Here is a 115,343-nt window from a genome sequence, read left to right as displayed (position 1 = left end):
TGGCGGTGATCGTCGCCCCTTCTTTGCTCGCCAGATAGGTGCGCAGTTGCTGGACGATGGGCGCGTAGAAAGCCGCTGCGTTTTCCGGGTACGACTCACCTTTCATCGACAGCAGGTTCTGGTCGAAACGGAAGTCGATCTCCGGCGAGGTGGCCGTTGCTTCAATGTAGAAGTTGTCCATGGCTAAGCATCGCTCAATTCAGATAGTGGCTTTAAGGCAAAACAGCGTGGTGTCGGGGTCATCGGCGCGCGGATGGAAATCGAATTCCAGCGGCGCACTGGCATCGCGGGCCATGGTCAGGAAACCGAGGCCTGCGCCCTTGCTGTCTTCAAGTGTTTCGGCGCGCAGGGTGACTTTGTACGCCTGTTTGATTTCTTCAATGGTCATGTTGCGCAGCGGTTCGAGCTTTTCTCGCAGGCGTTCGATGTCGGCGGTGGCAATCGGGTTGGCGCACAGCATCAAATGACGTTCGCCGTCGGTGCTGATGCACACCGCGCCCTGGCGCAGCCCGGACTCTTCAGCCTGGGTGCCACTCAAGGCATCGGAGGAATAATGGATGATGTTCTGCGACAGCTCGACGAACGAGGAGAACAGCTTGCGTCGGGTCGGACCGCTGACCCCGGAGATTTCCAGTTGCAGCTTCACCACCTCGGCCATCGCCGAGACGATGTGATGGGAGAAATAGCCCATGTGATAGAAAATCACGTTGCGCTGTTGGGCCAGATCGAAAAACGTGCAGTCCTGCTGAGCGGTGGCTGAATTAAACATGGTCATTCCTGAAGCCGGGCACAAAAGAGGGTCAAATCATCACGACGGCTCTGCTCGGCCTGCCACACGGCCAACGCCTGACGCATGGCTTCGCAGATCGCGGTCGACGGCTGATGGCGGTGTTCAAGCAACGCGTCGAACGCCTTGCGCTTGCCGAAGGCGATGCGTTTCGGTCCGCCGATCTGATCGATCAGGCCGTCGGTGGCCACGAACATCAGACTGCCCGGCTGCATCTGCACGGTGCTGACCGACCACTGGTAATCGAAATCGCTGCCGACGTACCCCACGCCCATGCGCTGGCCGGGCAGGGTTTCGAGCTGCTGGGCGTCGGGATGCAGAACGTGCAGGGCCATATGAGCCCCGGCGTAGCTGAGGGTACGGGTGGCGTTGTCGAACCAGAAAAAGGCAGCGTCCAGTCCGTCATCGGACTCCGGCGTGCCGTCCCCACCGTCGACCTGCCCCAGTTGCTCCTTGACGCTACGGTTGACTGCCGATAGCAACCGAGCCGGGTCTTGTGGGCCGATCAGGCTCAGGGCCTGGGTCAATGAAGACGAAGCGATCAGCGTCATGAACGCCCCCGGCACACCGTGGCCGGTGCAGTCGGCGATAGCACCGAACCAGCCTTCGGGGTACGCGCTGAAATGGTAAAAGTCACCGCCCACCACGTCCCGTGGTTCCCACAACAGCGAGGCATCACTCAGCGTCGAGGTCAGCGCCTCGCGGGACGCCCGCAACATGGCGCGCTGAATCACGCTGGCGTACTCGATGCTCTGCATCATCTGGCGGTTCTTCTCGGCCTGCATCGCCGCCACCACCGCCATCAGTTCCAGGCCGTTGCCCAGCCCGGCAAAGCGCCCGTTGCGGGTGACGATGAAGCCGTCGGCCAACGCCTTCTCACCGAACTCCACGGTCTTGAAGGTCAGCTCTTCGATGCTCATCTGCGCATCGACGATCAACGGCTCCTTGTCCATGAAGGCGATGCAGCTTTTCTTGTCGTACAGCTCGCGATGAAAAGGTTTGCTCATCTGCGACAGGAAGATGTTGCGGTTGATCAGGCCGATCGGCCGGTCGCCTTCCAGTACCGCCAGACACGCACGCTCGCGATGGGCGCTGAAGATTTCCATGACGCGATGGTTGGAGCTGTCCGACTCGATGCCGGGTACTTCGTTGCATAGATCACCGGCACAGCGATGATCCCGGGGCAGCTTTGGCCGCGAAAAAGTGAAATGTTCTGCCTGCATGCCGCGCTACCACGCCAGACCAAAGCGAGCACCGTAGCAGCGTGATGTTAAAATGATGTTACAGACAGCACAAAAAACCGCCTCTGCCTCCGGCGCGTGACTTGGTGTTAAATACCGTTCGCGGATTACACGTACAGCCTGCTGCTTCCATTTGACGAAGCGCACGCCATGAAACGGAAAGCACCATGAACAGCCTATTCAAGACTCCCCTCGCAGCGGTGGCAGCATGATCGAAGTCACCGAAGTTTCCATTGCCGACCTGCGCGCGGCGCTGACGTCCGGCCAGACCACCTCGGTCGAGCTGGTTCAGGCCTATCTGGCCCGTATCGACGCGTACGACGGCCCGGACACCGACACCCGACTCAACGCCGTGGTCGTACGTAACCCCGAGGCATTGCAAGAGGCGCAAGCCGCTGATGCTCGTCGCGCAGCCGGTCAAACCCTTGGCCCACTGGATGGCATCCCCTACACCGCCAAAGACAGTTATCTGGTCAAGGGCCTGACCGCCGCGTCTGGCAGCCCGGCCTTCGCCGATCTGATCGCCTATCGCGACGCTTTCACCATCGAGCGCCTGCGCGCTGCCGGGGCGATCTGTCTGGGCAAGACCAACATGCCGCCGATGGCCAATGGCGGGATGCAGCGCGGCGTTTATGGCCGTGCGGAAAGCCCGTACAACGCCGATTACCTCACTGCACCGTTCGCCTCTGGCTCGTCCAATGGCGCGGGCACTGCGACAGCGGCCAGCTTCGCGGCGTTCGGTCTGGCCGAGGAAACCTGGTCCAGCGGACGTGGCCCGGCGTCGAACAACGGCCTGTGCGCCTACACCCCGTCGCGCGGGGTCATTTCGGTGCGCGGCAACTGGCCGCTGACGCCGACCATGGACGTGGTCGTGCCGTTTGCCCGGACCATGGCCGATCTGCTGGAAGTGCTCGATGTGGTCGTTGCCGAAGACACCGACACCCGTGGCGACCTGTGGCGCTTGCAGCCTTGGGTGCCGATTCCACCCGTTGCGTCCGTCCGCCCTGCTTCTTATAGCGAGTTGTTGGTGAAGTCGGATGCACTGGCGGGTAAACGTCTGGGCATCCCACGCATGTACATCAACGCTGACGCAGAAGCAGGCACCAGCGAAGCACCGGGCATCGGTGGCCCGACCGGGCAACGCATCAATACCCGTCCTTCGGTGATCGGTCTGTGGCAAGAGGCACGTAAAGCGCTTGAGGCGGCAGGCGCAGAAGTGATCGAGGTGGATTTCCCGCTGGTTTCCAACTGCGAAGGCGATCGTCCCGGCGCCCCGACCGTGTTCAATCGCGGCATCGTCTCCAAGGAATTCCTGCACCACGAATTGTGGGACCTGAGTGCCTGGGCCTTCGATGATTTCCTGCGTGCCAACGGTGATCCGAAGCTGAACCGGTTGGTGGACGTCGACGGGCCGAAAATCTTCCCCCACGACCCCGGCACCTTGCCCAACCGCGAGGGCGATCTGGCCGCTGGCATGGACGAATACGTGCGCATGGCCGAGCGTGGCATCACACCGTGGAACGAGATTTCCACCCTGCCCGACGGCCTGCGCGGTCTGGAAAAGACCCGCAAGCAGGACCTGGAAGACTGGATGGACGGGCTGGGCCTGGACGCCGTGCTGTTCCCGACCGTGGCGGACGTGGCACCAGCCGATTCGGACGTCAACCCTCAATCAGCAGACATCGCCTGGAGCAATGGCGTGTGGGTCGCCAACGGCAACCTCGCCATCCGCCACCTCGGTGTACCGACCGTGACCGTGCCGATGGGCGTGATGCCGGACATCGGCATGCCGGTGGGGCTGACGTTTGCGGGGCGGGCTTATGATGATTCGGCGTTGTTGAAATTGGCGGCGGCGTTTGAGTCGACGGGGAGCAAGCGCATGATCCCGCCACGGACACCTGCGCTGAGCTAATCCTGTGGGAGCCGCCTTGGTGGCGAAGGCGTTGGGTCAGTGCCGATTGACGCCCACTGATGCACCGCATTCGCCAGCAAGCCGGCTCCCACAATGTTCGTGCAACTCCGAGATAGATGCGCTCTGCGAGGCCTTGTCACCCCACCGCATCCAGCTCCGCCAACAAATCGGCCGGGATCTTCAACCCCGCCGCGCCGAGATTCTCCCGCAAATGCGCCACTGATGACGTGCCCGGGATCAGCAAGATGTTCGGCGCCCTTTGCAGCAGCCACGCCAGCGCGACGTTCAGTTGCGAGGCGCCCATGCGCTGCGCGACGCTGGCCAGCACGTCCGATTGCAGCGGTGAAAAACCACCCAGCGGAAAAAACGGCGTATAGGCGATGCCTTGTTTGCCGAGTTCGGCGATCAATTGCTCGTCAGCGCGATGGGACAAGTTGTAGTGGTTCTGCACGCAGACCACCGGCGCAATACCCTGCGCCTCCTTGACCTGCCTGGCCGTGACATTGCTCAAACCCAGATGACGAATCAAGCCCTGCTGTTGCAGTTCGGCCAACGCCGTAAAGCCTTCTGCAATGGATTCCTCACCTGGCGAATGCAGGTTGCCCCACACCCGAAAATTCACCACGTCCAGCACGTCCAGCCCCAGATTGCTCAGGTTGTCGTACACCGCCTGTTTCAGCTCGGCAGGGCTTTGCGCAGGGTTCCACGAAGCATCGTCACCCCGAACCGCGCCAACTTTGGTGACCAGCGTCAGGTCATCGGCGTACGGATGCAGTGCCTCGCGGATCAACCGGTTGGTAACGTGAGGGCCATAAAAGTCCGAAGTGTCGATGTGGTTCACCCCCAGCGCCACCGCTTCGCGCAATACGGCAACAGCCGCTTTGGGGTCCTTGGGCGGGCCGAACACGCCGGGGCCAGCCAGTTGCATCGCGCCATAACCCATGCGATTCACGGTCCGGTCACCGATCTGGAAAGTGCCTGCTTTGCGGGCGTCGCTCATGTCGTTTGCCTCTCTCAACGGGTGTGCGGCCACTATAGGCGTTGACCCGTCGCGCGATAATCGGGTGCAATCGGGACAGGTTGTACGGCTGACCGAACAATGCGGAGCGCAGAATCATGGCAGCGGATATTCAGGACCTGATGGCCTTCGTGGCCGTGGTCAAAGCAGGCGGTTTCCGTGAGGGTGCGCGTCTGACTGGCAAATCGGCCTCCAGCCTGAGCGATGCCGTGCGACGCATCGAAGCGGGCCTTGGCGTGCGACTGCTCAATCGCACCACCCGCAGCGTGGTGCCGACCGAAGCCGGAGTGCGCTTGATGGAACGCATCGTGCCCGCCCTCGGTGAAGTCGAATCGGCGCTGGACGTGGTCAACGATTTCCGCGACCGCCCTTCCGGCACCTTGAAACTCAACGTCCCCGCCAGCGCTGCGCGCCTGGTGCTGCCCCCGATCATCACCCCCTTTTTGCAGGCCCACCCGGACATCCGAATGGAAGTCATCGTCGAGGAAAGCTTCGTCGATATGCTCGCCGCCGGGTGTGATGCGGGCATCCGCTACGACGACCGCATCGAACAGGACATGATTGCCGTACCCATCGGCCCGCGTTTTCAACGCTTCGCCACCGCCGCGTCCCCGGCGTACCTCAACGCCCGAGGCCGCCCGAACCATCCTCGGGACCTGCTCGACCACGCTTGCTTGCGAGGCAAATTTCCCAGTGGCTGGGTGCCCTTGTGGGAATACGAAAGGGGCGAAGACGTCATCAGCATCGACCCCACAGGCCCGCTGCTGGTGAACATCGCGGGCGGCGTCGACCTTGCCATACAGGCCGCCATCGACGGACTTGGCCTGGTTTACCTGTTCGAAGACTGGTTGCGCCCACACCTGGACAGCGGCGCGCTGGAGCCGGTGCTTGAGCCGTGGTGGCAGACGTTCAGCGGGCCGTTCCTTTACTACTCAGGACGACGGTACTTGCCGTCGCCGTTGCGGGCGTTTGTGGATTTCATCAAGCAGCAGGAAAGCGGCTAGTACCGTCGCCGCGCCCTTCTGTAGCAGTCCGGCTTGCTGGCGGCGGCGATCTCACGGACGCTACCGCCATCAAGCCGGACGGCAGGGCTATTCCAGGTAAGTGGCCGAAAGAAAAATAAGTCTGGCGTTAGCCAGAACTGCATTAGCAAAGATCAGCGCGAAACTCCGGTATCTACTCAACTCAGTTCTCCGCCAGTCGCACATTTCGAGGTGGTGCTGGCCAGTGGCTTTCTGCTGCTGGGAGCGCTGGACTGGGTCATTACCCGGTCCCTCTACCGCAATCGCCTCTCTCGGGAAGACACCGTCACCCCCGCCCCCGCGCCTCAATCATCTCGTAAAGCTGCTGAGCCGCCGCTGACAACACCCGCCCCCGACGACGAATCAGCCCCACGCTGCGGCTGACCACCGGGTCGACCAACGGGACACTGACGAGAATCGGGTGGTCATCATCCGGCATGGCCAGACGTGGAACGGCAGCGATGCCGACGCCAGCTTCCACCAGGCTGACGACGCTCATGACGTGGCGCACTTCACAGAACGAACGGGGCAGTTCAGGGCTTTCTGCCAGGGCAAGGTCCAACAGCAAGCGGTTGCCACTGGCTTTCGCGACGCTCATGTAGTCGTACTGTTGCAACTCGCTCCAACTGACCTGCTGGCGTGAAGCCAAGGGGTGATCCCGACGGCAAGCAACCACGAATGCCTCTTTCAATACAGGCTGAAAGTCGACATTGGCCTCCTGCACGCCAATGTAATTCAGGCCGAAATCCGCCTCGCTGCGCACCACGCTCGACAGCACGTCACTGGCGCCTTCATCGAGGATGCGAATGACGATACGCGGGTATTGCCCGTGAAAAGTGCGCAGGACCTGCGGCAGAAAGTAGCGCACCACGGAGGGTACACAGGCGACCGTGACTTCACCGCTCATACGTCCAGCGACATCGCCAAGGCCGATCAGGGACTCATCGAGGTTGTTGAGGATGTCCCGCGCCTTGCGGGCGAACTCGCGTCCGAAGGCGGTGAGGTCGACCCGCCGCGTGGTGCGTTCGATCAGGCGCATGCCCATTTTCGCTTCCAGCTTGGCAATACGTCGTGACAACGCCGGTTGCGACAGATGCAGGTCCAGCGCTGCGGCGCTGAAGGTGCCCCGCTCAGCCACGGCCACGAAGGCGCGCAGGTCGCTCATTTCCAGATTCATGTTTGGCATGCATAGATCCATCAGATTATTGCAATTCAAATGCTACCACCGCTGCTTCATGATCGAGGAGTGCCCCTCGGCACGTGCAACCGACAATCATAAATAGAAGGAACGCACCCTCATGACCACGATCAACCGCCGCGGACTGCTCAAGGCAGGCGCCATCGCCTCGGTCGCCGCTGCTGCGCCCGGCCTGTCCTTTCCTGCCTTGGCGCAAGGCGAGCCCGTCAACAACGCACCTCAGGGAGACGCCATGAAGCCCGCAGCCGCGGCCCCCGAACCGGTGACCCGGAAGCTGGCGCACTACCTGGTCAATGCCCGTTATGAAGACCTGCCCGCCAACGTGCGCAAGGAAGGCACGCGCACGCTGCTCAACTGGGTCGGCGTGGCGGTCGGCGGTTCTCATCATGAAACCGTGGAGCGCGCCCTGTCGGCGCTGAAGCCGTTTTCCGGCCCGCCACAAGCCGGTCTGCTGGGCCGTTCTGAGCGTCTGGACATCATGAACGCGGCGTTTCTCAACGGCGTGGCCAGTCATATTTTCGACTTCGACGACACCCACCTGAAAACCATCATTCACCCGGCAGGCCCGGTGGTGTCGGCGATTCTCGCCCTCTCGGAATACCACCCGGTGTCGGGCAAGGATTTTCTCAATGCCGTCGTATTGGGCGTGGAAACCGAGTGCCGGATCGGCAACGCCGTGTACCCCAATCACTACGATGTTGGCTGGCACATCACCGGGACTGCCGGGGTGTTCGGCGCGGCGGCGGCAACCGGGAAGATTCTCGGCCTGAACGAGCAGCAGATGGTCTGGGCGTTGGGACTGGCGGCGTCTCAGCCGGTGGGTTTGCGCGAATCGTTCGGTTCGATGAACAAGAGCTTCAATCCGGGGCGTGCCGCCAGCAATGGCCTGTTCGCAGCGCTACTGGCGGCGAAGAACTACACCAGTTCCAACGGCATGATCGAGGCCAAGCGTGGCTGGGCCAACACCATCAGCACCAAACAGGACTACCGCGAAATCACCGAAGGTCTCGGTCAACGCTATGAGTCGGCGCTGAACACTTACAAGCCCTTCGCCTGCGGCATCGTGATTCATCCGGCGCTGGACGCCGCGATCCAGTTGCGCAATCAAAACAAGCTCACCGCCGATCAAATCGCCCGCGTCGACCTCAAAGTGCACCCGCTGGTGATCGAGCTGACCGGCAAGAAAACGCCAAAGATCGGACTGGAAGGCAAGTTCAGCATCTACCACTCGGTGGCCGTGGCGATCATCGAAGGCGCGGCGGGCGAGCGGCAGTACAGCGACCGCGCGGTGAACGACCCGAACGTCATCGCCCTGCGCGACAAGGTCACAGCCACGATCGATCCGGCGATCAAGCCGGAGCAGGTGGACATGACCATCACCCTGAAGGATGGCCGCACGCTGCATAAATTCATCGAGCACGCCATTGGCAGCCTGGAAGTGCCGATGAGCGATCAGCAACTGGAAGCCAAGTTCACCGATCTGGCCAAGGGCGTGTTGCCGGATGCAAAAGTGCGCAAACTGATCGAGACCTGCTGGTCGGTGGAAAAACTGGCGAGCGCGGCAGACATCGCCAAAGCGGCGGTGGTTTAGCAGCTCTTTTGTAGCAGTCCGGCTTGCCGGCGGTGGCGTCCTCAATAACGCCACCGCCGGCAAGCCGGACTGCTACAAGCACCGATCATCAGTCATGCACTCAACACCATGATGGTCTCTGCGACCCGGGCCGGGCAATAATGCACGACGTTTCAATGCCCCCGCCCAGAAGGAAGCCCCGTGTCGTCGAGCACTTCAACCCCTGCCCTGCTTGAAGTCAGGCACTTGAGCCGTCTGGACCCCAGCGGCAGCACTCTCCTATTGCAACCCGCCGACTTTACATTGATGCCCGGCGATCAGGTGGCGATCACCGGTTCATCCGGCTCCGGCAAGAGTGTCTTCCTGCGCAACCTCTCGCTGCTCGACGCCCCCAGCGGCGGCGACCTGCTTTGGAAACAGCAAACGCTGACCAACGATGCCATTCCCCACTACCGCACCTGCGTGAGTTACCTCGCGCAGCGTCCGGCCTTGATCGAGGGGTCGGTGCTGGACAACCTGCAATTCCCCTACAGCCTGAAGAGCCTCAAGGGCCGAACCTTCGATCGCCAGCACGCCAGCGATCTACTGGCCCAGGCGGGCAAGGAGCCGGTGTTCCTGAACAAGTCCGCGGCCGATCTTTCCGGCGGCGAATCGCAGATCGTCGCGCTGGTGCGCACGCTGCAACTGGCCCCTCAGGTGATGCTGTTCGACGAACCGACGTCCGCCCTCGATCCACAATCGGCAGCAGCCGTTGAAGCGCTGGTACTGCACTGGTTCAACGCGGGGGCAGGCTCGCGGGCCTATGTCTGGGTGTCCCACGACCCTGAACAGGCCAGACGCATAAGCACCCGCCACCTCACGATGAACAAGGGCGTGCTTCAGGGAGCCAGTGCATGAACTATCAGAACCTGACGTCCCTGGACCTTGCCATCGCCGCCACGCTGATCCTGATCAACGGCGCCCTCTCACTGCTGCTCAAACTCGGTCTTGGGCGCCAGTTACTCTTGGCGGCCATGCGTACCGTGGTGCAATTGCTGGCCATCGGGTATCTGCTCGGCTGGGTGTTCGCTAACGCTCAGTGGTACATCGTGCTGCCGCTGATGTGCCTGATGACGTTGATTGCCGGGGCTTCGGCAGCGGGTCGAGGCAAGCGCACCTACACCGGCCAACTGGTCGACAGCATCGCGGCGGTGTGGAGCAGTTCATGGCTGGTGGCGGCCATCGGGCTGTTCGTGATCATCCGCATTCGCCCGTGGTATGAGCCGCAATACGCGATTCCGATTCTCGGGATGATTCTGGGCAATACGCTGACGGCCGTGTCATTGGGCATCGAGCGCATGACCCAGGAACTGGTATCGGGGCGCAATACCATCGAGATGGTTCTGGCGTTAGGCGGCACTCGCTGGGAAGCCGCTCAAGGTGCCGCACGACAGGCCGTGCGCGCGGGCATGATGCCGACCCTGAACCAGATGACCGTGGTCGGCATCGTCAGCCTGCCAGGCATGATGACCGGTCAGGTGCTGGCCGGGGAAAACCCGGTGGACGCGGTGCGCTACCAGATCGTGATCATGTTCCTGATCGCTGCCGGTTCGGCGCTGGGCACGGTGTGCGCGGTATTGCTGACGTTTCGGCGGCTGTTCTCGGCGGATCATCGCTTCATGAGCCATCGGTTGGTGATGCGCCACTGAAAATCCGGCGACCGGCTGGTCACGCGTCTGTCACAAACCAGTATTATTCTGCCATCACTTCGCGGCAGGAGCTTCACGCAGTGATCCGCCGATCGTTCTCCTCCCTGAGTTTCCTTCAATGGCTGCTGATGACGCTGTGTGCGGCGACGCTGATGTTTCTCTGGGCGCTGTACGCCCAGCAGAAAGCCACGTCGAATCACGAAGCGCTGGCGGCCAAATCCGCTGAACACCTGAACCTGGCGACCATCGCGGCAGAAAACCTGCGCCAACTGGTCGACCGCGCACAGGCCATCGGTCGGGTCACCCGTGGCGACATGGACGACCTCGGCCAGCGCCATCGCGGGGTGGTGCGCATGCTCGCCGAAGACCCGGTGTTCAAGCGCATGAGCCTGTACGGCAGCGACGGCACCCTGCTCTCCGCCAGCCACTTCGACGAGCCCCGCCAATTGCCGCCCGAGTGGCTGGCGCAACTGCAACAACACGCCGAACAGTACGGTTTCAAACCGCTGCTGCCCAACGCGCTGGCCTCGCAGCTCAACGCCTCGCTGCCCAGTTGGCGCCTGCCGTTTCTATTGCCACTGGTCGATTCGTCCACCGGCAAGATGGACAGCATTCTGGTGGTGCAACTGGACGTGGGCTACCTCGCAGCGCTGTTCGAGCACATCGATCTGGGACAGAGCGGCCTGATGCGCCTGATCGACAGCAGCGGCCACGAACGCCTGCGCATCAGCAACAGCGGCGTCGTGGTGTCGGGCGTGCCAATGACACCGGAACTGACCGACAATGGCGAGCTGACCGGCACATTGATCCAGCGCGGCGGCCCCCATCAGTACCAAAGCATGTACCTGCGCGTGCCCCAGCGCGGATTCAGTGTGATGGTGAGTCAGAGCCATGATGAAATCCTCGCCTCGTCACGTCTGACCTACGAGCGCCAGCTCTGGCTGAACCTGTGCATGACGCTGCTGATCCTCGGCAGCCTGATCTGGACCCTTCGCGTGTTGCGCAAGCGTCAAGAAGCCTTCAACGCGCTGGAGCAGGCGCAGCAGGTCAATCAGGAACTGATCGATCGCCTTGAGGACGAACACCGTCGCAGCAGCCACGCCGCCGCCACCGATCACCTGAGCGGCCTGCACAACCGCCGCCAATTCCTCGAAGTCGCGGCCAGCACGCTGTCCACCCAGCGCGGCAAACGTCGATTGATGGCGATTCTGTTCATCGACATGGACCGCTTCAAATCGATCAACGATTCCCTCGGGCACAAGGTCGGCGACATGCTGTTACAAGCCGTGGCCGGGCGTATTCAGCGTTTGCTGGAGCCGGATGACGAGGCCGCACGCTTTGGCGGTGACGAGTTCGTCGTGCTGTTGGCGGGCGAACGCACCGAGGACCAGATTGACGCCTGGGTCCGTTCGCTGGTGCAGAAACTGTCGGCGATCTACTCGCTGGGCGAGCACGAAGTCAGCACCAGCCCGAGCGTGGGGGTGAGCATCTGCCCTCGTGACGGTCAGGACGTCGAAGACCTCATCCGCAGCGCTGACGCGGCGATGTACTCGGCCAAACGCGCCGGTCGGGGCCAATACCGCTTCTTCGACCCCTCGCTGAACGTGGCCGACGTCGAGGAATTCATTCTGGAGCAGGCATTCGGCAATGCCCTGAACGAACGCCAGTTCGTGCTCCACTACCAGCCACAAGTGCGGCTGGACTCAATGGTCGTCGACGGCTACGAAGCGCTGGTGCGCTGGGAACATCCCGAGTTCGGCCTGTTGTACCCGGACCGCTTCATTTCGCTGGCCGAGCGCAGCGGCTTCATCATCGAACTGGGCTGGGAAGTCCTGCGGCTGGCCTGCGAAACCCTCGCCTGCTGGCACGCCGAGGGGCGCGAATTGCGGCTGGCGGTCAACGTCTCGGCGATTCAGTTGCATCAGGCGGACTTCAGCGATCGGGTCCTGCGAAAACTCTTTCGACACAACCTCGAACCGCACTGGCTGGAGCTGGAGATCACCGAGACGACGCTGCTCGATGAAGAGGGTCGCGCCATCGAGCAATTGCAACGCCTGCGTGATGCCGGGCTGAACATCAGCCTCGATGACTTCGGCAAGGGCTACGCCGGCTTTGCCCATTTGCAATCGCTGCCGCTGACCAAACTGAAGATCGACCGAACCCTGATCGCGCCGCTGTCCAACAGCCCGGACGACAGCCCCATCGTGTCGTCCACCATCATCCTCGCCAAACGCCTGGGCCTCACGGTTGTGGCCGAAGGCGTCGAGACCCGCGAGCAGGTGGTGTGCCTGAAAATTGCCGGTTGCGACGTCGCACAGGGCTATCACTTCGCGCGCCCGCTGGCCCCGGAGCAACTGGCCGAATATCCCCCCTTCATGGAAGCCGCCCACATGGATGCCACGGAACACACATGCGTGCAGTAAGAACCTTCACCGCTGCACTCGCCTGTTTGCTGCTGACGGCGGTTTTCCTCGCTGACAGCGCCCGGGCGCAATGTGCCCAGCAAAGCCTGCGCATCGCGGTCATTCCCAAAAAGAGCATGGACGAGCTGCTTCAAGAGCAAAAACCCTTGCTCGACCGCTTGAGCGCTGCCACGGGCCTGCCAGTGGAAGTGGTGCCCTCCTCGTCCTATGAAAGCGTGGTAGACGCCATTGTCTCCGGCGGCGTGGACATTGCGTGGCTGGGGCCTGCGTCCTACATGCTGGCGTATCAGCGCGACCCGCGCATCGAGCCGTTCGCCAGCCTGACCATCGCCCACAGCTTCTTCACCCCCGCTGGGCATCATTATCAGGCGTTGCTATTGGCGCGCCCCGAGGTCGCCAGCAACCTCAAGGATTTGCGCGGCAAACGGGTGATCCTCACCGACCCGGCCAGCACGTCCGGCAGCGTGATTCCCAATGCTGAATTTTCCGAAGAAGTGGGCATGCCCCTCGCGCAGTTCTTCGCGGCGATTGCCTACTCGGGTTCTCACGACAAATCCCTCGACGCGCTGATCAACCGCAAGGCCGACGCTGCGTTCGTTTCCAGCGTGCGGGCTGACGAGTACCTGACCAACGGCCTGATCCAGCGCGACACCTTCAAGATCCTCTGGCGCTCGGAGCCGATTTATTACGATCCCTTCGTATTCAGCGGCACGTTATGTTCACGTCTGAAAGCCAAAGTGCGCGCGGCGATGCTCAATGACCAGCAAGGGCTGGCGACCTTTCTCGATTCGCAGAAAGCGTCCGGCATCGTGCCGGTCAGTCATGCCGAATACGCCTCGTTGCTGCGCATGATGCAGGGCCTGCCTGGCGTGCAGTGATGGGGTCAGGGCCCAGAGGTTCAGCGTCGAAAACGAGATCTGGATTCGGCGTGATATGTGTGGGAGCCGGCTTGCTGGCGAAGGCGGTTGACCAGACAACATGAAATCTCCCTCAAAGACCGCGTCCGGCCCAAACACTGCGCTGTCACTGCAGACGAATTCAAGAAGCAGCATCCCAATGAAGATTGCGTCAGAAACCGCCATCAACGCTGATCTATAACCCCGATTGGCCCATACTGCCCCCGCCCCCCTTTCCATGAAGGAGATTGCCGATCATGTCTGTCGTCCATAAAGCAGCGCAGGTGGGATTTTCGACGCAAGCTGGCACCTACACCCAAGGGCGGCCAGACTATCCCGATGAGTTAAGCCACTGGCTCAGGCACACGCTGAATATCGATGAGCAATCGTCGGTGGTTGACCTTGGCGCTGGCACGGGCAAGTTCACCCGCTTGCTGGTGCCACTAACCGATCACCTGAAGGCCGTGGAACCCGTCGAGCCAATGCGTCAGGAATTCGCCAAAGGCTTACCGCACACCCCGATTGTCGGCGGCACCGCCGAAGCATTGCCCCTGGCCGATCGCAGCACCGATGTGTTGCTTTGCGCCCAGGCCTTTCACTGGTTTGCCAACGAACAGGCACTGGCCGAAATCCATCGGGTGCTAAAGCCCGGTGGACGTCTGGGGCTGGTCTGGAACGTGCGTGACGAGTCGGTAGACTGGGTGGCCGAAATCACTCGCATCATCACACCTTACGAGGGCGACACGCCGCGCTTTCACACCGGCGAGTGGCGCCGCCCGTTCAACGGCCTTTACTTCGCGCAACCCGAACTGACCTGCTTCCGCTACAGCCACAGCGGATCGCCAGAAACGGTGATCATGAATCGCTTTCTGTCAGTGAGTTTCATCGCCGCACTGCCCGACGCCGAGAAAGCCGACGTCACCCGGCAACTGCGGGAACTGATCCAGACCCACCCGGCGCTGCGCGGTCACGAGACGGTTGATTTCCCCTACCAGACCCAAGCCTACCTGTGCCGTCGGCTGGATTGAACCCAGGTACACGCCGTGAAGATCATTCGCAGTAAGGTCTTAACCGGCGACCGACCGTGGGCGGCCCTCGACATCGTAAGCGTGTGACGTCTCAACCGTAGGTCCGAACCGCCGGACTTTGCGGGGCGAAACGTTGCGCGTACTCCCGAGGTGTGACGCCAAGGCGCCGAACGAAGGCTTTGCGCAACACGTCGATGCTGTTGTAACCGCAGCGGCGGGCGATTTCCTCCATGGAGCGCCCGCCCATTTCGAACGCACGACAGGCCGCCTCCAGCCGCACGTCTTCGACATATTTGGCCGGGGTGGTCTGCAACTCTTTCTGGAACAGGCGGATCAGCGTACGCACGCTGGTGGCCATGCGATCGGCCAGCATTTCAACGGTCAATTCGCGGTGCAGGTGCTCGCTGATCCACACGCACAGGTCTTCCAGCCCCGACCCGGCAGCGCGCTGGGATTGCAGAGTCACGCTGAACTGCGCCTGGCCGCCCGGACGCCGCAGAAACAACACCAGGTTCTTCGCGATCTCCATGGCAATGTCGTCGCCCAAGTCCTCGCTGACCAGCGCCAGGGCCAGATCGATCCCCGCCGAGATCCCCGCCGAGGTGTAGACGTTGCCATCCTTGATCCAGATCGGATTGGCGTCGACGTTCACCTTGGGGTACTGCTGCGCCAGTTCATGGGCTTTGGCCCAGTGCGTGGTCGCGCGCCGCCCGTCCAGCACGCCGGTTGCAGCCAGTGCGAATGCGGCGACGCAGATCGAACAGACACGCCGCACGCCCTCGACCCGCGTACCGACCCAGGCAATGGCCTCCCGGTCCAGCGCCAACACGGACCTGGCCCCCGAGGCCACGATCAGGGTGTCGATGGGCGGGCTGTCCAGACGCTCCTGAGCCAGCGTCTTGTGGGCCATCAGGCCGATGCCGGTTTCACTGCGCAGGTGCACGTCATCGGTCGACGAAATCAGCTCCAGTCGATACGGCGGCGTATCGCCCATGCACAGCCGGTTGGCGTAGGTGAACACCTCGGCCGGACCGATCACGTCCAGCGCACTCACCGGGGCCAGCCCCAGAATCACCACCCGTTTCTGTAGCCGTGAGACAAGGCGCGGTCGAGTGTCGTTGTGTTTTTTCACGTTGGGCTCCGGCGTTTGGCAACGCGGCATCTTGTCACGAATCAACTGAAAATGGTCAATTCCGACAGCGTTGAATCCTTAGATTAGGGGTAGATCCACTCTTCTCAGGTAAGCACACATGAACACTCCCGTTTCCATCGGCGGCATCATCGCCCCCGACTCGGCGCTGACCCGCAAGGCAACATCGCTGGTCGCGCGCGTCCATTCCAAAGCCATGCTCAACCACGTTCATCGTAGCTGGTGGTTCGCGGACTTTCTGGGCCAGAAGCGTGGCCTGAAATACGACCGGGAAGTCGTCTATCTGGCGGCCTTGATGCACGATCTGGGACTGACGCCCGAGTTCGCCGCCGATCAGCGTTTCGAGGTCGACGGCGCCGATGCCGCCAGCCGGTTCCTCCTGGACAACGGCTACGCGGACGCCAAGGCACAATTGGTCTGGGACGCCATCGCCCTGCACTCCAGCGCCGGGATCGCCGAGCGCAAACAGCCGGAAATCGCGCTGATTTTCATGGGCGCTCACGTTGACGTGATGGGTCTGTTCATCGAGGAAATTACCCCGTCGTTGATCGATGACACCTTGGCGCTGTACCCGCGTCTGGGCATGAAAGCGGCATTCACAGCCGCCGTCGCCGAAGTCGCACGCAAAAAGCCCCACACCGCCATCGGCACGGGGCTGGCTGACGTCGGGCGCCGCCACATTCACGGTTTCGACTGCCCGAACGTCTGCGACCTGATCGACAACGCGCCGTTCGACAGCTGAGTGGAGATCAAAAATTGCGGCAATACCCTTCGAACATCAGGGGGTCCTGAAGCAGTGGCGCGGTGTCCGGCGACACTGCGATCCAGCCGCCCATGATCAGCAAAAAAGCCGCAATCGGCATGGCCAGCCTGCGACCATTGGGCAGGACCTTTTCGGCAAACATGAACAGCGTCAACAGGGCCATCCACGTCAGGCTCATGACTCCCACGGCGAACATGACTGCCATCAGCGCCCAGCAACAACCGACGCACACCAGGCCATGGCGAAAACCCATGGTCACGGCTCCACCATTCCCTGCCCGCCAGTGCAGTTGAAAGAAGGAAAACGGTGATCGACAGCCCTTGAGGCATGCGTGTTTGAGCGTTGACAGTTGATACATCCCCGCCAGTATCAGCACCGCACCGGCCAGCCATGGACCTGCGCGATTCCAATGAATGACGTCAGGATTGACGAACCGCACCAGCCCATCCAGCGTGAACGCGATCAGCCCGTAAACCAGCCACGCCATGCCGTAACCGCCGATGAAGCCGAGCACGCGCCTTACGCGGATCGCAGGCGCCACACCGCGCCCGCGCAACATCCCCACGAGGGCACCGATGTAGTTGAGTTCCGAAGGCAGCATCATGGCCGTGAGCATCACCACCCAACCGACGAGAAACACCGGCAGCCGGTGCAGCGGCGTACCCGGCCCCTCATCCATGCCGCCCATGAACATCAGGGTGCCGAGCCACGCGGCAATGCTCAGCGCCACGATGATCATGCTCCAGCCCGAGACCGAAGGACGCGCGCCAAGCAGCGAGCGCGATGCAGAAACGAAGGTCCTGATCATGGCGCGTCCGGCCCCTGCCAGTCGAACGGAATGTGCTTGCTGGCCTGCCCGGCCGGAATGTTCTGATCGAAGCCGAAGGCCTTCCAGCGCCCGGCCACGCTTTTACCCCAGGTGACCGGCGCCGAGGTCGGCCCCACTTCACTGCCCGGCGGGTTGTAGCTTTGCAGGCGCTTGCTCGGGTCGGAGGTCGGCCCGCTCATGGCCTTGCCGCTGGCCTCGACTTTGTCTTCCACGGTCACGCGCCAGTGCTCGAGGGTACTTTCGATGTCCACCGAGATGTCGGCGAATTCCACGCCGCGAACGTCGCGCACGTGGGTCGGCACGAACTGGGTCATCCAGCCGCCGACCTGCCCGGTGAAAATCGCCACCATCGCTGCGCGCTGCGCTTCATCGCCTGTCGCGTCGAAGAAAAACCCGCAGTCGAGCCACGCGCCGTCCCACAAGTTGCCGGTGAAGTTGGCCAGGAGTACCACTTTCAGGCCCGCCATCGGCGTCTCGCCAAAATGCCCCTCGTTGATCCGGTAGGCCCACAGCACTTCACAGTGGTTGCCGGTGGGCGGTTGCGCGTAGGTGCAGGGGCATGGCGAGTTGCAGGAACACACGTCGAGCCATTCGCCTGCAATGCGCCAAGGGGGAATCGAAGCCTTTTGGGGTACGGAATCACTCATCGCTTGCTCCTTTGATGGTCCGATAAATTGTCTGGACATCATCGGGCACCGGGCAGAACATCATCAGTGGCGAAATCGACATTCTCAGGGTCAGTATCGACACATGACACACCTCGCTCCGATTGAAATAGGCCTCGTGCCATACCCCGGCGCTCAGCAGGCCGCCCTGCTCGGCCTGACCGATCTGTTCGAGATCGCCGACCACTTTGCCGCCCGCCACCACGCGCAAGCGGGTCCGTTTCTGCGGGTGACGCAACGCCTGCCCTCGGACGATGAAACGGGGTTGACCTCGCCTTCTGTGCTGATCTTCGCGCCGAAAATCGCCACACCGCCGACGGCTGAAGAAGCCGCGCCCTTTGTCGAGTGGATCATCAAGCACCATCGCCACGGCACGACTCTGGCATCGGTGTGTGGCGGCGCGTTCCTGCTGGCCGAAACCGGCCTGTTGGCGGGGCGCTCGGTCACCACCCACTGGGACCACGCCGAGCTGTTTCGCCAGCGCTTTCCCGAGGTAAATCTGGACATCGACAAGCTGATCATCGACGACGGCGACCTGATCAGCGCGGGCGGGATCATGGCGTGGATCGACCTGGGCCTGAAACTCGTCGATCGTTTTCTCGGCGCAACGGTCATGGCCGAGACTGCGCATTACCTGCTGGTGGACCCGCCCGGTCGCGAACAGCGCTATTACAGCGCGTTCTCGCCGAACCTGACCCACGGCGATGCGGCGATTCTCAAGGTTCAGCACTGGTTGCAAGCGGGCGGCGCCAAGGACACGGCTCTCGCCGCGCTGGCCGGGCATGCGGGCCTTGAAGAGCGCACTTTTCTGCGGCGCTTTCGCAAGGCCACCGGCCTGACTGCTGTCGATTACTGCCAGCGCCTGCGCGTAGGCAAGGCCTGCGAGATGTTGCAGTTCACCACGCAACCCGCCGAAGCCGTGGCCTGGCAAGTGGGCTACACCGACGCAGGGGCGTTTCGCAAAGTCTTTCTGCGCATCACCGGTCTGACGCCGGGCGAGTACCGCAGGCGCTTCAGCGTGAGGCGTGCCTAGGCGCCTGCGCTGACCGCGAACTGGCACGAATCCCTCGGAAACTGTCAATTTTCGCCGCTCAGGGCTGCATAGACTGCCGAGCAGAACGTTGACCGAGGTTATTTCCATGCCTGTCGCACTCATTCTTCCGCTGAGCGTCACTCTGGGCCTGTTGGCCTGGGGGCTGATCGCGCTCTGGTACATCTGGCCGCGCATTCGTGACCTGAACGCGCGGGAGGCGCTGATTCCGCTGATCCTGCCCCATTGCTTCCGTTATCTGGGGCTGTCGTTTCTGATCCACGGCGTCACAACCGACGCCCTTGATCCGCGCTTCTCATGGCCCACCGCCTACGGCGACTTGCTGACCGCGCTGCTGGCCTTCGCCGCCGTCATTGCACTGCGTAGCCATGCGCGATTCGCCAAGGCGCTGGTCTGGCTGTTCAGCGCGGTGGGTGTCGCGGATTTTCTCAACGCCTTCGCCCGTGGCCTGACCTTCGTCGAGCCGGGCAGCTTTGGCGCGACCTATTACATCCCGATGGCCGTGGTGCCGCCGCTGACGATCAGCCACCTGTTAATCATCGCTCACCTGCTGCGTCGACCCCACCGCACTGCATAACTGAATAAAGAGGCATGCATGATTTCTGACTGGCTTTCCCGCGCCCTCGCCCGGCGCGGCATTCACTACGGCTGGGCGATGATCGCCGTGACGTTTTTCACCGCGCTGATCACCGCCGCATCGGTGGGTGCGCCGGGGGTGTTCATCGTGCCGATGCAGATGGAATTCGGCTGGAACACCGTGGAAATCTCCTCGGCACTGTCGATCCGCTTCGTGCTGTTCGGCCTGATGGCACCCTTTGCCGCCGCGCTGATGAACCGCTACGGGCTGCGTAATGTGGCGCTGGCGGCGATTCTGGTGATCATGACCGCGCTGCTGTTGTCACTGAGCATGACCGAGCTCTGGCAACTGGTGGCGCTGTGGGGCGTGGCCGTGGGCATTGGCGCCGGGATGACGGCGCTGACCCTGGGCGCCACCGTGGCGTCACGCTGGTTCAGCGCCCGTCGTGGGCTGGTGGTGGGTGTATTGACCGCCAGCACCGCGACCGGACAACTGATCTTCATGCCGCTGCTGGCCAACGTCACCGAGCATTACGGCTGGCGCTGGGCGCTGGTGCTGATGTCGGCGATGCTCGCATTGGCCGCCATTGCGGTGCTGATGCTCATGCGCGACCGCCCCGCCGATCTGGGCTTGCGTCCCTTTGGCGACACCGGCACAGGCCCGATTGCAGCGCCCGCGCCCAGTGCCGCGTCGATCTTCAGCGCGTCGTTGAACACCCTGCGCGATGCGTCGAAAACCCGTGTGTTCTGGATTCTGTTCGGCACGTTTTTCATCTGCGGCGCCACCACCAACGGGCTGGTGCAAGTGCATCTGATCCCGATGTGCGGCGATTACGGTATCTCCCCTGTCAAGGCCAGCGGCTTGCTCGCGGCAATGGGCGTGTTCGACCTGATCGGCACCGTGGCGTCAGGCTGGCTGTCCGACCGGTTCGACAACCGCCGCTTGTTGTTCTGGTATTACGGGTTGCGCGGGCTGTCGCTGATCGCCTTGCCATTCACCGACTTCTCGATTGTCGGCCTGTCGCTGTTCGCGGTTTTTTACGGCCTGGACTGGATCGCCACAGTGCCCCCGACCGTGCGCCTGGCCGCTTCCCGTTTTGGTCCTGAACGCGCGGGCATGGTGTTTGGCTGGATTTTCGCAGGCCACCAGATCGGTGCCGCTGCCGCTGCGTTTGGCGCCGGTTGGTCACGCACCGAGTTGCTGAGCTACTTGCCCGCGTTTTTCACCGGGGGCGTGTTGTGTTTGCTCGCCGCGGTCACGATTCTGTCGGTTCGTCAGGAAAAGGCCGCACTCAAACCGGCGGCGGCCTGACTCGACCGATCGGACAGGTTTTGTCACACATCTGCCATTTACAGGTGCTAGTGTCCCGCGATTCCCCATTCACGCAGGTCGGTGATTGTCTATCACCGGCCGTGGACAAGGCCGACATCCGCTCGATGCATTTTCTCGACAACCACGCGCAGCACGGCATGTCGATTGATCGCGGGTCGTTGACCGAACGGCTGTCTGTCCTGTTGGAAAAGCCGGTACTGGAGAGGCTGCATTTCGAGCCGGTGGTGGACCTCAATGCTCATGGGTTTCAGGGCATTCGTGCGTTGATCGATCTGGCCACTGGCAGCGAATTCGATCTGCTGATCAACACGGGGTCATTGCGGCCTTCGCGGCTCAAGGAAATGCTCATCGACGCTGTGCTGGACGTCTGGCCGCACAACTTCACCGACGCGCTGCGACGCCCGGCTCCACCGATTGCGCCGCGTCATGTGCGGTTGGCGGTGGAGTACATTCAGGCGCACCCGCAGATGCTGGTCAGCGGCACGGATCTGGCGCGTTTGAGCCACGTCAGCCTGCGCGCCTTGCAGGACGGGTTTCGGCGCTTCATGGGGATGTCGATTGTCGCGTATCAGCGGCAGGTGCGACTGGAACGCGCTTTCAAGGTGCTGGAGCGAGGAGGGATGGCGTCGGTGACCGAGGTGGCGTTGCAGCATGGCTTCAGCAATGTCGGGCGGTTTTGCCAGTATTTTCAGAGCGCCTATGGCGTCAGCCCGGCACAAGTCAGAAAGCGCACGCAGTAGCCAATCCTGCAATTGAGTGTCGAGCAGCGTGTAGCTGCCAACTGGGTGGCGACTGCGTCGTGTCCGTCATTGCTTGGTTTACAGACAGACCGCTTTCGCCAGCAAGCCGGCTCCCACAGATTTAGCGTCGAACGCGAGATTTGGATTCGGCGCGATCCTTGTGGGAGCCGGCTTGCTGGCGAAAACTACAGGCCAGTCAACACCGTCAGTAGGGTAGGAATCAGAACGCGTAACTGGCCTTCAGACTGCCGCTGTAACCCTGACTGTCTCCCCCACCATTGGCACCCACTTGCGCCCCCACACTGAACGCGCCAAGACTGGCCATGACGTTGACCGCGCCGTTGAACTGGTCACGGCTGTCGAAAGCTGCTCGCTGCTCGATGTCCAGCCCCAACAGATGACCTTCGCTGTCGACCTGATGACCGCCAAGCGCGTGCTCATACCCCACTTGCACACCCGGTACCACCTGCCAGGCGCCCAGTGCGACAGGGGCCAGCGACGTATTCAGATTCACCACAGCGCTGCGGCGAGTTTGCTGAATGCCGTCAACGTCCAGTGCCATCTCACTGCCCTTTTCATTGAAACCCGACAGGTCGAGATGGCTGACACGTACGCCAAGACTTGGCTCCAGCGTCATGCCGCTCAATGGCATGCGATAGCCCAAGGCCAACGTAGCACCGGCCAGGGTGCCGTGGCTGTCGCCTTTCGCTGCGCCCAGACCGCCGCCCAGTTCGCGCTTGCTGTCATAGTCGAGCCAGCCGCCGCTGACGTTGGCGTCGACAAATACGCCTCGTTCCAGCCCGTCCGGAGCAAAGCGTGCGCCTGCGCTGAGGAACGTCAGGTCAGTCTTCGCCTCGCCCCCTGCCGCTCCCACGCTGCCATGGTTGTAACCGAATCCGGCATAGGCGCTGAGTTGCTCGGAGAAACGCTGCGTCAGGCCCACCATCATCCCCTGACTGTGTTCATTGCTATTGGCTGCACGGGACGAACCGTCCGTGCCCAGATAGCCCGCCAACGCCGAACTCCACAGGCGGTATTGCCCCACCTTGAGGTCGATGCCGCTGGCATAGGGTGCGGCGGCCTGCGCGGCAGCGATGGACAGGCTCAGAACGGACAAGGAAAACAGAACACGCTGGAACACGGTGCAGCCTCTTGAAATTGTGTCGGGCTGGCTACTATCAAGGGCGGGTCGATACCGAATATGACAATTCGCTACACAAAGGAAATGCTTGCGCGATTGGTCCGCGGGCTGCGTTTTATGTCCTTAGCAGAAGCGAAAACACCGAGTTATACGGGAGCCGGACGGCTACAGGGTTGTTTTATTCGGGAGGCCAAAACGAAACCGCCCGAGCAAGTCGGGCGGCGTTCATGAACAGGGTTGATCAGTCTGGCGTGAGTTCGAGAATCCGGTCTCGCCCGCCTTCGGCCAAGAGGTACGTACCGCGTCCCGTTGGGATGATGGCCTGCGGTGCCTTGAGAAACGACAGCACGGTGCGCTGCTTGCCTTGGGGGTCGATCAACAGCAAACGCGCACGGTGGGTCGAATCCTCGCTGATCCACAAGCCCCGCTGATCGCACATCAGGTAGGTCGGCTGGTTGAAACCGCTGAGCACCACCGGATCGCGACCGTCGTCAGTGAGTTGGTGGATGACGCCCTTCTCTTTTTCGGTGTAGAGCATGCGGCCATCGGTGCAGCGAGTGATGGATTCGGTTTCGGACAGACCGCTGCGCAGCACTGTCAGCGTGCCGTCCGGCCAGTGATAACGCAGCAAGCGGCCATCGTCCTTGCGGTCTTCGATGGCGTACAGGTCGTCACCTTCGTTCCACAGTCCCTGCACGTCTGAACCTTTGAACAGGCCCTTCACTTCACCGTCCTTGAAGAAATTGACCATCGCGCCATCGATTTCCTGGCTGAACACCCATCCGCCTTGCACGGCGACCATGCCGTCGGGTTTGGACAACCCTGACACCACGGTCTCCCGCTTGCCGTCCGGCAGAATGCGCACGATGCTGCCTTTGCCGTCGCGCAATTCCTGGCTGACGATCAGCGAGCCGTCGCCGTTGACCACCATCGACGCGGCCTTCGGCACGCTTGTGTGCACCAATTGATAACGCCAACCATCGCTGGCCTGCACCGGGAAAAAGCTCTGCCAGGCGAAGAAACCGAGGGCTGCCAGAATCACTGCGCCCGGTACCGCCAACATCAATTTCAGATAACGCCGAGGCGCGCATGTGGTGTTCGGGTTTTGAACGGCTGTATTCATTGATCAGGCTGCCGACAAGTGCTCGTAAAGGATGGTTGCACCGACCATTATCAACACAATGCCGCCAACAATCTCGGCGCGTTTGCCCACGACCGTACCCAACACGCGGCCCAACATCACGCCAATGGTGACCATTACCGTGGTGGCGATGCCGATGGCCAGCGCTGCGACGACGATGTTCACGTCCACGAACGCCAGGCCCACGCCCACCGCCAGCGCGTCGATACTGGTCGCAAAGGCAGTGACGGCGAGAATCAGAAACGAGTGCTGTTGGGGTTTATCGTCGTCTTCTTCGTCGTGTTTGAAACCGTTGTAGATCATGTGCAGCCCCAGCACCAACAGCAGGGTGAAGGCGATCCAGTGATCCCAACTCTCGACGAAACGGCTCGCGACCTGTCCGATGGCCCAACCGATGACAGGGGTGATGGCTTCGATGACACCGAAAATCAAACCCGTGCGCAGGGCTTCTGAGAGGCGAGGTTTGTGCAGGCTGGAACCTTTGCCGATGGCCGCCGCGAAGGCGTCCGTGGACATGGCCAATGCCAGGAAGATGAGAGAAATCGGGCTCACGGTAGGAATCCAGTCGGGCTATGAGACAACGACACAACCACACGCCCGACTTTAGGCATGGATGCGTCGTTGGTCTCGCCAATCCCCGGGCATTTCCGAAGATGTTCACGCCACGGCTGCCGCCGAGAATGTTGACGTGAACGCTCAAAACCTGCGGTCTTGAGCAGGCTACTCCCCAACAAGGACGGCCACTATAGTCAGGGTTATGTGAAAAAAATATAAACGGTGGCGTTTTTATCGCGCCATTGTGACCACTTCGCCCTGCCCATAGCCCGCCATCAACTCGACGATCCAGTCGATGAACACCCTCAATTTCAGGCTGATGTGCCGGTTCGGCGGGTAGGCCACGAACATCGGCATGGTCTCCAGTTGCCAGCCGTCGAACAGCCGCACCAACTCGCCCTTCTCCACAGCCTCACGGACCATGTAGGTCGGCAGCCAGAGCACGCCCATACCGGCCAAGCCCGCCGAGATGTAAGCGTTGCCATCGTCCACCGAAAGCACGTAGCGACTTTGTACCTGAATGGACTCGCCCGCACGCTGCATGACCATGGGAAAGAGTTTGCCGGTGCGCGCCCAGCGATAGCCTACGATGCGGTGTTGCGGCGCTTCCAGCTCACGCGGGTGATTCGGTGTGCCGATCCGTTGCAGGTATGGGGGTGCGGCGTAAACACCCAATTGCAAGTCGCCGATGCGCCTGGCCATGAGGGATTGGTCCGTCAGCTCACCGCCGCGCACCACGCAATCGACGTGCTCACCGATCAGATCGACCATGCGATCGCTGACGCCCAGATCGATCTGGATGTCCGGGTATCTGGCGTGAAAGGCGGGCAGCGCCGGAATCAGGATGAATCGGGCGAACGGGCTGGGCACATCGACCCGCAAACGCCCTCTGGGCAACACCGCCGCGGCGGACAGACTGGTTTCAGCGTCGTCGACATCGGCCAGCACCCGCACCGCGCGCTCGTAATAGGCGGCGCCGTCGGCGGTGACGTTCACCTTGCGCGTGGTGCGGTTCAACAGCTTCACCCGCAGGCGCGCTTCGAGCTGCTGAATCAGTTGGGTCACGCTGGTCTTGCTCATGTGCAGGGTCTCGGCGGCCTTGGTGAAGCTGCCGGTTTCGACCACACGAACGAACGCCTGCATTGCATCGAAACGGTCCATGGCGGCTCCGAATATCGGTAGGGATTGTTTGGGATTTACAAACAGTGCTGACCACGGTTGCGCGTTTATCGCCCTGATGCAAGCCCCGTACAGTCACTGCATCGCTAATCTCATACGCCTGATGGAGGCTATACATGACTGTTCGCGACGTTGTTTTCCCACCGGGTCGCCAGGCGCTGTACGAGCGCAATCGTTATTCACCCGCGGTTAAATCCAACGGCCTGTTGTTTGTGTCAGGCCAGGTCGGCAGCCGTGAAGACGGCTCGCCTGAACCTGAACTGAAGGCGCAAGTGCGACGGGCATTCACCAACCTGAACGCTGTTTTGAAAGAGGCAGGTTGCACGTTCGATGACGTGATCGACGTGCAGGTGTTCATCGTGGATCCGCAGACACGCTTTGAAGAGATCTGGAGCGTGGTCCCGGAGTTCTGGGGCGAAGCGCCCTTCCCGACCGTCACGGCAGTAGGCGTGACGTGGTTGTATGGATTCGATTTCGAGATCAAGGTGATTGCGAAGTTGCCGTAGACGTTCTGCTTCAATTGATCGTTCCCACGCTCCGCGTCGTAACGCATGGCCTGACGCTCCGCGCCAGTGGGACGCGGAGCGTCCAAGGCGGCATTCCCACGCAGAGCGTGGGAACGATCATTGATCATCAACGCTTTGCACCAACCCCTCTAGCGGCACGATTTGCCGGCGGCAGCGATCTCTACCTGTGGGAGTGAGCTTGCTCACGAAAGCGGCGTGTCAACCACCTATGAAGTGACGGCCTGATCGCATCGTGAGCAAGCTCACTCCCACAAATTGAGTCGGCACCAACAGGTCACACCGCCAACAACCGCTCACGCAGCTTGGCGATCTCGTCGCGCATCTGCGCGGCGGCTTCGAACTCCAGGTCGCGGGCCAGCTGGTACATCTTCTCTTCCAGTTGGCGAATGCGCTTGTTGATCTCGTTCGGTGAGCGCAATTCAGCTTCGTACTTGGCGTTCTCTTCGGCGGCCTTGGCCATGCCTTTGCGCTTTTTGCTGCGCGAGCCAGGCACGGTGGCGCCTTCCATGATGTCGGTGATGTCCTTGACCACCCCCTTGGGCACGATGCCGTTGGCTTCGTTGAACGCCACCTGCTTCTCACGACGCCGCTCGGTCTCGCCGATGGCCCGTTCCATGGAGCCGGTCATGTGGTCGGCGTAGAGAATCGCGTGGCCGTTGAGGTTTCGGGCGGCACGGCCAATGGTCTGAATCAGCGAGCGCTCTGAGCGCAGGAAACCTTCCTTGTCAGCGTCGAGAATCGCCACCAGCGACACCTCGGGCATGTCCAGACCCTCGCGCAGCAGGTTGATCCCCACCAACACATCGAAGGTGCCCAGACGCAGGTCGCGGATGATCTCGACCCGCTCCACGGTATCAATGTCCGAGTGCAGGTAGCGCACGCGCACGCCGTGATCGGCGAGGTAATCGGTAAGGTCTTCGGACATGCGCTTGGTCAGCGTGGTGACCAGCACCCGCTCATCATTGGCCACGCGTTTTTTGATCTCGGAAAGTAGGTCGTCAACCTGCGTCAGCGCCGGGCGGATTTCGACTTTCGGGTCCACCAGACCGGTTGGCCGCACCACCTGCTCGATCACCCGCCCGGCGTGCTCGCCTTCATACGGGCCGGGGGTCGCCGAAACGAAAATGGTCTGCGGGCTGACGCTTTCCCATTCGTCGAAACGCATGGGCCGGTTGTCCAGCGCCGACGGCAGGCGAAAGCCGTACTCGACCAGGGTTTCCTTGCGCGAGCGGTCGCCTTTGTACATCGCGCCGACCTGCGGCACGCTGACGTGGGACTCGTCGATCACCAACAGCGCATCCGGCGGCAGGTAATCGTAGAGGGTCGGCGGCGGCGCTCCGGCCGGACGCCCCGACAGGTAGCGCGAGTAGTTTTCGATGCCGTTGCAGTACCCCAGCTCCAGGATCATCTCCAGGTCGAACCGGGTGCGTTGCTCCAGCCGCTGCGCTTCCACCAGTTTGTTGGCGCCGCGCAGGTATTCCAGACGTTCCTGCAATTCCACCTTGATGCCCTCGACCGCATCCAGCAGGGTCTCGCGCGGGGTCACGTAGTGGCTCTTGGGATAGAAGGTGAAACGCGGCAGTTTGCGGATGACCTCACCGGTGAGCGGGTCGAACGCCGACAGGCTTTCCACTTCGTCATCGAACAGCTCGACGCGAATGGCTTCCAGGTCCGATTCCGCCGGAAAGATGTCGATCACATCGCCGCGCACACGGAAGGTGGCGCGGGCGAAATCCATGTCGTTGCGGGTGTATTGCAGGTCGGCCAACCGCCGCAGCAACTGGCGCTGATCCATTTTGTCGCCACGGTCCACGTGCAGGACCATCCGCAGGTAGGTCTCTGGACTGCCCAGACCGTAAATGCACGACACCGTGGTGACAATGATTGCGTCTTTGCGCTCCAGCAATGCCTTGGTCGCGGACAGGCGCATCTGCTCGATGTGGTCATTGATCGAGGCGTCCTTCTCGATGAAGGTGTCCGACGACGGCACGTAGGCTTCGGGCTGGTAGTAGTCGTAGTAGGAGACGAAATATTCGACGGCGTTATTCGGGAAAAACGCCTTGAACTCGCCATACAACTGCGCGGCCAGGGTCTTGTTCGGGGCCAGCACCATGGTCGGACGCTGCACCTTCTGGATCACGTTGGCGATGCTGAAGGTCTTGCCCGAACCGGTCACGCCGAGCAAGGTCTGGTGCGACAGCCCCGCTTCGATGCCCTCGACCATCTGGCGAATCGCTTCGGGCTGGTCACCGGCAGGCGCAAAACGGGTAACGAGTTGAAACTCGGACATAGCGGACCTCTGTGTGCGCCGATGCCAGGTCAACAACCCGGCGGGCGCTAATTGGGCGCGGACGACTGATCCCGCCGACGGGAGAGACGCACGTATAAAAAGAAGTATGGGACTACACATGGAGCCCACAACACCAGCTTTCAAGCCATCATCGGTACATTAGTCCCCGCGACATGACTAATGGTCGAAATAAATTGAAAAAACCCGGAAAAACCGGCCCTGCCCTGTCGCCCCCGCCCGCGATGCTCTCTATACTGACTCCCCGTTTGTGCACCGCTCTAGTGCATTCGGCCGGAGCGATGCGATCCATTCACTCCCCATTCAGAGCCGCCGCAAAAATGAGCCTGTTCTCCGCTGTCGAAATGGCACCACGCGATCCAATCCTGGGCCTCAACGAAGCATTCAACGCCGACACCCGCACCACCAAGGTCAACCTGGGCGTCGGCGTTTACAGCAACGAAGAAGGGAAAATCCCGCTGCTGCGTGCCGTTGCCGAAGCGGAAGAAATTCGCGTCGCTCAGCACATCCCGCGTGGCTACCTGCCGATCGACGGCATCGCTGCCTACGACAAAGCCGTGCAAACCCTGCTGTTCGGTGCCGAATCGCCACTGCTGGCCTCCGGCCGCGTGATGACCGTACAGGCCGTGGGCGGCACTGGCGCACTGAAAATCGGTGCCGACTTCCTCAAGCAACTGTCGCCAAATGCCGTCGTGGCCATCAGCGACCCGAGCTGGGAAAACCACCGCGCACTGTTCGAAACCGCCGGTTTCCCGGTGCAGAACTACCGCTACTACGACGCCGCGACCCACGACGTGAACCGCGCAGGCATGCTGGAAGACCTGCAGAACCTGCCGTCCGGCTCCATCGTCGTGCTGCACGCCTGCTGCCACAACCCGACCGGCGTTGACCTGACCCTGGAAGACTGGAAAAAAGTCCTCGACGTGCTCAAAGCCAAAGGCCACGTACCGTTCCTGGACATGGCCTATCAGGGCTTCGGCGACGGCATCGACGAAGACGCCGCTGCGGTGCGTCTGTTCGCCGAATCCGACCTGACCTTCTTCGCTTCCAGCTCGTTCTCCAAGTCGTTCTCGCTATACGGCGAGCGCGTTGGCGCCTTGTCCATCGTCACCGAGTCGAAAGAAGAAACCGCCCGCGTCCTGTCCCAGGTCAAGCGCGTGATCCGTACCAACTACTCCAACCCACCGACCCACGGCGCGACCATCACCGCTGCGGTGCTGAACAACCCTGAGCTGCGTCAGAAATGGGAAGACGAACTGGCCGAAATGCGTGCCCGCATCAAGGGCATGCGTGAAGAGATGACGAACCGTCTGGCGAACAATCCGGCTGGCCAGGATTTCAGCTTCGTGGCCCGTCAGCGCGGCATGTTCTCCTACTCCGGCCTGACCGTTGAACAGGTCCACCGCCTGCGCAACGAATTCGGCATCTACGCGCTGGACACCGGCCGTATCTGCGTGGCGGCGTTGAACAAGAGCAACATTGAGGTGGTGACCAAGGCGATTCTGGCGGTTATCTAAGAACGCCATCGATTCACCCGCTGATCGTTCCCACGCTCCGCGTGGGAACGATCATTCAACGATCATTCACTGCGCCTTCTTGCGATACGCCATCGAATCGTCGATGCGCTTGAGGATGTAATCCCCCGCCGCCACTGCCGGATACAAACTGGCCTCCCCTTCGATCCCCAGATCACACGGATCAACCACCGCGCTGTAGGTCGGGTCGTAAAACGTCGCGATGGAATAACGCTCATGCCCGGATTTATTGATCACCCGGTGCAGGGTCGAGCGGAAGCGGTCGTTGGACCAGCGCGCCAGCAAATCCCCCACGTTCACCACCAGACTGCCCTCGATGGGCGTGGCATCAATCCAACTGTTGCTCGCCAGTTCACGCACCTGCAAACCGCCACTGTTGTCTTGATACAGCAGGGTGATGCAGCCGTAGTCGGTGTGGGGCGCGACACCGAACTGGTCGGACTCGGCCATCGGTGGATGCGGCGGGTAATAGACCATCTGCGTGCGCTGCAAGCGCTTGCCGTATTTGGGCGCAAAGAACCCGGGATCAATGCCCAGTCCAACGGCCACGGCCTTCAGAAGATCTGCCCCGGCCAGGCCGATTTCCGTGTAATAGGCGTCCAGCGCCAGGCGCAGTTCGGGCATGAAATCTGGCCACTGGTTAGGCCCGCGCAAGGCTTCGCCTGCGAGCACACAGGGGTCGTCCTCGGGCAATTCCAGCCCCATGCTGAAAAATTCCTTGAAATCCGGCTTGGTCGCTTCGTACATCAGCGCCCCGCCCAGCGCGTGCCAGCCGCGATGACGCTTGTTCACCGCAACCTGGCGTTTGACGTCGGTCGGGTAGGCGAAAAACGTCCTGGCGGCGGCCATGGCGGTGTCGATCACCGACTGCGGCACGCCGTGGTTGACGATGTAGAAGAACCCGGTTTCCTCACAGGCCTTGCGAATGGCCTCCCCCGCCCGTACCAGCGCGGCTTCGTCGCCCTCGCGGACACCGGCCATGTCGATCAGTGGAAGGTTGGCAGTGGCAGTCATGCGGGCTCCTCGACGAACGTGGGGGGGGACGCCGCTGAGGGACAACGGTCGCCTTCTTGAAAAGGCGACCGGCAGCGCGGGTCGGTTCGCGAAAAAGCATACGACGATAAACCAGACCTTGTCAGCCAAGGTCTGGGGGAAGCGCGGTGCATCAGCTTGCCAACAACCGCTCCAGCACCACTTCCAGCGGATGACGCAGTTGCTTGTCTGCCTGACGCTTGACCTGACTGCGGCAGGAGTACCCGGTCGCCAGCGCTTCGCCGGGCTTGTCCAGTTTGCTCGCCCAGGATTGTTCGAAGATGGTCTTCGAGGTGTCCTGATTGCGCGCTTCGTGGCCATAAGTGCCGGACATGCCGCAGCAGCCGGTGGCTTCAGTGACCAGTTTCAGACCGATGCGCCCAAACACTTTTTCCCATTGCGAGGTGCTGGCCGGGACGTTGGTTTTCTCGGTGCAGTGGGCCATCAGGCGGAAGGCGTCGGTCGAGGCCGCAGGTGTCGACTCAGGCAGCACGTCGATCAGCCACTCCTGGGGCAACAACACCTTGGGCGTGCCCTCCAGCCCCGGCACCTTCTGGTATTCCTGGCGATAGACCAGGGTCATTGCCGGGTCCAGCCCCACCAACGGCACGCCACAATCGGCCAGCGCCTTGAGCTGACTGGCATTGCGAATGGCCGCTTTGGCAAACGCACCGAGGAAGCCTTGAACGTGCAGCGGCTTGCCGTTGGCGCTGTACGGCGCCAGGTACACGCGATAGCCCAATTGGTGCACCAGTTGGATGAGCGAGGCCAGCAGCGGCGTCTCGAAATAACGGGTAAAGGCATCCTGCACCAGCACCACGCTGCGCTGACGCTGCTCATCGCTCAGTTCGCGCAGTGCCGGAACGCTGGCCACGGCCACGTTGCAGCGGGTCAAGGTGCTTTGCAGGTTGTAGCGATGGATCAACGGGCTGTCGAGCATGCCGACGTGGCGCTCCAGCAAGCCGCTCACCCACTTCGAACCCATGACCGCGTTGTACAACCCTGGCACGGCGGCCATGTAGGGAATGGTGAATTCCAGCGAGCCGATCAGGTAATCCCGCAACGGGCGCTGGTAACGTCCGTGATACAGCTCCAGAAAGCGCGAACGGAATTCCGGCACGTTGACCTTGATCGGGCACTGCCCCGCGCAGGATTTACACGCCAGGCAACCGGCCATGGCGTCGTAGACCTCATGGGAGAAATCCGCCTGCCCCTGAGCGCGCTTGAAGTTATTGCTCAATCGCCCGGGCAAGCCCTTGACCCAGTTCACCTTGCCTTGGGCGACCTGCAAGACGTCGATGTTGGCCGCCCCTTGCAAGCGCAGCCATTCGCGAATCAGCGAGGCACGGCCTTTAGGTGAATGCTGACGTTCGCGGGTGGCTTTCCACGACGGGCACATGGCGTCGTTCGGGTCGTAGTTGTAGCAGGCGCCATTGCCGTTGCAGTGCACGGCGCTGCCGAAACTCTGCCACACGCGCTCATCGATCTGCCGATCCATGTCGCCGCGCATCGGCGCCTCGTTGACCTTGATCAGGCCCTCGGCAGCGTCCGGTGGGGTGCAGATCTTGCCGGGGTTGAGCTGGTTATGCGGGTCGAACGCGCCTTTGAGCGATTGCAGCGCCGGGTACAGTTCACCGAAGAACGCCGGCACGTATTCGGAACGCAGGCCCTTGCCGTGCTCCCCCCACAGCAGGCCCCCGTAGCGTTGCGTCAGCTCGGCCACGGCGTCGGAAATCGGTTTGACCAGCGCGGCCTGGGCCGGGTCTTTCATGTCCAGCGCCGGGCGTACGTGCAGCACACCCGCATCGACGTGACCAAACATGCCGTAGGCCAGGCCATGGCCATCGAGCAGCGCACGGAATTCGGCGATGTAATCGGCCAGTTTTTCCGGCGGCACGGCGGTGTCTTCCACGAACGGCTGCGGACGAATCTCGCCTTCAACGTTGCCCAGCAGGCCCACCGAACGCTTGCGCATGGTATAGACCTTGTTCACCGCCGCCGCGCCTTCGGCCAGCGTGTGGCCCAGTCGCTCGACACCTTTGTCACTCTGCAAATGCTCGATGAAGGCCATCACCCGCGCGTTGACGTCTTCGACCTCGTCACCGCTGAACTCCACCAGGTTGATGCCCAGCGTCGGACGCTCGGCATCCGCCGGAAAGTACTCGGCGACGCTGTGCCAGACGATGTCTTTCATCGCCAGCATCAGCACCTTGGAGTCGACGGTTTCGATGGACAGCGGCTTGTGCGCCATCAAGGCGTTGGCGTCGCGCAGGGCGTCCATGAAGCTCAGATAGCGCACGTTCACCAGCACCGAATACGTGGGAATCGGCAGCACGTTGAGCTTGGCTTCGACGATGTACCCCAGCGAACCTTCTGCGCCGCACAGTACGCTGTTGAGGTTGAAGCGCCCTTCATCGTCACGCAGGTGCGCCAGGTCATAGCCGGTCAGGCAGCGGTTGAGTTTTGGGAACACCGACTCGATCAGTTCGGCCTGGGTTTCCTGAATCTGCCGCGCGGTGCGATACACCTCGCCGATTCGGCCCGGCTGAGCACAGGCCACTTCCAGCGCCTCGTCCGAAATCGGCTGCGTGTGCAAACGTTCGCCACCCAACAGCACACTGTGCAGCTCCAGCACGTGGTCGCGGGTCTTGCCGTAAGTGCAACTGCCCTGCCCGCTGGCGTCGGTGTTGATCATGCCGCCGACGGTGGCGCGGTTGGACGTCGACAGCTCCGGGGCGAAAAACAGCCCGTGCGGCTTGAGCGCGGCGTTGAGCTGGTCTTTGACCACACCCGCCTGTACCCGCACCCAACGCTCCTCGACGTTGATTTCGAGGATGGTGTTCATGTGCCGCGACAGATCAACCACGATGCCGTCGGTCAGCGACTGGCCGTTGGTGCCCGTGCCGCCACCGCGCGGGGTCAGTTTGATCTGACGAAAACGCGGCTCGGCCATCAGCGTGGCGACGCGCGCGACGTCCTCGGCATCCTGCGGAAACACCGCTGCCTGGGGCAAGCGTTGATAGATGGAGTTGTCAGTCGCCAGCACCGTGCGGGTGGCGTAATCGGCGCTGATCTGGCCGCGGAAACCGCTGGCGCGCAACGCGTCGAGGAATTCGGGGTACTGGGCCGTCGGGGCGGCGGCAGGCAGTTGGGCGATCATCGTGGGATGGCCTCTTGTCGGTCTGATCACGGGAAACAGCAAAATACTTGTCGTCCGGGCATTAATCGGTCAGCCTCGGATCGTTATGGTGCCAATGATCCTGCAGGTTACAGCGCAGGACAAACGGATATTCCTGCCGCTATCGATGACTTTTGTGAATGAATTACCGCCACCTCACCCCGTCCATGTCCCTGTTGCTGGCTTTCGAAGCGGCGGCACGGCATGAAAGCTATACCCGTGCCGCCGTCGAACTGTCCCTGACCCAAAGCGCGGTCAGCCGCCAGGTGCAGGCGCTGGAGCAGCAATTGGGCCTGACCCTGTTCCGCCGCGAAGGGCGTCAGGTGCAGCTCACCGATGTCGGACGGTTGTATCAGCGGGAAATGAGCGAAGCGCTGGGGCGTATCCGCAGTGCGACGTTACAGGCCATGGCCTGGCAATCGGGAGGCGGCAGCCTGCGCCTGGCCACGTTGCCGACCTTCGGTTCGAAGTGGCTGCTGCCGCGCCTGCATGATTTCTACACCCAACATCCCGGCATGCTGGTACACATCAATTCGCGGATCGACGCCGTGGATTTCGAAACCAGCGGCATCGACGCCGCCATCGTGGTCGGCACCTCGGGTCTGCCGGGCCTGATCAGCCACCGACTGCACGCAGAGGAACTGGTGGTGGTGATTTCCCCGCAAGCTGCTGGAGGCCATCAGGAATGGACGCCGGAACACATTGGCGGGCAAATACTGCTCAACGTCGTCAACAACCCCAATGCCTGGGGCGACTGGTTCAGCCATCATCACCTGCCCCACCGCCTGATGCGACTGGGACCGAGTTTCGAGCTGACCTCACATTTGATTCAGGCGGTAAAGGCTGGAATCGGCATTGGCCTGGTGCCACGGATTCTAGTGGCCGACGAACTGGCCAGCGCCGAGCTGATCAGCCTCGACCTGCCCTTCGCCAGCCAGCGCAGTTATTACCTGAGCTACCCTACTCGCAATGAAATGCTGCCGTCTTTGCAGGCCTTCAGGGCGTGGCTGCTGGAACAGATCTGACGCGCTGCATCGCCTGCATTTATGCAGCAACGATGACGACGAGCTGATACAAAGGAGAGCTTTCCTCGAACCTGCAAGACGGGCGGGTGACCTCCTTCCAATAACGACTGACAAGGATTCGGATCAAGACATGTTCGCCTTCATTTTCTACTCGGTACTCATTGGCATTGGTGGCACCGCGTTGCTGGATCTCTGGGCTCAGTTGCTCAAGCGTGTGCTGGACCTGCCCACCCCGCCCTGGCACCTTGTCGGCCGTTGGTTTGCGGGGATGCGCAACGGGCAATACGTCCATCGCAACGGCATCGCGAACTCCCCGGAAGTGCCGAACGAGCTGAGAATCGGCTGGTTCATGCACTACGCGATTGGCGTGCTGTTCGCTGCGGCCCTGTTGTTCATCTGGGGCGTGCAGTGGGCGCACTCGCCGACGTTCTTCCCGGCGCTGCTGGTGGGGCTGGTCACGGTGGGCGCGGGCTGGTTCATTCTGCAGCCAGGGATGGGCGTTGGGGTGGCGTGCAGCGGTGCGCCCAATCCGACCGTGGCGCGCTTACAGAATGTGGTGGGCCATGTGGTGTTTGCCATTGGCATGTATTGGGCGGCGTTGTTGGTGGGATAAATCCTGCACACACTTGCAGCAGCACAGCTTGCCGGGGGTGGCGCCGTTGAAATTGCCATCGCCGACACGCCGTGCTGCTACGGGGTGTGACTAAATCGTCGCTGCCAACCGCCCCACCTCGGCAATCACCGCATTGATCTGCTCGGCACTCGCCTTGGCGTCGGTGTAATACACCGTCACGATCAACGGCGGACGATGGGGTGGCCAGATCACGGCGATATCGTTGTTGGCGTTGTTGGCACCAGAGCCGGTCTTGTCCCCCAGGCGCCAGCTCCGCGGCATACCGGCCCGCAGCTTCAGATCCCCCGTGGTGTTGCTCACCAGCCAGGCAATGAGTTGGTCCCGCGAGGCGCCCGATAGCGTCTCACTGAAAATCAACGTGCGCAGCGTCTGCAACATTGCCAGGGGCGTGGTGGTGTCTTGAGGGTCGCCGGGGCGGTTTTCGTTGAGGTCAGGCTCGCGACGGTCGAGGCGTGTCACGGAATCCCCAATCGAACGCAACCAGTCAGTAAGGCCTTGGGGGCCACCGAAGCTGTCCAGCAACAGATTGGCCGCCGTGTTGTCGCTCAACGTCACCGCCGCTTCGCAGATCGAACCGACGCTCAGACCGCCTCCGCCCGTGTGCTTCTCGGTGGCCGGCGAATACGGCACCAGTTGCTCCTTGCCGTAGACGATCAACCGCGACAGGTCTTCCTGCTTGCGATCAACCCGCGCCAGTACATGGGCAACGGCCAGCGCTTTGAACGTGCTGCACATCGCGAAACGCTCGTCGCCGCGATGGGTGATCAGGCGCTCGCTGCCGGTGTCGAGCAAGGCGACGCCCAGGCGCCCGCCATGGCGTTGCTCCAGTTCGCTCAGCCGCTGTTCGAGGAAGGCATCGGAAACGGGGCTGGCATCAGAGGCCAGCGCGTTGAAACTGTACAGCGCAGGGATCGACAGAAGCGATGCGCCGATGAGGGTTCTGCGGGTAATCAACATGCACTTCCTTGTTTAAACCATGGACAGGACCATTGAAGCAGCCGCCGACCAGCGCAACTGCTGCACCTGATGGTGATTAACTCGTCATGAAGGATAAGAATCGCCGCTCATCGTCGGGGCGAGCGTCATGTCATTTCAACCATAACGCCCAGCTTGCTGACTTGTAAGTCAAGCCAGCAAGTCTTCGTAAAATGCGCCGTAGGGTTTGCTCGGATGAGCAATCTGGATTTCCAGAATCCACAGGCCGGGATTGGGTACGGCATCGAAATCGCCGAGATTGCCGCCGCGGTAAATGGCGTGAGGGAAGTCGCAGACGCGGTGACCCTTGATGTCCAGATTGAGCTTCCAGCCCATGGCCTGGGCCTGCTCTTCCGCGAAACGGTACAGCTCGACGCCTTCGACTTCGCCGGTTTTCCAGCGTTGCTCGACCACCTCGAACAGGGTTTTCGCGGCGGCTGCACAGGCCTGCATTTCCGGGTCGTTGCCGGTGGTGAAGGTCGCCCCGGCGTCGCCTTCATGGCCTAGCCAGACGGCGCCCATGTCGATGAAATAGATGTCGTTTTCACCCAGCACCGGATCGCCTTCGGAACGCTGTTTGAAGGTTTTCAGGGTGTTGGCGCCGAAACGGATGAGCATCGGGTGCCAGATGCGCTGGGTGTCGAGTTCGGCCAACGCCTGTTTGCCCACGGCCACCGCCTCGGACTCCAGCATGCCGGGCTTGATGCGTTGAGACACCCACTCGATCGCTTTCCAGGTCATGGCTTGCGCATGACGCATGGCCTCGATGTCGTAGATTGCCCCAACCGCTTCCTTCGCCACTGCGTTCATGTCGTTCCCCGATATTGCGTTGCTGATATCGCTATGACATTTACTACATAGCGTAGGCAGGGGCAATCACCGATGACGACTGAACGCAGAAACCGAACGCACCCAACTGATCAACCGCACCGTCGCCGGGTTGTCCCGTTCCTCGTGCTCGGCGGCCAGCTCTCCGGCCAGTGAGGCGAGGGATTGCGGCAACAACCACGACACTTCCTGCTCGGTCACGTGCATCAGGTTTGGATCGTCTTCTTTCTCGAACGCGGGCCACTCATTCATCTTCATCACCCTTTCATAACGTCTGCTCAGACATGAAGTTTCACAGATCCAGCACCAGCGGCCCTGAAGCCGGGACTGCACAGCAGATCAGTACCTGGTCGGCCGCCGGCATCTCGGCGGGCGGCACGGGGTAATGCACCTGGCCTTTGATCAGCCGGGTCTTGCAGGTGCCGCACGAACCGCTGCGGCAACTGAATTCGGGTTCCAGGCCGCGACTCTCGGCCAGTTCCAGCAACGTGCCGCCATTGGGTTGCCAACGGGCCTCCTTGGCGGACTTTTCGAACACCACGGGCACCGATTCGGTGGCCGCAGGCGGTTGCTGCACCGCAACGGTTTGCTGGTCGGTGCTGCGTTTGAGGGTCGAGGGGCCGAAGGTCTCGGCATGAATCCGTTCGTCACGGATGTGCATGCCCCTCAACTCGTCATACAGCCCTTGTGTGAAGCTTGCCGGTCCGCAGACGTAAAAATCGAAGTCGTTGAACGGCAACAGCGTTTTGAGCAGATTCAGATCAATGCGACCTGCAAGGTGAAAATCCTGACCTGCGCGGGCCTCGCTCTCGGGCTGGCTCAGCAGGCGGACGACCGACAGTTCATCGCCGGTATTGGCAATGAGTGTGTCCAATTCTTCGCGAAAAGCCAGATCGGCCAGACGACGTGCACTTTGAATGAACCAGATGGGCCGGGAACGGCGCTTGCGTTTGTTCTGATACACCACTTCGCGCAGCATCGACAGCATCGGCGTCACACCGATGCCCGCCCCCAGCAGCACCAAGGGCCGCGGCTCCAGCGGCTCGACGAAGAAAGCCCCTTGCGGCGCACGGGCTTCGATCCGGTCGCCGACTTTCAGCACGTCGTGCAAATGCCCGGAGACCAGGCCATCGCGTTTGACGCTGATGCGGAAGAACTCATCGGAGGGCGCGCTGGACAGGCTGTAGGTGCGAATCACCGGTTTGCTCTGCCCCTCTAGTTGCACGCGCAACGGCAGATGTTGCCCCGCCTTGAACGCGGGCATACCCGCGCCATCAGCAGCTTCGAAATAGAACGAACGGATGCCCTGACTTTCATCCTCGATACGCACCACATTCAAAGGCCGCCACTGGTCGCGCAAGGCCTCGGCTTGCAGTCGGGCCGCAGCCTGCTCCCAGTCGCCGGTCATCAGGCTGTTGGGCGAAAAGCCCTCGAAGCCCCAGCGCGAACGCAAGGCTGCCGGGCGTCTCAGGACTTTCTGGACCTTGACCTGCCACAGCCGTTCGGCGCCCTGAAACGCTGCAATCTCCGGCCCATCGAGAATCACCGTGACATGCCCGGCCACATGCAACATTTCACCGGTGGCGAAATCGATGAACACAAGACCCGCCCTCGGATTGACCATGAAGTTGCCAATCGTGTTGAAAAACAGGTTGCCCGCGAAATCCGGCACGGTCAGTACGTCGCCTTCGATCCTGACAAACCCGGCACGCCCGCCGCGATGGGAAACATCCACCGAGCGATGGGGCTGATCGCCTTCCAGATCGACGTAACTGGCCACGAAAAACGTGTCGGCGTTGCGAATGGTCGCCACGGCGGCGTCGTCCAGGGCATCCATGGCCTGAACCGGTGGACGTTCGACGACGGACAGCGGGTCGACGTCCTGCAAAGGCCGCAACTGAATGTACTGCGGGCAGTTGCCGTACGAATACTCGACCGCCAGCGAGAAGCCCTGTTCATCCAGCGACTGAATATGCCCATTGAGCCGGTTACGGCGGCGGGTGTGCAGATCGATGCCCAACAACCCCAGCGCCTCGCCGGGCTTGAAGGCGGCGCTCACCGGGTCATCGGCCTGGGGCAGCCAGTGAATGTCGAGCTGGCGAGCGTCGGGGGTCGTGATGAAGCCCTCGTAGGCATCCATCATGCTCGCCCAAGGCCAACCCTCTTCGTCGACAGCACCGACGATCAGATACGGAATCTGCTCGTAGAATTCGCGATGCTGATCCGGCATGTAATCCCGCACGAACTTGCGCCCGATGACGTCCATTCGTTCGGCGACACCCGCGTGATTCTGCACGCGCAACTCACCGGCATGCCACGGGGCGGGTCTTTCAGAAGGGCTATCATTCATGGCGCAAACTCCCAAGCAGTGGGCGTGAGGACGTTGCTTCTGGCCGAAGGCCGTAGGAGTTGGCTTGCCTGCTCCTACGGCCTTCGGCCAGATTCAAGAGCAGATCGAGTCAAACCACCAACCCGGCCCGGGTCCGTGGCATTGGCACGAAGCCTTTCAAACCTTCGACGCGCGCCAGCCAGGCCCGCACATTCGGGTAGGCCTCCAGCGACACGTTGCCTTCCGGCGCATGAGCGATGTAGCTATAGCCCGCGACGTCCGCGATGGTGGCGTGGTCTGCCGCCAGAAACTCGCGACCTTCCAGGTGTTGCTCGATCACTTGCAACACCGCGTGCGCACGGTCGATGGTGTCTTTGGGATCGAAACCGGCACCGAACACCGTGATCAGGCGAGCGCGGGCCGGGCCGTTGTTGATCTGGCCTGCGGCCACTGCCAGCCAGCGTTGCACCTGCGCTGCGCCGTTGGCGTCGGTCGGCAGCCATTTGCCGGTGGTGTCGTACTTGGTCGCGAGGTACACCAGAATCGCCGTCGAGTCGGCCACCACGGTACCGTTGTCGTCGATCACCGGCACCTGTCCGAAGACGTTGATGGCACGGTATTCCGGGGTTTTGTTCGCCCCTTTGGCCAGATCGACGAACTCGATCTGCGGCTCGATGCCCAGCAGGGACAGCATCAGCTGTGCGCGATGGGAGTGGCCGGACAGCGGGAAGTGATAGAGCTTGATGGCGTTCATGGGTGGTGCTCCTGAGGCTGAGTGAGTAAAGGTCAGCGGGAGCGGTCTGTCGTTGGACTCATTCACCGCGCTGATGGGATGAATAGTGAGCCTCGACGCGAACCAACAGAATCACCAGAAAAAACAATCCAGTATTTCAGGGCATGAAATAGTCAACCTTGTCGAGACACCGCCAGGCCGGATCAGACGCCCGGCGCAGGGTGCTTGCACGACGCGTGGCGGCGGCCGTCACTCCAGGACTTCAACCGCCATTCCGACCTCAACCTCACCCGGCCCATCGCTGACCATGTTTTGCCCGAACCAGACTTCGCCCTCCCATTCGCGGTAGGTCTTGAGGGTGCTCAGCGGCTCACGATCATCGCTGCGCACGCCGGTGGCGGGGTCGATGGTGGTGAGGATGCAACGGGAACAGCCTTTGAGCAGGCGGAACTCCAGATGGCCGATGCGGATGCGCTTCCAGCCATCCTCGGCGAAGGCATCTGCGCCCTCCACCACCAGATTGGGGCGAAAGCGCAGCATTTCCTGAGGTCGGCCAATTCTTGCCGACAAGTCATCCAGCGATGCCTGGCCAATCAACAGCAGGGGAAATCCGTCGGCGAATCCGACCTTGTCGTCGACCGTGCCGTAACCCGAGGGCAGCCAGCGGGCACGCGCCTGGGGAATGTGCACCATGCGCGTCGGCTTGCCGATGAAATCGCTGACCCAACGCGCCGCCTCATCGCCCGCATCCGGCACGCGCAATGTATCGCGCCAGACGGTCACGCCACGCAGGTTGTCTTCGATGTTCTCAGGCAGTGGAACATCCAGCGAAGCGACGCCAGGCGCCGAGAGGGTTACACCGCCCTGCTCGTTCCACAGCACGGACAATTGGGACATGTGCGGCAGCGCCCGCTGAGTGAAAAAACGACCATTGCTCTCGTCCACCAGCATCCAGCGTCGGTCGCCGCTGAGCCCCAGCTCGTCGAAACGGGCCCGTTGCAGTGGTTCGGCCTTACAGGATTTGAGGGGATAGCGGTACAGCGCGCTGAGTTGCAGCATGGACGCGTCCTTGAAGTGACAGAGCGGAAAGCCGCCACTTTATACGAGGCATCACGGCAGCGAACGATACAGATACAAAAAAGCCCCTCCATACAGCGAGGGGCTTGAATCGTCAGACGATCAGTTGTCGAGCAGCAGGCGCTCGCGCACCACGTCCACCAGTTTGTCCGGCTGGAATTTGGAGAGGAAGTTGTCGCAGCCGACCTTCTTGACCATCGATTCGTTGAAGCTGCCCGACAGCGAGGTGTGCAGCACCACATAGAGCCCACGCAAGCGGGGGTCGTGGCGAATTTCGGTGGTCAGGCGGTAGCCGTCCATTTCCGGCATTTCCGCGTCAGTGAAGACCATCAGCAATTTGTCGGTCATGACCTCGCCACTGTCTGCCCAGGCCTTGAGCATGTTCAAGGCCTTGAGACCGTCGCTGGCCACGTGCATTTTGACGCCCAACTGACCCAGGGTGTCGCGCAACTGCGACAAGGCGACGTTAGAGTCGTCCACCAGCAGCACCTCACGACCACGGGCGCGGCTCAGCACCGGATCTTCCAGCTTGTCGCGAGAGACCTTGGCGCTGTATGGCACGATTTCGGCGAGGACTTTTTCGACGTCGATGATTTCCACCAGTTGATCATCGACCTTGCTGATCGCGGTCAGGTAGTGTTGACGCCCCGCGCTGCCCGGTGGCGGCAGAATCGCTTCCCAGTTCATGTTGACGATGCGGTCGACGCCACCGACCAGAAACGCCTGCACGGAGCGGTTGTATTCGGTGACGATGATGGTGCTCGACGGCCCCGGCACCAGCGGGCGCATGCCGATGGCCTGCGACAGATCGATGACCGGCAGCGTCTGGCCCCGCAGGTTGACGACACCGCAGACGTACGGATGGCGCTGCGGCATGAGGGTCAGTTTGGGCAGTTGCAGGACTTCCTGCACTTTGAACACGTTGATTGCGAACAATTGCCGACCGGCCAGGCGAAACATGAGAATTTCGAGGCGGTTCTCACCCACCAGCTGTGTACGTTGGTCTACTGTGTCGAGAATGCCAGCCATCGGTTGCTCCTGGAGCAGGGTTTCAAGTAAGTCCGCACCCGTGTTATCGGCAGCGCCCGGGCAGACCTTAATCAGGATAAAAATGCTACATGAAGCAATTGATATCACAATAACATCATGATTAACTGATTGGCATCGGCAAGACTCGAACAATCGTTCAATAGTGGCATTCGGCCTTTTACTCACCCCAGGCTCAGCACGCCCCCTAGGGGTATCCCTTAATATCAATCAGGGCGAACCTGATATTCGCGGTTTCTAATAGCGATTATTGTGACGCCATTCTCATTGAGTGAATGGAGTCAGGTACGTGGTCGCGTTCGCGGAATTCCCCGATCCCCTCGTCAAAGCAGTGAACACGGATGTCGGGTTCCGGGATTTATCGTGGCGCGTCGTACACGGCAGCGTCCTGTCGGCAGCAGGCAAATCACAACATTCAGAAATGCCCTACATACTTTCTATTGCCTTCAACCTTAACTTTGGGCCACTCGCCCCGCGCGACCCTGGATCGCGTTCCATGAAGAGTGGAGATTTCGCATGCTGAATGGCAATGAATGGCATGAGTTGCACGGTGATTTCCTCAGTGACACTCAGCGCTTGATAACCCGGGCAGATGAATGCCTGAGCCACCTGGAACTGATCAGTGACGACAAGGACGCCATCGAGTGTTTGCTCGGCACCCTGCAACAGATTGCGGGCAAGGCCGATGCCGCACGTGTCCAGCCCGTCGCCGGATTCGCCCGGCAATTACGCTACCTGCTCTACTTCGCCAGCGCGGCCGGTCGCCTGCAACCCAAGGCCCTGTTCTCCCTGCATCAGTGCCTGTCGCTGTTGTCGTGGCAGATCGAGCTGGTCGATCCCGTAACGGGTCAATTGCCACTGGACGACAGCGAGCAGCATGAACTGCTCGAACAGTTCGGTTGCTGCTGCGGAATCGGTCAGGTGGAGAGCAGCCATACCGCACCTGTGGAATGGACCGTGCCGCTGGCCGTTGCTCACCCTCTTCCCGACCCCGGGCTCAGCGAACACGTTGACCACTCGGGTTCGCTCTGATCGCCCCGTCACCCTGCCCTGCCAGCGTCGTCTGTCAGGGCAATGCGTCTGAAAACGACACACCATTGCGCTCCTGACACGAACATGATCAAACGCGACATGCCCGCGAGTTTCAATTGCTCGCGCGCGGGCACGTGGCAGGCTCGACGGGTCCACAACCCGTCAAAGAAAGTGTGCGGCTTTATTAGCACTGCCGTGCCAGAAGTCATTCCTGACGACCCGGACAACTATTAATCCGACGCTTATTTACAGTTAACGCTTAATAAACCCGGCGTTTAAGGTAATATCGTCGCCCGCGATTGAACGTAGAAAAGTCTCTAACGCTTTATCGCTGTTGGACGTCGACCCTGTTTTTTGTACACGTAAAAGGTGAGCGAGCTTACACCTCGCTAGCCCCTTGAGTGACCTGACAATGATTGCTCAGGTATTCGCCACAATTATCCGATGGCTTCATCCGCTATGCATGGCAGCAACAAGACCTTCAAGTTACGGACTATGGGCTCGAACAAGGCGTTTCGGTGGGTGGCGATATTATGTCTGGTGACCACAGCCTGTAATACCGCGGCCTGGTTCTTCGACGACGGCATGCCTTCGAGCCTCGCCTTGCTCAATGTGCTGGCGTTTCTTTCTATCGGCTACTGCATGAGCCGCCCCAATCAGACCATCGAGTTTCAGCCTCAGGAACTGGCCAGGCACATGTTGCAGGTCCAGGAAACCGAGCGTCATCGCCTGAGCCGTGAACTGCATGACGACATCGGCCAGATGCTGACCGCTGCCAAACTCCAGAGCGACTGGCTGCAGCGCCGCGCCCCGGAAGACCTGCATCCCCATTGCGCGATGCTCAACAGTATCCTCGATGAAACACTGGCCAAAGTGCGGGACGTGTCGGCCATCCTAAATCCTCGTCAACTGACCAGTCTGGGCCTGGAAGCCAGTTTGCGTGCGCACCTGGTGCAAGCGCTGACCGACACCCCCGTACTCTGGAGCTTCGAATGCCACCAGCGACTGGCGGGCATTCCCGAAGAAATGGCAGTGGCCGCCTTCCGCATTACCCAGGAAGCCGTGACCAACATGATCCGCCATGCTCGCGCGAAGAATCTGCGGGTACGCATCCAGCGTCGTCCGGACGGTCTGGCCCTGAGCATTTCCGACGACGGCGCAGGGTTTGTGCCGGCCGCCAACCCCGGCCAGCAAGGCCAACGCGGCATGGCCGGCATGGCCGAGCGCGCGACGCTGCTCGGCGGCCATCTGACCGTCGACAGCCAGCCCGGCCACGGCACCCATATTCATGCCCTGTTCCCTTGGGCGCCCCGTGCCCGGGAACGCGCCGAGACAAGTACGCACTCATGATCTGCACTCTTCTTCTGGTCGATGACCACGCCCTGATCCGCGCGGGCGTTCGCGCGCTGGTTTCCGACATCGCCGGTTACCAGGTCATTGGCGAAGCCGCCGATGGCGAACATTTGCTGGAAATGACTCTGGAATTGAAGCCGGACATTATCCTGCTCGACATTTCCATGCGCGACAGCAACGGGCTCGATGCACTCGAACGGCTGCACCGTGCCTTGCCGGACAGCAAGGTATTGATCCTGTCAATGCACACCGACCCGCAGATGATCATGCGCGCGCTTGAAGGGGGTGCGCACGGTTACCTGCTCAAGGACGCCACGGCCACCGAGATCGAACAGGCCCTCGATGCTTTGCGCAACGATGAGCGTTATCTGAGCCCGGCGATCGCCCATACGGTGATCAATCAGGCGTTGGTCAGCACGCAATCGAGCAAGGCCGAGGCGGTGGAGAATCACAACCTGACGGCCCGCCAACTGGAAATCCTGCGTTTGATCGTGCGTGGCAAATCCACGCGGGAGATCGCCAACGGCCTGAGCCTGAGCGTCAAGACCGTGGAGACTCATCGTTCGCAAATCATGAAACGTTTGCAGATCTACGATGTGGCGGGTCTGGTGCTGTTCTGCGTTCGTGAACAGATCATCAGTCTGGACGATTGATCGCGCAAACGTTTGTCATGGGCAAGACCCCCTAAAACCTGCCCAAGCCAGGAGCAAAGCGGTTTCCCCATTTGCCGAGACGAATGGGCCGCTGTAAAACCGGAAAAGTGAGTCACCCAAGTCGCGGTCAGCGGTGTCCAGGCTGTTGCGTAAGAAGATCAACAGCAACGGCTGCCGAGCCTTCACCCGATCCGATTTGCCTGCCCCAGCAACGGAGAATGCGCAGGCAGATGAATGCGCAACGCACCCGGCCGGGCCTTGAAACGCAATTGCTCACCCCGCAACGGCTCACCGTCGAGGTTGATGTCCAGCCCATGCGCCGACTTCAATTCGACCCACGGCAGACGTGCCCTTACGAACAGGTTATCGAGACCCAGTCCACCTTCAAGAAAACTCTTGAGCGCGCCCACCACTTCCTGCGGCGCAGGCAAAATGCTGATATCGAGCAGGCCATCGTCCGCCAACGCATCGGGACAGAGCGGATGACCACCGCCCGCCTGACGACCATTACCAATACCCAACGCCAACAAATCACCTTGCCAGTGAAAATCAGGTCCGCTCAGCTCACCGTACGCGGCCTTCAGTTCGCTGAAGCGCGACAGCCCCGTGAATAGATACGCCGCCCCGCCCAGCACTTTTTTCAGGTCTTCCGAGGTATTGGCCGTCACCTGGCTGCCAAAACCGCCTGTGGCCATATTGAGAAACAGATGACCGTCCACCTCGCCCATGTCGACGCTGCGCGCCGGTATGTCCAGCAAATCCAGCGCCCGTTCGACTTCCAGCGGCACACCCGCCGAACGGGCGAAATCGTTGGCGGTGCCCAACGGCAGAATGGTCAGGCTGGCGTCGGTGTCAGCCAGTGCCAACGCTTCGGCGATGTCCCGCAGCGTGCCGTCGCCACCACCGGCAATGATTTCCCGATGGCCCGCGGCGAGCGCTTCGCCCACCCAACGCTGCGCATCTCCGGCTTCCCACGTCAGGCGCACGTCCAGTTCCCACCCGTGCTTGCGTTTACGGTGCACAGCCTGGCGGACGTCATCGTTGAGCGCCTGCTTGCCATGAAGAATCAATATCGCCCTGCGCTCTGTCATAGTCCTTCCCTCTGTCGGTGCGATGCATTGCGAGAGATGTTGACCTCGCGCCATTCAGAAATAGCCCTGCGTCGATATTTTTTTTGCCATCCGATGAAACGCTCAAACGCCCGTGGCTCCGGGCCAAACCATGAGGCTCATCCTGAAAGAATGCTGTCTCAAGGCCACTTTTTGGGTCTGTCTCGCATTCGGCGCCATGACACCCACTGTTTCATGGGCTTTACTCTGCTCAGGCACCCGTTTGAGGGAGTTTCCGATCTGCATTCAGCATTAGTCCTACACCGTTTGGGAATAAATAGGATTTTTTCTCATCGATGGGATTGAAATGGGGGTCGAGAGGGTGCTTAATCGACAAATAATTGGCTTATTTTGAAATACCCGGAAAAAAAGTCATTATATTGACTTTTGATGATGGAATACCGGGCAGATACGCCAGTCATGGATTCATGGATCGAAGAGGTGAGGACGTTTTATGCGACTGCAACCGGTCGACAGCCTTCTGCTCACGCGCACCAGTCTGATCGAGTATTTCCTGTTCGCCGTCAGGTTGGTCCACGGAGTGACGTCCGTTCTGCCCGGCCTTCTGATTCTTGCCTACTGGGAAGTCGACATCCCCAAAGCGCCCGAGAGCTACCTGATGATTCAGGTGTTTTTCGCAGTGATTTGCGTGCTGATGTTCCAGGCATTAGGTGTCTATTCGGAAGCCATCTTCAGCAACAAATCCCGGTTCAAAATGATTTTCTTCGTCTGGTCGTCAGCGTTCTGCGTGCTGCTGTTCATGCACCAGGCCATGGACCTGTTCAAATACATCACCCAAGAACAGCTGATGGTCTGGTTCGTCGCCAGCCTGGTGATGTTTTGCGCCGAGCGCGTGTTGTTGCTGTTGATCTACAAGCGTCTGATGGCCAGAGGGTTCTTCCTGCAAAGTGCGGTGATTCTTGGCGCGACGGAAAACGGCCAACGGCTGGCCGAGTACATGCTGCAGAATCAGGACATCCGTTCAGGGGTGCTGGGGTTCATCGACGACCGGATCGGGCGACTGCCAAAAACCATGGCCAACTTGCCGCTGTTGGGCAACACCAAGGACCTGGAGGCCCTGATCCGCGAGGAAAAGGTCACGCAAGTGCTGGTTGCCCTGCCCTGGTCGGCAGAAAACCGCATGGATTACATCATTCGCGAATTGCGGCGGCTGCCGGTGAACGTACTGCTGGTGCCTGACATGGTTGCCTTCCGCCATGCCCACAACCGCATCACCGAAGTCGCCAGCCTGCCGATGTTCAATGCGTCGGACGTGCCTTTGCGTGGCTGGTCGCCGCTGTTCAAGCGCCTTGAAGACATGGTGCTGTCGAGCATCGCGATTGTGCTGCTGTCGCCGTTCATGCTGGCCATCGCTCTCGCCATCAAGCTCGACTCGCCGGGGCCGGTGCTGTTCTGGCAGAAACGTTATGGTTATAACAACCGGCTGATTACCGTGTGCAAGTTCCGCTCGATGCACACCCACCAAGCCGACGCCAACGCCGAGCAACAAACCGTCAAAGGGGACGCCAGGGTCACCCGTGTCGGGCGCTTCATCCGCAAGACCAGCCTGGATGAGCTACCGCAACTGTTCAATGTGTTCGCGGGCAGCATGTCCATGGTGGGGCCGCGCCCACATGCCACGGCCACCAAGGCTGCGGGCATTTTGTTCGAACAAGCTGTCAAGGAGTACACCTCGCGTCATCGAGTCAAGCCGGGGATCACCGGGCTGGCTCAGATCAACGGTTTTCGTGGTGAGACAGACACTGTGGAGAAGATCGAAAAGCGTGTCGAATTCGATCTTGAATACATCGAAAACTGGTCCGTCTGGTTCGATCTGTACATTCTTCTGCGCACTGTTCCTGCAGTGCTCTTCTCTCGCGAGGCTTACTGATGGGCACCCTTATTCCCTGCATCATTGCCGGCGGTGCCGGCACCCGGTTGTGGCCCGTTTCACGGGAAGCCATGCCCAAGCCATTCATGCGCTTACCGGATGGCGAAAGCCTGTTGCAAAAGACCTTCAACCGCACCGCAGGTCTTGAAGGTGTTGAAAGCCTGTTGACGGTGACCAACCGGGAAGTCTATTTCCGGACTGTCGACGACTATCGGCTGTTGAACAAACACAAGATCCATCTGGACTTCATCCTCGAACCCTTCGGTCGCAACACCGCGCCCGCTATCGCAGCTGCCGCGCTGCATGTGCAGGCCCTGCACGGTGACGACGCGCAATTGCTGATCCTGCCCGCCGACCATCTGATCAGCGACCTGGACGCTTTCGCCCGCGCCGTGAAAGATGCACGCCGACTGGCCGATGACGGCTGGCTGGTGACCTTCGGCCTGATCCCGACCCGGGCGGAAACCGGCTTTGGCTACATAGAGAAAGGTCAGGCCCTGAGCGACAAGGGCTATCAGGTTGCACGTTTCGTGGAAAAACCCGATGCCGCCACCGCCACCGAATACCTCAACGGCGGTCTGCACTTGTGGAACGCCGGGATGTTCTGCATGCGCATCGACACCGTGCTGCACGAACTGGAACTGCATGCACCGGATGTACTGGCCGCCGTGCGCCACTGCCTGTCGCAATGCAAAAGCAAGGAAGGCAGCAACGAGTTGCAGATGGAACTGGACGCCACGACCTTCGCCCTGGCGCCGGACATTTCCATCGATTACGCGCTGATGGAACGCTCGCAAAAAGTCGCCGTGGTGCCGTGCGAGCTGGGCTGGAGCGACATCGGCTCCTGGCAGGCAATTCGCGAACTGGCCCCCGCAGACGCCAACGGCAATCAGTGCAACGGGCAAGTGGTCCTGCACGATGTCACTAACTGCTACATCGATTCGAAGAAGCGGCTGGTGGGGGGCGTGGGTCTGGACAACCTGATCATCATCGACACCCCCGATGCCCTGCTGATTGCCGACGCCGAACGCACGCAAGAGGTCAAGGTGATTGCTCAGGAACTCAAGCGCCAGGGCCATCCCGCCTACCTGCTGCACAACACGGTGACGCGCCCGTGGGGCACGTACACAGTGCTGGAGGAAGGCAAGCGCTTCAAGATCAAGCGCATCGTGGTCAAGCCGCAGGCGTCGTTGTCGTTGCAGATGCACCACCATCGCAGTGAACACTGGATCGTGGTCAGTGGCATGGCCCGTGTCACCAATGGCGACCGGGAATTCATGCTCGACACCAACGAATCGACCTTCATCAAGCCCGGTCACACCCACCGCCTGGTCAATCCGGGGGTGATCGATCTGGTGATGATCGAGGTACAAAGCGGCGAATACCTGGGCGAGGACGACATTGTGCGCTTCACTGATGTCTACGGTCGCGTCCCGGACGCCCCCAAGGTCTGATCGACACTCAACGGCGACAGCCGCCACACGAATGGTGGTGGCTGCCAACGATTCACTCGCAGCGAGGAACGCGCGCTCTCCCTCACCACACCGCGACATTCAGTGACATTGGACTTGGCAGTATCGCCGACATGATTGTTTTACCCGCAAGGGAGCCGTATTCATGCATGACAGGAGTTTTGGACCAATGAAAACCACGCTGTTGCTCGCCAGCGTCGTCTTGCTGTGCGCCTGCAACACACCCGCCCGGATCGGACCACCGAACGACCCGGACATCAAGGCTGCGCAAGACGCGGGTCGGGCATTGGTGGGCAAGCCGTTGCCTCCCGAGCGGATCCACGCGGGCGACACCTTGCGGATCGTGCGCAATACCGGTGAATCCCCTTCGATCTCGGCCTTCACCGCCAACTCGATTTATGAGCTGACGCTGTTTCCCGTGCTCAACGACGGCACCTTTTCCTACCCCTACATCGGCTCGGTGAAGGCGGCAGGACTGACCGTGCCTCAGTTGACCAAAGTGCTGGAAGAGAAGCTGGCGCCGGTCTATCGGGAAACCGCACTGACCATCAACATCAATCAGGCGCCAAGCAACGTGGTGTTCGTCGGAGGCGCGGTGCGCAATCCGGCCAGCCTGCCCGTGCCGGTGGTGACCAATCTGGAGCAGGCGCTGGTCGGTGCAGGCGGCCTCAATCCAGACGCCGACGCCCGTCTGGTGGCGTTGCTGCGCCCTGGCGATGACGGCCTCTACAAGACCTATTTCTTCGATTATTCCAAGCTGCTGTATGCCAGTGGCGGTGGCCCTGCTGCACCGGTGCTGTTGCAGCGCGGCGATGTCGTGTTCGTGCCCAAGTCCTCGGTTGGCAACCGGATCGACGGCGTGAATCTGTATCTCAACCAGTTGATCCCTTTCTCGAAATCGATCGGCTTCGGTGTGAATTACAACTTGCGCGACAACCAATAATCGGAAGGGACTACCGACATGATCACCATTCGCTCATTCCGCGATCTGCTGCGCCTGTTTTTCATTTTCCGGCGTGAAGTGCAGATCACCGTCGTGGCGACCTTCGCGATTATCGTGCTGGGCGCCTTCCTGCTGCCCAACCGTTATGAGTCCACCGCGCTGCTGTTAGTCAAGCCTGGCCGCGACACCAGCACCGTACCCATCGAGCTTGCCGACCGCCAGTCGGTGGCCGTGCCCAGCGCCTTGCGCGACCCGCTGCTGGATGAAGAACGGATGCTCACCGGTCGGCCGATCATCCGCGCCGTGGCGCAGGAGTACATCGCGAAAGTCTCCGAGGCGCAGCAGAATGCCGGCTTTTTCGCCAAGCTCAAAAACGCGCCGGGCGCCATTCTCAGAGGCGTGATAGGGGCAGCGCGCAGCGTCTTCGAATTCCTCGGACTGATCGAGGCCCGCAGCGCTGAAGAGCGGTTGGCAGAAGACCTGGAGAAATACTTCAAAGTCAGCCATGAACCCGGCTCGTCGGTAATGGAATTGAACTTCACCTGGGACGACCCGCAAGTGGCACAGGCCATCCTGAAAAGCTGGGTCGATCAGTACGGCGTCGAACGCGCGCGCATCCTGGGCCGGGTCAACCTTTATGCGTTTTACGAACAGGAAGTCAAAGACACTCAGGCCAACATCCTTCAGCACAAGAGCGATATTCAGGCCTTGCTCGATCAGATCGGCACCGTGAGCATCAGCCAGCGCCTGGCCGACGTCGCTCAGGGGCTGAACGACCTGCGCACCGAACGCAACAACACCATGCGCTCCATTGCCTCGACCAAGGCCGGGATCGACAAGATTCAGGAGCAGATCAATCGCCAGACCCGCCTGATCAGTTCGGGCAAGGAACTGGCCTTGAACCCGTCTCGCCAGGATCTGCAAACCCGCATCAATGGCAAGGAAGAAGAGCGGCAGGAACTGCTGCGTTCGTTCAAGGAAAGCGCTCCGCCGGTTCAGGCGCTGGACATTGAAATCGCCAACCTCAAAGCGTTGTGGGCCAAGGAAAGCCACACCGTGCAGCGCACCGAGAACATCGCGCCCAATCCGCTGTTCACCCGTTTGCAGAACATTCTCAACGACCAGCAAGCCAGCTACACCCGGCTGCTGGTGCAAAAGCAGCAACTGGATGCGCAACTGGATCAATGGGAGAAGGCGCGGCAACAGGCACTGGAACTGGAACCCAAATTTTCCCGTTTGCAGAACGAGCTGAATGCGGAAGAGAAGAACTTCATTCTCTACACCGACAGCCTTGAAAAAGCCCGGATCGACCGCGAGCTGGACAACAAACAGATCAGCAACATTTCGGTGGTCGAGCAAGCCACACTGAACCCCAGCCGGGTCTTTCCGAAAAGCTTGCTGATGTTGCTGCTGGCGATTCCGTTGAGTCTCGGCGTGGGCCTGCTGGCGTTGTATCTGTTTTACCTGCTGGATCAGCGCATTCATGACGGCGACAAAATCGAGGCGCAGTTCAAGGTGCCGCTGTGGACCACCCTGCAGGACTTGAGCAAGGTCACACCCCAGCAACGCAGCGGCTTCGTCGCCAGTCTCTATCGGCTGTACAGCGTACTGCCGCTCAAGCAAGTCGCAGAGAAGGGGCTGAGTATCGGCTTGACCTCGGCCCACTCGGGCGAAGGCGTGAGCTTCGTCATCGAGCACCTGCGCGAGTTGCTGGAAGAGCACGACTACCGCGTTAGCGTGGGCCATGGGCGTGCTGCCGAACCGGGAGAAATCCTGCTGATCGACGCCTCGAACTTCTTCGCCAAACAGGAGGTGTTCGTCGACCTGCGCGACGCCGATCTGATCGTGCTGGTGATCGAAGCCGAATCCTCCACCGTGCCGAAGCTGCAAAACGCGCTGAGCACACTGTCCACCGCGTTCAAGCACGTCGACGGCATCATCCTCAACCGCCGCCGCTTCGAAATCCCCGAGAAGGTACTGACCTGGCTCGGCCGTTTCCGCAGCCATCATTGAGGAGGGAGTCACTGACATGCAGATCGCCCTGCTCGCCCCGCTGCCACCGGAGCAGAACGGCATCGCCGACTACGCCGGTCACCTCAAACACGCACTGGAGGATCTGGGTGTGCGCGTGAGAACGCCACTGCAAGGGGTCGGCAACGACCCGCACGCGGCGCGGCAACGGGTGGCCGAGGCTGACTGGCAGGGCATCAGCCTGGTGCATGCGGAAATCGGCGGCGGGCGGCTGGCGGAGTTCCATGCCCTGCGTGCGTTGCGCGAACGCTTCCCTCACCTGCCGTTGACCGCCACCGTTCATGACCCGGAACGGCTGGTCTGGCGTCGGGAAAAGCTGCCTTGGCCACTGTCGATGCTGGCTACGCTGCGCTCGCCGCTGCCTGAAGCCGCCACGGTGCTGGCTGATCCGCTGTGTCTGCATGAAGAACGACAATTGGCGCGGCAGATGACGCGGCTGATCACCCTGACTCAAGCGGGTAACCGCTGCCTGCAACAACGCATGGGCTTGCGCCAGGCGCAGATGGCCGTGATTCCCCACGGCAACCTGCCCGTCGCCCCGCGACCGCTGCCCCCGCTACAGCCGCTGAAATTGCTGTATTTCGGTTTTATCTATCGCGGAAAAGGCATCGAAGATCTGCTCGAAGCGCTGGCGCGGCTGTTCACCGAGCAGCCCCCTCTGCGCAGTCAAGTGCGACTGACGCTGGCAGGCGGCAGCGAGCCGGAAATGGCGTTCGGCCCTTCAGGCAGCTATCTGGAACAGTTGCGTCAGCGGATTCGCGAACTGGGCCTGAGCGATGTGATCGGCTGGCATCTGGACCTGCCCGCCGCCGACATTCCTCAGGTCATTCAAGCCCATCACGTGATGGTCCTGCCTTACCGCGAATCGAGCAAATTGAAGATTCTCGGTCAGTTGCGCGGTACCAGCGGCGCGCTGTCCTGGGCCACGGCCTGCGGTCGCGGCGTCATCACCTCCGATGCCCGCTCATTTGCCGAAGAGGTGTCTCACGGCAACGGCGAAATTTACCCGCAAGGCAATGTACAAGCCCTGACTGCAGCGCTGGCGCGCCTGTGCAGCGAACCACAACGCGCCCAGGCATGGGCCGAACGAGCGGCTACGCTGGGTCGGGAAAGGGTCTGGAGCCTCACCGCAGAACGCTTTCAACAACTATTCCAACAGGCGTGCGAGGTGCATGAATGAAGGCCAGAACGTTACTGACGATTTCCCTGATCAGCGCGTGTGCGTTGAGTGCGATCAGCCCGGCCGTGGAGGCCGAAACCCTTTTGCGGGCACCGCGTGCCGTGACCTGGAAAGACTTTCTCGGCGTCAACGTGCAGTTTCACTACTTCTCCCCGGACATCTACCCCAAACAGATGAACCGCCTGGATCAACTGGGCCTGAGCTGGATTCGCTGGACTCTGCACTGGCCCATCCTGGAACCGGCACCGGGGCAATACAGGCTGGCCGATCTGGACGCAGCCATGGCTGCCGCCAAACCCCATAACTACAACACCGTGGCCTATCTGGTGGGTTCGGCCACGTTTGACAGCACCGCCCCTCAGGGCGCCAGCAACACCGACCAATACCCGCCCCGGGACATCAATGTCTTTGCCGAGCGCATGACCGCACTCGCCCAGCGTTACCCCCAAGTCAGCCACTGGCAGGTGTGGAACGAGCCGAACATCATCTGGTTGCCGCAAGCCGACCCGGTCGCCTATTACAACTTGCTGACCACCACCGCCAACGCGATTCGTAGCGCCTTGCCGAACACACCCATCGTCACCGCAGGCGTGGCCTATTACGGCCAGATGCGCGGCTCCACTGGCTACATGTTGCAGTCGATGGTGGATCAGGGGCTGGCCAGCCAGAACATCGTCGCGGCCTATCACCCCTATTCTGAGTACCCGGAAGGCGACTCCATCAAGGACCGGGATTTTCTGGTGCGCGGCAACGCGCTCAACAAAACCCTGCACAACGCCGGGGTGAAAGAGGTTTGGGCCACGGAATGGGGCTGGTCGAGCTACGCAGGACCGGTGGAAATGCAGCACATCGTCGGCCTTGACGGCCAGGCCGATTACACCCTGCGACGGCTCGCGTTGATGAGCACGATGGACTACCAGCGCATTTTCCTGTTCAACCTCAGCGACCTGGACCAACGCGCCAGCGCCCGTGATCGTGGCTACGGCCTGGTGGACCTCAACGGCGAACCCAAGCCGGTCTACGTCGCACTGAAACGTTTCTTCGAGGTCACCGGACCGACCCTGCGACCGGCCGACCCGCCCCCTGCCACCGCGATCCCGGATGACCTGTACGCCATCGCTTGGGACCGTCCGGACGGCTCGCACCTGCTGATGGCCTGGAGCGCCAGCAGCGCGCACCTGAACTTCCCCGGCATCAAGTCCGCGACGCTGCACGACCCGTTGACCGGCAAACAGACCGAGCTGGCCGACACCAAAGGCGTCGACGTGCCTTTGACCCCTACGTTGCAAATCCTCGCCTGGAAGCCGTAGCCATGCGCATTCTCTGGACACTGCCCTACCTGCCCTGGCCCACCACCAGCGGCGGCAAGACCCGCCAGTTTCACCTGCTGCGCAACCTGGCCGCGCGGGGCCACCGCATCACCCTGCTGGTGCAGTCCAAGAGCGAGCTGGATGACGACACCCGCGCCGCGCTGGAGCCGTGGCTGGAGCGTCTGATCGTGGTCCCGCGCCGACCGCTGCGCAGTGCCCGGACCCTGCTCGCCATCGCCTTCGCCCGGCCACCGATGCTGGCCAGCGCCAACGGGTTCTCGCCGCAGTTGCAGCAGCAGTTCGAAGCCTTGCTGCAAGAGCACTGGGACGTGATCCAGATCGAGCACAGTTACAGCTTCCAGCCGTTCGAAGCGCCCCTTCGGCGCGCGGGCAAGTCGTTCATCATGACCGAACACAACGTCGAGTCTGGCCTTGGCGCAGCCAGTTATCACCACTTCCCCGACTGGGCGCGCCCTTTTACGCGCTATGACCAATGGCGCTATCGCCACTGGGAAGAACGGGTCTTTCGCCAGACCCGACAACTGATCGCCGTCACCGAAGATGACGCCAAGGGCCTGAGCCGCATGACCTCGCGGGCCACCAGCCTGGTGGTCAACGGCGTGGATTGTGACTACTACGCCAAGGTCTGTCCGGACCGCTACAGCCGACGCCTGCTGTTCATCGGCAACTACGAATACGGGCCGAATCTGGACGCCATGGAATGGGCACTGGACCACATCATGCCCAAGGTCTGGGCCATCGACCCCATGGTGCGCCTGACCATTGGCGGCTACGCCCTGCCCCACGACTGGCCGCAGCGCTGGGGCGATCCGCGCATCGACTGGCTGGGCTTCGTGCCGGACCTGCGCACCGTACAGAACGAGGCGGCCATCTTCTTCGCCCCGTTGCGCGAGGGCGGCGGGTCCAAGCTCAAGGTGCTGGAAGCCATGGCCGCTGGACTTGCCGTGGTGACCACCGAACAGGGCGTGTCGGGCCTCAAAGTGGTCAACGGCACCCACTACCTGGGATGCGAAGACGCCCACGGCCTGGCGCTGCTGCTGGTCGAGGCGCTCGCCCAACCGCCACGCCTGGCGAAGATCGGCGACGCTGCCCGGGCTTACGTGCGTCAGTACCACGACTGGTCAGTGTCAGCCGCGCAACTGGAAGGCATCTACGCCCAGGTTCACCAGCAAGAGGACACTCACGCATGCGCGTAGGACTGGATTTTCGCCCCGCGACCGGATTCCCCAACAGCGGCATCGGCCGTCAGAACACCGCGCTGGAGGAAGCGTTTCGTGCCCATCCCGACGTGCAATTGCAGCTGTTCAGTGTCGCGCCCTACGAACACCCGATCCGTCGTATTGCCCACTGTCCGCGCTGGCCGACGCCCCTGAACGGCATCCATCGCCTGCCCGAACGCCTGAAGTTCGAAGCCTGCTTTCTCCCCGAAGCACTGCGCGATGCCGAGGTCGAGCTGTACCTGGCCAACCTCAACATGGGCCTGCCCATCGGGCGCAAACCGGCGGGCCTGCGCTACGTACTGCAATTGCATGACCTCTTCCAACTGACCTTGAGCAACGCCCATGGCTCGAAAATCAAGGCGATGATCTACCGCCAGACCGATCGCCTGTCCATCGGCTATTCGGTGAAAGTCGCCGACCGGATCTGGGCACCGTCGCAATTCACCGCCGACGAAACCGTGCGCCTGTTTCCCCACGCCCGGGACAAGGTGCGGGTGCTGCCCAATCTCGTGGAAGGTTTCAGCGCCGAGCCCGCCGATCTCGACACACCGTTGCCTGAGCGCTACTGGCTGTGTGTCGGTACACGGGAGCCGCGCAAGAACATGCCGTGGTTTGTCGAGGCCTGGCAGGTCGCCCGACGCCAGTTCCCCAGAACCCCGGACCTGGTGCTGGTCGGCGGCCCCGAGGGGCTGACCACCGCCCAGCGCGAGTGCCCGGGCCTGCACATCGTCAGTGGCATCAGTGACGGTCAGTTGCATCAGGTCTATCGTCAGGCCGAGCGCCTGTGGCACCCCTCCTATGGCGAAGGTTTCGGCCTGCCGGTGGTGGAAGCGCTGGGGGTCGGCACCCCCGTGGCGGTGGCCAGCGGCTCGTCGCTGGACGAGGTCACGCCAGCGGGCAGCCCGCGTTTTTCCCCCAACGATCAGGCGGCGCTGATCCGCTTGATGGGCATGTTGTCCAGCGCCGAGGCCGAAGACCCGACCGCGCTCAAGGCATGGGCCAGCCACTATGGCGTCGAGGCCTACCGTCGGCGTTTCAACGAATTGCTGGAGGAGTTGCGCTGATGCCGTTGGCGATGCCTGTGGGCGTATTGATCGCGCTGCTGTTCGGTGTGATGGTCTGGCTGTTGCCCGCGCTGAAGGTGACGGCGGCATTGATCGGCGTCGCTGCGGTCCTGACCATCATCCGGCGCCCGCTGCGCGGCCTGCTGCTGTTTGGGGTGCTGGCGACCTTTCTGCCCTATGCCACGGTGCAGATCGGTATCCGCACGACGGTTTCGGAGGCCTTGCTGATGCTGGTCTGGGCCAGCCTCATGGCTCACCGTTTGTTCGCGCTGTACGACCCGCCGGTGCACCTGTTGCGCACCGAGCGCTGGCTGATCGCGCTGATGCTGTTCAGTGCCCTGCCCTTCGTGGTCGGTCAACTGATGGTGCACGTCGACGGCAATGGCCCGATCAACTGGGTGCGCTGGCTGTTCAACCTGTCGCCGCTGTTTCTGGTGCCGCGCCTGTTAGGCGATGTGCAGTCCCGGGAGCAGATGGCGGTGGCGATTTTGCTGGGCACGCTGTGCATGTTACTGCTGTCGATTCCGGTGTACCTGAAAGACGGCAACTCGACCGCCATCATCTCGGTCATCGGTGGTCTGGGTTACAGCAACCTCGACACCCTCAATCAAGGCCTTCTCGGACTGTCGAGCCGCATGGGCACGCCGTGGACGCACCCCAACATCGCGGGGGGCGCCATGGCCATGCTGTTGCCGTTGGCGTTCTGCATCGGCATGACCCGTGAAGGCGTGGTGCGCCATCTGGGGTTGGTGGTGGCGGTGCTGGCGCTGGCCGGGCTGCTGTTTACCGGCTCCCGGGGCGCGCTCGTCAGCCTGGCGCTGGTGATGTGCTGGATGGCACGTAACCGTATCCCCTACGTGGGGCGCATGCTGATGGCCGGGGCGATTTTCGGAGCGCTGCTGTTGATGTTCTACCCGCCTTTGCAGGACCGCTTCATTGGCCTGTTCAGCAGTAACGACGCCAGTACCGCGATCCGTTTCGAGGAGTACTCGCACTTCACCGACGCCATGAAAATGTTCCCGCTGGGCATCGGCTTCAAGGTCGACCCACCCGTACCCGGCACCGGGCTGTGGGGGATTTCCAACCTGTGGCTGAACTACATCTATAAGTTGGGCCTTGTCGGCGCGTTGGTTTTCATCGGTGTCACGGTCGTGTGGTGGCGCGAAGCACGCTTGCCAGCCCACCTGGTCACCCTCAATCGCGAAACCGCGCTCTGGCTGGGCACTCGTGCCGGCGTGCTGGCAGCGTTGCTCAGCGGCTTCTTCGACCACTATTTCAGCTTCACCACGGTATTGGTCGCGTTGTTCTGGCTGTTGCTCGGGCTCAATCTTTACGAAGCCCGGCGCTTGCAGGCCAACGCACACGCCCTCGCCTCTGACGCCCGGGAGACACCATGAAACACCGCATGATGCATTCGCACGACTTGCGCCAATCACTCCCCGAATACGCGCGCAAAATGGGCGTCAGCCACGAAGAGTTGGCGAGCGCCTATGACTGGATGTTGGCCAACGACGTGTGCTTCGAAACCCCGATGAAAGACAAGACCCTGTGCTTCATCAGCTACCTGAACATCGAGCCGCGCATCGAACATCCATTGGCCCGACGTTTCTATCGCCTGCTGTCCAAAGAAACGCCCGGTGCGCTGATTCCGCTGTACGGCATCAACTGGCCGACCCTGCGCGACCGAATGCTGCGCACCTGGGAGCAGATTTACAACATCCTGATCTGCAAGATCCCCAGCCATACATTGCGTCTGTTCTGGCTGCGCATGGGCGGGGCGAAAATCGGCAAGGGTTCGTCGGTCTGGCGCAACACCGAAGTGCTGGGCGTCGATGGCCTGCGCATCGGTGAAGACAGCACCGTGGGCTGGCACTGTCAGGTGGATGCCCGTGGCGGGTTGGTCATTGGCAATCATGTGACCATCGCCTCCCACGTCCTGATCATCGCCGGGGGCCATGACCTCAAGGCCCCGGAATTCTGGGCGGTCGGCGGCCCGATCTACATTCATGATTACGCCTGGATCGCCAGCCGCGCCCTGCTGTCGTTCGGTGCCGACATTGGTGAAGGTGCGGTGGTGGGCGGCGGCAGCGTCGTCTCCAAACCCGTCCCGCCCTACGCCATCGTCAGCGGTCCGAACGCCGAAATCAAAGGTGAGCGGGCCCGAGGCCTCAATTACAAAGTGGGCGGCAAAGGCCTGTTCACGTTGTTTCACTGAGGCCCATCCATGTTCGGTTCGACCCTCTGGCTGACCCTGGCGACCCTCACGGGGCTGGCCGCCGGGTTCGCCCGCGAGTGGCTGCTGGTCGCCGCGTGGGGCGCGGGCGGGCGCAGTGATGCGTTTCTGGTGTCGCTGTTTTTGCCTGAAGCCTTGCGCATGGCCTTGGCCGCAGGTTTGCTCAGCGCGGCCGCATTGCCGCTGTATCAACAACGCTCATCGCAAGCGCAACAGGACTGGCTCGGCGCCCTCGCCCCTCGGGTACTGCTGTGCGGGTTGGGTTTGGGTGCGTTGCTCAGTCTGGGGGCTTGGCTGTGGGTGCGGTTGATCGGTCCGGGGCTGGATGAGGCCGGGTACACGCAAGCCGCAGGTTCCCTGCACTGGCTGGCGTGGTCGGCACCGGGCTTTCTGCTGCACGCCCTGTTGTGCGTGCCGTTGCAGGCCCGTTCGCGGTTTGTATTGGCGGGCTTGGGATCGCTGGTGTTCAACCTGCCCCCCGTTCTCTATCTGGCGCTGATGCGCCACGACGCCACGCCCACCGGGCTGGCCCTGGCCTGCCTGCTCGGCAGCCTGTTGATGCCCGGCGTGTTGTGCCCCGCACTGTGTCGCGACGGCTGGAGACCCTGGCATCTCTCCCACGCGCCCGGCGCCGGTCGCGAACTCTTGCAGCGCATTGGCCCATTGCTCAGCAGCAACCTGGCCAGCCAAGGCTTGGCGCTGCTGGAGCGGATGGTCGCCTCGTTGCTGGGAGAAGGCGCAGTGACCTGGGTCAACCTGGCGCGCAAGCTGATCAACCTGCCGTTGATTGCCTTGATGAGTCTGAATCAGGTGCTGCTGGGTTTGATGAGCGGCGCTGAGGACGACCAACGCATGGGGCTGCTGCGCAAAGGCTTGAGCAGCGCGACGCTGTTGACCGTTCCCGCCGTGGCCGGACTGATTGGCGCAGCCGGGGCGCTGGTGTTTCTGCTGATGCCCGGTCAAGCCATCGACGGGCCTTTGCCGGGACTGTTGGCGTGGTTCGCGGCGCCGCTGATGTTCGGCGCCTGGAATGCCCTGCTCGCCCGTTACGCCTATGCCGCGGGTGACACGCGCATGCCGTTGACGTGTGAGCTGACGGGGAGTTTGCTCAATGCCGTGCTGCTCGGCGTACTGCCGTTCGTGTTCGGCCTGATCGGTATCGCCATGGCAGCGATTTGCGGCGTGGTGCTCACCGGTTTGCTGCTGATGCGCAGGCAGCAACTGCTCGATGCCTTGCCATGGCGTCAGCAGTGGTCGTTGGGCGTCGCGATCATGTTGCTGGCTGCCAGCCTGCTGCACCCGCTGAGCAACGTCTGGCTGCAACTGGGTTTGAGCTGCGCCTACGGGGCGATCCTGTTGATCGCCATGGCGATGTGGCTCAAACCTTGGCGACCGCTCAATGGCTGATCATCCACGGGCGCCCTGCCGCCTTGCCTTTCAGGGCATGGGGATTGGCCTTGGTCGGTTCGACCTTTTTGCTCGGCCCGCAGCAGCCACAGCCTTTGGGGTGACGCGTGCTGTCCTGGTATTCGCCGACGGTTTTCGGCGCATGACGGCTGCGCTCGTTGATGGCCATGGCTTTGCGCGTGTGGCCCGCCATCGTCGCCAGTCCCGGCGCGGACAGAATCACCCGCATGCTGGAGGCGCCGCATTCCGGGCAATCGCAGGGTAACGCGCTTTCAGCCATGGGGCGCAGGGCCGTGAAGTCACCGCAATGGGGGCAGTCGTATTCGTACATGGGCATGGTGGGGTCCTCAAGGTTGAGCGCAAATTCAAGAACGTCACCCGGACCTGTCTTGATCGTGCCCACGCTCTGCGTGGGCATGCATCCCGTGACGCTCCGCGTCACAACCGGCAGGGACGCGGAGCGTCCGAGACGGCGTTACCACGCGGAGCGTGGGAACGATCAAGGCGGGTTCATCGGGTATCACTTATCCGGCGCAATCGGCAGATCCACGCTGCCATCGATGAACTTCGTCGGCCCGTTGGCGCTCGGGTTGATGTCGAACTCGAAGATCTCCGTCGGCAACCACAACGTCGCGCAGGCGTTGGGGATGTCGACCACGCCGCTGATGTGCCCCTGCACCGGCGCCGAACCGAGCAACGCATAACCCTGGGCAGGCGAATAGCCGAACTTGGTCATGTAGTTGATCGCGTTCAGACAGGCCTGACGGTAGGCGACGTTGACGTCCAGATAATGCTGCTGCCCGGCTTCGTCCACCGAGATGCCTTCGAAGATCAGGTATTTGTTGTAAGTCGGCACGATGGGGCTGGGTTTGAACACAGGGTTCTTGATCCCGTATTTGGCCATGCCGCCCTTGATCAGCTCGACGCGCATGTGCACCCAACCGGCCATTTCGATGGCGCCGCAGAAGGTGATTTCGCCGTCGCCCTGGCTGAAGTGCAGATCGCCCACCGACAACCCGGCGCCATCGACGTACACCGGGAAGAACACTTTCGAGCCACGGGACAGGTCTTTGATGTCGCAGTTACCGCCGTGCTCACGCGGCGGCACGGTACGCGCGCCAGTCGCGGCGGCCATGTCCCGCGCAGGCCCCTTGAGCTTGCCCATGTGCGCGGTCTTGGCGTGGGGCGGGTTGGCCAGTGGCGGCACGCGGCCTGGCTCGGTGTCGATCAGTTCTTGCTCGCGACGGTTCCACTCGGCGAGCATCTTGTGGTCCGGCAGGCAGCCGATCAGGCCGGGGTGAATCAGCCCCGCGAACTCGACACCTGGAATGTGCCGCGAGCGGGTCATCATGCCTTTGAAATCCCAGATCGCCTTTTGCGCCATCGGGAAATGATCGGTGAGAAAACCACCGCCGTTCTGTTTCGAAAAGAAGCCGTTGAACCCCCACTGCGAGTCCGCACGGGCGCCGATGTCCAGCAGGTCGACCACCAGCAGGTCGCCAGGTTCGGCGCCATGCACGCCCACAGGACCCGACAGGTAGTGCACCGTGGACAGGTCGACGTCGCGCACGTCGCTGGCGTCGTCGTCGTTCTTAATGGCCCCGGCGGTCCAGTCGTAGGTTTCGAGAATGAAATCGTCCCCAGGCTTGACCCAGCAGGCCATCGGAATGTCCGGGTGCCAGCGGTTGTGGATCTGCTCGTTTTCGGTGGCGGGTTGGTTCAGGTCGACTTTGATCAAGACTTCGGTCATGGGTGTGCTCCTTGGATGACTCGGGTTGGCTGTAGCGACGCCATCGCGAATGATTTCGCTCCCACAGGGGAAAGCGTTCGGTCTGTGGGAGCGGATTCATCCGCGATGACGCCAGATCGAACGACACGAATGGGTAGGGCTAAACCGACAGGTAACGACTGATCGTCGCCTCATCGACATTGGCCCGGGTTTCCTCGATGACGAAGCGGCCCTTCTCGATCACCAGAAACCGGTCGGCGATTTCCAGGGTGAACGACAGCACCTGCTCCGAGACCACGATGGTCAGGTTGCGCAAGGTGCGGATCTCTTTGAGGGTGCGGGCGATGTCCTTGATGATCGACGGCTGAATGCCCTCGGTGGGTTCGTCCAGCAGCAACACCTTGGGGTTGGTCGCCAGCGCGCGGGCAATCGCCAGTTGCTGTTGTTGCCCACCGGACAAGTTGCCGCCGCGCCGCCCGCGCATGTCGAACAACACCGGGAACAGCGCGTAGAGGTCTTCCGGCACCTTGCCTTTGGCCGACGCGGGCAGCCCGGTCTGGATGTTTTCAAGCACCGTCATTGAGGGAAAAATCATCCGCCCTTGAGGCACGTAGGCCATGCCGTGCTCGACCCGCGCGTGGGTTTCCATGGCCGAGACCTCGACGCCCTCGACCTGCACCTGGCCGCGCCATTGCGGGAGGATGCCCATCAGACTCTTGAACAGCGTGGTCTTGCCCATGCCGTTGCGGCCCATGACCGCGACGATTTCCTGCTTTTCCACGTTCAGATCCAGGTCGTGGAGGATCTGGCTCTGGCCATAGCCGCAGGCCAACTGATTGATGGTGAACATGCTGCGCTCCTCGGTGGCCCCGTCAGTGGCCCAAATAGACTTCGATGACTTTCGGGTTGCTCTGCACCGACTCCATGCTGCCCTCGGCCAGCACCTTGCCCTGATGCAGCACCGTGACCTTGTGCGCGATGCTCTTGACGAACTCCATGTCGTGCTCGATCACCAGCACCGAGCGGCCCTGGCTGATGCGGTTGAGCAGATCGGCAGTCTGGGCGCGCTCACTGACGCTCATGCCCGCCACCGGCTCGTCGAGCATCAGCAACTCAGGGTCCTGCATCAGCAACATGCCGATCTCCAGCCACTGTTTCTGGCCGTGGGACAACAGCCCCGCCTGTTGCTGCAACAGGTCGGCGAGGAAGATGTCCTTTGCCACTTCGTTGACCCGCTCGATCACTGGCTGGCTGCGTTTGAAGAACAGTGCGCCAAACACCGTGCGGCCCTTGGGAAAAGACATTTCCAGGTTCTCGAACACGCTCAGGTTGTCGTAGATCGAGGGGGTCTGGAATTTGCGACCGACCCCGGCGCGGACGATGTCGTATTCGTTCATCTTCGTCAGTTCACGGTTGTTGAACTGAATGCTGCCGCCCGTGGCACGGGTCTTGCCGCAGATCAAATCAAGCACCGTGGTCTTGCCTGCGCCATTGGGGCCGATGACCACGCGCACTTCGTTGCGATCGATGTACAGGTTCAAGTCGTCCACCGCCTTGAAGCCGTCGAAAGACACCGTCAGGCCCTCGACGGCCAGCACCGGTTTGGGCATCTGAAAGCCGCTGGCCGTGGTCATGGCTGAGTCTCCAGTGAGCTGTTGACGGGTTGGGCGCTGGTCGCAGCAGCCGGTTTTGCAGGCGCAGGGGCGGCAGGCAGCGCGGGTTTACGCTTCAGCCCCGCCAGCCATATGCGCCCGTGGCTTTCCCATAATCCAGCCAGGCCGTTGGGGAAATACATGACCACCGCGATGAACAGGCCGCCCATCAGGTACAGCCACAGTTCGGGGAAGGACTCGGAGAAATAGGTCTTGCCGTAGTTCACCAGCAGCGAGCCGTACACCGCGCCGAGCAGCGACATGCGCCCACCGACGGCGGCGAAGATCACCATCTCGATGGAGGGCACGATGCCGACGAAAGACGGAGACATGAAGCCCACTTGCAACGCGAACATCGCCCCGCCAATGGCCGAGAAACCGGCCGCGACGCAGTACACGAATATCTTGAAACTGGCCACGTCGTAGCCGGAAAAGCGCACGCGTTCTTCCTTGTCGCGCATCGCCATCAACAGACGGCCGAGCTTGGACGCCAGGATGAATTTGCCGATCAGGATGCAGCCCAGCAGCAAGGCCGCGTTGATGAAGTACAACGCCAGCTTCGCCCCGTCGCCACGGATGTCCCAGCCCAGCAGGGTCTTGAGGTCAGTGATGCCGTTGACGCCTCCCGTAAGGCCCTGTTGGCCGATGATCAGCACGGTCAGGATCAGCGCGATAGCCTGAGTGACGATAGAGAAATACACATCGCCCACTCGACGCTTGAACAGCGCCGCGCCAATCACCAACGCCAGAATCACCGGCACCGCAATGACCGCCACCAGCGTGAAACTGAAGCTGTGAAACGGTATCCACAGTGCAGGCAGTTCGGTGACCTGGTTCCAGTCCATGAAATCCGGAATGCCCGGCGTGGACTGGATTTTCGTGCTCTCGGGGTCGCTGGCCTCCAGCTTGAGAAACATGGCCATGCAATAGCCGCCCAGGCCGAAGAACACCCCTTGTCCCAGACTGAGAATGCCGCCGTAGCCCCAGCACAACACCAGCCCCACGGCCACGAAGGCGTAGGTCAGGTATTTGCCGACCATGTTCAGGCGAAAGGCGTCCAGCGTCAGCGGGAACACCACCAGAATCAGCGCGGCCAGAATCAGCAGGCCGATCACGCCCTGCCGTCCGCCCATGAGTTTGTCTAAAGCGTTCATCTGCACGCCTCCTTTACTTACGGACCTTGCTGGCGAACAGCCCTTGAGGGCGCATCAGCAGGATCAGAATCACGGTGGAGAGGGTCAGCACTTTGGCCATCGAACCGCTCATGAAAAACTCGGAAACCGACTGCGTCTGGGCGATGGCGAAAGCCGAGGCGATGGTGCCTAGCAGGCTTTGCGCGCCGCCGAAGACCACGGTCAGGAAGGTGTCGACGATGTACAGCGAACCCGCTGTGGGCCCGGTCGAGCCAATGGTGGTGAACGCCGCCCCCGCAACCCCCGCCACCCCACAGCCCAGGGCAAAGGTCATTCGGTCGACCTTGCGGGTGTTGATGCCGACGGCGCGGCTCATCACCCGGTTCTGCACCGTGGCGCGGACCTGCAAACCCCAGCGGGTGCGGTAGAGCATCAGAAAAATGCTGCCGGTCAACAGCACGGTCAGGGCCATGACGAACAGGCCGTTTTTCGGGATTTCGATAGCGTCGGTCAGGTTGACTGCGCCCATCAGCCACTCCGGCGGGTTGGCGCTGACTTCACGGGCGCCGAAGATCGAGCGGAACGCCTGCTGCATCACCAGCGACAGGCCCCACGTGGCCAGCAAGGTGTCCAGCGGTCGGTGGTACAACCGGCTGATCATCACCCGCTCAACCGCCCAGCCGATGGCACCCGCCACCACGAACGACAGCGCGATGGCGAAGAAAAAGTAATACGGCTGCATCGACGGCATGTGGTTCTGCACGAAAGTCGAGAGCACGTAGGTGGTGTAAGCGCCGATGGTGAGGAATTCACCGTGGGCCATGTTGATCACGCCCATCTGGCCAAAAATGATCGCCAGCCCCAGGGCCATGAGCAGCAACACGCAGAACACGGACAGCCCGTTAAAACCCTGCATGGCGGCGATGGCACCGAAATCAGATAGCCATTGCATGGTGGTGTCCTCTTCAGAAATTTGATCGTTCCCACGCTCCGCGTGGTAACGCATCGGGTGACGCTCTGCGTCACGGGGCCGCAGAGCGGCCGTCAGGCATTCCCACGCGGAGCGTGGGAACGATCACTGGCGAATCGGTTACTGATAACCCTTCGGAAACGGATTCGGCTCGATCAGATCCGACTCGTAGATCACCTTGAACTGGCCGTTGGCCTGAGCTTCGCCGATGCGGGTCTTGCTCCACAGATGATGGTTTTCGTGGACTTTGACGTAGCCTTCCGGCGCGGTTTTCAGCTCGATACCGGGCGAAGCTGCGACCACTTTGTCGACATCGAAGCTGCCCGCCTTCTCCACCGCCGCTTTCCACAGCCACGGGCCGAGGTAGGCCGCCTGGGTCACGTCGCCCATCACCGCGTCCTTGCCGTATTTGGCCTTGAAGGCTTCGACGAAGGCTTTGTTGTTGGGGTTGTCCAGGCTCTGGAAGTACTTCATCGAGGCGTAGAAACCTTCCATGTTCTCGCCGCCGATGCCGAGCAGTTCATCCTCGGTGACCGACAGGGTCAGCAGGTTCTGCTTGGCCGCCGTCACGCCTGCGGCCTTGAGCTGTTTGTAGAACGCCACGTTGGAGCCACCGACCACCGCCGCGAACACCACATCAGGTTTCTTCAGCTTGACCTTGTTGATCAGCGAACCGAACTGGGTGTTGCCCAATGGGTAGTAGTCTTCGCCGACGACGGTGCCGTGGAGCACGTTTTCAATGTGTTTGCGGGCGATCTTCATCGAGGTGCGCGGCCAGATGTAATCCGAGCCGATCAGGTAGAACGTCTTGGCACCCTTCTCCTTGGCGATCCAGTCCAGGCTCGCGAGGATCTGCTGGGTGGCTTCCTGGCCGGTGTAAATCACGTTCTTCGACTGCTCCAGCCCCTCGTAGAAAGTCGGGTAATAGAGCAAGCCGTTTTCCTTCTCGAACACCGGCAATACGGCCTTGCGCGAGGCCGAGGTCCAGCAGCCGAATACTGCCGCGACCTTGTCGCCGACCAGCAGCTTCTTGGCTTTTTCGGCGAAGGTCGGCCAGTCGGAGGCGCCGTCTTCCTGAATCACCTTGATCTGCCGTCCGAGAATCCCGCCCGAGGCGTTGATCTGGTCGATGGCCAGACGCTCGGCTTGAATCGAACCGGTTTCGGAAATGGCCATGGTCCCCGTGGCCGAGTGCAACTGGCCAACGGTGACTTCGGTCGGGGTCACGGCCAGGCCGGTGCTGTTCACGTCATCGGCTACGGCCATCTGGCCGAACACACCGGCGGCGATCAGCGACAGCGCAGCCGCGCCCAGGGTCAGCCGTCGAGGGAGGAAGCGTTTCAAGTGGGTCTGTGGTGATTCCATGGTTCCGGCTCCTGAGTGGGTCGTCGTTCTCGCCAGCGCTCTGAATGGCGCCTCATCGCGAGCTGGAACCAGCATGAAGTCCGGGCACGATTGGGGGTATACGCAGCATGACGTACTGGCATACGTCATTTGACGTAGCGCCAGAAACGCCGTTTGGCGGCATGCTGACGCCCGTGCGAGCGCTGGGGCATGGAATTTGCTCCTGAAAACCAGGCGTGGCCGTTGTGAAAGCGGTGAGTCAGTTGCAAATGGTTTGACTGGCAGGTCGCTTTCGCCAGCAAGCCGGCTCCCACAGATTCAGCGCCGAATAACAAATCTGAATCCGGCGCGGGCATTGTGGGAGCCGGCTTGCTGGCGAAAGCAGTTGCCCAGTCAACATAGAATTTCCCACATGAATCAAGCGTCAGGACGACGGGCTTTTTGATCCTTACTTTCTGGAAAAATCCACCGTGCGACCTTCCGGCTCTCAACGCATCATCAAGGTCCGTCGTGACTACAACAGCCTGGTCGCCGACGAGACCATGGAAGACTACGCGCTGCGATTCACGCCCAAGTCGTTTCGCAAATGGTCGGAATTCCGCATCGCCAACACGGCGGTCGGCGCGGTGTCGTTTCTGGCGCTGGAAGCCATCGGCGGCGCGCTGGTGATGAGTTACGGTTTCACCAACACCCTGTGGGCGATCCTGGCCACGGCGCTGGTCATCTTCCTCACCGGCCTGCCGATCAGCTACTACGCCGCACGCTACGGTGTGGACATGGACCTGCTGACCCGCGGCGCCGGGTTCGGTTACATCGGCTCGACCATAACCTCGCTGATCTACGCCAGTTTCACGTTCCTGTTCTTCGCCCTGGAAGCGGCGATCATGGCCCTCGCACTGGAACTGTATTTCCGCATCCCGCTGGCACTGGCCTACGTCATCTGCTCGGTGATCGTCATCCCGCTGGTCGCCTATGGCATCACCCTGATCAGCCGCTTGCAGATGTGGTCGCAGCCACTGTGGCTGACCTTGCTGCTGGTGCCCTACGTCTTCGTGATCTGGAAAAACCCCGAGGCACTGAGCGACCTGACAAGCTTTGCCGGGCGCGAAGGCGAAGGCGGCACCTTCAATCTGCTGTTCTTCGGTGCAGCGTTCAGCGTGGCACTGTCGCTGGTGACCCAGATCGGCGAACAAGTGGACTACCTGCGTTTCCTGCCCGAGAAAACCCGCGCCAACCGCATCCGCTGGTGGGCGGCGCTGCTGATGGCCGGTCCCGGCTGGATCATCCCCGGCGCGCTGAAGATTCTCGCCGGGGCCTTTCTGGCCTTCCTCGCTCTGCAACACGAAGTGCCCATCGAGCGCGCCGCCGAGCCGACGCAAATGTACCTGGTCGCCTTTCGCTACGTGTTCAGTTCCCCGGAATGGGCGCTCGCAGCCATGACGCTGTTTGTCATCATCTCGCAGATCAAAATCAACCTGACCAACGCCTACGCCGGTTCACTGGCCTGGTCGAACTTCTTCGCGCGGGTCACCCACAGCCATCCGGGCCGGGTGATCTGGCTGGTGTTCAACGTGATCATTGCGTTGATCCTCATGGAATTGGGGGTGTTCGACGCCATCGAGCAGGTGCTGGGCCTGTACGCCAACGTGGCGATTGCCTGGATCGGCTCGCTGGTGGCGGATCTGGTGATCAACAAGCCACTGGGCTGGTCGCCACGGCATATCGAGTTCAAGCGCGCGCACCTGTACGACATCAACCCGGTCGGCGTCGGCGCAATGACCATTGCTTCGCTGGTCTCGTTCTGCGCCCATTTCGGGGTGTTCGGCGAGCTGGCCCAAGCCGCACCGCCGCTGATTTCACTGGCCATCGCCTTGATCGTCGCCCCACTGATCGCCTGGCGCACCAAAGGCCGCTATTACATCGCCCGCACCAGCGCCAACGCCCTGCTCTACCCCGATGGCCCCCAAGCCAGCCTGCGTTGCGGGCTGTGCAACAACGCCTTCGAAACCCCGGACATGGCGTGGTGCCCGGCCTATCGCTCACCCATCTGTTCGCTGTGCTGTTCGCTGGACGCCCGCTGTGGCGATCAGTGCAAGAAGCGCGCACGGCTGTCGATGCAGTTCGAGGATCTGGTCAGCCGCTTGCTGCCCCGTTTGCCGCGCCAATACCTGCACACGCGGCTGGCGCAGTACCTGGGGCTGCTGACGATCCTGATTCTGGGCTTGTCTGGCGCGCTGGCGTTGATCTACAGCCAGGTGGCCCACGGCCTGATCGACCAGTCGCCGCAGGTGCATCACACCCTGATGCTGGCGTTTCTCAAGGCCTTCCTGACCTTCTGCGTGTTCGCCGGAATTCTCGCCTGGTGGGTGGTGCTGACCCGGGAAAGCCGTCGCGTGGCCCTCGAAGAATCCGAGCGCCAGACGCTGCTGCTGATTCAGGAAATCGACGCCCACGACAAAACCGACAAGGCCTTGCAAGAAGCCAAGGAAGCGTCCGAAGCGGCCAACGCCGCCAAGAGCCGCTATGTCACTGGCCTGTCCCACGAGCTGCGCACGCCGCTGAACAGCATTCTCGGCTTCACGCAAATTCTTCAGCGCGACGCCGCAACCCCGCCGCAACATCAGGACCCGCTGGCGACCATCCTGCGCAGCAGCTCGCACCTGCTGTCGCTGATCGACGGCCTGCTGGACGTGGCCAAGATCGAAGCCGGAAAACTGCGGCTGGAACCCTCGGAAATCCTCTTGCAGCAGTTCCTCAGTGACCTGGAGCAGATGTTCGTCAGCACCGCGCGGGACAAGGGCCTGCGCTTCCGTCTGGAGCTGGTCGGGCGCATGCCGGTGGTGGTGCGCGGCGATGAAAAACGCGTTCGGCAGATTCTCATCAACCTGTTGGGCAACGCGGTGAATTTCACCGACAGCGGCGAAGTCTGCCTGCGTGTCAGCTACCGCCGCGAGACGGCGATTTTCGATGTGATCGACACCGGCATCGGCATTGCCCCGGAGCAGATCGAACGGATTTTCCAGCCTTTCGAACGTGGCGGCCTGGTGCGTCAGGACAACGGCGTCGGCCTGGGCCTCACGATCACCCGCATGCTCACCGCGTTAATGGGTGGTGCGCTGTCGGTGACCAGCCAGCCGGGTGAAGGCACGCGCTTTCAAGTGCGCCTGTTTCTGTCCGAAGTGCGGGTGCCAAAAGCGGTCATCGATGTGGATCACGACGTCACCGGCTATGAAGGCGAGCGGCGGCGGATTCTGGTGGTGGACGACCACATCGAACACCGCAAAGTGATCTCGGGCATGCTCACGCCGCTGGGCTTCGATGTGGTGCAGGCCGCCAACGGTCACGAGGCGGTACGTCAGGTGTCGTTGCTGCATCCGGACCTGATCCTGATGGACCTGTCGATGCCGGACATGGACGGCTGGCAGACCTTGCGCATGATCCGCCACAACGCACTGTCCCGAGCGCCGGTCATCGTGCTGTCGGCCAATGCCAATGCCTTCACCGACCCGCTGGTCGACAACAACGACCACAGCCTGCCGTCGATGGAGCATGACTACCTGGCCAAGCCGGTGCACCTGCAACAGTTGCTCGACCGCCTCGCCCATCACCTGAACCTGACCTGGCAACGGCGCTTGCGCAAAGCACCGCCCGCCCGCTCGGAATGGCGCCTGCCGCCCCGTCGCGACCTGGAAGAACTCTACGAACTGTGCGGCTTGGGCTACATGCGCGGGATTCAGCACAAGCTCGATGCCATCGAACGGGACAGCGCCGACAGCGCCGGCTTCGTGGCGGACCTGCGCACCCTGGCCAAAGGGTTTCGCCTGGATGAACTCAGCCTGCAACTGAAGGAGGCCCTCAATGAACGCCCTGACTCAACCCGCTGACACCGGCGTGATCCTGATCGTCGACGACACCCCGGACAACCTGGCGCTGCTGTCCGATGCGCTGGACGAGGCCGGCTACATGGTGCTGGTCGCGCTGGACGGCACCAGTGCGTTGAACCGCATCCAACGCAGGCGGCCGGACCTGATCCTGCTCGACGCGATGATGCCGGGGCTGGACGGTTTCGAGACCTGTCGCCTGATCAAGCAGCAGCCCGACACCGCCAACATCCCGGTGCTGTTCATGACTGCCCTGACCGACAGCGAACACGTGGTCAAAGGCTTCGAAGCGGGTGCCATCGACTACGTGACCAAACCCATTCAATGCACGGAAGTGCTGGCTCGGGTGGCCTCGCACCTGCGCACCGCGCGCATCCTGCAATCGGCGCGCAACGCCTCGCAGCCCATGGGCCTGGACCACGCCCCGGCCTATGATCGGCTGGCGAGCCGTTTTCAACTCACGGAACGGGAATTCGAAGTGCTGCGCTGGGTGGCCTGCGGCAAGACCAACAAGGACATCGCCGACATCCTGCAACTGAGCCCGCGCACGGTGAACAAACACCTTGAGCACATCTACATCAAGCTGGGCGTCGAGACCCGTACGGCGGCGACATCGGTGGCGATGGCGGCGATGACCGAGCGCGTGTCGTGATCAGCAGATCGGCAGGTTGCGCGCCTGATGGGTCATGCACAGGTCCTTGACCGTTTGACGCAGCCAGCGATGGGCCGGGTCCTTGTCGAAACGCGGGTGCCAGGCCTGCACCACGTTGACAGGTTCGAAGTCCAGCGGAATCACGAACGGACGCATGCGCAGCCCCAATTCGTCCATGCCCCACAGCACGGTTTCCGGCAACGACACGATCAGGTCAGACGCCGCGATGGAGAAAATCGCCGAGTGGAAATTCGGCGTGGTCAAGGTGACGCGACGGGACAGTCCCAGCAACTCCAGCGCCGCATCGATAGGCCCGTGAGGGCGCCCACGGCGGGAGACGCTGACATGGTCGTATTCGGCAAAACGCTCGGGGGTGACTGGCGCGTTGAAGATGGGGTGGTCTTCACGGGCCAGGGCGACGAAGCGTGTGGTGAAGAGTTGCTGGACCTTCATTTCAGGGCCGAAATTGCGTCGCGAGGTGACGTGCAGGTCGATGCGGCCTTCGCGCAAGGCGTCGTCATCGCCCTCGCCTTCGGGTGCGAAACGCAGCGATGCGTCGGGGGCCTGAAGGCGCAGCGCGTCCACCAGATGGCCGCCGAACGCGCCGAAGAAGACGTCGTTGGAGCGCACGTTGAAACGCCGCGAAAGGGTGCGCATGTCCACCTCATCGCGTGCCTGAAACACCTCAGTGGCCTGCTCGACCAGGCTGCGCACCTGTTCTTGCAAAGCCAACGCCCGAGGCGTCGGCACCAGCCCGCGGCCTGCGCGCACCAGCACCGGATCGCCCAATGCTTCCCGTACTCGCGTCAGCGTCCGGCTCATCGCAGCCGGACTCAAATGCATCCGCTTCGCCGCCCCGACCACACTGCCCTCTTCGAGCAAGGCGTCGAGGGCGATCAGCAGGTTCATGTCGGGCAAGGGCATGGTGGGGCATCCGTTTTTTGATGTGGCGGATGATGAGGGAAATGGCAGCCATTGAGAATGGCGTATTGTGGGAGCGAATTCATTCGCGATTGGCCCGTACATCCGATGCATCTCCGTCGGCTGTACTGACGTCTCGCGAATGAATTCGCTCCCACAGAAGTTCAACCTTACGTCAAATCACCCCTCGCCCACGCCACTGCGCCCGCTGCTGCGCATCGATCCCCAACGCTTCCAGCACTTCATCGGTGTGCTGACCCAGGGTCGGCGCCGAACGGGTCACGCCGCCAGGCGTGGCGCCCAGTTTCGGTACGATCCCCGGCAAGATGACAGGGGTTCCGTCGTCCAATTGGCTCTGCAGCAACATGTCGCGCGCTTTGTAATGAGGATCGCTGGCGATGTCAGCCGCGTCGTAGATTTTGCCTGCCGGAATCCGCGCCGCCGTCAGCTTGGCCAGCACCTCGTCCAGATCCAGACTTGCCGCCCATGCAGAGATCGCCGCATCGATCAGCTCGACCTGTTTCACCCGTCCATCGTTGTGCGCCAGCGCCGGGTCATTGGCCAGATCGGGCCGTTCGATCAGCGCCATCAACCGCTGATAAATGCTGTCGCCGTTACCTGCAATCAACGCATAACGGCCATCGCGACAACGGTAGGCATTGGAGGGCGCAATCCCCGGCAGGCTGCTGCCCGCTGGCTGGCGCACGGCACCGAACACCGAATACTCGGGAATCAGGCTTTCCATCATGTTGAAGACCGACTCGTACAGCGCGACGTCGATTTCCTGCCCTTCACCGCCGTTCTGGTCGCGATGACGCAGAGCAAGCAGCACACCGATGACGCCATGCAGCGCCGACAACGAGTCGCCAATCGACACGCCCACTCGAACCGGTGTGCGATCCGGCTCGCCCGACAAGTGACGCAATCCGCCCATGGCCTCGCCCACCACGCCAAAGCCTGGGCGATCGCGATAAGGCCCGGTCTGGCCATAGCCGGACACCCGCAGCATCACCAGTTTCGGGTTGAGCGCGTGCAGTTCTTTCCAGCCCAGCCCCCAGCCTTCGAGGGTGCCGGGGCGAAAGTTCTCCACCAGCACGTCGGCTTCGGCGAGCAGCTTGCGCACCACGTTCTGGCCTTCCGGCTCGCGCAAATCGAGGGTCACCGAACGTTTGTTGCGCGACGACACGGCCCACCACACTGACGTGCCTTCGTGCAGCAAGCGCCATTTACGCAGCGGATCACCCGTGCCCGGCGGCTCGACCTTGATCACATCGGCGCCGAACTCGCCGAGGATCTTCGCCGCGAACGGCCCCGCGATCAGTTGCCCGAGTTCGATGACCCGAATCCCTTGCAGTGGCTTTTGCATGACGTGCCTTTTCTTGTGGGAACAAAGTCGCGTCATTGTCGGCCATCTGCGGAAGAAATCCAGCCTCCTAAAAACCTCCCCCCAAGGATCGATACAACCCCACCAGCGCCAAGGTCTGCGCCGTTGAACTGTCGACAAACTGCTCCTGACTCGCCAACAATGCCCGCTGCACGGTCAGCACACTGACGAAATCCACGGCCCCGGCCTTGTACTGCTCCCGGGCGGTGCCGAGAGCGATGCGGTTCTGCTGCACTGCGTTTTCGAGCTTGTGTTGCTGCAACTGGCTGGCGTTGTACAGGCTCATGCTGTCATCGATTTCCTGCCAGGCCCGCAGCACGGTTTTCTGGTAGTTGAGTGCCGCTTCCTGCTCCTGCGCTTGGCGCAGATGCAGCATGCCCCGCAGGCGAAATCCAGGCCAGTTGCAGGGACTGAAAGCCGACGTTGCCGGACAGCACGATGCGCGGATAAAAATCGCCCTCCGCCACGCCGACACTGGCCGCTGCCACGTGCATGCGCGCCTCGGCCTGACGAATATCGGGACGGCGCTGAGCCAGTTCCGACGGCAGGCCCACCGGGATCGCATCGGGCAGCGGCGCGCGCTCGGTAGCCTTGAGAAGTTCACTTTGCAAGGTTCTTGGCTGCTGGGCCAGCAACAGGCTCAGGGCGTTGACCAACTGCGCCTGACGCTGCTCCAGCAACGGAATACGCGCTTCGACCGTGGCCACCTGCGCCGAGGCCTCGGCCACGTCCAGATCGGTCGCGACGCCGCTGTTTAGACGCACTTTCGACAGCGCCAGGCTGTTGCGCGAGACGTCGATGTTTTCCCGCGTCACGGCCAGGGTGTCCTGTACACCGCGCAGTTGCAGGTAATCGCGGGCGGTTTCGGCCTGCACCGACAGCAGCACGCCGCGTCGGTCATTTTCAGCCACGGCGACCGTGGCATCGGCGGCCTCGACCTCACGTTTGACCCGCCCCCACAGATCGATTTCCCAGAAGGCATCCAACCCGCCGTCCCACAGGTTGAACGCCGATTTGCCGCTGTTGCCCGACGGATCGTTCAGACCTTCGCCACTGTTGCGGGCACGCTGGTAACCCAACCCTGCCGAGACTGACGGCAGTTGATCCCCCGCCACCACCTGCCGTGCCGAACGGCTTTGTTCAAGGCGTGTGGTGGCGATTTTCAGGTCCAGATTCGCCGCCGTCGCCCGGTCGATCAACGACGACAACAACGGGTCGTTGAACACCTCCCACCAACGCTCTTTGATCGGTGATGCCTGCGGGTGACTGACTGCTTGCTCGCCCTGGGTCGGCAGCCAGTCCACTTGGGCGTCTGCCTTGGGCGGCTGGAAATCATGGCCCGCCTGACACGCCGACAAGGCGAGCGCCAGCGCCGACACTGTCAGGCCCTGTCGCATCATCACCCTGCTCATCGCGCACTGACCCCTTCTGCCCCGCCCGACCGGGTATCGATGCTGGCATCCACCGACATCCCCACCCGTAACCGACTGAGTAACGGCTGGTGCGGATCCAGCACAATCTTCACCGGCAGGCGCTGCACGACCTTGGTGAAATTGCCCGTGGCGTTGTCCGGTTTGATCGCGGCGAATGTCACGCCGGTCGCAGGCGCAATGCTTTGCACCCGGCCCTTGAGGGTATCGCCGGAGAACGTGTCGACGCGCACGTCCACCGTTTGCCCCGGCGCAACGTGAGTCAGCTGGGTTTCCTGAAAGTTGCCGACGACGTAGACCTGATCCAGCGGCACTACCGACAGCAGGCGCGTACCCGGCGTGACGTAGTTGCCGATGCGCACCGCGCGCTCACCGACCATGCCATCGACCGGAGCGACGATGCGCGTGTACGACAACTGCAACTGCGCCTGATCGCGAGCGGCCTGGGCACGTTTCAAGCCGGCTTCGGCGGCGTGTTGCTGGGCCACCAAAATGTCGACCTGTTTACGGTCAGCGGCCAGCGAGGCGGTCGCGCTGTTCAAGCGGGCGCGAGCGGTGTCGATGCGATTGCGCGCCTGCTGGGCGTTCTGCACGGTGCCTGCGCCCATTCCGGCGAGATGGTCGTAACGCGCCTGTTCCTGTTCAGCGAAGGTCACTTCGGCCTTGTTGGCGGCCAGCGTCGCTTCGGTCTGTGCGATGACCGAGGTCTGGCGCTGCAACACCGCCGAGGCCTGTTCATATTGCGCCTTGGCGGCCAGTACGTCGGCGTCGGAAGCGGCCAGCGCGGTCTGGAAATCCCGGTCGTCGATCACCGCCAGAAGCTGCCCGGCCTTGACCTGCTGGTTGTCCTCTACCAGTACCTGGCCAATGAAACCCGCAACTTTCGGCGCCACGTTGGAATAGTCGACGGCAATGTAGGCGTCGTTGGTGCTCTGGCGGCCACCGGTGCCGGTGAAACCGTAAATGCCCACCGCCGCGAGGGCGATCACGACCCCACACAGGGCCAGGGTTTGTTTTGAAGTCATGTTCATGAAGTCAGTCTCAAGAGGTGCAAAATCAGGCCACGGCACGGGGCGGATACACCCGGCTCGGCATCAGAGGAATCAACAGGATCAGCGCGGCAGCGACCCAGCCCATGCAGTAAAAGAGGTCGATACTGGTCAGGGTCACAACCTGTTCGTGAATGCGATGCGCCAGAGAGGCCGCCGAGTCCTGGCCCGCCAGTTCGGGGCTGTTGCCCAATCGGTCCACCAGCACGTTGGAGTGAAAGTGCTGCCGCGCCGTGGTCAGAGCATCGAGCGCGCCGGTGGCGACGACCGACGCCAAGCCGCGCACGGTGTTGAACCACGCCGAGGCGAACGGCCCGTCAGGTGGCGCGATACCGCCTGTGGCCTGCATCAGCAGCGGCATCACCGCCATGGGCTGGCCGACCACTTGCAACAGTTGCAGGGCGTAGAAGTTGTCGCGAATCCACTCGGGGTTCATCTGCGTCGCCGCGAAACAGTACAGCGCCAGCAGCGAAAGCCCCGTGGTCAACACCCAGCGGCAATCCACTGCACGGAGGTTGCACAGCGCCGCCACCAGCGGCAGCGCCAACAGTTGCGGAAGGGCCACCAGCAGCATCATCGGCGCCGTTTGCAACGGCCGATAACCGTGGACTTGCGCCAGATAGGCTGCGGGAATCGAGCCCGTCGCGGTCAGCACCACCAGCACGCCGCCCAGGGTGATCAGCGCATGGGACAGGTTCAGGTTGGAGAGCATCTGCAACTTGAAGAACGGCACCGGGGTGAACCATTCGTTGATCATGAACAGCGCCAACAGCCCCACGCCACCGAACAGCAGAACGGTGATCAGGGTCGATTCGAACCAGTCCAGCCGGTTGCCCTGCAACACCCCGGTCACCAGCATGCAGATCGCCGGAACGCCCAGCAGCACGCCGCGCCAGTTGAAGGTCTCGAAGCGCTCCAGACGCAGCGGGTCTTGGGGAATGCCGTGAGCAATGGCAATCATCGCCACCACGCAAGGCGTGACGACCTGCCAGAAGGTCCACTGCCAGTTGAAGTATTCAGTCCACAACGCCGCCAGTGGCGTGCCCAGACTCGGTGCGAAAGTGGCCGTCAGCGCGTAGCCCGCCAGACCGTACAGCTTGATGTCCGGCGGCAGAAAACGCAGCGCGACGGTCATCAGCATGGGCGGCAGGCAACCCGCTGCCAGGCCTTGCAGCATGCGTAACATCAGAAACGCATGGTAATTCGGGGCCAGCGGACAGAGCAGCGCAAACACTACGAACGCGGCGATCGCGCCAAGGGTAAAGCGGCGCAGGGACAGCGTGACGGCGAACCACGGCGCGAAGGCCGTGGCGGTCAACGACGTGGCCGAGTACAGCGACGTGACCCAGGTCGCTTCGTCATAACCGATGAACATTGCTCCGCGAATGTCGGCCAGCGCGATGCGGGTTACGCCCTCGTTGATCCCGGCGACCAGCACCGCGAGCAACACGCCCACCAGTCCCAAAATGGTTTGCAAACCGAACGCGGCGGGTGCTGCGGCCTTGATCGCCGGGGCCGGTGCTGCGGCCGTCACGACGCCACTCGCGTGCGAGCGCTGAGTTCGCGGGTCAGAACAAGGCGTGGCATGGGCGTTCAACTCCGGGCATCTGGGTCATGACCGGTAGTTTAAAAAGCCCACGGATGAAGAAAAATTTACATTTGGGCAGTGTATCAGTGCACCAGACGCACGAATCGACTGCTCGCCATGATGCTCAACGCATTATCACGCTGAGCTATATCGCGCCGATTCAAGCGTTTTCGCTGTCCCAGAAGCGCTTGTACATCCCCAACCGCTTCTTCAAGGGCCGCGACAGCCGCGCCTCTTCCTTGCCCAGCTTGAACGCCAGCAACTTCAGACCGTTGCGCACAAACGACGCAGGCCACAGATACCAGCGACGCAGCCCCAGAAAATCCAGCTCGGACTTCACGTAGCGAAAGCCTTCGGCCCGAGCGCCGCCGAATTTGGCGTGAATCCACGACTCCCGCGCCTGAAAAACACCGATGTCGAAGTAGCGGCGAAACTCTTCGCGCAGGGTGTAGTTGTGGGAATGACGACACACCGCCGAACCTTGGTAAGCCACTTTCCAGTGCGACAGCAGCATCTTGGCCGCAACGTACATGTCTTCCGACAGGATCACATGCCGCGGAAAGCCGCCCACCGCCCGCAGCGCATCACGGCGATAGGCGGCGAAGGAATTGGACATGAACGGCGCCTTGATCCCCAACTCCGGCACGTCGTCCAGACTCTTGACCCGCGACACCGGGGGGTAGTTGAACCAGCGTGCATGCTGCGACAGCACCGTGGCGTCCAGATGGGGCAACTGACGACCACAGACCGCGCCCACCAGTTGATCCTCGAAGGGCGCGAGAATGTTCTCCACCGCCCGGGGATCTTCCAGATAAGCGTCTTGAGTCAGGTAGACGAACACGTCGTAACCGGGATGGGCCTCAGCCATCATCTGCCGGGTGCCGCCGTGATTGAAGTCCTTGGCATCGATGCGGATCACGCCGTTGCAGCGTGACTGCGCCAGCTCCAGAGTGCCGTCCGTGGAGCTGGAATCAACGATCAGGGTGTCGAACTCGGCGGTTTGCGCCCAGAGGGAGTCGAGCAACCGCTCAAGCTCCCTGCGCCCGTTGTAGGTCGGGATCACACAGGCCACACGCAAAGGCTGCATAACAATACTCCGGGGTAAATACGGGATACCCATTTGTCATGACACGCGATTGAGGGTAGCTCAGGATCCGCTGATGGGATCCAACCGCTGGTCAGCCCATGACCTCACTCAAAGGAATGAAATTCAGCAGATCGCCTTCGGCAACCGTTGTGCCTTCTATCACCTCGATCAAGCCGTCCGCCCATGCCGCACTGCGCAGCACGCCCGAGCTTTGATTGCGATAAGCGATCAACCGCCCCTGCTCCAGACGGCCGCGCAGGTACTCGCGACGATTGCCCGGTTTGGGCCAGACAAAACCGGCGGGCACCTTGAACGACAGCGGCGTCACCTGTTGCACGCCCATACGGCGCAGCAGATAAGGCCGGGCCAGCAGTGCGAAGGTCACCAGGGTCGAGGCCGGATTGCCCGGTAAGCCGATCACCGGCACGCCACGGAAATGGCCGAAAGTCAGCGGCTTGCCCGGTTTGATCGCCAGCTTCCACAGGGAAATCTCGCCCTCTTCGCGCAGGGCATGGCCGAGGAAATCCGCCTCGCCCACTGACACACCGCCCGTGGACAAAATCAGGTCAACATCGCCTAATGCCCCTAGCGCTTCGCGGGTTTTCTCCAGGTTGTCCGGCAGGATGCCCGCATCGACGACCTCGCACCCCAAGCGTTTGAGCCAACTGCACAGCAACACGCGGTTGCTGTTGTAGATCTGCCCCGGCCCCAGGGCCTGACCCGGCTCGATCAACTCATCGCCCGTGGACAGCACCGCCACACGGGCGCGACGCACGACCTGCAACTCGCCCCGGCCAAGGGTGGCGGCCAAGCCCAGCTCAATCGGGGTCATGACGGTGCCCGCGTCCAGAACCTTGTCGCCGACGGTGGTTTCCTGGCCTTTGGGACGGATGTTCTGATCGATGCTCAGGGCTTCGAGGAAGCGCACGCGCTCGTCAGCCTGGACCTCAGCGTTTTCCTGCATCTCAACGCAATCCGCACCTTCCGGCACCGGCGCCCCCGTGAAAATCCGCGCACAGGTGCCCGGCTGCAACGGCTCCGGCGCCTGGCCTGCGAAAATCCGCTGGCTGACCGGCAGCGGTTCCCCGGTCCAGTCCGCCACGCGCAAGGCATAGCCATCCATGGCGCTGTTGGGCCATGGCGGGAGATCGAGGGTGGAGATGAGGTCTTCGGCGAGAATACGGCCTTGCGCGTCGGCCAACGCCACGGTTTCACGCTCGGTGATCGGCGCCGCAGCGGCCAGGCTCATCAGACGTTCCATGGCGTCTTCCACGGGAATCAGGCCACGCACTTCAGGCTTGCTCATCGCCATTCACCCACGGGTTGCACACGGCTCGGCCTTTTTCAGATGAGGCACGAAGTTGCAGGGACGGAAGCTGTTGTTCAGTTGATCGGCCAGAATCCCGTCCCAACCGGTGCGTACCGCGTTGGTCGAACCCGGCAGGCAGCAGACCAGCGTGCCATTGGCCAGACCGGCCAGCGCGCGGGATTGAATGGTGGAACTGCCGATGTCCGGCACCGAGATCTGGCGGAACAGCTCGCCAAAACCATCGACCTGTTTGTCCAGCAGGCAGGCCACGGCTTCAGGGGTACTGTCGCGCCCGGTGAAACCGGTGCCGCCGGTGATCAGCACGACCTGCACTTCGTCATCGGCAATCCAGGTCGCGACCTGAGCGCGGATCTTGTACAGGTCGTCCTTGAGCAGCTTGCGCTCGATCAAGCCATGACCGGCGGCGGTCAGGCGATCGACGAACATCTGCCCGGAGGTATCATTTTCAAAGGTGCGGGTGTCGCTGACGGTGAGCACGGCAATGTTCAGCGGCACGAATGGGGTATCAGCCTTGGCTTTCATCGGCGAGGTCCAGTTGTAGGGAAAACAGACCGGTGTTATATCACAGGGCCTCCTTTTTCTCTGCTGAACGAGTGCACCATGACCCCGTCCGACCCCCTGCCCCCCTGCTCGATCCTGCTGCTCGCCGGAGGTCAGGGCCAGCGCATGGGTGGCCGCGACAAGGGCCTGATCGAATGGCGCGGCGAGGCGTTGATTCAGCACCTGCACCGCCTGACCCGGCCCCTGACCGACGACCTGATCATTTCCTGCAACCGCAATCGCGAGCGCTATGCGCCGCTGGCCGATCAATTGGTGCAGGACGACGAGCAGGATTTTCCCGGCCCCTATGCAGGCATTCGTGCAGGCCTGGCCGTGGCCCGGCATGAATTTCTGCTGGTGATGCCTTGTGACGCCCCGCTGCTGGATGTCGAACTGTTGAAAGGGCTGCGACAAACCGCCGCTGATCATCCCGGCCAACCGGTGATGATTCGCCAAGGTGAACAATGGGAGCCGCTGTTGTGCTGTATTCCGACCGTGCATCGCGCGGTGTTCGAGCGACACTGGCAACAAGGCCAGCGCAGCCCCCGCCAAACCATGGCCGAACTGGGCGCGGTCGCGTTGCAATGCGAGGCTGGCGACCGGCGTTTGGCCAACCTGAATACACCGGATCTATTGATCGATATCACGCCGTAGCCCGGCAGCCGATGTTTCATGGAACTTTGCGCACAACCGCTGCGTCAGAAACCTCACTACACAAAGAATTACCCTCGGAGACACAGTAATGAAACAACGGACTATTCCCGCAGCCTTCCTGCTCGCACTTGGCCTTGCCACCCTCGCTGGTTGCTCTTCGCCCACTGTGATCACCCTGAACGACGGCCGTGAAATCCAGGCAACGGACACGCCGAAGTACGATGAAGACTCCGGTTTCTATGAGTTCAAACAACTGGACGGCAAAGAGACCCGCATCAACAAAGATCAGATCCGCACTGTTAAAGAGCTGTAATAACGGATCGAGATTGAAAAAGACCCGCCTGATCAGGCGGGTTTTTTATGGATCCGCCGTTGGCGCGACACCCTGAGGCACATCGCTCGTCGTCCTGACCTTGAGGTGTCGCCCTCAAAATCGCTGCCGTCGGCAAGCCGGACTGCTACAGGGGCTTGGCGCCTGTGAAGCTTGAGGATTGAGGCCTCACAGCGACGAATTGAGCTCGGATATCAATGTCTCCCGGTACTTGAGCGCCGCCACCGATGCCTCGCCCAGCGAGCTGGCCACGGCACTCAACAAGCCCTGCGCCAGGAGCATGAACGCGCACATGCTGTTGCTGAAGAACAGGCTGTGATTAGGCACATAGAAACTGTGAATCGCGCTCTTGGCCAATGGTGAGCTGGCGGAGTCGGTCAGGGCCACGACGTCGATGCCGTGTCGGGCGGCGACTTCTGCAGTCGCTAACACGCTCGGGGTGTAGGGAAAACAACTGGCGACCACCAGCAGGTCCCCTGTTTCCAGTTGTGCAAGGGCATCGGCCACTCCCTGACGGCTGGAATCCAGAGCGCTGACGTCCGGGCGCAGCATGCCCAAGCCATAGGACATGAACAGCGCCAGTGAGTTGAACTGACGCATGCCGTGAATCCGCACCCGCTTCGCGCTGCACAAGCGTTGCACCACATCACCAAACGCGACCGGGTCCACTTGCTCGATCATGCTGGCGATGTTGGCGCTTTCCTGACGGCCGAGGCGGGTCAGTTGATTCAGCGTGCCCATGTCATCGGCGTTCACCACCAGCCGCGACGCCTGGTCGCTGTAGAAACTCTTGCCCTCGGTCAGTTCGCGACGAAACACGTCCTGCAACTTGCTGAACCCCGAATACCCCAACCGCCGCGCCAGCCGCGACAGCGTCGAGGCGTTCACCCCCAGTTGCTCGGCGAGCTCGGTGATCGACGACACCGCTGCGCGCTGTGGTGATTCGATCATCGAGGTCAGCACGCGGGTCGAGCTGCCACCCAGCACGATGTCCACTTCCTGATGCTCGATGGCCGAGAGCAGTTGTTTCAGGTCGGCCACGGTTTCAGGCAGGGATTCGTTGGGCTTGGTCATCGGGGCAATCCACTATCAGGCAAGAGAAACGACACCCCAGGCGTCAGGATGGTCCGTGACGCGGCGCGTATGAACCCGCCATTCTACAGCGCTGGCGGTCAGGGTGAAGACCGCGGTAGCCAAGGTGTTTTCATCGTCCGGGTCATCGGCGGCGCACCGGTAGATCGGCAATACCGAATGATGCTCGTCACGCAGAATCGCCACTGCCCGCTGCGCATCGAACCTCTGCGCCGACTCTGCCAGCAATTGATTCACGCGCTGTTGGCGGGCACCGGAACTGCCTGTGATCACCTGCCCCACGCCATCGAGGGCGTCGTGAACCAAGTGGTTCGAATGCCCCCCAATGGTTGTGACTTCCACCACCGCAACGCCTTCGCTGGTGGCCTCGACGCTGACCACGCGTGACGTCCCGGCCTGCCCGAACGCATGGTGAAACGCGCCCGCTCTGGGCCCATCCCACACCGCCGCAATGGCCTCGTCGACCGATTTGGCGTCCAGAGAAGCACGCCCCAGAATCTGTCGAGGTATGCCTGTTGGAATGTCCATCGGACGAATGTTGTTAACCGTCGCGACCACCCCGAATTCATTGACCGCGAAGGTATGCCCCGGAATCGAGCCCGGATAGATGAAGCTGGTAAACGCCGCTCCCTCGTCAGGACGGGCATGCAGCAGTGCGCAATCGCCCCGCAGTTGCGGCAGACCGTCTTCGTTGTGGGCGATCAAGGTGCCGTGGTCCGTCTGGCCAAACACCGTGGTGCAACCGTCGACGCTGGCCGTGCGGGCGAAATCGCCGCGACAGTTCCACAGGAATACCTCATCGAGCGGCAACGCCAGCCCCGACGCCAGACCTTCTATTTCCTGCCAGTAACGAGGGTAATGCTCGCGCACCAGACGCCGCATCTGCTGCGCCTTGTCGGTGTGCGCTTGGGCTGCCAGATAACGCCACAGCGCCAGCGGCCGCAATTTGGCGTGTACGGCCTCGCGGCCAAATTCGCCCAGACGCCGCCCCAGGTCGAACGCACTGCCACCCGCGTGAATTTCAGTGAACATGGCTGGGCAACCTCAAGAAACGTGCTGAAGAAATTCCCGCAGGCGCGGGCTGGGCGGGTTGGCTATCAGCGTTTCGGGCGCGCCATCCTCGGCAATCCGGCCCTTGTCGATGAAGATCAGACGGCTGGCGACCTTGCGCGCAAAATCGACTTCGTGGGTGACGATGACCATCGTCATGCCCTCCTCGGCGAGCGACTTCATCACCGTCAGCACCTCATGGCGCAACTCGGGGTCGAGGGCGGAGGTCGGCTCGTCGAACAACATCATCTTTGGCTTGACCGCCAGCGCCCGGGCAATTGCCACGCGCTGCTGCTGCCCCCCGGAAAGCTGCGAAGGGTAATGATCGGCGCGCTCTGCCAGACCGACCTTGGCCAACAGTTCACGGGCCAAGGCCTGTGCGTCCGCCTTGCTGGCGCCGCGCACACGAATCGGGCCAAAGGCGACGTTCTCTAGCGCGGTCATCTGCGGGAACAGGTGAAATTGCTGAAACACCATGCCGGCTTCCTGCCGAATCAGCCGCTCATCCACCTTCGGATCGTTGACCTTCAAGCCATCGACCACCAGATCACCTTCGGTGATTTCTTCCAGCTTGTTGATGCAGCGCAACAGCGTGGACTTGCCCGAGCCCGACGGGCCGATAATGACCACCACTTCCCCGCTGTCGATGCTCAGGTTGATGTCGTGCAGCACCTGAGTGCTACCGAAGTGTTTGGAAACGTTCTTGAATTCGATCATAGGAGTTTCAGCCTGGTTTCTGTGCGTCGCAGGATGTAGCTGAGGATCAGCGTGATGATCAGGTAAATCGCAGCCACTGCCGTCCAGATTTCCATGGCCCGGAAGTTACCGGCGATGATTTCCTGCCCTTGGCGCGTCAGCTCGGCCACGCCGATCACGATGAACAGCGAGGTGTCCTTGATGCTGACGATCCACTGGTTGCCCAACGCCGGGATCATGCGGCGGAAGGCCAGAGGCGCGATGACATAGCGCAAGGTGTCGCGTCGGGACAAGCCCAGCGCCAGACCCGCTTCGCGAAAGCCATTGTTGATCGACAGCACGGCGCCACGGGTGATTTCGCCGATGTAGGCCCCGGAGTTGAGCATGATGGTCGTCACGGCAGCACCGAACGGATCGATCCGCACCGGGATCATCAGCGGCAAGGCGAAATAGATGAACATCACCTGCACCATGATCGGGGTGCCACGGATCAGTTCGATGAAAACCAGCGCTACCCGGCTGCTGAAGAAACCACCGTAGGCACGGGCAAAGCCCGCGACCACGCCGATGATGGCGCCACCGATCAACCCCAGGATGGAAATCCACAGGGTGAGTTTGGCGCCGTCCAGCAGAACGGGGAGCGCATCCCAGATGGCGCTCCATTGAAATTGCATAAATAAGACTCTCGATTGACGCGGACAGGATTTACTGCGGCTGGGTGCCGAACCACTTTTCGTAGATGCGGGCGTAGGTGCCGTCTGCACGCAGCTTTTTCAGCGCCGCGTTGACCGGCTCGCGCAGTTCGCTGCCCTTGGGGAAGCCGATGCCGTATTGCTGCGCCATCATCTGGCTGCCCACTGCTTTGACCTGCCCTTCGCCAGCGGTCTTGATGTAATACAGCACGTTCGGCGTGTCGTGCATCGCAGCGTCTACCCGCCCGGTGCGCAGTTCAAGGTAAGCGTTGTCGATGTTCGGGAACTGGCGCAGATCACCAGCCTTGAGGTTGGCCTTGGCATAGTCTGCCGCCGACGTGCCACTTTTCACCGCCAGGCTTTTGCCAGCGATATCGGCTTCACCCTTGATCGAGGTGTTGTCGCTTTTGACCATCAGCAGAAAGCCGCTGTCGTAGTAGCCGTCAGAGAAATCGATGACCTGCTTGCGCTCTTCCTTGATGGTGATACCGGCCAGCGCCGCATCGACGTTTTTCGTTTGCAGGGCCGGGATGATGCCGTTGAAATCCATCGGCTTGAGCTGATAGCTCACGCCCATTTCCTTGGCGATGGCCGCCCACAGGTCAATGTCAAACCCGACGTATTCATTGCCCTGCTTGAACTCAAACGGCACGAACGCGGTGTCCGTCGCGATCAACAGCTCTTTGCCCGCCGCCAGCGTTGAGCCCGCGAACACCAGCGCAACGGCTGCAGCCGATACCTTGAGAAATCTTTTCATCGTCTTTCCTCTGCAAAAAAGGGAGCTCGGTCGCCGTTGTCGGGCCGAGGGAAAGCGGCAGTAAGCAATGCGTCGGGGCTGGCCCCTGATTGTTATGGGCGGCATGTCCATGCCTGGCTGCGTGCTGCTCATCGATCGCAGGCAACGCGTTGGGCGCGTCAGCAGTCAATCCCTGTGCATCGCGCCGAATGCAAATATCCGTTGCTTGTTAACTCAATGCAAGTAATATTTGCACCAACTTTGGAGGGGATCATGAGCCACGTACTGCATCGCAGCTTCAACCACACCTACCCCACAGCCGTTGCCGGGGATGGCCCGTATCTGATCGACAGCACGGGCAAGCGCTATCTGGATGCCAGCGGCGGCGCGGCGGTTTCGTGCCTGGGTCACAGTGATCCGCAGGTCATCGAAGCGGTGCGTCAGCAGATTGGCCAACTGGCCTACGCCCACAGCTCCTTCTTCACCACCGAGGTCATGGAAGAACTGGCCGACTTTCTGGTGGCACGTGCGCCGGCGGGGCTGGAGTCGGTGTACTTCGTGTCCGGGGGCTCGGAAGCGGTGGAAACCGCACTGAAACTGGCGCGGCAATACTTCGTGGAAATCGGCCAGCCTGCACGCAAGCACGTCATCGCCCGACGCCAGAGCTACCACGGCAACACCCTGGGCGCCCTGGCCGCAGGCGGCAACGAATGGCGTCGTCGCCAATTCGAACCGTTGCTGATCAACGTCAGCCATGTCAGCCCGAGCTACGCCTACCGCGATCAACAGCCCGGTGAGACCGTGGAGCACTACGCTCAACGGCTGGGCGACGAACTGGAAGCCGAGATTCAACGGCTGGGGCCGGACAACGTCATGGCGTTCATCGCCGAACCCGTGGTCGGTGCCACGCTAGGCGCGGTGCCCGGCGTGGCGGGCTATTTCAAGCGCGTGCGTGAGGTCTGTGATCGCCACGGCGTGTTGTTGATTCTGGATGAGGTCATGTGTGGCATGGGCCGCACCGGCTCGTTGTTCGCGGCCGAACAGGAAGGCATCACCGCCGACCTGATCACCATCGCCAAGGGTCTCGGTGCTGGCTATCAACCGATTGGCGCGACCATGGTCAGCGGCAAGATTCGTGACGCCATCGCCAACGGCTCGGGTTTCTTTCAGCACGGCCACACCTACATCGGCCACGCCACCGCGTGTGCTGCAGCGCTGGCCGTGCAGAAAGCCATCGAGCAACGCGGACTGTTGCGCCAGGTCGTGACCTTGGGTGAAACGCTGCGAACGCGCTTGAGTGAGCGTTTCAGCGAGCACCCTCATGTGGGCGATGTTCGCGGGCGCGGGCTGTTTCGCGGCATAGAACTGGTGGCCGACCGCGGCAGCAAAGCCCCCTTCGACTCTGCGCTCAAACTGCATGCACAGGTGAAGAAAGCCGCCATGAGCCAAGGCCTGATGTGCTACCCCATGGGCGGCACACTCGACGGGCAGCGCGGCGATCACATCCTGTTGGCACCGCCGTTCATTATCGACTCGGGCCACATCGACGAGATCGTGGATAAACTGGCCACCGCCATCGACCACGCCATCAACGGCATTTGAGAGGTCTCACACAGATATCATGGACATCCAGTCACGCTTGACCCCGTTGCATGAAGACACCATGAGTGAGGATCAGCGCCGCGTACTTGGCGACATTCTCAAAGGTCCTCGCGGCAACCTGGACGGGCCGTTTCTGGCCTGGGTTCATAGCCCCGCGCTGGCCGATCACGCCCAGCGCCTCGGCGCCTTCTGCCGCTATGGCACGCGTCTGGAACTGCGCCTGACCGAATTGGCAATTCTGACCACCGCAGCCTGGTGGCGGTCCCAGGCCGAGTGGCAGATTCACGAACCCATCGCGCGCGGGGCCGGACTCGGTGAAACGATCATCGACGCACTGAAACAGCAGCAGCCCCCCGTATTCGACTCACCACAAGAGCAATGCGTCTACGACATCGGCAAAGCGCTGTATGACACGCGAAGGGTCGGCGATGAACTGTACCAACGCGCGATCGGCCTGTTCGGCGAAGCGGCGGTGGTCGAGCTGATTGGCGTGTACGGCTACTACACGCTGGTGGCAATGACCTTGAACACCTTTGAAGTCAGGCGTGACCCGAGCGTGCCCTTGCCATTCCCTGAATGAATTCGGTGGCCTCGCATAACCGCGACACAACACCACCGTAGCAGCGCGGCTTGCCTGCGGTGGCGCTCTTGAAATCGCGGCCGTCGGCAAGCGGAACGTCGCCAGGCCGTACTGCTACAGAAGTGGGTCGCAGGGCCGGAAGATCTCCGGCCACTGCACTTGGCGCAATGGATTACCCCACCAGTTCCTTCAGCCGATACCACATCATCCCCAACGCCAGCAGTGGCGAACGTAAACGCTCGCCTCCGGGAAAGGTGCGATGGGGCACGCGGCTGAACAGGTCGATGCCTCGGCTGTCCTGCTCGGCAATCGCCTGGGCAATGACCCGCGCCGCAAAGTGCGTGACATTCAAGCCGTGCCCAGAGTACCCCTGTGCGTAATACACATTCGGCGCCGACGGCACCCGCCCGATCTGCGGAAAGCGATTGGCGCTGATGCCGATCATCCCGCCCCACTGAAACTCAATGCCCACGCCCTTGAGCTGCGGGAACACCCGCTCCATTTTCGGCCGCATGTATTCGGCGATGTTCTTCGGGTCGCGGCCCGAGTAATTACAGGCACCACCGAACAGCAAACGGTTGTCCGCAGACAACCGGTAATAATCCAGCGCCACCCGCTGGTCACACAGCGCCATGTTTTGCGGAATCAGCGCCCTCGCCCGCTCTTCGCCCAACGGTTCGGTGGCGATGATGTAACTGCCCGCAGGCAACAGCTTGCCGGTGAGTGCGGGTTCCAGTGTGTTGAGAAAGGCGTCGCAGGCCAGTACCACATGCCGCGCCGTGACCCGCCCGTGCTCAGTAAACACCTGCACGTTACTGCCCTTCACGATGCGTTGCACCGGGCTGGCCTCGAACAACAGCGCGCCCTTCTCTTCTGCCAGCCGCGCTTCGGCCAGAATCAGCTTGAGCGGGTGTAAATGCCCTGAACCCATGTCGATCAAACCGCCCGTATACACCGATGAGTTCACCACCTCATGCAGCGCGTCCTTTTCCACCAGCCGCATCGGATGCGGATAGCCCTGCTCGGTCAGCGCCTGTAACTCCTCCTGCAAACCTTTCCAGTGCGACGCCGTGTTGGCCAGGTCGCAGTAGCCCCAGCGCAGGTCGCAGTCGATGCCATTGTTTTGCACCCGCTGCCGCACGATATCGACGGACTCGCTGCCCGCCTGTTGCAGAGAGCGCACGCCCTCCTTGCCCACCCAACGCTCGACACCGCTGACGTCATGCCCCAGCCCGCGAATCAACTGGCCGCCGTTACGCCCGCTGGCGCCCCAGCCAATACGCTGAGCCTCCAGCAGCACCACGGACAGCCCGCGCTCGGCCAGCTCCAACGCGGTGTTGACCCCGCTGAAACCGCCGCCGATGACGCAGACATCCGCGCTGACAGCGCTGTCGAGTGCGGGTCGGTCAAGCGTTCGCCCGACCGACGCGGCGTAATAAGAAGCAGTGTGCGGCAGTGCAACAGGCATGGCGCGTCCTTAGCGGCTGGATTTGATGTCGGTCCACTTGCGCGTCATCAGGCGCAGGGTCGCGGGCGGCAGTTCGGTGGAGATGTAGAAACGACTCATCACCTCGGGCGTCGGGTAGATCGACGGGTTCCGGGTGATCGCCTCGCCCATCAGTGCGTTGGACGCCGGGTTAGGGTTGGCGTAGCCCACGGTTTCGCTGACCTTGGCGATCACTGCCGGGTCCAGTAGGTAGTTGATGAACGCCAGCGCTTCGCGAGGGTGCTCGGCGTCCTTGGGGATCGCCAGCATGTCGAACCAGACGTTGGCGCCTTCCTTGGGAATCGAGTAGGCGATGTTCACCCCGTTCTTCGCTTCCTCGGCCCGGGATTTGGCCTGCAACACGTCGCCCGAGTATCCAAACGCAACGCAAATGTCGCCATTCGCGAGATCAGACACCCATTTGGATGAATGAAAATAGGTGATGTACGGCCGCACGGCCTTGAGCTTCGCCGTCGCCGCCTCGTAATCCTTGGCTGATTCACTGCGCGGCGACAGGCCCATGTAGTTGAGCACCGCTGGAAACACCTCGTCCGGCGAGTCCATGTACGACACGCCGCACTTTTGCAGTTTCTTCATGTTTTCCGGTTCGAACAACACCGCCCACGAATCGATGCTGTCGACGCCGAGCACGGCCTTGACCTTGTCGATGTTGTAACCGATGCCGTTGGTGCCCCACAGGTATGGCACCGCGTATTGGTTGCCGGGGTCGTTCGCTTCAAGTTGTTTCATCAATTGCGGGTCGAGGTTCTTCCAGTTCGGTAACTGGCTGCGGTCGAGCTTCTGAAAAGCCCCGGCCTTGATCTGCCGCCCCAGGAAGTGGTTCGACGGCACCACCACGTCGTACCCCGAACGCCCCGTGAGCATCTTGCCTTCAAGGGTCTCGTTGGAGTCGAACACGTCATAGGTCGGCGCAATGCCGGTGGCCTTCTGGAAATCCGCCAGCGTGGTCGGGCCGATGTAATCGGACCAGTTGTAGATCTTCACGGTCCGGTCTTCGGCATGGGTGACGGCAGCGGCCAACAGCGCGGGCAGCAGCAAGGGCACAGCCAGCGTGGTAACGATCGACTTCATGATTTCCCCCAACGTCAATGGAAAAGCTCAGTGGAATAGCTCACACGCTCATCATCAGGAACTGGCGTTCCCACGAGCTGATGACGCGCTTGTAGTTTTCATGTTCGGCACGCTTCACCGCGACGTAGCCCTGCACGAACTTGTCACCCAGCAACTTGCGCACCGCCGCGCTGCTTTCCATGCGTTCCAGCGCATCTTCAATGGTCAGCGGCAAACGCAGGTTGCGGCGTTCGTAGCCGCGGCCTTGCACCGGAGCGCCCGGCTCGCAGCCCTCGATCATGCCCATGTAGCCGCATAGCAGGCTCGCGGCGATGGCCAGATACGGGTTGGCGTCGGCCCCCGGCAGACGATTTTCCACACGCCGCGCTTGAGGTTCGGAGCCTGGCACCCGCAGGCCAACGGTACGGTTTTCTTCGCCCCATTCGACGTTGACCGGCGCCGAAGTGTCCGGCAGAAAACGACGGAACGAGTTGGCGTTCGGCGCGAACAGCGGCAGCACTTCCGGGATGTAGCGCTGCAAGCCACCGATGTGGTGCAAAAACAACGAACTTGCCTCGCCCTCGGCGGTGCTGAATACGCTCAGGCCGGTGTGGATGTCGACCACGCTCTGGTGCAAATGCATCGCGCTGCCGGGTTCGTCGGTGATCGGCTTGGCCATGAAGGTCGCGGCGACGTTGTGCTTGAGCGCCGCCTCGCGCAGGGTGCGTTTGAACACGGTGATCTGGTCGGCCAGGTCCAGCGCATCGCCATGACGGAAGTTGATTTCCATCTGCGCCGGGCCGTCTTCGTGGATCAGTGTATCCAGGTCCAGCCCTTGGGCTTCGCACCAGTCGTAGACGTCTTCGAACAGCGGATCGAACTCGTTGGCCGCTTCAATCGAGAACGACTGCCGCCCGCTTTCAGGACGCCCCGAACGTCCGGTCGGCACTTGCAGCGGCAGGTCCGGGTCTTCGCAGCGCTGAGTCAGGTAAAACTCCATCTCCGGCGCGACGACGGGCCGCCAGCCTTGTGCCGTGTACAGCGCCAGGACCTTTTTCAGCACGTTGCGTGGCGACAGTTCGACGGGATTGCCGTAACGGTCGAACGTATCGTGAATGACCATCGCCGTAGGCTCGATCGCCCATGGCAATACGTAGACGGCCTGAGCATCGGGGCGGCAGGTCATGTCGATATCGGCGGGATCAAGCAGGTTGTAATAGATGTCGTCATCGACGTAATCGCCGGTCACGGTTTGCAGCAGCACGCTTTCCGGCAGGCGCATGCCGTGTTCGTTGAGGAATTTCTTGGTGGGCAGGATCTTGCCCCGGGCGATGCCCGTCAGGTCACTGACCACACACTCGACTTCGGTGATGCCGTAGCTCTTCAACCACTCGGCAAGTGGGTCTTTCACGCTGCTGTCCATGGGGCCTCTGCTGTTGGACGTTCATGGGGCGCCATGCTGGTGGATCATCGGGCAGCGGGTCTATCCACTTTCGAACGGATCGAATGCATCATTTTGGTGCAAAACGATGGAGCTGTGACGGGGTGTTGCCAGCCCTCCAAACGGGCTGCTAGGGTGCTGACACCTCATAACAACACTGCATGCGCAGGACTCCGTATGTCGGTCAAGGTATTCGAAACCGTCGCCGCCGATCAGCAAGGCATCTCCAACGCGGGCTGGAGCCTGCACTACGCGCAAATGTCCGCCGGGCAATTCAAGGGTCGGCTGGTCGAGGCCGAGCTGGGCGGCGTGCAAGTCTACGAAGAGCACATGAACACCCGCATCGAGCAGTATTACAAGGCGCCGAGCGATGCCCTGGTGTTCAGCTTCGACATGGCGGATCACGCGCTGTACCTGCTGGACGCCAGCACCCAGAACCTGTGGATCACCCCGGAAAATTATCGAGAAATTGCCGTGGTGATTCGTCAGGAGGCGCTGGGTACGCAGCACCTGCACCGCACCGTCGAAGAGTTGCTGCTGACCCCGCTCACGTCCCGCCATGGCGCGCTGTTCAGCGGCTGGTTGAGCACGATGCTGACGCGGCTGGCACAGAACGCCGAGGGCCCTGAGTCCGCGCAACTGAGCGAGCAATTGATCGAGGATTGTCTCTACGTGCTCGATCAATCCACACCCGCCCCCACCTCCAGCCGCAGCGTGCGGGTGCGCGAGCAACGCAAGATCGTGCAGCGGGTGTTCGATCAGGTCAGCGCCTGCCCCACCGAGAATTTCAGCGTCGTGCAGTTGGCCGAAACGGCGGGCACGTCCTTCCAGCAATTGCGCAAGGCGTTCAACGACTGCGTCGGCATGGCCCCCACCGCCTGGCTGCGCACCCGGCGCCTGAACCTGGCGCGGCAGGATTTACTGCACGCCCGAACGGGTGATACCAACGTGGCGGAAGTCGCGATGCGCTACGCGTTCTGGCATCTGGGGCGGTTTTCCGAGAGTTATCGGGGGTTGTTTCTGGAGTACCCGAGCCAGACGCTGGGGCGACGTATGTAATGGAGGGCACGATCCCTGTAGCAGTCCGGCTTGCCGGCGGTGGCGGGTTTGAATCGCTGCCGTCGGCAAACGGAACGCCGCCCGGCCGTGCTGCTACAGGGGGCGCCCGAAACCAAACGACATTCTCAGGAGCCTGCCTGCTCTTCCCGCAACAAAGCAGGCGGTACGACGGTTTCGATCCGCCCGGTCTCCACGTCGTACACCAGGCCTGACACGATGAAGCCGCCCGGCAGTTTCGGATTGGCCTTGAGGGCCGCGACATCGACCTTTACCGATTTGTACGGATCGTCGATTTCCAGTGCCGCCAGCGCGTGCTCTTCGACGCCCATGTGTTTGGCCAGCATGTGCGGGGCGTGGTGGTAGCAGCCGGAGATACCGCATTGGGTATGGTGCAGCACGATCAAGTTCCAGCCCTCTCCCACCTCGTTTCCGCCCACTTGGGAAACCGTGCGCAAAATGGCCATGGTCTCCAACAGTGCAGGGTTCACCCGCCCACCCACGTTGCGAATGATCGCGGCCTCACCGGGCTTGAGTTTGAGTACATCCATCGGGTCGACGCGAGGGTCGACACAACCGAGAATCATCGTTTTGCGCGACGGTATGATCTTCAGGTCGGCAGAAAAATCGTGCTCGGCAAACTCGGCGTTGCGCTGCATCAGGGTTTCAAGAAAGTCCATGACTCACCTCTTAAACACAGGAAAGGTTGGGCATCAGTGGCCGTTGAGCCGGTCGGCATGCAGGCGGGCGAATTCGCCGACGGTCATCGAACGACGCCCGGTCAACTGTTCGATGTTGTTGTCAGCGCCAGCCATGCGGCCATTCTGGTAGTCCCGCATCGCGCCATCGAGGTGCTGAACGATGTACGGCGGAACGCCCATCTCGCTGATCGACTGCACATATTCGTCAACCGGCACGTCCTGGAACACGATGGTACGACCCAAGGCTTCAGACAGCTCGGCAGCCATCTGTTGGTGATCCATTTCCACCGGGCCAGACAGGTTGATCGTGGTGCCGATGTGGCCTTGAGGGTCTTTCAGCAACACCGCGATGGCGCGGCCCTGATCGTCAGCGGCAATCGGCGAGTGGCGCCCCTTGCCCACCGGCATGCGCAGCACGCCCTGTTGCAGGAAAGGCAGTTGCCACGGGTAGAGTAGCCATTCCAGAAAGTACGTCGGACGCAGGTGGATCACCGGCAGTCCCGACCAGTTGAGGACTTCTTCGGCGATGAAGGTGTCACGGCAGGAATCGCTGCTGGACTCCCGATTCGCCGAGCGCTGAGACAGGTTGATCACGGTACTGACGCCGCTTTCCTTCGCCGCCTGAGCGAAGTTGACGGTGGCGTTGATCAGACCGGGTTGCACCGGCCAGACCAGATAAGCCGCCTCCACGCCTTGCATGGCGTCGCGCACGGTGTCGATCTGCAACAGATCGCCCACCACCACCTCTGCGCCCAGCGCCTTGAGGGCATCAGAGCGGGCATCGAGGGTGTGCACCATGGCGCGGACATCCAGGCCCAACGCGATGGACTCACGAACAGCGGCGCGGCCTGTGTCGCCTGATGCACCGGTGACAAGTACTTTTTTAGACATGATGTTTGACCTTTGAACAGTGAGTGTTAGGCGTGAATCACGCCGGGTTTCAGTTCTGCGAAAGCCGGTGTGCGGCGTTTCGATGGGTCAACTATCTGCCTTCAGCCCCTAGGCCGGTAGCGGTCAAATCAGGCTATGATTTATCTCGTTTCAGCATTAATCCAGATCCCCACAGGCCACCCGACATGGCAATCAAAGACCTGCTCGCCCTCAAGCTCTACACCCGCGTTGCCCGCCTCGGCAGCTTTTCGGCCGCCGCTCGGGAAAGCGGGCTGGCGCAATCTCAGGTGTCGCGAATGGTTGCCGAGTTAGAAGCGTCGTTAGGTGCGCGGCTGCTGTCGCGCACCACGCGCGCCGTGGTGCCAACCGAGGCGGGAATCGAGTTTTTAATGCGCATGGAGCCGATTCTCGCGGCAGTCGACGATGCCGAAAACAGCGTGCGCGAGAGCGGAGAACTGCGCGGTCTGTTACGCATCGGCATGCCGTCGACGATGGCGATCCGCGTGGTCATGCCGCGTCTGTCGGCGTTCACCGAGCGCCATCCGCAATTGCATCTAGAACTGCAACTGGAGGACCGCTGGCAAGACATGGTCAAAGAAGCCGTGGACATCGGCATTCGCGTCGGTCATCTGCCGGATCTATCGGGCACGGCACGCCAGATCGGCACCATGCACCGGGTCATCGTCGCCTCCCCCGCTTATCTCGCTCGCCACGGCACGCCCACCAGCCCACATGACATCAAGGGCCATCGCATCGTCGGCGGCCCGGCGGGTGCGCAGGGTTCTTCTTGGCAATTTGAGCGTGAGGGCCAAATCAGCCGCGTCGACGTCCACCCGCAGATGTCCACCAACGACACCGCTGGCGCCCTGGCGGCAGCCACCGGCGGGCTGGGCATCACCTCGACCACGTCCTGGGCCTGCGCACTGGAACTGAGCAACGGCGCTCTGGTGCGTGTGCTACCCGATTGGAAAATGGCCGATCTGCCCGTACACGCCTACTTTCCACAGGGACGCAGCACCCGCATGGCTGCACGGGCGTTTGCCGACTTTCTGGCGCAGGCGTTGAGTGAAGGACCGTAGACGCCCTGATGTCCTGGCCGTTATGTCACGAACACGTTTGACTGGACGCAAAAAAATCCCGATCTCTTAACAAGACCGGGATTTTGGGGGAGGTTTGCGAGGGTTACTGACGAGCAATCAACCGATCCAGCGACACCCGACCAGCGCCTTCGAACAACACCGCGAATGCACCGGCCAGCAGGGCCAGACCGAATTCGTAGCCGTTGTTGGCCATGAACAGGCCGTTGTGGATGTGCACCGAGAGGATGGCCACCGCCAGCATCACGATCAGCACCACTGCCGCAGGGCGTACCAGTAAGCCAAGGAACAGGGCCAGGCCGCCGAAGAATTCCGCGCTGCCTGACAACAGTGCCATCAGGTAACCAGGGTTCAGGCCCAGGCTGGCCATGTACTGGCCAGTGCCTTCCAGGCCGTAGCCGCCGAACATGCCGAACAGTTTCTGGCTGCCGTGAGCCATGAAGATGATTCCGACGAGAATACGCAGGATGGCGATGCCGTAACCGGCGTTGGTGTTGAACAGACTGCTTTTAATCCGAGAGAGGATCTGAGTATTCATGGCGCTTATTCCGTTTGGTAAGAAGTAATGGCGCCATGATAATCGGATTAATAAATATGAAAATCGCAAAAAACGCGTCATATCGATCGAATTAATCGATCAGTCTCGTGAGGCCATTTTCCGTGACGAAGGGCTTTCCAGCGAGCTGCGTTCCTGGTCATACGCCAGATAGTACTTGTTCACACTATTAACGTAGCTGACCACGTTCATCCCCACCTGCTTCATCGCCACACGCTCGACCTGGAAGAACCATTGGTTAGGGTTCAAACCCTGGCGTTTGGCTTCGGTGCGCATCGCCTGCACTCGCTCCGGCCCCAGGTTGTAAGCCGCAAGGGTAAACGCCATGCGCTCGCGCTCGTTGATTTTCGGGCTGGAGAAGAATTTGCGGCGGATCATCGCCAGGTATTTGCTGGCCGCCTGCACGTTGCCATCGACGTCATGGATATTGCCCACGCCCACACGTTGCGCGGCCGACGGGGTGATCTGCAGGAGGCCCGTGGCACCGCTGCCGCCTTTGGCACCGGGGTTGAGCTGGGACTCCTTGAAGGCCAGCGCAGCGAGGTCGAGCCAGTCCATTTTCTGCGCGTCAGCGTGGCGTTGCAGGGTCGGGCGCAATTTTTCCAGACGCTGGCGGTCGTCCCGCGCCAGTGGATAGTGAACCCGGTACAAGTCTTTGTAGGCCTTCTGGAATGCGACGTCCTGATTGCTCGGCGGCGTGTAGGTTTCCAGGAAACGGTCGACCGTGGCGTGAAGCATCACGGCGTCCTTGCGCACGAACCAGTTCATGTCGCCATGCTCACTCAGCGCCACTGAACGGTCGACCCGAAGTTTGGGCAAGACCCGCGCCCAGCGCTCGGCGATCGGTTGCTCGACCACGGTCAGGTGATAGATCCCTGCCTGAACCATTTCCAGCACGTCCTCGACGGCCAGGCTGGGATCGACCCATTCGACTTTCACCGGCGGCAGTTTGCGCAACGCCAGCTTCTGGTTGAGCGCGACGATGGCATCGCTGGCCGCGCTGCCGTTGGTCAGCATCAGCGTGCGGCCAGAAAGCTGTTCGACCTTCTTGAAGCTGCGCTCGCCACGCACCCCGACCACCACCAACGGCACGTGGCTGACGACCGGCTCAGTGGCGTCCACGTAACGGGCGGCGCTGGCATCCAGCAATTCGCCGGGAGCCACCAGGTCGCCCTCCCCACGCTGGAGTGCGGCGAGCAATTGGTCTTTGGCTTTGGGAATCAGCTTGAGGGAGACTTTCTGGCCATCACGGGCGTGGCCATTGAGGTAGGTTTCGAACGCCTGCAAGCGACGATACTCAACGCCAATCGCCTCACCTTGCACCTCGCCGGAACTGTTACGGCTCTGGTTGACCAACACGCGCAGCACCTTGCTGCTGCGGATGGCCGAGAGGTCGCGCACCTGGCTTTTCTTGATCACCACGGGTGGACCGGCAGGGCGCGCCGACGCATGGGCGGGCATCAGCGACAGGCACAGCAACGAGAACAGCGAGGCTCGGATCATTGACGCTCCGGGAAAAAGCCGAAAAAAGTGGCTTGAAGGCTGTGTCGGGCAGTCACTTGCGCCACAGGCGTTTGCCGTGGCTGGCAACATCACAGGGGTTATTCATTCCAGGCAGTTGAATCTGCTGGATTTTTTATCACTTCAATCGCTCTGGTATTCTTCTCGGCCTCCGGCCTGAGGTGAACCATGCAACTAATCGACATCGGCGTCAACTTGACCAACTCAAGCTTCGCCTCGAAAGAGCGCGAAGTCCTGGATCGTGCCTACGCCGCAGATGTGGCTCAACTGATCCTCACCGGCACCGACGTTCAGGGCAGCGAACAGGCGTGGCAACTGTGTCGCCAACTGGACGACAGCGGCCAGCGATTGTTCAGCACCGCGGGGGTACACCCCCATTCGGCGAGCGCTTGGACACTGGAAACCGAAAAAGAGTTGCAGGCTCTGTTGAAAGAAAAATCCGTGTGCGCCGTGGGCGAATGCGGGCTGGATTTCAACCGTGATTTCTCCCCTCGTCCGCAGCAGGAAAAAGTCCTCGAAGCCCACCTGGCACTGGCCGTCGCGCTGAAGATGCCGGTGTTTCTGCATGAGCGGGAAGCCGACGAGCGGCTGTTGGCGATCCTGCGAGATTACCGTGATCACCTGCCCGGTGCGGTGGTGCATTGTTTTACGGGGGAAAGGCGCGCCCTGTTCAACTACCTCGACATGGACCTGCACATCGGCATCACCGGCTGGATCTGCGACGAGCGCCGAGGCACGCATCTGCATCCGCTGGTCCGAGAGGTTCCGCGTGGGCGACTGATGCTGGAAAGCGACGCGCCGTACCTTCTGCCCCGCAGTCTGCGCCCCAAGCCGAAAAACGGCCGTAACGAGCCGGCCTATCTGCCGGAAGTCTTGCGGGAAGTGGCGCAGCATCGTGGCGAGACGCCCACCGATGTTGCGGCTCACACCACTGCCTGCGCCCGGGCGTTTTTTGGTTTGCCGGATCTGTAAGCCGTCGGCCTACGGGAACTGGGCCAGAATCCAGTCCCGCAGCCGACAGCACGCTTCGTCCTTCTCGCGATCTTCCCGAAACGTCAGGTAGTGCTGGCTCTCCGTCAGCACCATCGCTTCCGGCACCGGGCGCACCAGCCGCCCCTCCTCCACCAGCCGCTTGACCAGATGATTCCAGCCCAAGGCAACGCCTTGATGCGTCAGCACCATGCTGATGATCAGGTTGTAGTCATTGGCGTTGAGCATGTGCGGGCTGTCATGGGGCCGCTCGTCGAGGTCGATGTTGTGAAAGGCGAACCACACGCCCCAATCCACGTGTTCGGCAACTTGCGAACGGCCATAGGGGCTCAGGTTGAGCAGGCCGCCATCGCGCAGGCCTGTCAGGCAGGTCAATTCAGGATGTGCCGCCTGGTATTCCGGCGTGCAGACCGGGTAGATCACGTCATGGAACAGCGGATAACTGCGATAACCGTCCTGAATCTTCGCCATCTTGGTGATGAAGATGTCCGGCCGTACCCCCGGCTCCATCGACAGAAAATTCTGGGTGGTGATCAAGTTCAAATCGATGTCAGGGTTTTCGCTGAAGAAGGTCGGCAGCCTCGCTGACAGCCAGAGCGCCGAAAAGGCCGGCGAGCAGCACAGGGTCAACACCCGCTTCCCGGCGTTGTGGGTGCGGATGCGTTCGGCGGCCTGGGAAATGTTGACGAAGGACATCTGCGCCGCATCGAAAAAGATCGCTCCTGCCTCGGTCAACTCAACCGCCCTGCCCACGCGTTTGAACAGCTCGACCCCCAGATAGGTTTCAAGCTCCCGAACCTGACGGCTGATCGCCGCTTGCGTCACGCACAGGGCTTCGGCGGCGCGGGTGAAACTGAGGTATTTGGCCGCCGCGACAAAGGACTTTACGGCCTTGAGCGAAGGCATTTTCAGCAGTGTCAGATCCGGATCGATGTGTTTGACCATAGCGAGAATCAGCGATTTCCGTTTCGAGAATGGGCGGGAGCGTAGCGTAACCCTGTAGGAGCGCGCTTGCCCGCGATAGCGTCAGCACATTCCACACATCAACGCCGCCCACAATATTGTCATCGCGGGCAAGCGCGCTCCCACAGGGGAGTGTCGGGGCGAAATTTGCATACATCATAAAAAAACCGCCCCGAAAGGCGGTTTTTCATGCAGTGCACAGGCGGTGAATCAACGCTCCAGCAGGATCCGCAGCATGCGACGCAGCGGCTCGGCGGCGCCCCACAGCAGTTGGTCACCCACGGTGAACGCGCCCAGGTACTGGGAACCCATGTTCAGCTTGCGCAGACGGCCCACCGGAATGTTCAGGGTGCCGGTCACGGAGGTCGGGCTCAGTTCCTGAATGCTCGCTTCACGGTTGTTCGGAACCAGCTTGACCCACGGGTTGTGCTGGCTGATCAGGCCTTCGATGTCCGCGATAGGCACGTCTTTGTTCAGCTTGATGGTCAGCGCCTGGCTGTGGCAACGCATAGCACCGATGCGCACGCAGATACCGTCGACCGGAATCGGGCTCTTGAAGCGACCCAGGATCTTGTTGGTCTCGGCCTGGCCTTTCCACTCTTCACGGCTTTGACCGTTCGGCAGTTCCTTGTCGATCCACGGGATCAGGCTACCGGCCAGCGGCACGCCGAAGTTCTCGGTCGGGAAGCTGTCGCTGCGCATGGCTTCGGCCACTTTACGGTCGATGTCCAGAATCGCGCTGGCCGGGTTGGCCAGATCGTCGGCAACGGTCGCGTTAATGGTGCCCATTTGCTTGATCAGTTCGCGCATGTTCTGCGCACCGGCGCCGGAAGCGGCCTGATAGGTCATGGCATTCATCCACTCCACCAGACCGGCTTCGAACAGACCGCCCAGGCCCATCAGCATCAGGCTGACGGTGCAGTTGCCGCCGATGAAGTTCTTGGTGCCGCTGTCCAGTTGCTGGTCGATGACCTTGCGGTTGACCGGGTCGAGCACGATCACCGCGCTGTCGTCCATGCGCAGCGACGACGCTGCGTCGATCCAGTAACCTTGCCAGCCCGCTTCACGCAGTTTCGGGAACACCTCGTTGGTGTAGTCGCCGCCCTGGCAGGTCAGCACCACGTCCAGGGTCTTGAGCTCGTCGATGCTGTAGGCATCTTTCAACGGCGCAATGTCCTTGCCCACCGACGGGCCTTGGCCGCCGACGTTGGAGGTGGTGAAAAAAACCGGCTCAATGAGATCGAAATCCTGCTCTTCCAGCATGCGCTGCATGAGCACGGAACCAACCATACCGCGCCAACCGACCAGACCTACACGTTTCATCGCAACTACACCTTAATTAAAAGTGGGACCACTGGTGTGAGGGGAGACGACGCATCCGCATGCCTTTTCGCCTCGACATTTCAGCAGTGGGCCCGAGATATTACAGATTGCGCAGCGCGGCGACTACGGCGTCGCCCATTTCCTGCGTACCGACTTTGGCATTACCTTCGAACCAGATGTCACCGGTGCGCAGGCCTTGATCCAGCACCAGACTCACGGCCTTCTCGATGGCATCGGCCGCTACGTGCTGATTGAAGCTGTAACGCAGCATCATCGACACCGACAGGATGGTCGCCAGCGGGTTGGCGATGCCTTTGCCTGCGATGTCCGGCGCCGAACCGTGGCAAGGCTCATACATGCCCTTGTTGTTCGAATCCAGCGACGCCGACGGCAGCATGCCGATGGAACCGGTGAGCATCGAGGCTTCGTCGGAGAGGATGTCGCCGAACATGTTGTCGGTGACCATCACGTCGAACTGCTTCGGTGCGCGGACCAGTTGCATGGCCGCGTTGTCGACGTACATGTGGCTCAGTTCGACGTCCGGGTAATCCTTGGCCACTTGCTCGACCACTTCACGCCACAGTTGGCTGGACGCCAGTACGTTGGCCTTGTCCACCGAGCACAGTTTCTTGCCGCGTACGCGCGCCATGTCGAAGCCGACGCGGGCGATGCGGCGGATTTCGCTTTCGCTGTACGGCAGGGTGTCATAGGACTGACGCTCGCCGTTTTCCAGCTCGCGGGTACCGCGCGGTGCGCCGAAGTAGATACCGCCGGTCAGCTCGCGAACGATCAGGATGTCCAGACCGGCCACGATTTCAGGCTTGAGGCTCGACGCATCGGCCAGTTGCGGGTAGAGGATCGCCGGACGCAGGTTGGCGAACAGGCCCAGTTGCGAACGGATTTTCAGCAGACCGCGCTCAGGACGAATATCACGTTCGATGGTGTCCCATTTCGGGCCGCCCACTGCGCCCAGCAACACGGCGTCAGCTGCGCGGGCACGGTCAAGGGTTTCGTCAGCCAGCGGCACGCCGTGCTTGTCGATGGCAGCGCCGCCGATCACGTCGTGGCTCAATTCGAACCCCAGCTGATACTTCTCGTTGGCCAGCTCCAGCACCTTGACCGCTTCGGCCATGATTTCCGGACCAATGCCATCACCTGGGAGAATCAGAATCTGCTTGCTCATAACGTCCTCTTATCAATATGTGCATCGGCGCTACAGGAGCGCCGATTGAAAAAGCCTGTGTTGCCCCTGTGGGAGCCGGCTTGCTGGCGAAAGCGCAGTGTCAGACACAGATGTGTTGAATGGCACACTGCTTTCGCCAGCAAGCCGGCTCCCACAGGTTTTGCGTTAACTCAACTGCGGTCCATCAATCAAACGTCGCGAAACAGCCAAGGCTGCGCCGCGCGGTGCTTGCTTTCGAACGCAGCAATCGCATCACCATCCACCAGGGTCAGGCCGATATCGTCCAGGCCGTTGAGCAAGCAGTGCTTGCGGAACGCGTCGACCTCAAAGCGGTACACCTTGCCATCTTCGCCGGTCACGGTCTGTGCCTGCAGGTCAATCTTCAACTGGTAGCCTTCTTTGGCTTCAACCGCTTTGAACAGCTCGTCGACTTCATCTTCAGTCAGAATGATCGGCAGCAAGCCGTTCTTGAAGCTGTTGTTGAAGAAGATGTCAGCGTAGCTCGGCGCGATAATGCTGCGGAAGCCGTATTCTTCCAGCGCCCATGGCGCGTGCTCGCGGCTCGAACCGCAGCCGAAGTTCTCGCGGGCCAGCAATACGCTGGCGCCCTTATAACGCGCATGGTTGAGCACGAATTCGGTGTTCAATGGGCGCTTGGAGTTGTCCTGATACGGTTGACCCACGTCCAGGTAACGCCATTCGTCGAACAGGTTCGGACCGAAACCGGTGCGACGGATCGACTTCAGGAATTGCTTCGGAATGATCTGGTCAGTGTCGACGTTGGCACGATCCAGCGGAGCGACCAAACCTGTGTGTTGAGTAAACGGCTTCATGCTCGGCTCCTTATTGCTGGCTCATGGTACGAACGTCGACGAAACGGCCATTGACCGCCGCTGCCGCCGCCATCGCCGGGCTCACCAGGTGAGTACGACCACCCGCACCCTGACGGCCTTCGAAGTTACGGTTGGAAGTGGACGCGCAATGCTCGCCACTTTCCAGGCGGTCCGGGTTCATCGCCAGACACATGGAGCAGCCTGGTTCACGCCACTCGAAACCAGCCTCGATGAAGACTTTGTCCAGACCTTCCTTCTCCGCTTGCGCCTTCACCAGACCCGAGCCCGGCACAACGATCGCCTGCTTGATGGTCGAGGCCACTTTGCGGCCCTTGGCAATTTCAGCAGCCGCGCGCAGGTCTTCGATCCGCGAGTTGGTGCAGGAACCGATGAACACGCGATCCAGCTGAATGTCGGTGATCGCCTGATTGGCTTTCAAGCCCATGTACTTCAGGGCGCGCTCGATGGAGCCACGCTTGACCAGATCGGCTTCCTGCGCCGGATCCGGAACATTCTGATCCACCGCCAACACCATTTCCGGCGAGGTGCCCCAGCTCACTTGCGGCTTGATCTGAGCCGCGTCCAGCTCGACCACGGTGTCGAACACCGCGTCTGCGTCAGACACCAGGTCTTTCCAGGCTTCAACCGCTGCATCCCACTGCTCGGCCGTCGGTGCGAAAGGACGCCCTTTGACGTAGGCAATGGTTTTTTCATCAGTGGCCACCAGACCGACGCGCGCGCCCGCCTCGATGGACATGTTGCAGATGGTCATGCGGCCTTCGACCGACAGGTCGCGAATCGCGCTGCCTGCGAACTCGATGGCGTGACCGTTACCGCCAGCGGTGCCGATCTTGCCGATGATGGCCAGAACGATGTCCTTGGCCGTAACACCGAACGGCAGCTTGCCTTCGACCTTCACCAGCATGTTCTTCATTTTCTTGGCGACCAGGCACTGGGTGGCGAGCACGTGTTCGACCTCGGAGGTGCCAATACCGTGAGCCAGCGCGCCGAATGCGCCGTGGGTCGAGGTGTGGGAGTCACCGCAGACCACGGTCATGCCGGGCAAGGTCGCGCCCTGTTCCGGGCCGATCACGTGAACGATGCCCTGACGCGGGTCGTTCATCTTGAATTCGGTGATGCCGTACTCGTCGCAGTTGTCGTCCAGGGTCTGAACCTGCAAACGGGACACCTGGTCAGCGATGGCCTCGATGCCGCCCTTGCGCTCAGGGGTCGTCGGTACGTTGTGGTCCGGGGTCGCGACGTTGGCGTCGATGCGCCAAGGCTTGCGACCGGCCAGACGCAGGCCTTCGAACGCTTGCGGCGAAGTCACTTCGTGGATGATGTGACGGTCGATGTAGATCAGCGCCGAACCATCGTCGCGCTGCTTGACCAAATGCGAATCCCAGAGCTTGTCGTAGAGCGTTTTGCCGGCCATCAGACGGTTTCCTCATCAGCTTGTTTCTATGCCCCGGGCATCGACATCACGACGACATCGTAAAACCCCTTGGCTTGTAGGGGAGATGCTATGAAATATGCTTAAATAACTCAAATTCATATTTTTCATGCTTTGGATAACCAACAGGAATTCGAATGGATCTGGCCAACCTCAATGCCTTCATTGCCATCGCCGAGACGGGCAGCTTCTCGGCGGCGGGCGAACACCTGCACCTGACGCAGCCCGCCATCAGCAAACGCATTGCCGGTCTGGAGCAGCAGCTCAATGTGCGCCTGTTCGACCGTTTGGGCCGTGAGGTCAGCCTGACCGAAGCCGGGCGCGCCCTGTTGCCCCGCGCCTATCAGATCCTCAACGTGCTGGACGACACACGCCGGGCGCTGACCAACCTGACGGGGGAAGTGACCGGGCGACTGAGCCTTGCCACCAGCCACCACATTGGCCTGCATCGCCTGCCTTCCTTATTAAGAGCCTTCACCCGCACCTACCCGGACGTAGCGCTGGACATCGAATTTCTCGACTCGGAAGTCGCCTACGAGGAAATCCTCCACGGCCGTGCCGAACTGGCCGTGATCACCCTCGCCCCCGAGCCGCATTCGTTGATCAAGGCCGTGCCGGTCTGGGACGACCCACTGGACTTCGTCGCCGCCCCCGAACACCCGCTGGCCAACACGCCCAACGTCAGCCTGGCCGACATTGCGGGGTATCCGGCGGTATTTCCCGGCGGCAACACGTTCACTCACCACATTGTCAGCGGATTGTGCGAGGCCCAAGGGCTTAAACCGAACATCGCCATGAGCACCAACTACATGGAGACGATCAAGATGATGGTGTCTATCGGCCTGGCATGGAGTGTGCTGCCTCGCACCATGCTCGATGAGCAAGTGGCGCGCATTCCGCTGCCCGGCATACAGCTACGTCGCCAGCTAGGCTACATTGTTCACACGGAACGCACGCTCTCGAACGCTGCTCGGGCTTTCATGGCGTTGCTCGACGCTCAGGCGACCGAGGCCTGAGTGGTGACGCTCACTGATCGACATACTGGCTTTTTCTGACAAGGCTCGTGATCACATGCCCACAATCGCTGACAGCCCGCTGTACCCTCTGACCGGCCTGGCGTTGACAGCGAAGGAGTCGGAGCGGCATTTCGCGACCCTGTTCAACCTGAGCCCCAATGTGGTGCTGCTGACGCGATTCGAAGACGGCTTGATCTGCAACGTCAATCGCCATTTCGAAGCCACCTTCGGCTGGTCGATGGCCGACTGCGCGGGCCGGACCACAATGGAAATAGGGCTTTGGATCAATCCGCAGCAACGCCAGACAGCACTGGACCGGACCTTTGCTTCCGATGAGCCCGCCAGCCTGGAAAGCCAATGGTGCGGGCGTGACGGGTGCGCTCACGACGGCACCCTCTACACCCAGAAAATAGAACTCAGTGACGGGCTGTATCTGCTCAGCACGTTTATCGACAACACCGAACACAAGCGCGCTCAGCGTGCGTTGCAAGCCAGCGAGGAAAAATTCGCCCGCGCGTTTCACTCCAGCCCCGACGCAATCATCATTACCGAAAAGGCGACCGGCAAATACATCGAGGTCAACGACGGCTTTTCCCGGCTGTCCGGCTACAGCGCCAGCGATGTCATCGGCAGCACGGTGTTCGAATTCGTGATCATGGCGGATATTTCCCAGCGTGATCGCCTGATCCAGGAAGTCCAGGAGCATGGTCGGGTGCGCAACCGGGAGTTGTTGGGCCGTAACAAGAACGGCGATCTGATCACCGTCGACGTGTCCATCGACCCACTGACACTCAACGACACGGCGTGCTTGCTGATCACCGCCCGGGACATTAGCCAGTTGAAGAACGCCCAGGCGCAGATTCAGCACCTGGCCTATCACGACTCGTTGACCAATCTGCCCAATCGCGCGTTGCTGATGGACCGCCTCAGCCAACAGATCGCGCTGCTCAAGCGCCATGACCTGCGCGGCGCGCTGCTGTTTCTCGATCTGGATCACTTCAAACACATAAATGATTCCCTCGGCCATCCAGTGGGTGACAGCGTGCTGAAAATCATCACCGCCCGCCTGGAGGCCAGTGTGCGACTGGAAGACACTGTTGCGCGGCTGGGCGGTGACGAGTTCGTGGTGCTGATCAGCGGGCTGGAAGGCACCCGGGAGGACGTCATCGAACAGGTTCGAGGCCTGGCCGACACCCTGCGCGAGTTGCTGTCCGAACCGATGTTTCTCGACGGCCATCGTCTGCAAGTCACGCCCAGTATCGGGGTCGCGTTGATTCCCGACCATGGCGCCACGCCCGCCGACTTGCTCAAACGCGCCGACATCGCGTTGTATCGAGCCAAGGACTCAGGGCGCAACGCCACGCAAATATTCCACGGCGCCATGCAGAAAGCCGCCAGCGAGCGGCTGCGAATGGAGAGCGATCTGCGCCAGGCGCTAGGCCGGGGCGAGCTCAGCCTCAATTACCAGCCTCAGGTAGACACCTGGGGTAACCGCATCGTGGGCGCCGAAGCATTGCTGCGCTGGCAACACCCCAGCCTGGGTAGCCTGCCGCCCACTCAGTTCATCCAGGTCATGGAAGAAAGCGGCATGGTGCAGGAAATTGGCAACTGGATTCTCGAAGAAGCCTGCAAAAGCGGCAGCAAGCTGTTACGCAAGGGCCTGATCGACAGTCAGGATTTCAGCCTGTGCGTGAACATCAGCCCCCGGCAGTTCCGCCAGGCCGATTTCGTCGAGCGGGTGGAGCGCTGCCTGCGAACCTATCAGGTCCCCACTCACATGCTCAAACTGGAAATCACCGAAGGGATCGTCATCAAGAACCTGGCAGACACCATTGCCAAGATGCTTGAACTCAAGCAATTGGGCGTGGGTTTTGCGATGGATGATTTCGGCACCGGCTATTCGTCGCTGACTTACCTCAAACGCCTGCCGGTGAGCGCGTTGAAGATCGACCAATCCTTCGTACGCGACGCGACCAGCGACCCCAACGACGCCGAGATCGTGCGCGCCATTGTCGCCATGGCCGCCAGCCTCAACCTGGAGATCATTGCTGAAGGGGTGGAAAAACAGGAGCAACTGGATTTTCTCGCGCAACTGGATTGCCATTTTTATCAGGGCTTTCTATTCAGCGAGCCGTTGACGATTGAAGGGTTTGAGGCGTTGCTGCGGGCGCGAATGTCCCAAACAACGTCGTAATCCGTCGAGGTTCTGCTTGCTAGTGCAATCCATTGTGGGAGTCGGCTTGCGGCGGGCGGCGTTCCGACGAATGAGGTGTGCCATTCAACACATCTGTGTCTGAAACTGCGCTTTCGCCAGCAAGCCGGCTCCCACATAAGTTCGCACCGCAACGTAAAGCGTTGCACACAAAAAAAGGCGCTCCTGAGGAGCGCCTTCTTTTTACTGGCTATCGATCAATGCGCCAGGGTTTTCTGACCGTTGATCTGAATGCGTTTTGGCTTGGCCTCTTCCGGCACCAGACGCAGCAGGTCGATGTTCAGCAAACCATTGGCCAGCGCAGCATTCTGCACTTCAATGTGATCCGCCAGACGGAACGACAGTTTGAACGCGCGCTGAGCGATGCCCTGATGCAAGAAGGTGACGCCTTCTGCGTCCTTGTCGCGCTTGCTGCCCGTCACGGTGAGCACACCTTTCTCGACCTGCAATTCCAGGTCTTCTTCCTGGAATCCCGCCGCCGCGATGACGATGCGATATTGGTCGTCCGCGTGTTTTTCGACGTTGTAGGGAGGGTAAGTGCTGGCCGATTCGTTACGGGCCGCCGATTCGAACAAGTCGTTGAAACGGTCGAAGCCTACGGAAGAACGAAACAGTGGAGCCAGAGAAAATGCGGTAGTCATGTGAATCTCCTGATTAATCAGCAAGTGTTTGTCGCCGCGACCCGACTTCGGCATCGCGTAACCCATAGATAGGTTCAGTCACTTCTGTTTCAAGAGTCGCTATGAAATTTTTTTCTCAGGCGGCTTCCGGCGCCATCACACCCAACATCTGACTGATGCGCTCACAATCGGTCTCGCGACGCAACGAATCGAACAGCACCGTGGCTTCAGGGTAGCTCTTGGTCAGCAGCACGACCCACTGCTTCAACCGCCCCGGTGCCTGCACGCGCGTCATCTTGGCCATAGCCTGCAGCCAGAACTCGCGCAGCAACGGCTGAAGCTCTTGCCAGGTCATTTCGACGACCTCACGCCCCGCCTCGGCCGCAGCGATCTGCCGCCCCAGATCCGGACGCGCCACCAGGCCGCGACCGATCATGATGTCCCGGGCGCCACAGATTTCGCGGCAACGACGCCAATCGTCCAAAGTCCAGATCTCGCCATTGGCGATGATCGGGATCTTCACCACATCCTGAATCTTGCCGATCCACTCCCAGTGCGCGGGTGGTTTATAGCCGTCGACCTTGGTTCGCGCATGCACCACGATGTGCTCGGCGCCGCCCGCCTCCAGCGCCCTCGCGCAATCCAGTGCCGGTTCAGTGCTGTCGTAGCCCAGGCGCATCTTGGCGGTGACCGGAATATGCCCAGGCACAGCGCGGCGCACGTGGCTGAGGATCGAGTGAAGCAGCTCAGGCTCCTTCAGCAGTACCGCCCCACCCCGGGATTTGTTGACGGTTTTGGCCGGGCAGCCGAAGTTCAGGTCGATGACCGGCGCTCCCAACTCGGCCGCAAACGCCGCATTTTCCGCCAGACACACGGGATCAGAACCCAGCAACTGCACGCGCAACGGCACGCCGGCCCGCGTCTTCGAACCGTTGAGCAGCTCGGAAGCGAACTTGTGGAAGTAGTGCTCAGGCAACAGACGCTCAGTCACCCGGATGAATTCGGTCACGCACCAGTCGATGCCGCCAACTTGAGTCAGCACATCGCGCAAGATGTCATCGACCAAGCCCTCCATCGGGGCCAGAGCAATTTGCATGGGTCACACTCGGAAAAAAGTCCGGCAGTTTACGCAGTGGCGCCGCGATTGGGAATCTGCCGCGTGTCAGGAAACAGCCTGCCGTAGCGCAGGCGCGTAACCTTCAATGAACTCGGTCGGCATGCGTTTGGGCTTGCCACTGGACAGCTCGATACAGACGAACGTGGTTTGTGCACGCAACAGCGTCACCCCGTCGCTCGGGCGCCTGAGCTGGAAACGCCGGGTCATTCTGATCTTCTGGTCCCAGTCGACAATCCAGGTGGCCAGTTGCAGGTCATCGTCTTGGTACGCGCTGGCCAGGTAGTCAATCTCATGCCGCACCACGGCCATGGCCCGGTCCAGACGGCGGTACTCGGTCAGATCCAGCCCCAGTTGCTGGGAATGGCGCCAGGCGCAGCGCTCCAGCCAGGTGACGTAGACCGCGTTGTTGGCGTGCCCCAATCCATCGATATCGTCTTCACCTACCTGTAGGTCGATGACGAATGGCGTTGCCAGATCCCAGGCCATGCTCGTTCCTGCCCTCATGAATGCGTTCGCAGGCAGTGTAACCAAAAGCGTCGTCAGCAGGTTTCGATCTGTCGCGAACACCTCACTGCATGGCCGACTTGGCAGCTCGCAACACGCGATCGGACAGTTCGTTAGGACCCAGAGCGCGGGCAAGGGCCAGTCCGCCAAGCATCAGCGCGATGTCGGCCAGGGTTTTGTCGGTTTCTTCGGGGCTGGCCGCCAGTTGCGCGACCATCAGCTCGATGTGTTCGGACAGCGCATCACGAAAGTCGTCGGACAGCCGCGCCATTTCACCAATGGCCGTTGGCAGCGGACAGGCGTGCTCTTCTGCATCGCGGTGTTTGCGTGAGAGGTAAAACGCGGCCAACAAGGCGCGGCGCTCGTCACCCGGCAATTGGTCGTCGATTTTCGCAACCATTGCGCGGCGCTCGCTGAGCAACTGATTGAACGCCTCCAGCATCAGCGCTTCCTTACTGTCGAAATGCGCGTAGAAACCGCCGACGGTCAACCCTGCTGCGCCCATGATCTCGTTGACGCTGGGCTCCACCGGGCCACGCGCGATCAACGCCATGCTCGCTGCGTTGAGAATGCGTTCGCGGGTCTGTGCTTTTTTGTCGTTCATGTCCGCCTCCGGGATGATGGCGATAATATTATCTGCATCATCAGGGATGGCAAGGGCGCCATGCTCAACGGCCCAAGGCTGGAAACTGTGGGAGCGAATTTATTCGCGAAGGCGGAGTGTCAGGCGACATTGATGCTGTGAGGGCTAACGTCTTCGCGAATAAATTCGCTCCTACACGTTCGGCATCGGCTGATCAGAAGATCGGGAAAAGAGAAATAAAATCCCAGAAAAACAAAAGGGCCATTCAATAATCGAATGACCCTTGGTCTCGCAGAGCGAGAAATCGTGGCGTCCCCTAGGGGACTCGAACCCCTGTTACCGCCGTGAAAGGGCGGTGTCCTAGGCCACTAGACGAAGGGGACGCAAAACCTTCAGTCGGGTTCGTTATAAATTGCCTTACGAACCCTGGCAAAAATTGGTGGAGCTAAGCGGGATCGAACCGCTGACCTCCTGCATGCCATGCAGGCGCTCTCCCAGCTGAGCTATAGCCCCAGATTTACGCCTCTCGGCGGAGATCAACCTTGCGATCGCTCTCGATAAAGTGGCGTCCCCTAGGGGACTCGAACCCCTGTTACCGCCGTGAAAGGGCGGTGTCCTAGGCCACTAGACGAAGGGGACGTAACCCTTGCGTACCTGATCGGTGCTGGCTCCGATTTTCGGTACAAACTTCAAGGCAGTGTAGCCAACCTTGAAGCTTCTAAAATTGGTGGAGCTAAGCGGGATCGAACCGCTGACCTCCTGCATGCCATGCAGGCGCTCTCCCAGCTGAGCTATAGCCCCACATTACACTTTCACATCACACTGCGTTGCCGCCGTGTTTCTGTGTTGCCGTGTGGACGGGGCGCATATTAAGTGCGACCCGGGTAGCTGTCAAACTTTTTTTAAACATATTTCAAAAGAATTTTCCGGGATAACAATCACTTACCGCCCTCCCCTGATTCTGCCTGCGCAAAATCAGGGGCTTGCCGGTCACTCAGCCAATCGCGCCGAGCAGCTTTTCCCATTCTTTATTTTCTTTCTTCGAGACACCGCCCAGCAGGTCCAGCGCCTGACGCAAACGATAGCGCGTCAGATCCGGGCCAAGGATCTCCATGGCGTCGGTCACCGAAACCGAGTTGGCCTGCCCGGTGATCGCGGCAAACATCAACGGCATCGCATCACGCAGTTTGAGTTGCAGATGCTCGACCACCGCCTGAATGCAGCCGGTAATGGTGTCTTTCTCCCACTGACGCAGGGATTCCAGTTTCCACAAAATCAGCTGCATCACCTGACGCACCTGTTCCGGCGAAAGCTTCTTGTGCTCGAACAGCTTCACGTCCGGATTCACGCCACCCGCGAAGAAGAAGCCGCCCAACGGCGCGACCTGACTGAACGTCTCGACGCGGCCCTGCACGTGGGGCGCGATCTTCATCATGTAGTCGCTGTTGAACGCCCACTTTTGCACCCGCGCGGCGAACTCTTCCACCGGCAGCTCACGCAGCCACTGGCCGTTGAGCCAGGACAGTTTCTCAATGTCGAAGATCGGACCGCCCAGGGAAACGCGATTGAGGTCGAAGTTGTCGACCATTTCCTGCAAGGAGAACTTCTCGCGCTCATCCGGCATCGACCAGCCCATACGCCCCAGGTAGTTGAGCATTGCTTCAGGCATGAAGCCCATGCGCTCGTAGAACGTGACCGACGTGGGGTTCTTGCGCTTGGACAGCTTGCTCTTGTCCGGGTTACGCAGCAGCGGCATGTAGCACAGCGCCGGCTTTTCCCAGCCAAAGTATTCGTAGAGCAGAATCAGTTTCGGTGCTGACGGCAGCCATTCTTCGCCACGCAGCACGTGGGTGATGCCCATCAGGTGGTCATCGACGACGTTGGCCAGGAAGTAGGTCGGCAGGCCGTCGGTCTTCATCAGCACCTGCATGTCCATGCGGTCCCACGGGATTTCGACGTCGCCACGCAGGATGTCCGGCACCACGCACACGCCTTCGCTCGGCACTTTCATGCGGATCACATGGGGCTCACCGGCAGCCAGACGGCGCTCGACTTCTTCTTTGGAAAGCAACAGCGCGCGGCCGTCGTAGCGTGGGGTTTCGCCACGGGCCATCTGCTCGGCGCGCATCTGATCCAGTTCTTCGGCGGTGCAGAAGCACGGGAATGCATGGCCGGCATCGACCAGTTGCTGGGTGTACTTCTTATAAATGTCGCCACGCTCGCTTTGACGATACGGGCCATGCGGGCCGCCGACGTCCGGGCCTTCGCTCCATTCGATACCGAGCCAGCGCAGCGCATCGAAAATCTGTTGTTCGGACTCACGGGTCGAACGCAACTGATCGGTGTCTTCAATGCGCAGGATGAATTCGCCACCATGCTGCTTGGCAAAGCAATAGTTGAAGAGCGCGATGTAAGCCGTGCCAACGTGGGGGTCACCAGTAGGCGATGGCGCGATGCGGGTACGAACGGTGGTCATGAAGAATTCCGAATAGGTCGAACAAGCGGCGAATCTTAGCAGGCGTAACCCTCGCGGCTCCAGCACAGAGGACA

Annotated in this window: 98 protein-coding genes, 4 tRNA genes, 4 pseudogenes and 1 riboswitch (1 of these 107 cut by a window edge); of the genes and pseudogenes, 42 read left to right on the top strand and 64 right to left on the bottom strand. The window is 61.3% G+C overall.

The genetic code is table 11. The annotated features are described in order from the left end of the window. The 3 genes in view from ACI5GA_RS26000 to ACI5GA_RS25990 are tightly spaced (at most 18 nt apart) and all read right to left on the bottom strand, a layout consistent with a single transcriptional unit that may run on beyond the window. Positions 1-181, bottom strand: the 5' end (the start) of a protein-coding gene (locus ACI5GA_RS26000; RefSeq protein ID WP_404633486.1) for a DUF1987 domain-containing protein. Its footprint begins 206 nt before the window's first position; only the first 181 of its 387 coding nucleotides appear in the window; it begins with the start codon at positions 179-181; the stop codon falls past the left edge of the window. An 18-nt stretch (positions 182-199) separates the two neighbouring features. Then, on the bottom strand, positions 200-769 hold the full coding sequence (locus tag ACI5GA_RS25995) for a SiaB family protein kinase (RefSeq protein WP_421424847.1): 570 nt from the start codon (positions 767-769) through the stop codon (positions 200-202). 2 nt (positions 770-771) lie between these two features. Further along, complete coding sequence (locus ACI5GA_RS25990) at positions 772-2,010, bottom strand: SpoIIE family protein phosphatase (protein WP_421424844.1); 1,239 nt, start codon at positions 2,008-2,010, stop codon at positions 772-774. A gap of 226 nt (positions 2,011-2,236) precedes the next feature. On the opposite strand from ACI5GA_RS25990, the gene ACI5GA_RS25985 reads away from it, so the two are divergent. Beyond that, positions 2,237-3,940, top strand: coding sequence for an amidase (locus ACI5GA_RS25985; protein ID WP_404633480.1), 1,704 nt, complete (start codon positions 2,237-2,239; stop codon positions 3,938-3,940). A 136-nt stretch (positions 3,941-4,076) separates the two neighbouring features. Here the strand turns inward: ACI5GA_RS25985 and ACI5GA_RS25980 are convergent, their stop codons facing one another. Continuing rightward, on the bottom strand, positions 4,077-4,940 hold the full coding sequence (locus ACI5GA_RS25980; protein WP_421424843.1) for an aldo/keto reductase family oxidoreductase: 864 nt from the start codon (positions 4,938-4,940) through the stop codon (positions 4,077-4,079). A 116-nt stretch (positions 4,941-5,056) separates the two neighbouring features. Here ACI5GA_RS25980 and ACI5GA_RS25975 point away from each other — a divergent pair, with 116 nt between their 5' ends. After that, positions 5,057-5,962: a LysR family transcriptional regulator gene (locus ACI5GA_RS25975; RefSeq protein ID WP_421424840.1), complete on the top strand. Its 906-nt coding sequence runs from the start codon at positions 5,057-5,059 to the stop codon at positions 5,960-5,962. Positions 5,963-6,266: 304 nt separating this feature from the next. Here the strand turns inward: ACI5GA_RS25975 and ACI5GA_RS25970 are convergent, their stop codons facing one another. Beyond that, complete coding sequence (locus tag ACI5GA_RS25970; protein ID WP_404633474.1) at positions 6,267-7,166, bottom strand: LysR family transcriptional regulator; 900 nt, start codon at positions 7,164-7,166, stop codon at positions 6,267-6,269. 112 nt (positions 7,167-7,278) lie between these two features. On the opposite strand from ACI5GA_RS25970, the gene ACI5GA_RS25965 reads away from it, so the two are divergent. The 6 genes from ACI5GA_RS25965 to ACI5GA_RS25940 all read left to right on the top strand — a co-directional run bounded on the left by ACI5GA_RS25965 (position 7,279) and on the right by ACI5GA_RS25940 (position 14,783). After that, positions 7,279-8,769 carry an MmgE/PrpD family protein gene (locus ACI5GA_RS25965; RefSeq protein WP_421424837.1) on the top strand — a complete coding sequence of 497 codons (1,491 nt, stop codon included), beginning with the start codon at positions 7,279-7,281 and terminating at the stop codon, positions 8,767-8,769. Positions 8,770-8,949: 180 nt separating this feature from the next. Continuing rightward, the gene (locus tag ACI5GA_RS25960) at positions 8,950-9,645 is read left to right on the top strand and encodes an ABC transporter ATP-binding protein (protein ID WP_421424835.1); all 696 of its coding nucleotides are present in this window, start codon (positions 8,950-8,952) and stop codon (positions 9,643-9,645) included. Next, complete coding sequence (locus ACI5GA_RS25955) at positions 9,642-10,436, top strand: ABC transporter permease (RefSeq protein WP_404633468.1); 795 nt, start codon at positions 9,642-9,644, stop codon at positions 10,434-10,436. Before ACI5GA_RS25960 ends, ACI5GA_RS25955 begins: the two co-directional genes overlap by 4 nt. 80 nt (positions 10,437-10,516) lie before the next feature. Beyond that, positions 10,517-12,859, top strand: a complete 2,343-nt coding sequence (locus ACI5GA_RS25950; protein WP_421424834.1) for a putative bifunctional diguanylate cyclase/phosphodiesterase — start codon at positions 10,517-10,519, stop codon at positions 12,857-12,859. Then, positions 12,847-13,737 (top strand): phosphate/phosphite/phosphonate ABC transporter substrate-binding protein, encoded by an 891-nt coding sequence (locus ACI5GA_RS25945; protein WP_421424833.1) that lies wholly within the window; start codon positions 12,847-12,849, stop codon positions 13,735-13,737. Before ACI5GA_RS25950 ends, ACI5GA_RS25945 begins: the two co-directional genes overlap by 13 nt. A 275-nt stretch (positions 13,738-14,012) precedes the next feature. Continuing rightward, positions 14,013-14,783 (top strand): class I SAM-dependent methyltransferase, encoded by a 771-nt coding sequence (locus tag ACI5GA_RS25940; protein ID WP_421424832.1) that lies wholly within the window; start codon positions 14,013-14,015, stop codon positions 14,781-14,783. A gap of 91 nt (positions 14,784-14,874) precedes the next feature. On the opposite strand, the gene ACI5GA_RS25935 is transcribed toward ACI5GA_RS25940, so the two are convergent. Then, positions 14,875-15,915: a GlxA family transcriptional regulator gene (locus ACI5GA_RS25935; protein WP_421424831.1), complete on the bottom strand. Its 1,041-nt coding sequence runs from the start codon at positions 15,913-15,915 to the stop codon at positions 14,875-14,877. Between the two features lie 118 nt (positions 15,916-16,033). On the opposite strand from ACI5GA_RS25935, the gene ACI5GA_RS25930 reads away from it, so the two are divergent. After that, positions 16,034-16,675, top strand: coding sequence for an HD domain-containing protein (locus ACI5GA_RS25930; protein ID WP_421424830.1), 642 nt, complete (start codon positions 16,034-16,036; stop codon positions 16,673-16,675). Between the two features lie 7 nt (positions 16,676-16,682). Here ACI5GA_RS25930 and ACI5GA_RS25925 read toward each other — a convergent pair whose 3' ends face one another. Both ACI5GA_RS25925 and ACI5GA_RS25920 read right to left on the bottom strand, forming a co-directional pair. Continuing rightward, on the bottom strand, positions 16,683-17,504 hold the full coding sequence (locus ACI5GA_RS25925) for a DUF2182 domain-containing protein (RefSeq protein ID WP_421424829.1): 822 nt from the start codon (positions 17,502-17,504) through the stop codon (positions 16,683-16,685). Continuing rightward, positions 17,501-18,172 carry a DUF1326 domain-containing protein gene (locus tag ACI5GA_RS25920; RefSeq protein WP_404633454.1) on the bottom strand — a complete coding sequence of 224 codons (672 nt, stop codon included), beginning with the start codon at positions 18,170-18,172 and terminating at the stop codon, positions 17,501-17,503. The genes ACI5GA_RS25925 and ACI5GA_RS25920 overlap by 4 nt, the downstream gene beginning before the upstream one ends. Before the next feature lie 103 nt (positions 18,173-18,275). Between ACI5GA_RS25920 and ACI5GA_RS25915 the strand changes: the two genes are divergently transcribed. The 4 genes and pseudogenes from ACI5GA_RS25915 to ACI5GA_RS25900 all read left to right on the top strand — a co-directional run. After that, positions 18,276-19,223, top strand: a complete 948-nt coding sequence (locus ACI5GA_RS25915) for a GlxA family transcriptional regulator (protein ID WP_421424827.1) — start codon at positions 18,276-18,278, stop codon at positions 19,221-19,223. Positions 19,224-19,329: 106 nt separating this feature from the next. Beyond that, positions 19,330-19,818 (top strand): hypothetical protein, encoded by a 489-nt coding sequence (locus ACI5GA_RS25910; protein ID WP_421424826.1) that lies wholly within the window; start codon positions 19,330-19,332, stop codon positions 19,816-19,818. Positions 19,819-19,836: 18 nt separating this feature from the next. Continuing rightward, positions 19,837-21,129, top strand: coding sequence for an MFS transporter (locus ACI5GA_RS25905; RefSeq protein WP_421424824.1), 1,293 nt, complete (start codon positions 19,837-19,839; stop codon positions 21,127-21,129). A 98-nt stretch (positions 21,130-21,227) separates the two neighbouring features. Beyond that, positions 21,228-21,890 (top strand): annotated as a pseudogene (locus tag ACI5GA_RS25900) (helix-turn-helix transcriptional regulator); the annotation flags it as partial. 220 nt (positions 21,891-22,110) lie between these two features. Here ACI5GA_RS25900 and ACI5GA_RS25895 read toward each other — a convergent pair. The 4 genes and pseudogenes from ACI5GA_RS25895 to ACI5GA_RS25880 form a co-directional block, all read right to left on the bottom strand. Further along, positions 22,111-22,974 (bottom strand): annotated as a pseudogene (locus ACI5GA_RS25895) (autotransporter outer membrane beta-barrel domain-containing protein); the annotation flags it as partial. Between the two features lie 298 nt (positions 22,975-23,272). Beyond that, a complete protein-coding gene (locus ACI5GA_RS25890) occupies positions 23,273-24,094 on the bottom strand; it encodes a hypothetical protein (protein WP_421425543.1) in 822 nt (273 codons plus the stop codon). A 63-nt stretch (positions 24,095-24,157) separates the two neighbouring features. Then, positions 24,158-24,724 carry a manganese efflux pump MntP gene (mntP, locus tag ACI5GA_RS25885; protein ID WP_421424823.1) on the bottom strand — a complete coding sequence of 189 codons (567 nt, stop codon included), beginning with the start codon at positions 24,722-24,724 and terminating at the stop codon, positions 24,158-24,160. A gap of 7 nt (positions 24,725-24,731) precedes the next feature. Then, a riboswitch (yybP-ykoY riboswitch) is annotated at positions 24,732-24,908 on the bottom strand. A 50-nt stretch (positions 24,909-24,958) separates the two neighbouring features. Further along, positions 24,959-25,888, bottom strand: a complete 930-nt coding sequence (locus tag ACI5GA_RS25880) for a LysR substrate-binding domain-containing protein (RefSeq protein WP_421424821.1) — start codon at positions 25,886-25,888, stop codon at positions 24,959-24,961. 134 nt (positions 25,889-26,022) lie between these two features. Here ACI5GA_RS25880 and ACI5GA_RS25875 point away from each other — a divergent pair, with 134 nt between their 5' ends. Beyond that, the gene (locus ACI5GA_RS25875; protein ID WP_404633442.1) at positions 26,023-26,412 is read left to right on the top strand and encodes a RidA family protein; all 390 of its coding nucleotides are present in this window, start codon (positions 26,023-26,025) and stop codon (positions 26,410-26,412) included. 295 nt (positions 26,413-26,707) lie between these two features. On the opposite strand, the gene uvrB is transcribed toward ACI5GA_RS25875, so the two are convergent. Continuing rightward, positions 26,708-28,723 carry an excinuclease ABC subunit UvrB gene (gene uvrB / locus ACI5GA_RS25870; protein ID WP_404633440.1) on the bottom strand — a complete coding sequence of 672 codons (2,016 nt, stop codon included), beginning with the start codon at positions 28,721-28,723 and terminating at the stop codon, positions 26,708-26,710. 338 nt (positions 28,724-29,061) lie between these two features. Here uvrB and ACI5GA_RS25865 point away from each other — a divergent pair, with 338 nt between their 5' ends. Next, the gene (locus ACI5GA_RS25865; protein ID WP_421424819.1) at positions 29,062-30,258 is read left to right on the top strand and encodes an amino acid aminotransferase; all 1,197 of its coding nucleotides are present in this window, start codon (positions 29,062-29,064) and stop codon (positions 30,256-30,258) included. Between the two features lie 66 nt (positions 30,259-30,324). Here the strand turns inward: ACI5GA_RS25865 and ACI5GA_RS25860 are convergent, their stop codons facing one another. Together ACI5GA_RS25860 and ydiJ are read right to left on the bottom strand one after the other, a co-directional pair. Further along, entirely contained in the window at positions 30,325-31,290 is a 966-nt protein-coding gene (locus tag ACI5GA_RS25860) for an isopenicillin N synthase family dioxygenase (protein ID WP_404633436.1), read from the bottom strand. A gap of 151 nt (positions 31,291-31,441) precedes the next feature. Beyond that, positions 31,442-34,468, bottom strand: a complete 3,027-nt coding sequence (gene ydiJ, locus ACI5GA_RS25855) for a D-2-hydroxyglutarate dehydrogenase YdiJ (protein ID WP_421424818.1) — start codon at positions 34,466-34,468, stop codon at positions 31,442-31,444. 158 nt (positions 34,469-34,626) lie between these two features. Between ydiJ and ACI5GA_RS25850 the strand changes: the two genes are divergently transcribed. Both ACI5GA_RS25850 and ACI5GA_RS25845 read left to right on the top strand, forming a co-directional pair. Further along, entirely contained in the window at positions 34,627-35,511 is an 885-nt protein-coding gene (locus tag ACI5GA_RS25850) for a LysR substrate-binding domain-containing protein (RefSeq protein WP_421424817.1), read from the top strand. Between the two features lie 130 nt (positions 35,512-35,641). Beyond that, a complete protein-coding gene (locus tag ACI5GA_RS25845) occupies positions 35,642-36,124 on the top strand; it encodes a DUF2938 domain-containing protein (RefSeq protein WP_404633430.1) in 483 nt (160 codons plus the stop codon). Between the two features lie 90 nt (positions 36,125-36,214). On the opposite strand, the gene bla is transcribed toward ACI5GA_RS25845, so the two are convergent. The 7 genes from bla to ACI5GA_RS25810 all read right to left on the bottom strand — a co-directional run bounded on the left by bla (position 36,215) and on the right by ACI5GA_RS25810 (position 43,116). Further along, positions 36,215-37,102: a class A beta-lactamase gene (bla, locus tag ACI5GA_RS25840; RefSeq protein WP_421424816.1), complete on the bottom strand. Its 888-nt coding sequence runs from the start codon at positions 37,100-37,102 to the stop codon at positions 36,215-36,217. Positions 37,103-37,270: 168 nt separating this feature from the next. Beyond that, positions 37,271-37,930 (bottom strand): M24 family metallopeptidase, encoded by a 660-nt coding sequence (locus ACI5GA_RS25835; protein WP_421424815.1) that lies wholly within the window; start codon positions 37,928-37,930, stop codon positions 37,271-37,273. Between the two features lie 66 nt (positions 37,931-37,996). Then, entirely contained in the window at positions 37,997-38,200 is a 204-nt protein-coding gene (locus ACI5GA_RS25830; protein WP_421424814.1) for a hypothetical protein, read from the bottom strand. A 40-nt stretch (positions 38,201-38,240) separates the two neighbouring features. After that, positions 38,241-40,298 (bottom strand): pyridoxamine 5'-phosphate oxidase family protein, encoded by a 2,058-nt coding sequence (locus ACI5GA_RS25825; RefSeq protein ID WP_421424813.1) that lies wholly within the window; start codon positions 40,296-40,298, stop codon positions 38,241-38,243. Positions 40,299-40,407: 109 nt separating this feature from the next. Further along, on the bottom strand, positions 40,408-41,031 hold the full coding sequence (locus tag ACI5GA_RS25820) for a glutathione S-transferase family protein (protein WP_421424812.1): 624 nt from the start codon (positions 41,029-41,031) through the stop codon (positions 40,408-40,410). 228 nt (positions 41,032-41,259) lie between these two features. After that, on the bottom strand, positions 41,260-42,069 hold the full coding sequence (locus tag ACI5GA_RS25815; RefSeq protein WP_421424810.1) for an MOSC domain-containing protein: 810 nt from the start codon (positions 42,067-42,069) through the stop codon (positions 41,260-41,262). 120 nt (positions 42,070-42,189) lie between these two features. Further along, a complete protein-coding gene (locus ACI5GA_RS25810) occupies positions 42,190-43,116 on the bottom strand; it encodes a chemotaxis protein CheV (RefSeq protein ID WP_404633416.1) in 927 nt (308 codons plus the stop codon). 534 nt (positions 43,117-43,650) lie between these two features. Here ACI5GA_RS25810 and ACI5GA_RS25805 point away from each other — a divergent pair. The 3 genes from ACI5GA_RS25805 (at position 43,651) to ACI5GA_RS25795 (ending at position 46,172) form a co-directional block, all read left to right on the top strand. Beyond that, positions 43,651-44,166: a hypothetical protein gene (locus ACI5GA_RS25805; RefSeq protein WP_421424808.1), complete on the top strand. Its 516-nt coding sequence runs from the start codon at positions 43,651-43,653 to the stop codon at positions 44,164-44,166. A gap of 459 nt (positions 44,167-44,625) precedes the next feature. Next, positions 44,626-45,516: a sensor histidine kinase gene (locus tag ACI5GA_RS25800; protein WP_404633584.1), complete on the top strand. Its 891-nt coding sequence runs from the start codon at positions 44,626-44,628 to the stop codon at positions 45,514-45,516. Beyond that, positions 45,513-46,172, top strand: coding sequence for a response regulator (locus ACI5GA_RS25795; RefSeq protein WP_421424807.1), 660 nt, complete (start codon positions 45,513-45,515; stop codon positions 46,170-46,172). The genes ACI5GA_RS25800 and ACI5GA_RS25795 overlap by 4 nt, the downstream gene beginning before the upstream one ends. A 182-nt stretch (positions 46,173-46,354) precedes the next feature. Here the strand turns inward: ACI5GA_RS25795 and yegS are convergent, their stop codons facing one another. Beyond that, the gene (gene yegS, locus ACI5GA_RS25790) at positions 46,355-47,263 is read right to left on the bottom strand and encodes a lipid kinase YegS (RefSeq protein ID WP_404633410.1); all 909 of its coding nucleotides are present in this window, start codon (positions 47,261-47,263) and stop codon (positions 46,355-46,357) included. 472 nt (positions 47,264-47,735) lie between these two features. Between yegS and ACI5GA_RS25785 the strand changes: the two genes are divergently transcribed. The 11 genes from ACI5GA_RS25785 to ACI5GA_RS25735 all read left to right on the top strand — a co-directional run bounded on the left by ACI5GA_RS25785 (position 47,736) and on the right by ACI5GA_RS25735 (position 62,053). After that, a complete protein-coding gene (locus tag ACI5GA_RS25785; RefSeq protein ID WP_404633408.1) occupies positions 47,736-49,172 on the top strand; it encodes an undecaprenyl-phosphate glucose phosphotransferase in 1,437 nt (478 codons plus the stop codon). Further along, positions 49,172-50,626, top strand: coding sequence for a mannose-1-phosphate guanylyltransferase/mannose-6-phosphate isomerase (locus ACI5GA_RS25780; protein WP_404633406.1), 1,455 nt, complete (start codon positions 49,172-49,174; stop codon positions 50,624-50,626). The genes ACI5GA_RS25785 and ACI5GA_RS25780 overlap by 1 nt, the downstream gene beginning before the upstream one ends. Before the next feature lie 187 nt (positions 50,627-50,813). Beyond that, on the top strand, positions 50,814-51,587 hold the full coding sequence (locus ACI5GA_RS25775) for a polysaccharide biosynthesis/export family protein (protein WP_404633404.1): 774 nt from the start codon (positions 50,814-50,816) through the stop codon (positions 51,585-51,587). Positions 51,588-51,605: 18 nt separating this feature from the next. Beyond that, positions 51,606-53,600, top strand: coding sequence for a lipopolysaccharide biosynthesis protein (locus ACI5GA_RS25770; protein ID WP_404633402.1), 1,995 nt, complete (start codon positions 51,606-51,608; stop codon positions 53,598-53,600). Between the two features lie 16 nt (positions 53,601-53,616). After that, a complete protein-coding gene (locus ACI5GA_RS25765) occupies positions 53,617-54,798 on the top strand; it encodes a glycosyltransferase (RefSeq protein ID WP_404633400.1) in 1,182 nt (393 codons plus the stop codon). Next, positions 54,795-56,108, top strand: a complete 1,314-nt coding sequence (locus tag ACI5GA_RS25760) for a cellulase family glycosylhydrolase (RefSeq protein ID WP_421424803.1) — start codon at positions 54,795-54,797, stop codon at positions 56,106-56,108. Before ACI5GA_RS25765 ends, ACI5GA_RS25760 begins: the two co-directional genes overlap by 4 nt. A 2-nt stretch (positions 56,109-56,110) precedes the next feature. After that, complete coding sequence (locus ACI5GA_RS25755) at positions 56,111-57,325, top strand: glycosyltransferase family 4 protein (RefSeq protein WP_421424802.1); 1,215 nt, start codon at positions 56,111-56,113, stop codon at positions 57,323-57,325. Then, positions 57,316-58,413 carry a glycosyltransferase family 4 protein gene (locus ACI5GA_RS25750; RefSeq protein ID WP_421424801.1) on the top strand — a complete coding sequence of 366 codons (1,098 nt, stop codon included), beginning with the start codon at positions 57,316-57,318 and terminating at the stop codon, positions 58,411-58,413. Before ACI5GA_RS25755 ends, ACI5GA_RS25750 begins: the two co-directional genes overlap by 10 nt. Next, on the top strand, positions 58,413-59,810 hold the full coding sequence (locus ACI5GA_RS25745) for an O-antigen ligase family protein (protein WP_421424800.1): 1,398 nt from the start codon (positions 58,413-58,415) through the stop codon (positions 59,808-59,810). The genes ACI5GA_RS25750 and ACI5GA_RS25745 overlap by 1 nt, the downstream gene beginning before the upstream one ends. After that, entirely contained in the window at positions 59,807-60,628 is an 822-nt protein-coding gene (locus ACI5GA_RS25740) for an acyltransferase (RefSeq protein WP_404633390.1), read from the top strand. The genes ACI5GA_RS25745 and ACI5GA_RS25740 overlap by 4 nt, the downstream gene beginning before the upstream one ends. 9 nt (positions 60,629-60,637) lie before the next feature. Further along, positions 60,638-62,053, top strand: coding sequence for a lipid II flippase MurJ (locus ACI5GA_RS25735; protein ID WP_421424799.1), 1,416 nt, complete (start codon positions 60,638-60,640; stop codon positions 62,051-62,053). On the opposite strand, the gene ACI5GA_RS25730 is transcribed toward ACI5GA_RS25735, so the two are convergent. The 7 genes from ACI5GA_RS25730 to urtA form a co-directional block, all read right to left on the bottom strand. Continuing rightward, a complete protein-coding gene (locus tag ACI5GA_RS25730) occupies positions 62,043-62,390 on the bottom strand; it encodes an FmdB family zinc ribbon protein (RefSeq protein WP_404633582.1) in 348 nt (115 codons plus the stop codon). The genes ACI5GA_RS25735 and ACI5GA_RS25730 overlap by 11 nt on opposite strands. Positions 62,391-62,573: 183 nt before the next feature. Next, on the bottom strand, positions 62,574-63,803 hold the full coding sequence (gene fmdA, locus ACI5GA_RS25725) for a formamidase (protein ID WP_421424798.1): 1,230 nt from the start codon (positions 63,801-63,803) through the stop codon (positions 62,574-62,576). A 139-nt stretch (positions 63,804-63,942) separates the two neighbouring features. After that, on the bottom strand, positions 63,943-64,632 hold the full coding sequence (gene urtE / locus ACI5GA_RS25720; RefSeq protein WP_404633384.1) for an urea ABC transporter ATP-binding subunit UrtE: 690 nt from the start codon (positions 64,630-64,632) through the stop codon (positions 63,943-63,945). Between the two features lie 22 nt (positions 64,633-64,654). Beyond that, a complete protein-coding gene (urtD, locus tag ACI5GA_RS25715; RefSeq protein WP_404633382.1) occupies positions 64,655-65,416 on the bottom strand; it encodes an urea ABC transporter ATP-binding protein UrtD in 762 nt (253 codons plus the stop codon). After that, positions 65,413-66,588, bottom strand: a complete 1,176-nt coding sequence (gene urtC, locus ACI5GA_RS25710) for an urea ABC transporter permease subunit UrtC (RefSeq protein ID WP_421424797.1) — start codon at positions 66,586-66,588, stop codon at positions 65,413-65,415. Before urtC ends, urtD begins: the two co-directional genes overlap by 4 nt. Before the next feature lie 13 nt (positions 66,589-66,601). After that, a complete protein-coding gene (urtB, locus tag ACI5GA_RS25705) occupies positions 66,602-67,519 on the bottom strand; it encodes an urea ABC transporter permease subunit UrtB (RefSeq protein WP_421424796.1) in 918 nt (305 codons plus the stop codon). A 138-nt stretch (positions 67,520-67,657) separates the two neighbouring features. Then, positions 67,658-68,902, bottom strand: coding sequence for an urea ABC transporter substrate-binding protein (urtA, locus tag ACI5GA_RS25700; RefSeq protein WP_404633376.1), 1,245 nt, complete (start codon positions 68,900-68,902; stop codon positions 67,658-67,660). A 449-nt stretch (positions 68,903-69,351) separates the two neighbouring features. On the opposite strand from urtA, the gene ACI5GA_RS25695 reads away from it, so the two are divergent. Further along, the gene (locus ACI5GA_RS25695; protein WP_421424794.1) at positions 69,352-72,765 is read left to right on the top strand and encodes an ATP-binding protein; all 3,414 of its coding nucleotides are present in this window, start codon (positions 69,352-69,354) and stop codon (positions 72,763-72,765) included. Beyond that, a complete protein-coding gene (locus ACI5GA_RS25690) occupies positions 72,740-73,414 on the top strand; it encodes a response regulator (protein ID WP_421424792.1) in 675 nt (224 codons plus the stop codon). The genes ACI5GA_RS25695 and ACI5GA_RS25690 overlap by 26 nt, the downstream gene beginning before the upstream one ends. Here ACI5GA_RS25690 and ACI5GA_RS25685 read toward each other — a convergent pair whose 3' ends face one another. The 8 genes and pseudogenes from ACI5GA_RS25685 to moaB form a co-directional block, all read right to left on the bottom strand. Then, entirely contained in the window at positions 73,415-74,338 is a 924-nt protein-coding gene (locus ACI5GA_RS25685; RefSeq protein WP_421424791.1) for a LysR family transcriptional regulator, read from the bottom strand. It abuts the gene before it with no gap. Between the two features lie 172 nt (positions 74,339-74,510). Beyond that, positions 74,511-75,701, bottom strand: coding sequence for a CaiB/BaiF CoA transferase family protein (locus ACI5GA_RS25680; protein WP_421424790.1), 1,191 nt, complete (start codon positions 75,699-75,701; stop codon positions 74,511-74,513). A gap of 67 nt (positions 75,702-75,768) precedes the next feature. Continuing rightward, positions 75,769-77,131 (bottom strand): annotated as a pseudogene (locus ACI5GA_RS25675) (efflux transporter outer membrane subunit). Then, complete coding sequence (locus ACI5GA_RS25670; RefSeq protein ID WP_421424789.1) at positions 77,128-78,180, bottom strand: HlyD family secretion protein; 1,053 nt, start codon at positions 78,178-78,180, stop codon at positions 77,128-77,130. The pseudogene ACI5GA_RS25675 and the gene ACI5GA_RS25670 overlap by 4 nt, the downstream one beginning before the upstream one ends. A gap of 25 nt (positions 78,181-78,205) precedes the next feature. Beyond that, entirely contained in the window at positions 78,206-79,732 is a 1,527-nt protein-coding gene (locus tag ACI5GA_RS25665) for an MFS transporter (RefSeq protein WP_421424787.1), read from the bottom strand. Positions 79,733-79,946: 214 nt separating this feature from the next. Then, complete coding sequence (locus tag ACI5GA_RS25660) at positions 79,947-80,873, bottom strand: glycosyltransferase (RefSeq protein WP_404633360.1); 927 nt, start codon at positions 80,871-80,873, stop codon at positions 79,947-79,949. Between the two features lie 91 nt (positions 80,874-80,964). Then, positions 80,965-82,179 carry a gephyrin-like molybdotransferase Glp gene (gene glp / locus ACI5GA_RS25655; RefSeq protein WP_421424786.1) on the bottom strand — a complete coding sequence of 405 codons (1,215 nt, stop codon included), beginning with the start codon at positions 82,177-82,179 and terminating at the stop codon, positions 80,965-80,967. Positions 82,180-82,185: 6 nt separating this feature from the next. Next, positions 82,186-82,725: a molybdenum cofactor biosynthesis protein B gene (gene moaB, locus ACI5GA_RS25650; RefSeq protein ID WP_404633356.1), complete on the bottom strand. Its 540-nt coding sequence runs from the start codon at positions 82,723-82,725 to the stop codon at positions 82,186-82,188. Between the two features lie 78 nt (positions 82,726-82,803). On the opposite strand from moaB, the gene mobA reads away from it, so the two are divergent. Both mobA and ACI5GA_RS25640 read left to right on the top strand, forming a co-directional pair. After that, positions 82,804-83,397 carry a molybdenum cofactor guanylyltransferase MobA gene (gene mobA, locus ACI5GA_RS25645; protein WP_421424784.1) on the top strand — a complete coding sequence of 198 codons (594 nt, stop codon included), beginning with the start codon at positions 82,804-82,806 and terminating at the stop codon, positions 83,395-83,397. Between the two features lie 88 nt (positions 83,398-83,485). Beyond that, positions 83,486-83,710: a YgdI/YgdR family lipoprotein gene (locus tag ACI5GA_RS25640; RefSeq protein WP_404633352.1), complete on the top strand. Its 225-nt coding sequence runs from the start codon at positions 83,486-83,488 to the stop codon at positions 83,708-83,710. A gap of 186 nt (positions 83,711-83,896) precedes the next feature. Here the strand turns inward: ACI5GA_RS25640 and ACI5GA_RS25635 are convergent, their stop codons facing one another. From ACI5GA_RS25635 to glnH, 5 genes are read right to left on the bottom strand one after another with little or no spacing between them, the layout of a single operon-like run. Next, entirely contained in the window at positions 83,897-84,802 is a 906-nt protein-coding gene (locus ACI5GA_RS25635; RefSeq protein WP_404633350.1) for a MurR/RpiR family transcriptional regulator, read from the bottom strand. 15 nt (positions 84,803-84,817) lie between these two features. Beyond that, positions 84,818-85,852, bottom strand: a complete 1,035-nt coding sequence (locus tag ACI5GA_RS25630) for a C45 family autoproteolytic acyltransferase/hydolase (RefSeq protein ID WP_421424782.1) — start codon at positions 85,850-85,852, stop codon at positions 84,818-84,820. A 12-nt stretch (positions 85,853-85,864) separates the two neighbouring features. Next, on the bottom strand, positions 85,865-86,587 hold the full coding sequence (gene glnQ / locus ACI5GA_RS25625) for a glutamine ABC transporter ATP-binding protein GlnQ (protein ID WP_404633346.1): 723 nt from the start codon (positions 86,585-86,587) through the stop codon (positions 85,865-85,867). Then, positions 86,584-87,240, bottom strand: a complete 657-nt coding sequence (glnP, locus tag ACI5GA_RS25620) for a glutamine ABC transporter permease GlnP (protein WP_421424780.1) — start codon at positions 87,238-87,240, stop codon at positions 86,584-86,586. The genes glnQ and glnP overlap by 4 nt, the downstream gene beginning before the upstream one ends. Positions 87,241-87,271: 31 nt before the next feature. After that, the gene (gene glnH / locus ACI5GA_RS25615; protein ID WP_404633342.1) at positions 87,272-88,015 is read right to left on the bottom strand and encodes a glutamine ABC transporter substrate-binding protein GlnH; all 744 of its coding nucleotides are present in this window, start codon (positions 88,013-88,015) and stop codon (positions 87,272-87,274) included. Positions 88,016-88,267: 252 nt separating this feature from the next. Between glnH and ACI5GA_RS25610 the strand changes: the two genes are divergently transcribed. Continuing rightward, positions 88,268-89,596 (top strand): aspartate aminotransferase family protein, encoded by a 1,329-nt coding sequence (locus tag ACI5GA_RS25610; protein WP_404633340.1) that lies wholly within the window; start codon positions 88,268-88,270, stop codon positions 89,594-89,596. A 19-nt stretch (positions 89,597-89,615) separates the two neighbouring features. Further along, the gene (locus tag ACI5GA_RS25605) at positions 89,616-90,176 is read left to right on the top strand and encodes a carboxymuconolactone decarboxylase family protein (RefSeq protein ID WP_404633338.1); all 561 of its coding nucleotides are present in this window, start codon (positions 89,616-89,618) and stop codon (positions 90,174-90,176) included. A gap of 172 nt (positions 90,177-90,348) precedes the next feature. Here ACI5GA_RS25605 and ACI5GA_RS25600 read toward each other — a convergent pair whose 3' ends face one another. Genes ACI5GA_RS25600 through ACI5GA_RS25590 form a run of 3 tightly spaced genes read right to left on the bottom strand, consistent with a single transcriptional unit; the run spans position 90,349 to position 94,144 of the window. Next, positions 90,349-91,644, bottom strand: a complete 1,296-nt coding sequence (locus tag ACI5GA_RS25600; protein WP_421424779.1) for an NAD(P)/FAD-dependent oxidoreductase — start codon at positions 91,642-91,644, stop codon at positions 90,349-90,351. A 9-nt stretch (positions 91,645-91,653) separates the two neighbouring features. Continuing rightward, positions 91,654-92,754 carry a polyamine ABC transporter substrate-binding protein gene (locus tag ACI5GA_RS25595; RefSeq protein ID WP_421424778.1) on the bottom strand — a complete coding sequence of 367 codons (1,101 nt, stop codon included), beginning with the start codon at positions 92,752-92,754 and terminating at the stop codon, positions 91,654-91,656. Between the two features lie 40 nt (positions 92,755-92,794). Further along, on the bottom strand, positions 92,795-94,144 hold the full coding sequence (locus ACI5GA_RS25590) for a glutamine synthetase family protein (protein ID WP_421424777.1): 1,350 nt from the start codon (positions 94,142-94,144) through the stop codon (positions 92,795-92,797). 207 nt (positions 94,145-94,351) lie between these two features. Between ACI5GA_RS25590 and ACI5GA_RS25585 the strand changes: the two genes are divergently transcribed. Next, the gene (locus ACI5GA_RS25585) at positions 94,352-95,233 is read left to right on the top strand and encodes a helix-turn-helix domain-containing protein (protein WP_404633330.1); all 882 of its coding nucleotides are present in this window, start codon (positions 94,352-94,354) and stop codon (positions 95,231-95,233) included. 125 nt (positions 95,234-95,358) lie between these two features. On the opposite strand, the gene ACI5GA_RS25580 is transcribed toward ACI5GA_RS25585, so the two are convergent. After that, entirely contained in the window at positions 95,359-95,910 is a 552-nt protein-coding gene (locus tag ACI5GA_RS25580) for a carbonic anhydrase (RefSeq protein ID WP_404633328.1), read from the bottom strand. A 33-nt stretch (positions 95,911-95,943) separates the two neighbouring features. After that, complete coding sequence (locus ACI5GA_RS25575) at positions 95,944-96,822, bottom strand: NmrA family NAD(P)-binding protein (protein WP_421424775.1); 879 nt, start codon at positions 96,820-96,822, stop codon at positions 95,944-95,946. Positions 96,823-97,007: 185 nt separating this feature from the next. Between ACI5GA_RS25575 and ACI5GA_RS25570 the strand changes: the two genes are divergently transcribed. Next, the gene (locus ACI5GA_RS25570; RefSeq protein WP_421424774.1) at positions 97,008-97,901 is read left to right on the top strand and encodes a LysR family transcriptional regulator; all 894 of its coding nucleotides are present in this window, start codon (positions 97,008-97,010) and stop codon (positions 97,899-97,901) included. A gap of 103 nt (positions 97,902-98,004) precedes the next feature. On the opposite strand, the gene ACI5GA_RS25565 is transcribed toward ACI5GA_RS25570, so the two are convergent. Beyond that, entirely contained in the window at positions 98,005-98,457 is a 453-nt protein-coding gene (locus ACI5GA_RS25565; RefSeq protein WP_404633322.1) for a DoxX family protein, read from the bottom strand. 99 nt (positions 98,458-98,556) lie between these two features. Further along, entirely contained in the window at positions 98,557-99,978 is a 1,422-nt protein-coding gene (locus ACI5GA_RS25560) for a transglycosylase SLT domain-containing protein (protein WP_404633320.1), read from the bottom strand. 186 nt (positions 99,979-100,164) lie between these two features. On the opposite strand from ACI5GA_RS25560, the gene ACI5GA_RS25555 reads away from it, so the two are divergent. Beyond that, complete coding sequence (locus ACI5GA_RS25555) at positions 100,165-100,968, top strand: TatD family hydrolase (protein WP_404633318.1); 804 nt, start codon at positions 100,165-100,167, stop codon at positions 100,966-100,968. Positions 100,969-100,977: 9 nt separating this feature from the next. On the opposite strand, the gene ACI5GA_RS25550 is transcribed toward ACI5GA_RS25555, so the two are convergent. The 5 genes from ACI5GA_RS25550 to leuC all read right to left on the bottom strand — a co-directional run bounded on the left by ACI5GA_RS25550 (position 100,978) and on the right by leuC (position 106,723). Next, the gene (locus ACI5GA_RS25550) at positions 100,978-101,931 is read right to left on the bottom strand and encodes a LysR family transcriptional regulator (protein WP_404633316.1); all 954 of its coding nucleotides are present in this window, start codon (positions 101,929-101,931) and stop codon (positions 100,978-100,980) included. Positions 101,932-102,159: 228 nt separating this feature from the next. Beyond that, on the bottom strand, positions 102,160-103,272 hold the full coding sequence (asd, locus tag ACI5GA_RS25545; RefSeq protein WP_404633314.1) for an aspartate-semialdehyde dehydrogenase: 1,113 nt from the start codon (positions 103,270-103,272) through the stop codon (positions 102,160-102,162). A gap of 100 nt (positions 103,273-103,372) precedes the next feature. Beyond that, positions 103,373-104,455, bottom strand: a complete 1,083-nt coding sequence (gene leuB / locus ACI5GA_RS25540; protein WP_421424772.1) for a 3-isopropylmalate dehydrogenase — start codon at positions 104,453-104,455, stop codon at positions 103,373-103,375. A 188-nt stretch (positions 104,456-104,643) separates the two neighbouring features. Beyond that, on the bottom strand, positions 104,644-105,288 hold the full coding sequence (leuD, locus tag ACI5GA_RS25535) for a 3-isopropylmalate dehydratase small subunit (RefSeq protein WP_404633310.1): 645 nt from the start codon (positions 105,286-105,288) through the stop codon (positions 104,644-104,646). Between the two features lie 10 nt (positions 105,289-105,298). After that, complete coding sequence (gene leuC, locus ACI5GA_RS25530) at positions 105,299-106,723, bottom strand: 3-isopropylmalate dehydratase large subunit (RefSeq protein WP_404633308.1); 1,425 nt, start codon at positions 106,721-106,723, stop codon at positions 105,299-105,301. Between the two features lie 155 nt (positions 106,724-106,878). Between leuC and ACI5GA_RS25525 the strand changes: the two genes are divergently transcribed. Both ACI5GA_RS25525 and ACI5GA_RS25520 read left to right on the top strand, forming a co-directional pair. Further along, positions 106,879-107,757 carry a LysR family transcriptional regulator gene (locus tag ACI5GA_RS25525; protein ID WP_404633306.1) on the top strand — a complete coding sequence of 293 codons (879 nt, stop codon included), beginning with the start codon at positions 106,879-106,881 and terminating at the stop codon, positions 107,755-107,757. A gap of 103 nt (positions 107,758-107,860) precedes the next feature. Then, positions 107,861-109,951: pseudogene (locus tag ACI5GA_RS25520) on the top strand (EAL domain-containing protein); the annotation flags it as partial. Positions 109,952-110,166: 215 nt separating this feature from the next. Here ACI5GA_RS25520 and ACI5GA_RS25515 read toward each other — a convergent pair. The 9 genes from ACI5GA_RS25515 to gltX form a co-directional block, all read right to left on the bottom strand. Beyond that, positions 110,167-110,610 carry an Hsp20 family protein gene (locus tag ACI5GA_RS25515; RefSeq protein ID WP_421424771.1) on the bottom strand — a complete coding sequence of 148 codons (444 nt, stop codon included), beginning with the start codon at positions 110,608-110,610 and terminating at the stop codon, positions 110,167-110,169. Between the two features lie 115 nt (positions 110,611-110,725). Continuing rightward, the gene (locus ACI5GA_RS25510) at positions 110,726-111,685 is read right to left on the bottom strand and encodes a tRNA dihydrouridine synthase (protein WP_421424770.1); all 960 of its coding nucleotides are present in this window, start codon (positions 111,683-111,685) and stop codon (positions 110,726-110,728) included. A 66-nt stretch (positions 111,686-111,751) separates the two neighbouring features. Then, positions 111,752-112,192: an acyl-CoA thioesterase gene (locus ACI5GA_RS25505; RefSeq protein ID WP_421424769.1), complete on the bottom strand. Its 441-nt coding sequence runs from the start codon at positions 112,190-112,192 to the stop codon at positions 111,752-111,754. 82 nt (positions 112,193-112,274) lie between these two features. Beyond that, positions 112,275-112,814, bottom strand: coding sequence for a TetR/AcrR family transcriptional regulator (locus tag ACI5GA_RS25500; protein ID WP_404633298.1), 540 nt, complete (start codon positions 112,812-112,814; stop codon positions 112,275-112,277). Between the two features lie 286 nt (positions 112,815-113,100). Continuing rightward, positions 113,101-113,176, bottom strand: a tRNA-Glu gene (locus ACI5GA_RS25495). 54 nt (positions 113,177-113,230) lie between these two features. Beyond that, a tRNA-Ala gene (locus ACI5GA_RS25490) sits at positions 113,231-113,306 on the bottom strand. Positions 113,307-113,356: 50 nt separating this feature from the next. Further along, positions 113,357-113,432, bottom strand: a tRNA-Glu gene (locus ACI5GA_RS25485). An 86-nt stretch (positions 113,433-113,518) separates the two neighbouring features. Further along, positions 113,519-113,594 (bottom strand) — tRNA-Ala (locus ACI5GA_RS25480). A gap of 193 nt (positions 113,595-113,787) precedes the next feature. Further along, positions 113,788-115,269 (bottom strand): glutamate--tRNA ligase, encoded by a 1,482-nt coding sequence (gltX, locus tag ACI5GA_RS25475; protein WP_404633296.1) that lies wholly within the window; start codon positions 115,267-115,269, stop codon positions 113,788-113,790. Between the last annotated feature and the right edge of the window lie 74 nt (positions 115,270-115,343).

The sequence above is a fragment of the Pseudomonas sp. Pseu.R1 genome (assembly GCF_045764065.1).
In the GTDB taxonomy this organism is placed as follows: Bacteria; Pseudomonadota; Gammaproteobacteria; order Pseudomonadales; family Pseudomonadaceae; genus Aquipseudomonas.
The sequence above is the reverse complement of the archived record's forward strand: the minus strand, read 5'-3'. Positions and strand labels throughout refer to the sequence as shown.

Bases quoted from the DNA above. Each gene is read 5' to 3' on its own strand.
- ACI5GA_RS25600 (WP_421424779.1), bottom strand. From the start codon at position 91,644: ATGCCTGTTGCACTGCCGCACACTGCTTCTTATTACGCCGCGTCGGTC.
- ACI5GA_RS25990 (WP_421424844.1), bottom strand. From the start codon at position 2,010: ATGCAGGCAGAACATTTCACTTTTTCGCGGCCAAAGCTGCCCCGGGAT.
- ACI5GA_RS25765 (WP_404633400.1), top strand. From the start codon at position 53,617: ATGCAGATCGCCCTGCTCGCCCCGCTGCCACCGGAGCAGAACGGCATC.
- urtC (WP_421424797.1), bottom strand. From the start codon at position 66,588: ATGAACGCTTTAGACAAACTCATGGGCGGACGGCAGGGCGTGATCGGC.
- bla (WP_421424816.1), bottom strand. From the start codon at position 37,102: ATGTTGATTACCCGCAGAACCCTCATCGGCGCATCGCTTCTGTCGATC.
- ACI5GA_RS25575 (WP_421424775.1), bottom strand. From the start codon at position 96,822: ATGTCTAAAAAAGTACTTGTCACCGGTGCATCAGGCGACACAGGCCGC.
- yegS (WP_404633410.1), bottom strand. From the start codon at position 47,263: ATGACAGAGCGCAGGGCGATATTGATTCTTCATGGCAAGCAGGCGCTC.
- ACI5GA_RS25755 (WP_421424802.1), top strand. From the start codon at position 56,111: ATGCGCATTCTCTGGACACTGCCCTACCTGCCCTGGCCCACCACCAGC.
- uvrB (WP_404633440.1), bottom strand. From the start codon at position 28,723: ATGTCCGAGTTTCAACTCGTTACCCGTTTTGCGCCTGCCGGTGACCAG.
- urtB (WP_421424796.1), bottom strand. From the start codon at position 67,519: ATGCAATGGCTATCTGATTTCGGTGCCATCGCCGCCATGCAGGGTTTT.
- ACI5GA_RS25745 (WP_421424800.1), top strand. From the start codon at position 58,413: ATGCCGTTGGCGATGCCTGTGGGCGTATTGATCGCGCTGCTGTTCGGT.
- ACI5GA_RS25820 (WP_421424812.1), bottom strand. From the start codon at position 41,031: ATGAACGCCATCAAGCTCTATCACTTCCCGCTGTCCGGCCACTCCCAT.
- ACI5GA_RS25915 (WP_421424827.1), top strand. From the start codon at position 18,276: ATGACACACCTCGCTCCGATTGAAATAGGCCTCGTGCCATACCCCGGC.
- fmdA (WP_421424798.1), bottom strand. From the start codon at position 63,803: ATGACCGAAGTCTTGATCAAAGTCGACCTGAACCAACCCGCCACCGAA.
- ACI5GA_RS25865 (WP_421424819.1), top strand. From the start codon at position 29,062: ATGAGCCTGTTCTCCGCTGTCGAAATGGCACCACGCGATCCAATCCTG.
- ACI5GA_RS25835 (WP_421424815.1), bottom strand. From the start codon at position 37,930: ATGAACGCAGTGGCGAAGGAAGCGGTTGGGGCAATCTACGACATCGAG.
- ACI5GA_RS25925 (WP_421424829.1), bottom strand. From the start codon at position 17,504: ATGATCAGGACCTTCGTTTCTGCATCGCGCTCGCTGCTTGGCGCGCGT.
- ACI5GA_RS25660 (WP_404633360.1), bottom strand. From the start codon at position 80,873: ATGCAGCCTTTGCGTGTGGCCTGTGTGATCCCGACCTACAACGGGCGC.
- ACI5GA_RS25685 (WP_421424791.1), bottom strand. From the start codon at position 74,338: ATGCCCTTGCCCGACATGAACCTGCTGATCGCCCTCGACGCCTTGCTC.
- ACI5GA_RS25640 (WP_404633352.1), top strand. From the start codon at position 83,486: ATGAAACAACGGACTATTCCCGCAGCCTTCCTGCTCGCACTTGGCCTT.
- ACI5GA_RS25795 (WP_421424807.1), top strand. From the start codon at position 45,513: ATGATCTGCACTCTTCTTCTGGTCGATGACCACGCCCTGATCCGCGCG.
- ACI5GA_RS25875 (WP_404633442.1), top strand. From the start codon at position 26,023: ATGACTGTTCGCGACGTTGTTTTCCCACCGGGTCGCCAGGCGCTGTAC.
- ACI5GA_RS25730 (WP_404633582.1), bottom strand. From the start codon at position 62,390: ATGCCCATGTACGAATACGACTGCCCCCATTGCGGTGACTTCACGGCC.
- ACI5GA_RS25510 (WP_421424770.1), bottom strand. From the start codon at position 111,685: ATGCAAATTGCTCTGGCCCCGATGGAGGGCTTGGTCGATGACATCTTG.
- moaB (WP_404633356.1), bottom strand. From the start codon at position 82,725: ATGAAAGCCAAGGCTGATACCCCATTCGTGCCGCTGAACATTGCCGTG.
- ACI5GA_RS25585 (WP_404633330.1), top strand. From the start codon at position 94,352: ATGTCGGTCAAGGTATTCGAAACCGTCGCCGCCGATCAGCAAGGCATC.
- ACI5GA_RS25945 (WP_421424833.1), top strand. From the start codon at position 12,847: ATGCGTGCAGTAAGAACCTTCACCGCTGCACTCGCCTGTTTGCTGCTG.
- ACI5GA_RS25910 (WP_421424826.1), top strand. From the start codon at position 19,330: ATGCCTGTCGCACTCATTCTTCCGCTGAGCGTCACTCTGGGCCTGTTG.
- ACI5GA_RS25920 (WP_404633454.1), bottom strand. From the start codon at position 18,172: ATGAGTGATTCCGTACCCCAAAAGGCTTCGATTCCCCCTTGGCGCATT.
- ACI5GA_RS25565 (WP_404633322.1), bottom strand. From the start codon at position 98,457: ATGAATACTCAGATCCTCTCTCGGATTAAAAGCAGTCTGTTCAACACC.
- gltX (WP_404633296.1), bottom strand. From the start codon at position 115,269: ATGACCACCGTTCGTACCCGCATCGCGCCATCGCCTACTGGTGACCCC.
- ACI5GA_RS25550 (WP_404633316.1), bottom strand. From the start codon at position 101,931: ATGGTCAAACACATCGATCCGGATCTGACACTGCTGAAAATGCCTTCG.
- ACI5GA_RS25595 (WP_421424778.1), bottom strand. From the start codon at position 92,754: ATGAAGTCGATCGTTACCACGCTGGCTGTGCCCTTGCTGCTGCCCGCG.
- ACI5GA_RS25785 (WP_404633408.1), top strand. From the start codon at position 47,736: ATGCGACTGCAACCGGTCGACAGCCTTCTGCTCACGCGCACCAGTCTG.
- ACI5GA_RS25515 (WP_421424771.1), bottom strand. From the start codon at position 110,610: ATGACTACCGCATTTTCTCTGGCTCCACTGTTTCGTTCTTCCGTAGGC.
- ACI5GA_RS25735 (WP_421424799.1), top strand. From the start codon at position 60,638: ATGTTCGGTTCGACCCTCTGGCTGACCCTGGCGACCCTCACGGGGCTG.
- ACI5GA_RS25985 (WP_404633480.1), top strand. From the start codon at position 2,237: ATGATCGAAGTCACCGAAGTTTCCATTGCCGACCTGCGCGCGGCGCTG.
- ACI5GA_RS25690 (WP_421424792.1), top strand. From the start codon at position 72,740: ATGAACGCCCTGACTCAACCCGCTGACACCGGCGTGATCCTGATCGTC.
- ACI5GA_RS25860 (WP_404633436.1), bottom strand. From the start codon at position 31,290: ATGACTGCCACTGCCAACCTTCCACTGATCGACATGGCCGGTGTCCGC.
- ACI5GA_RS25605 (WP_404633338.1), top strand. From the start codon at position 89,616: ATGGACATCCAGTCACGCTTGACCCCGTTGCATGAAGACACCATGAGT.
- ACI5GA_RS25805 (WP_421424808.1), top strand. From the start codon at position 43,651: ATGCTGAATGGCAATGAATGGCATGAGTTGCACGGTGATTTCCTCAGT.
- ACI5GA_RS25555 (WP_404633318.1), top strand. From the start codon at position 100,165: ATGCAACTAATCGACATCGGCGTCAACTTGACCAACTCAAGCTTCGCC.
- ACI5GA_RS25750 (WP_421424801.1), top strand. From the start codon at position 57,316: ATGCGCGTAGGACTGGATTTTCGCCCCGCGACCGGATTCCCCAACAGC.
- glp (WP_421424786.1), bottom strand. From the start codon at position 82,179: ATGAGCAAGCCTGAAGTGCGTGGCCTGATTCCCGTGGAAGACGCCATG.
- glnH (WP_404633342.1), bottom strand. From the start codon at position 88,015: ATGAAAAGATTTCTCAAGGTATCGGCTGCAGCCGTTGCGCTGGTGTTC.
- ACI5GA_RS25905 (WP_421424824.1), top strand. From the start codon at position 19,837: ATGATTTCTGACTGGCTTTCCCGCGCCCTCGCCCGGCGCGGCATTCAC.
- ACI5GA_RS25560 (WP_404633320.1), bottom strand. From the start codon at position 99,978: ATGATCCGAGCCTCGCTGTTCTCGTTGCTGTGCCTGTCGCTGATGCCC.
- ydiJ (WP_421424818.1), bottom strand. From the start codon at position 34,468: ATGATCGCCCAACTGCCTGCCGCCGCCCCGACGGCCCAGTACCCCGAA.
- ACI5GA_RS25825 (WP_421424813.1), bottom strand. From the start codon at position 40,298: ATGAATGATAGCCCTTCTGAAAGACCCGCCCCGTGGCATGCCGGTGAG.
- ACI5GA_RS25980 (WP_421424843.1), bottom strand. From the start codon at position 4,940: ATGAGCGACGCCCGCAAAGCAGGCACTTTCCAGATCGGTGACCGGACC.
- ACI5GA_RS25995 (WP_421424847.1), bottom strand. From the start codon at position 769: ATGTTTAATTCAGCCACCGCTCAGCAGGACTGCACGTTTTTCGATCTG.
- ACI5GA_RS25610 (WP_404633340.1), top strand. From the start codon at position 88,268: ATGAGCCACGTACTGCATCGCAGCTTCAACCACACCTACCCCACAGCC.
- leuC (WP_404633308.1), bottom strand. From the start codon at position 106,723: ATGGCCGGCAAAACGCTCTACGACAAGCTCTGGGATTCGCATTTGGTC.
- ACI5GA_RS25500 (WP_404633298.1), bottom strand. From the start codon at position 112,814: ATGAACGACAAAAAAGCACAGACCCGCGAACGCATTCTCAACGCAGCG.
- glnQ (WP_404633346.1), bottom strand. From the start codon at position 86,587: ATGATCGAATTCAAGAACGTTTCCAAACACTTCGGTAGCACTCAGGTG.
- ACI5GA_RS25680 (WP_421424790.1), bottom strand. From the start codon at position 75,701: ATGCAAAAGCCACTGCAAGGGATTCGGGTCATCGAACTCGGGCAACTG.
- urtD (WP_404633382.1), bottom strand. From the start codon at position 65,416: ATGACCACGGCCAGCGGCTTTCAGATGCCCAAACCGGTGCTGGCCGTC.
- ACI5GA_RS25740 (WP_404633390.1), top strand. From the start codon at position 59,807: ATGAAACACCGCATGATGCATTCGCACGACTTGCGCCAATCACTCCCC.
- ACI5GA_RS25975 (WP_421424840.1), top strand. From the start codon at position 5,057: ATGGCAGCGGATATTCAGGACCTGATGGCCTTCGTGGCCGTGGTCAAA.
- ACI5GA_RS25970 (WP_404633474.1), bottom strand. From the start codon at position 7,166: ATGCCAAACATGAATCTGGAAATGAGCGACCTGCGCGCCTTCGTGGCC.
- leuB (WP_421424772.1), bottom strand. From the start codon at position 104,455: ATGAGCAAGCAGATTCTGATTCTCCCAGGTGATGGCATTGGTCCGGAA.
- leuD (WP_404633310.1), bottom strand. From the start codon at position 105,288: ATGAAGCCGTTTACTCAACACACAGGTTTGGTCGCTCCGCTGGATCGT.
- ACI5GA_RS25890 (WP_421425543.1), bottom strand. From the start codon at position 24,094: ATGTTGGCGGTACCGGGCGCAGTGATTCTGGCAGCCCTCGGTTTCTTC.
- mobA (WP_421424784.1), top strand. From the start codon at position 82,804: ATGACCCCGTCCGACCCCCTGCCCCCCTGCTCGATCCTGCTGCTCGCC.
- ACI5GA_RS25780 (WP_404633406.1), top strand. From the start codon at position 49,172: ATGGGCACCCTTATTCCCTGCATCATTGCCGGCGGTGCCGGCACCCGG.
- ACI5GA_RS25830 (WP_421424814.1), bottom strand. From the start codon at position 38,200: ATGAATGAGTGGCCCGCGTTCGAGAAAGAAGACGATCCAAACCTGATG.
- ACI5GA_RS25800 (WP_404633584.1), top strand. From the start codon at position 44,626: ATGCATGGCAGCAACAAGACCTTCAAGTTACGGACTATGGGCTCGAAC.
- ACI5GA_RS25955 (WP_404633468.1), top strand. From the start codon at position 9,642: ATGAACTATCAGAACCTGACGTCCCTGGACCTTGCCATCGCCGCCACG.
- ACI5GA_RS25570 (WP_421424774.1), top strand. From the start codon at position 97,008: ATGGCAATCAAAGACCTGCTCGCCCTCAAGCTCTACACCCGCGTTGCC.
- ACI5GA_RS25845 (WP_404633430.1), top strand. From the start codon at position 35,642: ATGTTCGCCTTCATTTTCTACTCGGTACTCATTGGCATTGGTGGCACC.
- ACI5GA_RS25670 (WP_421424789.1), bottom strand. From the start codon at position 78,180: ATGAACATGACTTCAAAACAAACCCTGGCCCTGTGTGGGGTCGTGATC.
- ACI5GA_RS25525 (WP_404633306.1), top strand. From the start codon at position 106,879: ATGGATCTGGCCAACCTCAATGCCTTCATTGCCATCGCCGAGACGGGC.
- ACI5GA_RS25775 (WP_404633404.1), top strand. From the start codon at position 50,814: ATGAAAACCACGCTGTTGCTCGCCAGCGTCGTCTTGCTGTGCGCCTGC.
- ACI5GA_RS25505 (WP_421424769.1), bottom strand. From the start codon at position 112,192: ATGGCCTGGGATCTGGCAACGCCATTCGTCATCGACCTACAGGTAGGT.
- asd (WP_404633314.1), bottom strand. From the start codon at position 103,272: ATGAAACGTGTAGGTCTGGTCGGTTGGCGCGGTATGGTTGGTTCCGTG.
- glnP (WP_421424780.1), bottom strand. From the start codon at position 87,240: ATGCAATTTCAATGGAGCGCCATCTGGGATGCGCTCCCCGTTCTGCTG.
- ACI5GA_RS25770 (WP_404633402.1), top strand. From the start codon at position 51,606: ATGATCACCATTCGCTCATTCCGCGATCTGCTGCGCCTGTTTTTCATT.
- ACI5GA_RS25635 (WP_404633350.1), bottom strand. From the start codon at position 84,802: ATGACCAAGCCCAACGAATCCCTGCCTGAAACCGTGGCCGACCTGAAA.
- ACI5GA_RS25815 (WP_421424810.1), bottom strand. From the start codon at position 42,069: ATGCTGCAACTCAGCGCGCTGTACCGCTATCCCCTCAAATCCTGTAAG.
- ACI5GA_RS25630 (WP_421424782.1), bottom strand. From the start codon at position 85,852: ATGTTCACTGAAATTCACGCGGGTGGCAGTGCGTTCGACCTGGGGCGG.
- ACI5GA_RS25930 (WP_421424830.1), top strand. From the start codon at position 16,034: ATGAACACTCCCGTTTCCATCGGCGGCATCATCGCCCCCGACTCGGCG.
- ACI5GA_RS25965 (WP_421424837.1), top strand. From the start codon at position 7,279: ATGACCACGATCAACCGCCGCGGACTGCTCAAGGCAGGCGCCATCGCC.
- ACI5GA_RS25850 (WP_421424817.1), top strand. From the start codon at position 34,627: ATGAATTACCGCCACCTCACCCCGTCCATGTCCCTGTTGCTGGCTTTC.
- ACI5GA_RS25760 (WP_421424803.1), top strand. From the start codon at position 54,795: ATGAAGGCCAGAACGTTACTGACGATTTCCCTGATCAGCGCGTGTGCG.
- ACI5GA_RS25580 (WP_404633328.1), bottom strand. From the start codon at position 95,910: ATGGACTTTCTTGAAACCCTGATGCAGCGCAACGCCGAGTTTGCCGAG.
- ACI5GA_RS25810 (WP_404633416.1), bottom strand. From the start codon at position 43,116: ATGGCTGGCATTCTCGACACAGTAGACCAACGTACACAGCTGGTGGGT.
- ACI5GA_RS25880 (WP_421424821.1), bottom strand. From the start codon at position 25,888: ATGGACCGTTTCGATGCAATGCAGGCGTTCGTTCGTGTGGTCGAAACC.
- urtA (WP_404633376.1), bottom strand. From the start codon at position 68,902: ATGGAATCACCACAGACCCACTTGAAACGCTTCCTCCCTCGACGGCTG.
- urtE (WP_404633384.1), bottom strand. From the start codon at position 64,632: ATGTTCACCATCAATCAGTTGGCCTGCGGCTATGGCCAGAGCCAGATC.
- ACI5GA_RS25940 (WP_421424832.1), top strand. From the start codon at position 14,013: ATGTCTGTCGTCCATAAAGCAGCGCAGGTGGGATTTTCGACGCAAGCT.